The 115,343-nt window shown below is 36.2% G+C and carries 124 protein-coding genes, 1 tRNA gene and 2 riboswitches (2 of these 127 cut by a window edge); of the genes, 100 read left to right on the forward strand and 25 right to left on the reverse strand.

Annotation, left to right across the window (positions count from 1 at the left end; translation table 11 throughout):
• From CLO1100_RS05275 to CLO1100_RS05305, 7 genes are all read left to right on the forward strand, one after another.
• On the forward strand, positions 1 to 4,329 hold the 3' portion of the coding sequence (locus CLO1100_RS05275; RefSeq protein ID WP_014312714.1) for a CBM35 domain-containing protein. Its footprint begins 1,059 nt before the window's first position; only the last 4,329 of its 5,388 coding nucleotides appear in the window; its start codon lies off the left edge, out of view; it ends in the stop codon at positions 4,327 to 4,329.
• A 154-nt stretch (positions 4,330 to 4,483) separates the two neighbouring features.
• On the forward strand, positions 4,484 to 6,037 hold the full coding sequence (locus tag CLO1100_RS05280) for a UDP-glucose--hexose-1-phosphate uridylyltransferase (RefSeq protein ID WP_014312715.1): 1,554 nt from the start codon (positions 4,484 to 4,486) through the stop codon (positions 6,035 to 6,037).
• Positions 6,038 to 6,049: 12 nt separating this feature from the next.
• Positions 6,050 to 7,243, forward strand: a complete 1,194-nt coding sequence (locus tag CLO1100_RS05285) for a galactokinase (RefSeq protein ID WP_014312716.1) — start codon at positions 6,050 to 6,052, stop codon at positions 7,241 to 7,243.
• A gap of 46 nt (positions 7,244 to 7,289) precedes the next feature.
• Entirely contained in the window at positions 7,290 to 8,276 is a 987-nt protein-coding gene (galE, locus tag CLO1100_RS05290) for a UDP-glucose 4-epimerase GalE (protein ID WP_014312717.1), read from the forward strand.
• Between the two features lie 140 nt (positions 8,277 to 8,416).
• Positions 8,417 to 8,848, forward strand: coding sequence for a MarR family transcriptional regulator (locus tag CLO1100_RS05295; protein ID WP_014312718.1), 432 nt, complete (start codon positions 8,417 to 8,419; stop codon positions 8,846 to 8,848).
• A gap of 29 nt (positions 8,849 to 8,877) precedes the next feature.
• Positions 8,878 to 10,617, forward strand: coding sequence for an ABC transporter ATP-binding protein (locus CLO1100_RS05300; protein WP_041700170.1), 1,740 nt, complete (start codon positions 8,878 to 8,880; stop codon positions 10,615 to 10,617).
• On the forward strand, positions 10,604 to 12,496 hold the full coding sequence (locus CLO1100_RS05305; protein WP_014312720.1) for an ABC transporter ATP-binding protein: 1,893 nt from the start codon (positions 10,604 to 10,606) through the stop codon (positions 12,494 to 12,496). Before CLO1100_RS05300 ends, CLO1100_RS05305 begins: the two co-directional genes overlap by 14 nt.
• Positions 12,497 to 12,583: 87 nt before the next feature.
• Here the strand turns inward: CLO1100_RS05305 and CLO1100_RS05310 are convergent, their stop codons facing one another.
• The 3 genes from CLO1100_RS05310 to CLO1100_RS05320 all read right to left on the reverse strand — a co-directional run bounded on the left by CLO1100_RS05310 (position 12,584) and on the right by CLO1100_RS05320 (position 13,939).
• Complete coding sequence (locus CLO1100_RS05310) at positions 12,584 to 12,799, reverse strand: DUF1653 domain-containing protein (protein ID WP_014312721.1); 216 nt, start codon at positions 12,797 to 12,799, stop codon at positions 12,584 to 12,586.
• Positions 12,800 to 12,931: 132 nt separating this feature from the next.
• Positions 12,932 to 13,504 carry a hypothetical protein gene (locus CLO1100_RS05315; RefSeq protein WP_014312722.1) on the reverse strand — a complete coding sequence of 191 codons (573 nt, stop codon included), beginning with the start codon at positions 13,502 to 13,504 and terminating at the stop codon, positions 12,932 to 12,934.
• Between the two features lie 93 nt (positions 13,505 to 13,597).
• A complete protein-coding gene (locus tag CLO1100_RS05320; protein WP_014312723.1) occupies positions 13,598 to 13,939 on the reverse strand; it encodes a P-II family nitrogen regulator in 342 nt (113 codons plus the stop codon).
• 222 nt (positions 13,940 to 14,161) lie between these two features.
• On the opposite strand from CLO1100_RS05320, the gene iorA reads away from it, so the two are divergent.
• The 12 genes from iorA (at position 14,162) to CLO1100_RS05380 (ending at position 27,258) form a co-directional block, all read left to right on the forward strand.
• Positions 14,162 to 15,955, forward strand: coding sequence for an indolepyruvate ferredoxin oxidoreductase subunit alpha (iorA, locus tag CLO1100_RS05325; RefSeq protein WP_014312724.1), 1,794 nt, complete (start codon positions 14,162 to 14,164; stop codon positions 15,953 to 15,955).
• Entirely contained in the window at positions 15,948 to 16,553 is a 606-nt protein-coding gene (locus tag CLO1100_RS05330; RefSeq protein ID WP_014312725.1) for an indolepyruvate oxidoreductase subunit beta, read from the forward strand. Before iorA ends, CLO1100_RS05330 begins: the two co-directional genes overlap by 8 nt.
• Before the next feature lie 54 nt (positions 16,554 to 16,607).
• The gene (locus CLO1100_RS05335; protein ID WP_014312726.1) at positions 16,608 to 17,069 is read left to right on the forward strand and encodes a methylglyoxal synthase; all 462 of its coding nucleotides are present in this window, start codon (positions 16,608 to 16,610) and stop codon (positions 17,067 to 17,069) included.
• Between the two features lie 77 nt (positions 17,070 to 17,146).
• The gene (locus tag CLO1100_RS05340; protein WP_014312727.1) at positions 17,147 to 18,388 is read left to right on the forward strand and encodes a phenylacetate--CoA ligase; all 1,242 of its coding nucleotides are present in this window, start codon (positions 17,147 to 17,149) and stop codon (positions 18,386 to 18,388) included.
• Positions 18,389 to 18,571: 183 nt separating this feature from the next.
• Entirely contained in the window at positions 18,572 to 20,509 is a 1,938-nt protein-coding gene (locus CLO1100_RS05345) for an HlyD family efflux transporter periplasmic adaptor subunit (RefSeq protein WP_014312728.1), read from the forward strand.
• Between the two features lie 46 nt (positions 20,510 to 20,555).
• Positions 20,556 to 21,233 carry an ABC transporter ATP-binding protein gene (locus tag CLO1100_RS05350; protein ID WP_014312729.1) on the forward strand — a complete coding sequence of 226 codons (678 nt, stop codon included), beginning with the start codon at positions 20,556 to 20,558 and terminating at the stop codon, positions 21,231 to 21,233.
• Positions 21,234 to 22,412: an ABC transporter permease gene (locus CLO1100_RS05355; protein ID WP_014312730.1), complete on the forward strand. Its 1,179-nt coding sequence runs from the start codon at positions 21,234 to 21,236 to the stop codon at positions 22,410 to 22,412.
• A gap of 24 nt (positions 22,413 to 22,436) precedes the next feature.
• Complete coding sequence (locus CLO1100_RS05360; RefSeq protein WP_014312731.1) at positions 22,437 to 24,392, forward strand: S-layer homology domain-containing protein; 1,956 nt, start codon at positions 22,437 to 22,439, stop codon at positions 24,390 to 24,392.
• A 174-nt stretch (positions 24,393 to 24,566) separates the two neighbouring features.
• On the forward strand, positions 24,567 to 24,824 hold the full coding sequence (locus tag CLO1100_RS05365; protein ID WP_014312732.1) for a DUF3243 domain-containing protein: 258 nt from the start codon (positions 24,567 to 24,569) through the stop codon (positions 24,822 to 24,824).
• A gap of 85 nt (positions 24,825 to 24,909) precedes the next feature.
• Positions 24,910 to 25,470 carry an FMN-binding protein gene (locus CLO1100_RS05370; RefSeq protein ID WP_014312733.1) on the forward strand — a complete coding sequence of 187 codons (561 nt, stop codon included), beginning with the start codon at positions 24,910 to 24,912 and terminating at the stop codon, positions 25,468 to 25,470.
• Positions 25,471 to 25,590: 120 nt separating this feature from the next.
• A riboswitch (THF riboswitch) is annotated at positions 25,591 to 25,698 on the forward strand.
• 89 nt (positions 25,699 to 25,787) lie between these two features.
• The gene (locus CLO1100_RS05375; protein ID WP_014312734.1) at positions 25,788 to 26,312 is read left to right on the forward strand and encodes a folate family ECF transporter S component; all 525 of its coding nucleotides are present in this window, start codon (positions 25,788 to 25,790) and stop codon (positions 26,310 to 26,312) included.
• A 49-nt stretch (positions 26,313 to 26,361) separates the two neighbouring features.
• Positions 26,362 to 27,258, forward strand: coding sequence for a hypothetical protein (locus CLO1100_RS05380; protein ID WP_014312735.1), 897 nt, complete (start codon positions 26,362 to 26,364; stop codon positions 27,256 to 27,258).
• 59 nt (positions 27,259 to 27,317) lie between these two features.
• Here the strand turns inward: CLO1100_RS05380 and CLO1100_RS05385 are convergent, their stop codons facing one another.
• Positions 27,318 to 27,908 (reverse strand): hypothetical protein, encoded by a 591-nt coding sequence (locus CLO1100_RS05385; protein WP_014312736.1) that lies wholly within the window; start codon positions 27,906 to 27,908, stop codon positions 27,318 to 27,320.
• Positions 27,909 to 28,141: 233 nt separating this feature from the next.
• On the opposite strand from CLO1100_RS05385, the gene CLO1100_RS05390 reads away from it, so the two are divergent.
• The 4 genes from CLO1100_RS05390 (at position 28,142) to CLO1100_RS05405 (ending at position 34,580) form a co-directional block, all read left to right on the forward strand.
• Positions 28,142 to 30,124, forward strand: coding sequence for a toprim domain-containing protein (locus CLO1100_RS05390; RefSeq protein ID WP_014312737.1), 1,983 nt, complete (start codon positions 28,142 to 28,144; stop codon positions 30,122 to 30,124).
• A 57-nt stretch (positions 30,125 to 30,181) separates the two neighbouring features.
• On the forward strand, positions 30,182 to 32,368 hold the full coding sequence (locus CLO1100_RS05395; protein ID WP_014312738.1) for a DNA topoisomerase (ATP-hydrolyzing) subunit A: 2,187 nt from the start codon (positions 30,182 to 30,184) through the stop codon (positions 32,366 to 32,368).
• A gap of 169 nt (positions 32,369 to 32,537) precedes the next feature.
• Complete coding sequence (locus CLO1100_RS05400; RefSeq protein WP_014312739.1) at positions 32,538 to 34,019, forward strand: membrane protein; 1,482 nt, start codon at positions 32,538 to 32,540, stop codon at positions 34,017 to 34,019.
• 39 nt (positions 34,020 to 34,058) lie between these two features.
• Positions 34,059 to 34,580: a peptidylprolyl isomerase gene (locus CLO1100_RS05405; RefSeq protein WP_014312740.1), complete on the forward strand. Its 522-nt coding sequence runs from the start codon at positions 34,059 to 34,061 to the stop codon at positions 34,578 to 34,580.
• A gap of 71 nt (positions 34,581 to 34,651) precedes the next feature.
• Here the strand turns inward: CLO1100_RS05405 and CLO1100_RS05410 are convergent, their stop codons facing one another.
• Entirely contained in the window at positions 34,652 to 36,052 is a 1,401-nt protein-coding gene (locus tag CLO1100_RS05410; RefSeq protein ID WP_014312741.1) for an NAD(P)/FAD-dependent oxidoreductase, read from the reverse strand.
• 320 nt (positions 36,053 to 36,372) lie between these two features.
• Between CLO1100_RS05410 and CLO1100_RS05415 the strand changes: the two genes are divergently transcribed.
• The 14 genes from CLO1100_RS05415 (at position 36,373) to CLO1100_RS05475 (ending at position 50,640) form a co-directional block, all read left to right on the forward strand.
• Positions 36,373 to 36,870 carry a QueT transporter family protein gene (locus CLO1100_RS05415; protein WP_014312742.1) on the forward strand — a complete coding sequence of 166 codons (498 nt, stop codon included), beginning with the start codon at positions 36,373 to 36,375 and terminating at the stop codon, positions 36,868 to 36,870.
• A gap of 141 nt (positions 36,871 to 37,011) precedes the next feature.
• Positions 37,012 to 37,113: riboswitch (purine riboswitch) on the forward strand.
• A gap of 183 nt (positions 37,114 to 37,296) precedes the next feature.
• Positions 37,297 to 37,869, forward strand: coding sequence for a xanthine phosphoribosyltransferase (locus CLO1100_RS05420; protein ID WP_014312743.1), 573 nt, complete (start codon positions 37,297 to 37,299; stop codon positions 37,867 to 37,869).
• Between the two features lie 73 nt (positions 37,870 to 37,942).
• Entirely contained in the window at positions 37,943 to 39,106 is a 1,164-nt protein-coding gene (locus CLO1100_RS05425; protein WP_014312744.1) for a BMP family ABC transporter substrate-binding protein, read from the forward strand.
• Between the two features lie 123 nt (positions 39,107 to 39,229).
• Positions 39,230 to 40,759, forward strand: coding sequence for an ABC transporter ATP-binding protein (locus CLO1100_RS05430; RefSeq protein ID WP_014312745.1), 1,530 nt, complete (start codon positions 39,230 to 39,232; stop codon positions 40,757 to 40,759).
• Positions 40,759 to 41,838 carry an ABC transporter permease gene (locus tag CLO1100_RS05435; RefSeq protein WP_014312746.1) on the forward strand — a complete coding sequence of 360 codons (1,080 nt, stop codon included), beginning with the start codon at positions 40,759 to 40,761 and terminating at the stop codon, positions 41,836 to 41,838. The genes CLO1100_RS05430 and CLO1100_RS05435 overlap by 1 nt, the downstream gene beginning before the upstream one ends.
• Complete coding sequence (locus CLO1100_RS05440) at positions 41,839 to 42,780, forward strand: ABC transporter permease (protein WP_014312747.1); 942 nt, start codon at positions 41,839 to 41,841, stop codon at positions 42,778 to 42,780.
• Positions 42,781 to 42,927: 147 nt separating this feature from the next.
• Positions 42,928 to 43,098: a hypothetical protein gene (locus tag CLO1100_RS20635; protein WP_014312748.1), complete on the forward strand. Its 171-nt coding sequence runs from the start codon at positions 42,928 to 42,930 to the stop codon at positions 43,096 to 43,098.
• Between the two features lie 112 nt (positions 43,099 to 43,210).
• Positions 43,211 to 44,221, forward strand: a complete 1,011-nt coding sequence (trpS, locus tag CLO1100_RS05445; protein WP_014312749.1) for a tryptophan--tRNA ligase — start codon at positions 43,211 to 43,213, stop codon at positions 44,219 to 44,221.
• Between the two features lie 97 nt (positions 44,222 to 44,318).
• A complete protein-coding gene (locus CLO1100_RS05450; protein WP_014312750.1) occupies positions 44,319 to 44,888 on the forward strand; it encodes a manganese efflux pump MntP family protein in 570 nt (189 codons plus the stop codon).
• 145 nt (positions 44,889 to 45,033) lie between these two features.
• On the forward strand, positions 45,034 to 47,007 hold the full coding sequence (gene uvrB / locus CLO1100_RS05455) for an excinuclease ABC subunit UvrB (protein ID WP_014312751.1): 1,974 nt from the start codon (positions 45,034 to 45,036) through the stop codon (positions 47,005 to 47,007).
• Positions 47,007 to 47,357, forward strand: coding sequence for a CidA/LrgA family protein (locus CLO1100_RS05460; RefSeq protein ID WP_014312752.1), 351 nt, complete (start codon positions 47,007 to 47,009; stop codon positions 47,355 to 47,357). The genes uvrB and CLO1100_RS05460 overlap by 1 nt, the downstream gene beginning before the upstream one ends.
• Complete coding sequence (locus CLO1100_RS05465) at positions 47,354 to 48,049, forward strand: LrgB family protein (protein WP_014312753.1); 696 nt, start codon at positions 47,354 to 47,356, stop codon at positions 48,047 to 48,049. The genes CLO1100_RS05460 and CLO1100_RS05465 overlap by 4 nt, the downstream gene beginning before the upstream one ends.
• Before the next feature lie 76 nt (positions 48,050 to 48,125).
• Positions 48,126 to 48,818: a hypothetical protein gene (locus CLO1100_RS05470; RefSeq protein WP_014312754.1), complete on the forward strand. Its 693-nt coding sequence runs from the start codon at positions 48,126 to 48,128 to the stop codon at positions 48,816 to 48,818.
• A 91-nt stretch (positions 48,819 to 48,909) separates the two neighbouring features.
• Positions 48,910 to 50,640 carry a phospho-sugar mutase gene (locus CLO1100_RS05475; protein ID WP_014312755.1) on the forward strand — a complete coding sequence of 577 codons (1,731 nt, stop codon included), beginning with the start codon at positions 48,910 to 48,912 and terminating at the stop codon, positions 50,638 to 50,640.
• A 58-nt stretch (positions 50,641 to 50,698) separates the two neighbouring features.
• Here CLO1100_RS05475 and CLO1100_RS05480 read toward each other — a convergent pair whose 3' ends face one another.
• On the reverse strand, positions 50,699 to 51,508 hold the full coding sequence (locus tag CLO1100_RS05480; protein WP_014312756.1) for a metallophosphoesterase: 810 nt from the start codon (positions 51,506 to 51,508) through the stop codon (positions 50,699 to 50,701).
• Positions 51,509 to 51,881: 373 nt separating this feature from the next.
• On the opposite strand from CLO1100_RS05480, the gene CLO1100_RS05485 reads away from it, so the two are divergent.
• Positions 51,882 to 52,934, forward strand: coding sequence for an HD-GYP domain-containing protein (locus CLO1100_RS05485; RefSeq protein WP_014312757.1), 1,053 nt, complete (start codon positions 51,882 to 51,884; stop codon positions 52,932 to 52,934).
• A 55-nt stretch (positions 52,935 to 52,989) separates the two neighbouring features.
• On the opposite strand, the gene CLO1100_RS05490 is transcribed toward CLO1100_RS05485, so the two are convergent.
• Both CLO1100_RS05490 and CLO1100_RS05495 read right to left on the reverse strand, forming a co-directional pair.
• Positions 52,990 to 54,219, reverse strand: coding sequence for a hypothetical protein (locus CLO1100_RS05490; protein WP_014312758.1), 1,230 nt, complete (start codon positions 54,217 to 54,219; stop codon positions 52,990 to 52,992).
• 190 nt (positions 54,220 to 54,409) lie between these two features.
• Positions 54,410 to 54,589, reverse strand: a complete 180-nt coding sequence (locus tag CLO1100_RS05495; RefSeq protein WP_014312759.1) for a hypothetical protein — start codon at positions 54,587 to 54,589, stop codon at positions 54,410 to 54,412.
• 395 nt (positions 54,590 to 54,984) lie between these two features.
• Between CLO1100_RS05495 and CLO1100_RS19945 the strand changes: the two genes are divergently transcribed.
• Entirely contained in the window at positions 54,985 to 55,521 is a 537-nt protein-coding gene (locus CLO1100_RS19945) for a helix-turn-helix transcriptional regulator (RefSeq protein ID WP_014312760.1), read from the forward strand.
• Positions 55,522 to 56,471: 950 nt separating this feature from the next.
• On the opposite strand, the gene CLO1100_RS05510 is transcribed toward CLO1100_RS19945, so the two are convergent.
• The 4 genes from CLO1100_RS05510 to CLO1100_RS05525 form a co-directional block, all read right to left on the reverse strand.
• The gene (locus tag CLO1100_RS05510; protein ID WP_014312762.1) at positions 56,472 to 57,014 is read right to left on the reverse strand and encodes a DUF5317 family protein; all 543 of its coding nucleotides are present in this window, start codon (positions 57,012 to 57,014) and stop codon (positions 56,472 to 56,474) included.
• The gene (locus CLO1100_RS05515; protein WP_014312763.1) at positions 57,011 to 57,622 is read right to left on the reverse strand and encodes an accessory gene regulator B family protein; all 612 of its coding nucleotides are present in this window, start codon (positions 57,620 to 57,622) and stop codon (positions 57,011 to 57,013) included. Before CLO1100_RS05515 ends, CLO1100_RS05510 begins: the two co-directional genes overlap by 4 nt.
• Before the next feature lie 82 nt (positions 57,623 to 57,704).
• On the reverse strand, positions 57,705 to 58,697 hold the full coding sequence (gene xerA / locus CLO1100_RS05520) for a site-specific tyrosine recombinase/integron integrase (RefSeq protein ID WP_014312764.1): 993 nt from the start codon (positions 58,695 to 58,697) through the stop codon (positions 57,705 to 57,707).
• A 195-nt stretch (positions 58,698 to 58,892) separates the two neighbouring features.
• Positions 58,893 to 59,183 (reverse strand): helix-turn-helix transcriptional regulator, encoded by a 291-nt coding sequence (locus tag CLO1100_RS05525; RefSeq protein WP_014312765.1) that lies wholly within the window; start codon positions 59,181 to 59,183, stop codon positions 58,893 to 58,895.
• 267 nt (positions 59,184 to 59,450) lie between these two features.
• Between CLO1100_RS05525 and CLO1100_RS05530 the strand changes: the two genes are divergently transcribed.
• From CLO1100_RS05530 to CLO1100_RS20645, 4 genes are read left to right on the forward strand one after another with little or no spacing between them, the layout of a single operon-like run.
• Entirely contained in the window at positions 59,451 to 59,645 is a 195-nt protein-coding gene (locus CLO1100_RS05530; protein ID WP_014312766.1) for a DNA-binding protein, read from the forward strand.
• Between the two features lie 11 nt (positions 59,646 to 59,656).
• Positions 59,657 to 59,824, forward strand: coding sequence for a hypothetical protein (locus CLO1100_RS20640; protein ID WP_014312767.1), 168 nt, complete (start codon positions 59,657 to 59,659; stop codon positions 59,822 to 59,824).
• A gap of 35 nt (positions 59,825 to 59,859) precedes the next feature.
• Positions 59,860 to 60,108: an AbrB/MazE/SpoVT family DNA-binding domain-containing protein gene (locus tag CLO1100_RS05535; protein WP_014312768.1), complete on the forward strand. Its 249-nt coding sequence runs from the start codon at positions 59,860 to 59,862 to the stop codon at positions 60,106 to 60,108.
• A gap of 51 nt (positions 60,109 to 60,159) precedes the next feature.
• Positions 60,160 to 60,306 carry a hypothetical protein gene (locus CLO1100_RS20645; protein WP_014312769.1) on the forward strand — a complete coding sequence of 49 codons (147 nt, stop codon included), beginning with the start codon at positions 60,160 to 60,162 and terminating at the stop codon, positions 60,304 to 60,306.
• On the opposite strand, the gene CLO1100_RS05540 is transcribed toward CLO1100_RS20645, so the two are convergent.
• The gene (locus CLO1100_RS05540) at positions 60,287 to 60,604 is read right to left on the reverse strand and encodes a hypothetical protein (protein WP_014312770.1); all 318 of its coding nucleotides are present in this window, start codon (positions 60,602 to 60,604) and stop codon (positions 60,287 to 60,289) included. The genes CLO1100_RS20645 and CLO1100_RS05540 overlap by 20 nt on opposite strands.
• A gap of 62 nt (positions 60,605 to 60,666) precedes the next feature.
• On the opposite strand from CLO1100_RS05540, the gene CLO1100_RS20650 reads away from it, so the two are divergent.
• From CLO1100_RS20650 to CLO1100_RS05720, 41 genes are all read left to right on the forward strand, one after another.
• Positions 60,667 to 60,837 carry a hypothetical protein gene (locus CLO1100_RS20650; RefSeq protein WP_014312771.1) on the forward strand — a complete coding sequence of 57 codons (171 nt, stop codon included), beginning with the start codon at positions 60,667 to 60,669 and terminating at the stop codon, positions 60,835 to 60,837.
• A 23-nt stretch (positions 60,838 to 60,860) separates the two neighbouring features.
• Positions 60,861 to 61,256, forward strand: a complete 396-nt coding sequence (locus tag CLO1100_RS05545; RefSeq protein ID WP_014312772.1) for a hypothetical protein — start codon at positions 60,861 to 60,863, stop codon at positions 61,254 to 61,256.
• Positions 61,243 to 61,971 (forward strand): hypothetical protein, encoded by a 729-nt coding sequence (locus CLO1100_RS05550; RefSeq protein ID WP_014312773.1) that lies wholly within the window; start codon positions 61,243 to 61,245, stop codon positions 61,969 to 61,971. Before CLO1100_RS05545 ends, CLO1100_RS05550 begins: the two co-directional genes overlap by 14 nt.
• 2 nt (positions 61,972 to 61,973) lie before the next feature.
• On the forward strand, positions 61,974 to 62,234 hold the full coding sequence (locus CLO1100_RS05555; RefSeq protein WP_014312774.1) for a GIY-YIG nuclease family protein: 261 nt from the start codon (positions 61,974 to 61,976) through the stop codon (positions 62,232 to 62,234).
• A complete protein-coding gene (locus tag CLO1100_RS19950) occupies positions 62,235 to 63,182 on the forward strand; it encodes a DUF4373 domain-containing protein (protein WP_014312775.1) in 948 nt (315 codons plus the stop codon).
• A gap of 3 nt (positions 63,183 to 63,185) precedes the next feature.
• Positions 63,186 to 63,338 (forward strand): hypothetical protein, encoded by a 153-nt coding sequence (locus CLO1100_RS20655; protein ID WP_014312776.1) that lies wholly within the window; start codon positions 63,186 to 63,188, stop codon positions 63,336 to 63,338.
• A gap of 174 nt (positions 63,339 to 63,512) precedes the next feature.
• Positions 63,513 to 64,367, forward strand: a complete 855-nt coding sequence (dcm, locus tag CLO1100_RS05565; RefSeq protein WP_014312777.1) for a DNA (cytosine-5-)-methyltransferase — start codon at positions 63,513 to 63,515, stop codon at positions 64,365 to 64,367.
• Positions 64,364 to 65,266, forward strand: coding sequence for a radical SAM protein (locus CLO1100_RS05570; protein WP_014312778.1), 903 nt, complete (start codon positions 64,364 to 64,366; stop codon positions 65,264 to 65,266). The genes dcm and CLO1100_RS05570 overlap by 4 nt, the downstream gene beginning before the upstream one ends.
• A gap of 25 nt (positions 65,267 to 65,291) precedes the next feature.
• Positions 65,292 to 66,035 (forward strand): site-specific DNA-methyltransferase, encoded by a 744-nt coding sequence (locus CLO1100_RS05575; RefSeq protein ID WP_014312779.1) that lies wholly within the window; start codon positions 65,292 to 65,294, stop codon positions 66,033 to 66,035.
• Positions 66,036 to 66,059: 24 nt separating this feature from the next.
• Positions 66,060 to 66,281, forward strand: coding sequence for a hypothetical protein (locus CLO1100_RS20185; RefSeq protein WP_083826363.1), 222 nt, complete (start codon positions 66,060 to 66,062; stop codon positions 66,279 to 66,281).
• Positions 66,282 to 66,306: 25 nt separating this feature from the next.
• Positions 66,307 to 66,552 (forward strand): hypothetical protein, encoded by a 246-nt coding sequence (locus tag CLO1100_RS05580; RefSeq protein WP_014312780.1) that lies wholly within the window; start codon positions 66,307 to 66,309, stop codon positions 66,550 to 66,552.
• A gap of 65 nt (positions 66,553 to 66,617) precedes the next feature.
• A complete protein-coding gene (locus CLO1100_RS21215; protein ID WP_278244397.1) occupies positions 66,618 to 66,746 on the forward strand; it encodes a hypothetical protein in 129 nt (42 codons plus the stop codon).
• Between the two features lie 6 nt (positions 66,747 to 66,752).
• Positions 66,753 to 67,058 (forward strand): nucleotide modification associated domain-containing protein, encoded by a 306-nt coding sequence (locus CLO1100_RS05590; RefSeq protein ID WP_014312782.1) that lies wholly within the window; start codon positions 66,753 to 66,755, stop codon positions 67,056 to 67,058.
• Entirely contained in the window at positions 67,048 to 67,314 is a 267-nt protein-coding gene (locus tag CLO1100_RS05595) for a hypothetical protein (RefSeq protein WP_014312783.1), read from the forward strand. Before CLO1100_RS05590 ends, CLO1100_RS05595 begins: the two co-directional genes overlap by 11 nt.
• On the forward strand, positions 67,301 to 67,762 hold the full coding sequence (locus CLO1100_RS19955; protein WP_014312784.1) for a YopX family protein: 462 nt from the start codon (positions 67,301 to 67,303) through the stop codon (positions 67,760 to 67,762). Before CLO1100_RS05595 ends, CLO1100_RS19955 begins: the two co-directional genes overlap by 14 nt.
• 1 nt (position 67,763) lies before the next feature.
• Complete coding sequence (locus CLO1100_RS20660; RefSeq protein ID WP_014312785.1) at positions 67,764 to 68,303, forward strand: hypothetical protein; 540 nt, start codon at positions 67,764 to 67,766, stop codon at positions 68,301 to 68,303.
• A 19-nt stretch (positions 68,304 to 68,322) separates the two neighbouring features.
• On the forward strand, positions 68,323 to 68,517 hold the full coding sequence (locus tag CLO1100_RS05610; RefSeq protein ID WP_148265061.1) for a hypothetical protein: 195 nt from the start codon (positions 68,323 to 68,325) through the stop codon (positions 68,515 to 68,517).
• A 280-nt stretch (positions 68,518 to 68,797) separates the two neighbouring features.
• Positions 68,798 to 68,962, forward strand: coding sequence for a hypothetical protein (locus tag CLO1100_RS20665; RefSeq protein WP_187288907.1), 165 nt, complete (start codon positions 68,798 to 68,800; stop codon positions 68,960 to 68,962).
• Positions 68,963 to 69,001: 39 nt separating this feature from the next.
• Positions 69,002 to 69,211 (forward strand): hypothetical protein, encoded by a 210-nt coding sequence (locus tag CLO1100_RS20440; RefSeq protein WP_014312787.1) that lies wholly within the window; start codon positions 69,002 to 69,004, stop codon positions 69,209 to 69,211.
• A gap of 353 nt (positions 69,212 to 69,564) precedes the next feature.
• The gene (locus CLO1100_RS05615) at positions 69,565 to 69,978 is read left to right on the forward strand and encodes a sigma-70 region 4 domain-containing protein (RefSeq protein WP_014312789.1); all 414 of its coding nucleotides are present in this window, start codon (positions 69,565 to 69,567) and stop codon (positions 69,976 to 69,978) included.
• A 249-nt stretch (positions 69,979 to 70,227) separates the two neighbouring features.
• Positions 70,228 to 70,866, forward strand: a complete 639-nt coding sequence (locus tag CLO1100_RS05620) for a tyrosine-type recombinase/integrase (RefSeq protein ID WP_014312790.1) — start codon at positions 70,228 to 70,230, stop codon at positions 70,864 to 70,866.
• A 230-nt stretch (positions 70,867 to 71,096) separates the two neighbouring features.
• Positions 71,097 to 71,591, forward strand: a complete 495-nt coding sequence (locus tag CLO1100_RS05625) for a hypothetical protein (protein WP_014312791.1) — start codon at positions 71,097 to 71,099, stop codon at positions 71,589 to 71,591.
• Between the two features lie 215 nt (positions 71,592 to 71,806).
• Positions 71,807 to 72,019 carry a hypothetical protein gene (locus tag CLO1100_RS20670; protein ID WP_157833833.1) on the forward strand — a complete coding sequence of 71 codons (213 nt, stop codon included), beginning with the start codon at positions 71,807 to 71,809 and terminating at the stop codon, positions 72,017 to 72,019.
• Positions 72,020 to 72,134: 115 nt separating this feature from the next.
• Positions 72,135 to 72,602, forward strand: coding sequence for a phage terminase small subunit P27 family (locus CLO1100_RS05635; RefSeq protein WP_014312793.1), 468 nt, complete (start codon positions 72,135 to 72,137; stop codon positions 72,600 to 72,602).
• Positions 72,599 to 74,323 (forward strand): terminase TerL endonuclease subunit, encoded by a 1,725-nt coding sequence (locus CLO1100_RS05640; protein WP_014312794.1) that lies wholly within the window; start codon positions 72,599 to 72,601, stop codon positions 74,321 to 74,323. Before CLO1100_RS05635 ends, CLO1100_RS05640 begins: the two co-directional genes overlap by 4 nt.
• A 167-nt stretch (positions 74,324 to 74,490) precedes the next feature.
• Positions 74,491 to 75,771, forward strand: coding sequence for a phage portal protein (locus CLO1100_RS05650; protein ID WP_014312795.1), 1,281 nt, complete (start codon positions 74,491 to 74,493; stop codon positions 75,769 to 75,771).
• Positions 75,743 to 76,018, forward strand: a complete 276-nt coding sequence (locus CLO1100_RS05655) for a hypothetical protein (RefSeq protein WP_014312796.1) — start codon at positions 75,743 to 75,745, stop codon at positions 76,016 to 76,018. Before CLO1100_RS05650 ends, CLO1100_RS05655 begins: the two co-directional genes overlap by 29 nt.
• On the forward strand, positions 75,993 to 76,727 hold the full coding sequence (locus CLO1100_RS05660) for a head maturation protease, ClpP-related (protein WP_014312797.1): 735 nt from the start codon (positions 75,993 to 75,995) through the stop codon (positions 76,725 to 76,727). Before CLO1100_RS05655 ends, CLO1100_RS05660 begins: the two co-directional genes overlap by 26 nt.
• Before the next feature lie 44 nt (positions 76,728 to 76,771).
• Entirely contained in the window at positions 76,772 to 77,926 is a 1,155-nt protein-coding gene (locus CLO1100_RS05665) for a phage major capsid protein (RefSeq protein WP_014312798.1), read from the forward strand.
• A 60-nt stretch (positions 77,927 to 77,986) separates the two neighbouring features.
• Entirely contained in the window at positions 77,987 to 78,178 is a 192-nt protein-coding gene (locus CLO1100_RS05670) for a hypothetical protein (RefSeq protein WP_014312799.1), read from the forward strand.
• Complete coding sequence (locus CLO1100_RS05675; RefSeq protein WP_014312800.1) at positions 78,126 to 78,413, forward strand: head-tail connector protein; 288 nt, start codon at positions 78,126 to 78,128, stop codon at positions 78,411 to 78,413. The genes CLO1100_RS05670 and CLO1100_RS05675 overlap by 53 nt, the downstream gene beginning before the upstream one ends.
• Positions 78,410 to 78,760 (forward strand): phage head closure protein, encoded by a 351-nt coding sequence (locus CLO1100_RS05680; RefSeq protein WP_014312801.1) that lies wholly within the window; start codon positions 78,410 to 78,412, stop codon positions 78,758 to 78,760. The genes CLO1100_RS05675 and CLO1100_RS05680 overlap by 4 nt, the downstream gene beginning before the upstream one ends.
• Before the next feature lie 4 nt (positions 78,761 to 78,764).
• Positions 78,765 to 79,199: an HK97-gp10 family putative phage morphogenesis protein gene (locus tag CLO1100_RS05685; protein WP_014312802.1), complete on the forward strand. Its 435-nt coding sequence runs from the start codon at positions 78,765 to 78,767 to the stop codon at positions 79,197 to 79,199.
• A gap of 2 nt (positions 79,200 to 79,201) precedes the next feature.
• Complete coding sequence (locus CLO1100_RS05690; protein WP_014312803.1) at positions 79,202 to 79,612, forward strand: DUF3168 domain-containing protein; 411 nt, start codon at positions 79,202 to 79,204, stop codon at positions 79,610 to 79,612.
• Positions 79,605 to 80,309, forward strand: a complete 705-nt coding sequence (locus CLO1100_RS05695) for a major tail protein (protein WP_014312804.1) — start codon at positions 79,605 to 79,607, stop codon at positions 80,307 to 80,309. The genes CLO1100_RS05690 and CLO1100_RS05695 overlap by 8 nt, the downstream gene beginning before the upstream one ends.
• 51 nt (positions 80,310 to 80,360) lie before the next feature.
• Positions 80,361 to 80,654: a hypothetical protein gene (locus CLO1100_RS05700; protein WP_014312805.1), complete on the forward strand. Its 294-nt coding sequence runs from the start codon at positions 80,361 to 80,363 to the stop codon at positions 80,652 to 80,654.
• A complete protein-coding gene (locus CLO1100_RS05705) occupies positions 80,639 to 80,968 on the forward strand; it encodes a hypothetical protein (protein WP_014312806.1) in 330 nt (109 codons plus the stop codon). Before CLO1100_RS05700 ends, CLO1100_RS05705 begins: the two co-directional genes overlap by 16 nt.
• Positions 80,969 to 80,994: 26 nt before the next feature.
• Positions 80,995 to 81,126, forward strand: a complete 132-nt coding sequence (locus CLO1100_RS21220) for a hypothetical protein (RefSeq protein ID WP_278244398.1) — start codon at positions 80,995 to 80,997, stop codon at positions 81,124 to 81,126.
• Positions 81,127 to 81,138: 12 nt separating this feature from the next.
• Positions 81,139 to 84,564: a tape measure protein gene (locus CLO1100_RS05710; protein WP_014312807.1), complete on the forward strand. Its 3,426-nt coding sequence runs from the start codon at positions 81,139 to 81,141 to the stop codon at positions 84,562 to 84,564.
• 12 nt (positions 84,565 to 84,576) lie between these two features.
• A complete protein-coding gene (locus tag CLO1100_RS05715) occupies positions 84,577 to 85,422 on the forward strand; it encodes a phage tail domain-containing protein (protein ID WP_014312808.1) in 846 nt (281 codons plus the stop codon).
• Positions 85,415 to 87,190, forward strand: a complete 1,776-nt coding sequence (locus tag CLO1100_RS05720) for a phage tail spike protein (protein WP_014312809.1) — start codon at positions 85,415 to 85,417, stop codon at positions 87,188 to 87,190. The genes CLO1100_RS05715 and CLO1100_RS05720 overlap by 8 nt, the downstream gene beginning before the upstream one ends.
• Positions 87,191 to 87,214: 24 nt before the next feature.
• Here the strand turns inward: CLO1100_RS05720 and CLO1100_RS05725 are convergent, their stop codons facing one another.
• Positions 87,215 to 87,532 (reverse strand): hypothetical protein, encoded by a 318-nt coding sequence (locus CLO1100_RS05725; protein WP_014312810.1) that lies wholly within the window; start codon positions 87,530 to 87,532, stop codon positions 87,215 to 87,217.
• A gap of 106 nt (positions 87,533 to 87,638) precedes the next feature.
• Between CLO1100_RS05725 and CLO1100_RS05730 the strand changes: the two genes are divergently transcribed.
• The 4 genes from CLO1100_RS05730 (at position 87,639) to CLO1100_RS20675 (ending at position 90,785) form a co-directional block, all read left to right on the forward strand.
• Entirely contained in the window at positions 87,639 to 89,303 is a 1,665-nt protein-coding gene (locus CLO1100_RS05730; protein WP_014312811.1) for a hypothetical protein, read from the forward strand.
• A gap of 287 nt (positions 89,304 to 89,590) precedes the next feature.
• Complete coding sequence (locus CLO1100_RS05735; RefSeq protein ID WP_014312812.1) at positions 89,591 to 89,881, forward strand: hypothetical protein; 291 nt, start codon at positions 89,591 to 89,593, stop codon at positions 89,879 to 89,881.
• Between the two features lie 2 nt (positions 89,882 to 89,883).
• Positions 89,884 to 90,615: an NlpC/P60 family protein gene (locus CLO1100_RS05740; protein WP_014312813.1), complete on the forward strand. Its 732-nt coding sequence runs from the start codon at positions 89,884 to 89,886 to the stop codon at positions 90,613 to 90,615.
• Entirely contained in the window at positions 90,615 to 90,785 is a 171-nt protein-coding gene (locus CLO1100_RS20675) for a hypothetical protein (protein WP_014312814.1), read from the forward strand. Before CLO1100_RS05740 ends, CLO1100_RS20675 begins: the two co-directional genes overlap by 1 nt.
• Positions 90,786 to 90,854: 69 nt before the next feature.
• Here CLO1100_RS20675 and CLO1100_RS05745 read toward each other — a convergent pair whose 3' ends face one another.
• From CLO1100_RS05745 to CLO1100_RS05765, 4 genes are all read right to left on the reverse strand, one after another.
• A complete protein-coding gene (locus CLO1100_RS05745) occupies positions 90,855 to 91,814 on the reverse strand; it encodes a DUF2971 domain-containing protein (RefSeq protein WP_014312815.1) in 960 nt (319 codons plus the stop codon).
• A 141-nt stretch (positions 91,815 to 91,955) separates the two neighbouring features.
• Complete coding sequence (locus tag CLO1100_RS05750; RefSeq protein WP_014312816.1) at positions 91,956 to 93,407, reverse strand: hypothetical protein; 1,452 nt, start codon at positions 93,405 to 93,407, stop codon at positions 91,956 to 91,958.
• Between the two features lie 358 nt (positions 93,408 to 93,765).
• The gene (locus tag CLO1100_RS05755; protein ID WP_014312817.1) at positions 93,766 to 94,038 is read right to left on the reverse strand and encodes a hypothetical protein; all 273 of its coding nucleotides are present in this window, start codon (positions 94,036 to 94,038) and stop codon (positions 93,766 to 93,768) included.
• A gap of 390 nt (positions 94,039 to 94,428) precedes the next feature.
• Complete coding sequence (locus CLO1100_RS05765; protein ID WP_014312818.1) at positions 94,429 to 94,722, reverse strand: hypothetical protein; 294 nt, start codon at positions 94,720 to 94,722, stop codon at positions 94,429 to 94,431.
• A 223-nt stretch (positions 94,723 to 94,945) separates the two neighbouring features.
• On the opposite strand from CLO1100_RS05765, the gene CLO1100_RS20190 reads away from it, so the two are divergent.
• Positions 94,946 to 96,418, forward strand: a complete 1,473-nt coding sequence (locus CLO1100_RS20190; RefSeq protein WP_014312819.1) for a recombinase family protein — start codon at positions 94,946 to 94,948, stop codon at positions 96,416 to 96,418.
• Here CLO1100_RS20190 and CLO1100_RS05770 read toward each other — a convergent pair.
• Positions 96,397 to 96,479, reverse strand: a tRNA-Leu gene (locus CLO1100_RS05770). The genes CLO1100_RS20190 and CLO1100_RS05770 overlap by 22 nt on opposite strands.
• A 197-nt stretch (positions 96,480 to 96,676) precedes the next feature.
• On the opposite strand from CLO1100_RS05770, the gene CLO1100_RS05775 reads away from it, so the two are divergent.
• From CLO1100_RS05775 to CLO1100_RS05790, 4 genes are read left to right on the forward strand one after another with little or no spacing between them, the layout of a single operon-like run.
• Positions 96,677 to 97,042, forward strand: coding sequence for a hypothetical protein (locus tag CLO1100_RS05775; RefSeq protein WP_014312820.1), 366 nt, complete (start codon positions 96,677 to 96,679; stop codon positions 97,040 to 97,042).
• Positions 97,043 to 97,085: 43 nt separating this feature from the next.
• Positions 97,086 to 98,486 (forward strand): hypothetical protein, encoded by a 1,401-nt coding sequence (locus CLO1100_RS05780; RefSeq protein WP_014312821.1) that lies wholly within the window; start codon positions 97,086 to 97,088, stop codon positions 98,484 to 98,486.
• Between the two features lie 41 nt (positions 98,487 to 98,527).
• Positions 98,528 to 101,146: a dynamin family protein gene (locus tag CLO1100_RS05785; protein WP_014312822.1), complete on the forward strand. Its 2,619-nt coding sequence runs from the start codon at positions 98,528 to 98,530 to the stop codon at positions 101,144 to 101,146.
• A 1-nt stretch (position 101,147) separates the two neighbouring features.
• Positions 101,148 to 101,921 (forward strand): hypothetical protein, encoded by a 774-nt coding sequence (locus tag CLO1100_RS05790; protein WP_014312823.1) that lies wholly within the window; start codon positions 101,148 to 101,150, stop codon positions 101,919 to 101,921.
• A gap of 34 nt (positions 101,922 to 101,955) precedes the next feature.
• On the opposite strand, the gene CLO1100_RS05795 is transcribed toward CLO1100_RS05790, so the two are convergent.
• The 4 genes from CLO1100_RS05795 to CLO1100_RS05810 form a co-directional block, all read right to left on the reverse strand.
• Positions 101,956 to 103,128 (reverse strand): MFS transporter, encoded by a 1,173-nt coding sequence (locus CLO1100_RS05795; protein WP_014312824.1) that lies wholly within the window; start codon positions 103,126 to 103,128, stop codon positions 101,956 to 101,958.
• A 158-nt stretch (positions 103,129 to 103,286) separates the two neighbouring features.
• The gene (locus CLO1100_RS05800) at positions 103,287 to 103,742 is read right to left on the reverse strand and encodes a TM2 domain-containing protein (protein WP_014312825.1); all 456 of its coding nucleotides are present in this window, start codon (positions 103,740 to 103,742) and stop codon (positions 103,287 to 103,289) included.
• 79 nt (positions 103,743 to 103,821) lie between these two features.
• Positions 103,822 to 104,952 carry an SPFH domain-containing protein gene (locus tag CLO1100_RS05805; RefSeq protein WP_014312826.1) on the reverse strand — a complete coding sequence of 377 codons (1,131 nt, stop codon included), beginning with the start codon at positions 104,950 to 104,952 and terminating at the stop codon, positions 103,822 to 103,824.
• Positions 104,953 to 105,025: 73 nt separating this feature from the next.
• The gene (locus CLO1100_RS05810) at positions 105,026 to 105,694 is read right to left on the reverse strand and encodes a Crp/Fnr family transcriptional regulator (RefSeq protein ID WP_014312827.1); all 669 of its coding nucleotides are present in this window, start codon (positions 105,692 to 105,694) and stop codon (positions 105,026 to 105,028) included.
• 131 nt (positions 105,695 to 105,825) lie between these two features.
• Here CLO1100_RS05810 and hcp point away from each other — a divergent pair, with 131 nt between their 5' ends.
• Both hcp and mscL read left to right on the forward strand, forming a co-directional pair.
• Positions 105,826 to 107,394, forward strand: a complete 1,569-nt coding sequence (hcp, locus tag CLO1100_RS05815) for a hydroxylamine reductase (RefSeq protein WP_014312828.1) — start codon at positions 105,826 to 105,828, stop codon at positions 107,392 to 107,394.
• Between the two features lie 310 nt (positions 107,395 to 107,704).
• Entirely contained in the window at positions 107,705 to 108,124 is a 420-nt protein-coding gene (gene mscL / locus CLO1100_RS05820) for a large-conductance mechanosensitive channel protein MscL (protein WP_014312829.1), read from the forward strand.
• A gap of 76 nt (positions 108,125 to 108,200) precedes the next feature.
• Here the strand turns inward: mscL and CLO1100_RS05825 are convergent, their stop codons facing one another.
• Positions 108,201 to 109,184 (reverse strand): CAP domain-containing protein, encoded by a 984-nt coding sequence (locus tag CLO1100_RS05825; protein WP_014312830.1) that lies wholly within the window; start codon positions 109,182 to 109,184, stop codon positions 108,201 to 108,203.
• 134 nt (positions 109,185 to 109,318) lie between these two features.
• On the opposite strand from CLO1100_RS05825, the gene CLO1100_RS20680 reads away from it, so the two are divergent.
• Complete coding sequence (locus tag CLO1100_RS20680; RefSeq protein ID WP_187288908.1) at positions 109,319 to 109,468, forward strand: hypothetical protein; 150 nt, start codon at positions 109,319 to 109,321, stop codon at positions 109,466 to 109,468.
• Between the two features lie 105 nt (positions 109,469 to 109,573).
• Positions 109,574 to 110,392, forward strand: a complete 819-nt coding sequence (locus CLO1100_RS05830; RefSeq protein ID WP_014312831.1) for a ZIP family metal transporter — start codon at positions 109,574 to 109,576, stop codon at positions 110,390 to 110,392.
• Between the two features lie 7 nt (positions 110,393 to 110,399).
• Here the strand turns inward: CLO1100_RS05830 and CLO1100_RS05835 are convergent, their stop codons facing one another.
• Positions 110,400 to 111,248, reverse strand: coding sequence for an AraC family transcriptional regulator (locus CLO1100_RS05835; RefSeq protein WP_014312832.1), 849 nt, complete (start codon positions 111,246 to 111,248; stop codon positions 110,400 to 110,402).
• A 211-nt stretch (positions 111,249 to 111,459) separates the two neighbouring features.
• Here CLO1100_RS05835 and CLO1100_RS05840 point away from each other — a divergent pair, with 211 nt between their 5' ends.
• The 3 genes from CLO1100_RS05840 to CLO1100_RS05850 all read left to right on the forward strand — a co-directional run.
• Positions 111,460 to 113,205 carry an ABC transporter ATP-binding protein gene (locus tag CLO1100_RS05840; RefSeq protein ID WP_014312833.1) on the forward strand — a complete coding sequence of 582 codons (1,746 nt, stop codon included), beginning with the start codon at positions 111,460 to 111,462 and terminating at the stop codon, positions 113,203 to 113,205.
• On the forward strand, positions 113,206 to 114,984 hold the full coding sequence (locus CLO1100_RS05845; RefSeq protein WP_014312834.1) for an ABC transporter ATP-binding protein: 1,779 nt from the start codon (positions 113,206 to 113,208) through the stop codon (positions 114,982 to 114,984). It abuts the gene before it with no gap.
• An 84-nt stretch (positions 114,985 to 115,068) separates the two neighbouring features.
• Positions 115,069 to 115,343, forward strand: partial view of an aldose epimerase family protein gene (locus CLO1100_RS05850; RefSeq protein WP_014312835.1) — the beginning only. Its footprint extends 790 nt past the window's final position; 275 of the gene's 1,065 nt are visible here — the first part of the coding sequence; the start codon lies at positions 115,069 to 115,071; its stop codon lies off the right edge, out of view.

The raw sequence follows: 115,343 nt of genomic DNA on the forward strand, positions 1-115,343 counted from the left end.
ACTGTGCTTGACAGACCGTCAGGTGAGGAAAAAAGCGAAACTTACGAAGCTGAGGATGCTGCATTCACAGGAGTGACAAGAACAATTATGAGTGACAGTTCAAAGGCTTCGGGCAGTGGAGTTATGAAATATGATAACAGCAGCAATGGGTATGTGGAATTTACAGTAGATGCCAATACACCCGGCAGCTACTCCTTGAATTTTAGATATAATAACAGTACAGGCAGTAACATTCCAATGAGTCTGGATGTAAACCAGAGTGGCAGCAGGGAACTTTCTTTTGAGCCAAATGGAACCAATAGCACAAACTATGATCTCTTAAGAGTACACAATGTTCAGCTTAATTCAGGACGCAATAAAATCCGACTGTCTTCAAGTGCAGCAAACGGATTAGTGCTGGATGCAATGATTATTAAAAGAAGTGTAATGTATGAAGCAGAAGATGCTGCATTATCCGGTGGTGCCACAGTAGGTACCGACCATACTGGCTATAGCGGAACCGGATTTGTGGGAGGTTTGTATACTGAGGGAACTGCGGCTGAATTTACGGTAGATGCTCCTTACAATGGAAACTATTCCGTTAATCTGCGTTACTGCAATGGATTTTCTAATATAGACAAGACATTGAGCATGTATGTAAATGGCGTGAAAGTTAAGCAAATAGATTTATTTAGTTTCGGAGACTGGAACAAATGGTCTGAGCGCTATGACAATGTTGAACTTAAAGCAGGAAGCAATACCATAACATATAAATATGATAACGGCGATGGTGGTAATGTAAATCTTGACTACATATCAGTTACCGAAGCAACTACAAGGCATTATGAGGCAGAAAATGCAACTCTTACCGGAAATGCACAAACAGGTTCTGACCATACCGGCTATACCGGAACAGGCTTTGTAGGCGGACTTTGGAGTGATGGTTCAGTGGACTTTGCTGTAAATGCTGAAACTTCAGCAACCTATGATGTGAAGCTGAAATATGCACTCGGTTTTGCTGATGGCAGAACCATAAGCCTTTATTTAAATGGCTCCAAAGTTAAGCAGATAACCCTGCCAAGCACCGGAGGCTGGGATACCTGGAGTGAACATCTGGAAACGTTAAGCTTAAATAAAGGGAATAACACTATTTCATTTAAACGTGAGTCCGGTGATTCAGGCGATGTAAATATTGATAGTATCCATATTGATAAGCGAACTCCATGGAAGTATCAAGCTGAAAATGCAACCATGGTTGGAGGCGCACATTCTTCTGACGATCACTTGTGGTATGAAGGAACAGGTTTTGCAGGAGGCTTTGAGTCTGCATATGTATCTGATACTCAATATGAAGGAATTCAGTTTAATGTAAGTGTACCAAATACGGCATCCTACACTGCAACTTTAAGATATTCGGGGGCGCAGCCGTCAAATATAACCATGAGTCTGTATGTTAACGGAAGCAAAATAAAGCAAGTTTCATTACCTCCCACAGCAAACTGGGATTCCTGGGCTGAGGCAACAGAGGCAGTAAATCTTAAGGCAGGGAAAAATGTAATAGAATATAGACGTGATGCTGATGATACAGGAAAATTTAATATTGACAGTCTCACAATTGATAAATACAGCGGCGGAAGTACTGATTTAAAAAGCAGAGGAATAGTATCAGGAACAGTATATACAATTAAGGCAAAGCACAGCGGGAAAGCATTGGATGTATCCGGTTATTCATCTGATCCGGGAGCATTGGTTGACCAATGGACTTACGTCGGTGGAAATAATCAGAGATGGGAAATTATAGACCTTGGCAACGGATACTACACAATAAAATCTGCTCACAGCGGACTTGTACTTGATATTGTCCCGGGATCACCTGATCTAGATATTTGTCAAGCTACTCCTAATGCCACAGACAGCCAGCAATGGAGTCTGGAAAAGGTAGGCGGGTACTATAAAATTAGTAATAAAAGCAACGGACAGGTACTTGATGTAAGTGAAGAATCCACAAATAACGGTAAAAAAGTGCATCTGTACTCTTATGTAGGTAAAGACAACCAGCTGTGGAAAATAGATGTTGCTTCCGCAGACGAACTGTTTGTGCCTGTAACACAAATTACTGGTGTACCGACAACAGCGACTGCAGGAACAGATCTGATGCTTCTTGGTGATGTGCTACCCTATAATGCGACAAACCCTAATATCGAATGGAGCATAAAGGATGCAGGCGACACGGGAGCAGTCGTAAATGGGAATATTCTGACTACAGCCGCTGCAGGAACAGTTGTAGTGACAGCAACAGTTATTGATGGTACGGCTGACCGAAATAATTTTACACATGACTATACCATCACTGTAAATCCTGGACAGTTAATAAATGATGCTAAGATCAGTCCGGTGAGTGTGAACTATGATCTCAGTGCTCCGGCTGATGTAAGCACATCCATCACATTGAATGATGCAAGTACGGTAACGGGGTTGGTATACGGAGAGAATCCAGTTGCACCGGACGCCTATGAAGTTAATGGAAGCACATTGACGGTAAGAAGCAGCTATCTGGCTTCACTTGGACTTGTAAACGGCAATGTGGCAGAGTTTGGTATCCACTTTGATAAAGGAAACCCGGCAACGTTTGCTGTTAACGTTATTGACAGCTCAGATCCGACACCAATCAATAGACCAATTACAGTACTAAATGATGTAAATGGTACTGCAAGTGCAAATGTTACATCTGCGGCAGCGGGTGCCGAAATTACACTGACAGCGGTTGCAAATGAAGGTTATCACTTTAAGGAATGGCAGGTAAACTATCCGGTAGACCTAGCTCTTACCGGGGACACCTTTACAATGCCAGACGAGGCTGTATCTGTAAAAGCAATATTTGAGAAGAACGCTGTAGTAAATTATACACTGGTTGTAAATGACAGCTATGCTAACGAATCAGGCGCAGGCAGCTTTACTGAAGGCTCAACTGTTACAATAAATGCCGGCAGCCGTAGCAATTATACCTTCGCAGGCTGGAGCTCCTCCGACGGCGTGAGCTTTGCAAACATAAACAGCCCTACCACTACATTTACAATGCCTTCAAAGAATGTCACGGTGACCGCTGCATGGAAATACAATGACAGCTCCGCAGGTAACGGAGGAAGCAGCACTCCTTCCACACCTGCTACGAAAGACTATACAGCAGATATTAAGGTATCAGATGGATCAGGTAGCAGTACACTACCAATAACTGTTAATACAAAAACCGGTACTGCAGTTTTGGACACAGCTTCAAAGAGCAACCTGATATCTAACGGTGGAACCTCTGTTATCACAGTACCATCCATCCCTGACGTTGATACTTACACTACAGGAATCCCTGTATCCTATCTGTCAACGAAAGATTGGCAAGGTGCTTTGAAAGTTAATACTGAAAATGGCAGCATTACCGTTCCGTCCAACATGCTGACCGGTATTGCAGAGGCAGCTGGAACAAAAGCAGAAATCACAATCGGACAGGGTGATAAAACCACACTGACCGAGGCTGCAAAAACAGCTATAGGTGACAGACCGCTGATCCAGCTTTCCATGTCCATAGACGGGAAGAAATTGGAATGGAATAACCCAAGTGTATCGGTTATGGTAACTTTACCATATACTCCTACAGCTTCAGAACTTGTAAACCCGGAAAGCATTATCGTCTGGTACATCGACGATAATGGTAAAGTAACAGCTGTACCTAACGGACATTATAACAAGGCCAACGGTACAGTGACATTTGCTACAAATCATTTCAGTTACTACGCAGTAGGCTACAATGCAGTTAACTTCAATGATGTAGCAGAAAATGTATGGTATAATAAGGCTGTTGACTTTATAGCAGCAAGAAGTATCGCTGCAGGTACAGGCAACGGCAATTTCAGCCCAAATGCAAACCTGATCCGTGGACAATTTATCGTAATGCTGATGAAGGCTTATGGAATTGCTCCGGATGCAGATCAGTCAGACAACTTCACAGATGCCGGCAATTCATACTATACCGGTTATCTGGCTGCAGCAAAGAGACTGGGAATATCAGAGGGTATTGGAAAGAATATGTTTGCACCTGAAAAAGAGATCACTCGTCAGGAAATGTTCACTATGTTGTACAATGCTTTAAAGACCATCGACAATCTGCCCCAGGGCAATTCCGGCAAAACACTTTCAAGTTTTGCCGATGAAGAAGAGATTGCTCCATGGGCAAAGAATGCCATGACATTGCTGGTGGAAACCGGAATAATCGGAGGAAATGCCGGACTGCTAACTCCAGCAAGGACTACCACAAGGGCGGAAATGGCTCAGGTTCTGTACAACATGCTTTCAAAGTAATTGTAAAGTATACATAAATTAAATCAAAAAATAGTCAGGTAAAACTAATCCTCCAATTGGAGCTTAAATTCAACTGGAGGATTTTTTTTACCTTGATTTGAATTTGTTCGCATTTTATCATATGAAAATAAACAATTATAAAGGGTGGAATACAATGATTAATCCTGCATATGAGATTGAAAGAATACTTCAATTTGGGATAAAACACGGTATGATAGATAAACTTGATATCATAATTGCACGAAATCAGCTTTTGAATTTGCTTAAAATAGAAGAGCCGTACAGTGGTAATGTAGTTGATGAGGAATTAGAGTATCCGACTGAGATATTGAGTTCACTTGTAGAATATGCAGGGGATAAAGGCTTGTTTAATAAAGATATATATGCTTATTCTGAACTGTTTGATACTAAAATAATGGGACTGATAATGCCAAGACAGTCTGAGATTATTAATAAATTTTATGAATTGGTACAAACACAATCCATAAAGGCTGCAACGGATTACTTCTATGGGCTTTGTTTAGCATCAAATTATATAAGGACTTCTCAAATAGCTCAAAATATAAAATGGATAACCGATACGAAATACGGAAGCATGGAAATAACAATAAATCTAACTAAGCCGGAAAAAGACCCAAAAACAATAGCAATGGAGAAACTACAGCCTCAGAGCAATTACCCTAAATGTATGCTTTGTATTGATAATATAGGATATTCAGGCAGAATTAATTTTCCTGCAAGACAGACACATAGAATAATTCCTGTAACATTATGCGGAGAACAATGGTATTTTCAGTATTCTCCATATGTCTATTATAATGAGCATTGCATTATATTGAGTGAAAATCATGTGCCAATGGTTGTCTCCAAAAAGACATTTAGCTGGCTTCTGGATTTTGTAAGGCAATTCCCTCATTACATATGTGGGTCAAATGCTGATCTGCCAATAGTAGGAGGCTCAATACTCAGCCACAATCACTTTCAGGGTGGAAACTATATATTTCCAATGCAGAAAGCATCTATTATTCATAAATACACATGCAATGAATTCGAAAAAATTAATATAGCTGTAGTCAAGTGGCCTCTGTCAGTTATTCGTGCCACCAGTGAAGATATTTCACAGTTAACCGATTTCTCTGATTATGTTTTAAACAGGTGGAGGGATTATAGCGATGAAAGTGTTGAAATTCTTGCACATTCTTATTCAGGGAATGATAAAATCCCTCACAATACCATAACTCCTATTTGCAGAATAAATGAAGAGGGAAAATATGAGATGGATTTAGTCCTTAGAAATAACAGGACAACTGATGAATATCCAGATGGAATATTTCATCCTCATAAAGAAATTCATCACATAAAAAAAGAGAATATTGGTTTGATTGAGGTTATGGGGTTGGCTATATTGCCTGGGAGACTTAAAGCGGAGATTGAACAGATAAAACAAATACTTTGTGGCAAATCATATAATGTAGATAGTTTTGATAAGGAGCATGTACTGTATAAGCATAAAGCCTGGATAGAAGAACTTGTTTCAAAATATGGGAATACATTAACCGATAAATGTGCTGATGAACACATCAGGTTCGAAATTGGAAGGAAGTTTGAAACTTGTCTGGAGCATACAGGTGTGTTTAAGCAAACAGATGAAGGGTTAAAGGCATTTTATAAATTTATGAAATCAATTGGCTGTACAAATATAAATTGAAGGAGTTTTATAATGCAGAAAAATTATGACGATCTAAAGAAAAAGTTTTGTCAGATATACGGGGGGAGTGAAAAGGATTTAAGGATATTTTCAGGGCCCGGAAGAGTTAATCTCATCGGAGAACACATTGACTATTGCGGTGGATTTGTTTTCCCGGCAGCTTTGAGCCTTGATTCTACCGTAGTTGCAAGAGTAAATAATAATAATATGCTGAGACTTGCAGCAACAGATCTACCGGACAGGGTAGAGGTGAAACTGGATGAGCTGGAAAGTGCAAAGAGTCTGAAATGGGGAAATTATCAGGCAGGAGTAGCATATGTGCTTCAAAATTCAGGCTACAAGTTGGTTGGGGTAGATATGCTTTTTCACGACACTGTTCCGCTTGGTTCAGGACTTTCATCTTCCGCTGCGATAGAGTTGGCTACGGCTGTTACATTAGTTACCTTGTCCAATGAAGCATTTGGAGTAACAAAACCAATAGATATGGTAGAAATGGCTGTATTGGGACAAAAAGTTGAAAATGAATTCTGCGGGGTAAGCTGTGGAATAATGGATCAGTTTGCATCTGCAATGGGAAAAAAGGAACATGCTATTTTGTTGGATTGCGGAACATTGAAATATCAATATTTACCGTTAAGGCTGGAGGGTTACAAAATAGTTCTTGGGAATACAAAGAAAAAACGAGCACTTGGTGAATCAAAATACAATGAAAGAGTCAGAGAATGTGCAGAAGGCTTAAAAATACTACAACAGTATTTGCCAAACAAAAAGAATCTATGTAACATTACTATTTCTGAATTTGAGCAATACAAGTCAATGATTGAGAATGAAGTAATCAGAAAAAGAGTTACTCATGTTATATGGGAAAATGACAGAGTTATAAGGGCTGCAGAGGCATTAAAGAAAAATGACTTAACAGAGCTGGGAAGACTTTTGGTAGAGGCAAATGCTTCAATCAGGGATTTATATGAAGTTACGGGAAAAGAACTGGACACAATGACTGCTGAAGCTATGAAGGTTGAAGGAGTTATAGGTGCAAGAATGACCGGGGCCGGTTTTGGGGGATGTACTATAAATATAGTTCCGGAGGATAAGGCTGATTTATTTATTCAGCAAGTAGGCGATAATTATAAAGAGCAAACCGGGATAACTCCAGAGTTTTATGTAAGTGAAATCAGTGACGGAGCAAGAGAAATCAAAATTTAATATGTATTTTACCATTTTATAAAAATAGAGACTTGGAGGTACAAGGATGGCAGTTTTAGTGACAGGTGGAGCAGGTTATATAGGAAGCCATACAGTTGCAGAGCTTTTGGATGCAAAAGAGGAGGTCATTGTTCTTGACAATTTAGAAAAAGGGCATAGGGAGGCTGTATTAGGCGGTAAATTTATTCAGGCTGACTTAAGAAATATTGATGATATAAGAAAAGTATTAAATGAAAATGATATAGAAGCTGTAATACACTTTGCAGCATATATTGAGGTAGGAGAAAGTGTCATAAATCCTCTAAAGTATTACAATAATAATGTTATTGCATCATTAAACCTTTTAACCGCAATACAGGAAGCCGGAGTAAACAAGATAGTTTTTTCATCAACAGCAGCTACTTACGGCATACCTGAGGGAATCCCAATAAAAGAGAGCGACAAGACAGCTCCAATCAATCCATACGGAGAAACAAAGTTAACTGTTGAAAAGATATTAAAATGGGCAGATGGTGCTTATGGAATAAAGTATGCAGTGCTCAGATATTTCAATGCCTGCGGTGCACATGTCAGTGGGAAAATCGGAGAGGCTCATTCACCTGAATCACACCTTATACCTATAATACTGCAGGTTGCACAGGGTAAGAGAGATGAAATAAAGCTATTCGGAAATGATTACAATACAAAAGACGGAACCTGCGTAAGAGACTATATTCATGTTTCAGACCTTGCTCAGGCACATGTGCTTGCACTAAAAAATCTGAGAAAAGGTGCAGAAAGTAACACCTTCAATCTTGGAAACGGAACTGGCTTCTCAAACAGAGAGGTAGTAGAGGTAGCCAGAGCAGTAACAGAAAAGACTATAAAAGCTACCGATGCACCAAGAAGACCGGGAGACCCTGACATACTGGTTGCTTCAGCAGAAAAAGCAATAAATGTCTTAGGTTGGAAACCAAAATATAATGATTTGAATAAAATCGTTGAAACAGCATGGAATTGGCATTCTACACATCCAAACGGGTATAACGGATAAAATTATATGGAGAGCTAAAGCACTTATCTTATATAGATTAGTGCTTTTTTTATTGTATAGATTACAATATTGACAAACATAATAACGTAATTTACAATTAGTTAGAAACCTAACAATTATATACTAGAGGGAGGATTGATATGAACAATGATGTGCATATCGGTAAATTAGTCAGTATTTTTTATAAAAGAATTCATAGGAGAATAGGACAGGAAGTCAGACAGTATGGATTAACAAGTATTCAAAGTAGAATTCTTGGTTTTGTTTATAATGAGTCTGCTGTAAGGGATATATTTCAAAAGGATATAGAAGAGGAGTTCGATATAAGACGTTCCTCTGTAACCAGTGTGCTTCAATTGATGGAGAAAAAAGGATACATTAAGAGAATAAGTGTTTCTGAGGATGCAAGGCTTAAAAAGATAATACTTACTGAAAATGGAATAGAAATTCAAAATAAAATATATGACTCCATACTCCAATTTGAAAAGTCATTAGAAGTAGAATTGAATAGTGAAGAAAAGGAAATATTGGTCAGTTTAATCAATAGATTATCTGATAAAATAGCGGATTAATGCCAGTTAATAAAAAAGGGATGAGAAACATGATTAAAAAACTATTAAGTTATGTAAAGGAATTTAAAAGAGATTCTATCGTCACACCAGTATATATAGCACTGGAAGTGGCTATGGAAATAGCTATTCCATTATTAATGGGATGGATTATTGATAATGGGGTAGAAAAAGGAAATATGAAATATGTACTTACTATTGGGGCAGTAATGGTAGTAGTATCTATTTTTTCTTTAACCTTTGGTGTTTTAGCAGGTAAATATGCTGCAAGGGCATCCTCAGGTTTTGCAAGAAACCTGAGAAAGGGAATGTATGATAAAATACAAAGCTATTCTTTTTCAAGTATAGATAAATTTTCAACAGCCGGGTTGGTAACCAGATTGACTACAGATGTCACAAATGTACAAAATGCTTATCAAATGGCGTTAAGAATGTTTGCAAGGCCTCCGCTAATGCTGATTTCAGCTCTGGTAATGAGCTTTTACCTAAATGCAAGACTTGCTTTAATATTTGTTGGAGCCATAATTTTTCTCGGATTGGCATTATATTTTGTTATGACCAGTGCACATCCTCATTTTAAAAATGTGTTTAGAAAGTATGATGATTTAAATGCCAGCGTACAGGAAAACCTCACCGGAATTCGTGCCGTAAAGGCATATGTAAGAGAAGGGTATGAAACAAATAAATTTTATAAAGCCTCAAAAAGCATATACGATAACTTTATAAAAGCTGAGAAGATTATTATATTTAATTCTCCTATAATGCAGTTTACAATGAATGCAAGCATATTACTTTTGTCATGGCTTGGAGCAAAGTTGATTGTGGCAGGTTCTATGTCTACAGGAGAGCTTATGAGCTTCTTCACATATACGACCAACATTTTGATGAGTCTTATGATGTTATCTATGGTGCTTCTAATGACAATTATAGCAAAGTCTTCTGCGGATAGAATTGTTGAAGTACTTGATGAAAAGAGCGATTTATCCAACTGTGATAAACCAATCTATGAAGTAAGGGACGGTTCTATAAGTTTTAGTGATGTTGATTTCAGTTACAGTAAGAAGATGGACAACCTAATACTTGAAAACATCAATATAGAAATAAAGTCAGGAGAAACTGTTGGGATAATAGGAGGGACAGGTAGCGGTAAATCAACTCTTGTTCAGCTTATTCCAAGATTATATGACGTAACACAAGGCTCAATAAAAGTCGGTGGTATTGATGTAAGAGAGTATGATATAGAAACTCTTAGAAATGAAGTCTCTATGGTGCTTCAGAAAAACGTGTTATTTTCCGGGACAATAAAAGAAAATTTAAGATGGGGAAATAAACAAGCTACTGATGAAGAATTAATTGCTGCCTGCAAGCAGGCTCATGCAGATGAATTTATACAAAACTTCCCTGAGAAATATGATACATATATTGAACAGGGTGGAACAAATGTATCCGGGGGACAAAAACAAAGACTCTGTATTGCAAGAGCTTTGCTGAAAAAGCCTAAAATCTTGATTTTAGATGATTCCACAAGTGCTGTGGACACTAAAACCGATGCACTTATAAGAAAAGCATTTAAAGAAAGTATTCCTGATACGACGAAACTTATAATTGCACAGCGTATATCTTCAGTTCAGGAGGCAGATAAAATCATTGTGCTCAATGACGGTAAGATAGATGGCATTGGAACACATGAGGAACTGTTAAAATCAAATGCCATATATACTGAAGTTTATGAATCTCAAGTGAAGGGGGCTGATATTGATGGCGAAAGGTAATCCAAAAGGAAGAGGTATTGAAAATCCAATTAAAGTTTTAAAAAGATTACTATCTTATGTATTAAAGGAATATAAATTTTTATTTGTCATTGTTGTAATATGTATATTTATCAGCTCACTTTCTAATGTTGCGGGTACATTATTTTTGAGAAATCTTATTGATGATTATATAACCCCGCTGTTAAATAAAGCCGGGGCTGCTGATTTCGGGCCGCTGTTAAAAGCTATATTAACCATCGCTTCAATTTATCTTGTAGGGGTTTTAACTAATTACGTATTTAATCGAATTATGATTGTAATATCTCAAGGCTCTTTAAAAAAGATAAGAGATGATATGTTTGCCCATATGGAAACCTTGCCTATAAGTCACTTTGATACTCATTCTCATGGAGAGCTTATGAGTTTATATACAAACGATACTGATTCATTAAGGCAGATGATAAGCCAAAGTATACCACAGCTGTTGGCTTCAGTTATCACAATTGTAAGTGTATTCTTCTCAATGATTTTTTTAAGCATACCCCTTACGATTGTACAAATTATAGCCATAGCTATTATGTTTTACGTAATTAAGGTAATCGGTGGGAAGAGCGGTATGTATTTCGGACTTCAGCAAAGGGACATTGGTAAACTTAATGGCTATGTTGAAGAAATGATGGAAGGTCAAAAGGTTGTAAAGGTATTTTGCCATGAAGAAGAAGCAAAACTTAATTTTGATAAATTGAATGACAGCCTTTGTGATAGTGCAAATAATGCTAATAAATTTGCCAATATTTTAATGCCTATACTTGGAAATATCGGAAACATAACATATGTACTGATTTCTATTGTAGGTGCAATACTGGCAATTTCCGGCTTCGGTGGTTTTACAGTCGGAGCATTGGCATCTTTTCTTCAATTAACCAGAAGCTTTAGTCAGACTACAGGACAGGCTTCTCAGCAGTTTAATTTTATTGTAATGGCATTAGCCGGGGCTGACCGAATCTTTAAGCTTCTTGATGAAAAGCCGGAGGTAGACCAGGGGTATGTGACTTTGGTTAATGTAAATGAAAATGAGCAGGGAGAACTGTCAGAATCAGTAGAACGTACCGGAATATGGGCTTGGAGGCATCCGCATAGTGATGGTACTGTTACCTATACAAAGCTTTTGGGTGAAGTAGTCTTTGATGACGTGGATTTTGGTTATAGAGAAGATAAAATTATACTGCACAACATAAGTCTATATGCAAAGCCAGGACAAAAGGTAGCTTTTGTAGGTGCCACCGGAGCCGGAAAAACAACTATTACAAATTTAATCAACAGATTCTACGACATTCAAGACGGAAAAATAAGATACGACGGTATTAATATCAACAAAATTAAAAAGAACGATTTGAGAAGTTCATTGGGAATAGTTCTACAGGATGCTCACCTATTTACCGGAACAGTTTCAGACAACATAAGATATGGAAAATTAAATGCAACGGACGAAGAGGTTATTGCTGCAGCAAAGCTTGCAAATGCTCATCAGTTTATAAAGCATTTACCTAATGGCTATGAAACAATCATTACTGGAGACGGAGGCAACCTTTCTCAAGGCCAAAGACAACTTCTGACTATTGCAAGAGCGGCTATTGCAGACCCGCCTGTTTTAATTCTGGATGAAGCAACTTCCAGTATTGATACAAGGACGGAGGCCATTGTTCAAGAGGGAATGGACAGGCTCATGAGAGGAAGAACAGTATTTGTAATTGCGCATAGGCTTTCAACTGTTAAAAACTCTGATGTAATTATGGTATTGGAACAAGGTCAGATTATTGAAAGGGGAAGTCACAACGATTTAATTAAGGAAAAAGGAAAGTACTATCAATTGTATACAGGAGCCTTTGAGCTGTCATAAATTAAAATAAAAAACACAAATTTGTCAAGGTCGGGTTTTTCCGTTAATATATAACCTTGATGGATTTGTGTTTTTTGATATATAGTGTTATTCTCCAATATACTCAAACCTTCTGAAAGTCAAACCATCCCTTTCAATTATTTCATTCCACATTTCAGCAGGTCTGACCCATATTCCGAAATCTCCGTAAAGTGCCTGGTAAACAACCATTTCCTCCAACGTTTCACTATGTCTGGCTATATATAGCACTCTGTATTCATTCCCTTTGAAGTGTTTGTATTTTCCAATTTTTATTCTATTCATGACTGTCCTCCAGTAACTTTATAAAAGCCTTTTCTATATGCTAATGATTATTCACATGTTATGAATAGGAAATAAAAGCAGCATTAGGTGACCTAATGCTGCTTTTAATGGTTTTGATAAAACAAATTATAATTATAACTTTTCCAATGATCCCAAATCGGAGATTTCCTCATGGTTTTCATCAAAGAATTTAAATTCAGCTACTTCTGAGGTACTAATATCATTGGGAACTTTTTTATACAAAATGAAATATGGACTTTTAATATCAAAGGTATAACTATTATCATCTAGCTTGACTTTGACATATGTAGCTTTTTTATTATACTCTTTCCCTATAGCAATTAGATATTTACCGCTTTTTGTACTAAAAACAGGCAGATATATCAGCCCGGTACCATATCTCACTGATTTTATTTTGAATTTTTCTTTAAAAGGGCTTTCTGCTAATGTGCAATATCCGAAGCTATTTCCTTCGGAGGAAGAGGCAGCAAAAGAAATGATTTTAATATCCGCAATCCGAATTTCATTCTTTATAGTTATTTTTGTTTCAGGGGTTGTACCTCTGTTAATAAATGCTTCTATTTTATACTTAATAACCTTATCGTTATATTCTATAGTAAAAGTTGAATTATAAATAAATAAGGCAGCTAGTAGGATTAATACAGCAACAGGAATTATAATTAAAGTTATTTTTTTCTTACTCATGGGTTCATTCTCCAATAAAAATAAAATACGCATTAAGGGACAGATGCGTAAAAACAGGCAACTGTCCCTAATTCTGCTTTCTCAGGTACTATCCTATCCGATAGCCTCAGGGCCTTCTTCTCCTGTCCTGATACGATAACACTCTTCAATTGGAAGTACAAAAATTTTACCGTCTCCGATGTTTCCGCTTCTTGCAGTTTCCATTATGGCATCCACGGTTGGTTTTACATAGTCATCATTCACACATATTTCAAATCTGATTTTGTTCAAAAGATTTACTTCCGTAACATTACCACGGTAGCTCTCGGTGTATCCCATCTGCTGCCCGCAGCCTTTTACGTGGCTTACTGTCATTTTTGCAACCTTTGCATTAAAAAGTGCCTGCTTTACATCTTCAAAGGCTTCCGGCCTTACAATTGCAACTATCATCTTCATAAGAAAACCCTCCCTTTAAAATATTATCGGTATATATTAATACTAATATTACTGTATGTACCCAATAAATAAAAATATTAACTTTTAAAGGAAAATTTAAATTAATTAGGAATATATGATTTTAAGAGGATATTTGACGAATTTTTGCGAAATCCGTATTAAATATGATATAATTTTTCTATTATATTAGTTTTTGAGCCGTTTTGGCTCAGGGGAGGTAAAATGTCTAAGAAACTACTTATGGGTAACGAGGCCATAGCCCTTGGTGCTATAAGAGCAGGGGTAAATATCGTAACAGGGTACCCCGGAACCCCTTCTACAGAGGTACTTGAAACAGTAGCCCGTAATAATCCCGGTGATATATATGTTGAATGGTCTGTAAATGAAAAATCTGCCATGGAAGTAGCTGCAGGTGCAGCATATTCCGGTGCCAGAACCATGGTAACTATGAAGCAGGTAGGATTGAATGTTGCATCTGACCCTCTTATGAGTCTGGCGTATATTGGAGTAAAAGGCGGTATGGTAGTACTGGTTGCTGATGACCCGGGGCCTTTTTCATCCCAGACTGAGCAGGATACAAGACATTTTGCAAGATACTCCAATCTTCCTGTACTTGACCCATCATCACCTGAAGAAGCATATGAAATGATACAATATGCTTTTGAATTGTCAGAAATGGTGGAACTGCCCGTATTTTTGAGACCTACTACAAGGATATGTCATTCCTGTGCAACTATAGATGTAGATGAAAATAGACTCGACCATAAGATTGAGGGCTTCGTGAAAGACCCCAGATGGGTTATATTTCCGAGCCTTGCTTACAAAAAGCATATTCATATTGAATTACTTCAACATAAGCTCAGTGATATTTTTTCAGGCATCAGTTTCAACAAGGTTGAAGGAAGAGATGTAAAACTTGGTGTTGCTGCGTCAGGAGTTGCGTATTCATATGTGGTGGAGGCTCTGGAAAAATTAAATGCCAATGTAAAGCTGTTTAAAGTGGGAACTCCTTACCCATTGCCTCAGGAGGCGGCATCATGCTTCCTTGAAGGGCTGGACGAAGTTCTTGTATTCGAAGAGCTTGACCCTGTTGTTGAGGAGGAAATAACCATGCTTTGTGCCTCAAAACAGCAGAAAACAAGAATACTTGGTAAAAAAACCGGGCATCTGCCATTTGCAGGAGAGTACACCTTTGAATTGGTCTACGAGGCACTTGCAAAATATCTCAATATTCAAACAGAAAAAATTGAAAATACGGCAGCCCCTGAACTTCCTGTACGACAGCCCGTACTTTGTGCAGGATGTCCTCACAGAGCTTCCTTCTATGCTGTCAAAATGGCAATGAAAGGCCAAAAGGCAGTATTCACCGGAGACATAGGCTGTTATACTCTTGGAAATGCAAAACCTTTGGATATGGTAGATACCTGCCTTTGCATGGGTGCCGGAATTACGGTAGCGCAAGGAATTAAAAGAGCCCAGCCGGAAGCAAAGCATATAGCTTTTATCGGAGACTCCACATTCTTCCATACAGGAATACCTGGCATTGTAAATGCCGTATATAACAATACCGATATTACAGTGGTCATATTGGATAACAGTACTACCGCTATGACAGGTCATCAGCCACACCCCGGAACAGGCAAAACAATGATGAACAACATATCTGAAAAAATAGATATTTACGGAATGGTAAAGGCCTGCGGTGTCGGACACATTGTTAAAGGAAATCCACTTGATTTTAGCAGTGCTGTAGAAATAATTAAGAAAGCGGTAGAATACAAAGGCCCTTCAGTAGTAATCTTTGAAGCTCCTTGTATCGCTCTTTTCAAGCCACCAGTAAAATACACCATTAAAGAGAACTGTAAAAATTGCAAAAAATGTATTACTGACATTGGTTGTCCTGCCATATCATTTATTGACGGCAAAGTCAGTATAGAACCGTCACTTTGCTACGGCTGCGGGCTATGTACAAATGTATGTCCGTTTAATGCCATAGGAGGTGAAGAAAATGAGTAAATTTGATATACTGATATCCGGTGTCGGAGGACAGGGAACAGTGCTCGCTTCAAGGCTTATAGCTGCGGCAGCTATCAACCAGGGCTGTTTTGCAAGAACTGCTGAAACTATAGGTATGTCCCAAAGAGGTGGCTGCGTTGTCAGTCATGTACGTATAGACAGCGAAAAATCCGGCTCTGTAATCCCATTGGGGGGGGCCGATATGATTATAGCATTTGAGCTTGCAGAAGCCGCCCGCAGTATTCCGAGACTTTCAAAAAAAGGCTGTTGTATTGTGAATACACAGGTAATAAAGCCAGTATCAGCGTCTCTTGGAAACTCTCACTATGATAATGAAGAAATAATCAAATATATAAAAGATAATTCACAGAAAGTCTATTTTATAGATGGGTATTCTATAGCAGAAAAGGCAGGCAATGTAAAGGCTGTAAATGTAGTTTTATTGGGAGCTGCCACAGCTGTCGGGAAAATGCCCTTTACAAGAGAAATAATCCTTGATGCTATCATTGAGAATGTTCCCCAAAAATTCAGAGAGCTGAACCAGAAGGCATTTGAAATGGGATATGAAGCAACTGTTGAGTTAATAAAAAAAGCCTAAAAACACATAACATAAATGACACAATTAATCGTACAATTACAGGGGGATAAAACTATGAGCACAAATAAACTTGGCAAGCAGAAGCACATAGCATTAATAGCACATGATAACAGAAAACAAGACTTGATTAGCTGGGCAAAAAGCAAATCAGACATACTTTGCAGACATTTTTTATGCGGCACGGGAACAACAGCAAAAATGATTACTGAAAACACAGGATTGCCTGTTAAGAAGTTTAAAAGCGGACCTCTTGGAGGAGACCAGCAGATAGGTGCATGCATTGCCAATGGTGAAGTAGACTTTATGATATTCTTCTGGGATCCACTTACTTCACAGCCACATGATCCTGATGTAAAGGCGCTTCTCAGAATAGCCGTTTTGTATGATATTCCGGTTGCAATGAATCAGTCAACTGCTGATTTTCTCCTGACGTCAAACCTGATGGAAGACGACTATGAAAGGAATGTAGTGGATTACTACAGCCGCTTAAGGAAGGAGCATTTCGGAGGTCTCTGATTTTATCAAAATTTATAGACAATAAATGCAAAAATTTGTATAATAAAGAAAAATAATAAGAGAAGAGATGAGTTAAGATGAGAATAGACCAGTTTGAGCTTTTAAAGAAACTACTGGTAAACATTAGCCGAAACAGTCCATTTTACAAGGATAAATTTCAAAAAAGCGGTGTAAACATTGATGATATAAAATCCCTTGAACAAATAAAAAATCTTCCTTTCACTGTAAAGGAAGAACTTAGAGATGCTTATCCCCTTGGCTTACAGTCTGTACCCGATGAACAGATTATCAGAATACACTCGTCATCCGGAACCACAGGTAAGCCAATAATTATACCTTACACTGCTCAGGATGTCTCTGATTGGGCAGAAATGATGTCAAGAAGCTTCAGTATAGCAGGAGTTACACCCGTTGACAGGGTTCAGATTACCCCGGGCTATGGATTGTGGACAGCCGGCATAGGCTTTCAGGCAGGTGTTGAAAGACTTGGCGCAATGGCTGTTCCCATGGGTCCCGGCAATACTGACAAACAGCTCCAGATGATGGTGGATTTAAAATCTACAGTTATTATAGGAACATCATCGTATGCACTTGTACTGGCGGAAGAGGTTGAAAAAAGGGGAATCGGCTCTGATATTCATTTAAGGAAAGGTATTATTGGTTCAGAACGCTGGGGAGAAAAAATGAGACAGCGTATCAAAAATGAACTTAACATTGATATCTATGATATTTACGGCCTTACTGAGATTTATGGGCCGGGTATAGCCATTGACTGTCCTTGCCACGACGGAATGCATTATTACGATGATTACCTTTACTTTGAAATAATTGACCCTTTAACTGAGGAGGTTCTCCCAGTGGGAGAGGTTGGTGAGTTGGTAATAACCACCCTTCGAAAAGAGGGAGCACCGCTGTTGAGATACAGAACAAGAGACTTGACCAGAATTATTCCGGGTAAATGTAAGTGTGGTCTGGAATATCCACGTATTGACAGGATTATTGGTCGAACTGACGACATGGTTAAGGTAAAAGGAGTGAACATCTATCCCGGTCAGATTGACGAGATACTAAAGGATGTTGACGGAGCAAGCAGTGAGTACCAGATTATTATTGACCATTTGAACGGAAAGGATGTTATGACTCTCAAGGTTGAATATAATTCCGACGGTGATACCGAGCGTGAGGAGATCGAATCCAACATCGTTGACTTATTTAAAAAAAGAATCGGAATACATATTATAGCCGAGGCAAGTCGAATTGGCAGCCTTCCCAGAAGCGAAAAAAAGAGTAAGAGAATTATTGACTACAGACATAGTTAAATAATTTATAAAAAACAAACGAGGCAGTTTGCTTTAATAAGCAGACTGTCTTTTTTTATTTATTTCTAGTAATTTGAACCATTTACAGTTTGTTCACAATTCAAACACAGGGAAAACATAAAAATTTAATAGTATTTTAATAAAAGAATTATGTATTTTACTTATTTTGAAGAGGTGGATTTAATGGGGAAAGGTACTAAAAAGTGGAGTCGTAAAAAAATTATAACACTTGTAATATCACTGGTGGTTGTTTTGGCTGTAGCAGTGGGTATATTCCTTGTAGTAAGACAAAGAGAAGCAAAGAGTACAACAGCATCAGCAAAAAGGACTACCCAAGTAACCAGGGGTAATATCGAGGTAAGTCTTTCGGGATCAGGAACAATTGAGTCTGCCAGTACATCAGATGTAATGTCAAATGTTCAGGGCAAAATAATCAAGTCATATAAAAAAGTAGGGGATACCGTAAAAAAAGGTGATCTGCTTTATGAAATGGATGATACGGACGCAAAACTCCAGATTCAGAAAATTCAGAATTCTATTGAACAGCAACAGTTAAGCGAAAGCAATACATCAAAAAACTATTCTAATATGACCGTTACTGCACCATTTAGCGGTAAGGTAACCGGTGTTTCAGCAGTAAAAGGAGACAATGTAAACAACGGAATGAGTCTTTTTACTATCACAGATACTTCAAAGCTTAAATTATCTGTTCCGTTAAGTACAGCAAATATTCCATATGTAAAAATAGGACAGTCAGTAAAGGTTAATCTGCAGCAATTCACAGATACCATAAGCGGTGTAATTACTGAAATCGGTGACAACACTCATACAGCATCCACAGGGGGAATGGTAAGAGATGTGACAGTTACGGTAAATAATCCGGGAACTTTAACAGATGAATCGATGGCCAGCAGTGTTGATTTCAAGCTCACTAACGGTACAGAGGTAAGCTCAAAAGAAGAAAGCAGATTTTCCTATGCAAGCAGGGAAACGGTGAAAGCGCAGGCACAAGGTACTCTGTCGACAGTAAATGTTAAGGAAAATCAGTTTGTAAAAAAAGGTGACTTACTTGTAAGAATTGAAAATGACCAATTACAATTGACTTCCAAAACTGACAGTCTCAAGATGCAGGATCTCCAAAATCAGCGGGATGCCGCACAAAAGCAGCTGGAAGACTATAAAATCATCTCGTCAATAGACGGTACCGTTACGGCTCTGGCATATAAAACGGGAGACAGTGTAAAATCCGGAGATACTCTCATTAGTATACGTGACTTTAATCAAATGCAGTTCATTATTCCAATTGATGAACTTGATATATCAAAAATAAAAGTTGGTCAGAAGGCAACCGTTACAGTAGACGCACTGCCGGAAACAACAGAACAACCTCTTAATGGAGAAGTCATAGGCAGGGCAATGGAAGGTACTTCATCAAATGGAGTGGCCACCTACGATGTAACCATAAAAGTAAACGAAACCAAGGACCTTCTTGCAGGAATGAATGCTAATGCAAATATTATATTGAATAAGTCGGAAAATGCACTTAGGATTCCCCTTGAAGCGGTAACTAAAATGGGAGACAGGTCCTTTGTGAGAGTAATGTCAAACGGTGAAGAAGGGCAGCCTGATTCTGAAAGCAAGGGCCCTGAGGGTAATCGGAGCGGTGCAGGAGAATTTGACCGTAGCAGTGATAAAAACGGTACGGGCGGCACGGGAAGAGCCAGAATGTCTGCAGGATTTATGCAGAATCAGGAGTATTACAAGGATACTGTCATGAAGCAAATAGAAGTGGGATTGAATAATGATGAATTTGTTGAAATAAAAAGCGGACTTGAAGAAGGAGAAATAGTCGTGCTTCCTCCGTTAGTTACAAACACTGTAAACGGAAATACCAGTACTCAGGGAAGCTTTGGATTAGGAGGTTTCGGAGGTATGGGTGGAATGAACCGGGCAATGGGAGGAAACTTCGGAGGCGGAAACAGCAACAGAAGTACAAACAGAACTTCAGGCAGCAGTAACTCAGGGACAAATAATTCCGGCGGCAATGCACCCGGTAATAATCCCGGAGTAAATAATTCAGGAGGTAATTCCGGCAGTAGACAACCGATGGGAGGAAACTAGACAAAAAACCGGCCTGCAGCAGCAGGCGTTGGAGGGCTAAAAAGTAATGATACAAATATCTAATATGTGTAAAATATATGAGATGGGAGAAAACGCCATATATGCACTCAATAATGTCTCACTGCACATTTATAAACACGAATTTGTTGCTATTGTAGGCCCGTCCGGGTCAGGCAAGTCTACATTGATGAATATGCTGGGCTGTCTGGATGTGCCTACAACCGGAAATTATGTTTTAGACGGGCATGAGGTCAGCAAGCTGAACGACAGTCAGCTTGCTGAAATAAGAAATAAGAAAATAGGCTTTATTTTTCAGGGCTTCAACCTTCTGAAAAAACTTACGGCTATTGAAAATGTGGAACTTCCATTAATCTATCAGGGTATAGGTCACAAGGAAAGACATAGAAGAAGCGTAGAAGCATTAGAACTGGTGGGATTGGGAGATAGAGTTTACCATACGCCAAATGAATTGTCAGGAGGTCAGCAGCAAAGGGTTGCAATAGCACGTGCACTTGTCAGTAATCCGCCCCTGATTCTGGCGGACGAACCTACCGGAAACCTTGATACCAAATCAGGTACCGAAATTATGAAGACCTTACATGAACTTCATAAAAAGGGAAACACAATTGTACTGATAACCCATGATAACAATGTAGCTGCTCAGGCTCAAAGAATTATTAAAATTCAGGATGGCATGATTATCGAGGATAAGGAGGCGGTGTAGATGGGCTTTTTTCAAGCCTATAAAATGGCTTTGAAAAGTATAGCCAGCAATAAGGTCAGATCATTTCTTACAATGCTGGGAGTAATAATAGGTGTGGGCTCCGTTATAACCGCTGTAGCATTTGCCCAGGGAAGTACTAAAAGCATAACGGATTCAATTGAAGGACTGGGCAGCAACCTTATATCAATAAATATTACAGGAAGAAACAGCAACAGAAATATAACCTATGATGAGCTTAAAACTTTTGCAGATCAAAATTCAAAGGATATCAGTATGATAGCTCCGGTTGTAAACGGCAGTATGACGCTTAAGGCAGGGACAAAAAGCAGAAATTCAACGGTTATCGGAACCAGTGAAGAGTATGAATATATAAGGAGCAGACACGTACAGTCGGGACGTTTTATTTTATCTTTTGACAATGATTACAAGCTGAAAACCGCAGTAATAGGAACAGCTGTTGCCAGTGACCTGTTTGAGGGACAGAATCCTGTAGGTCAGACACTGAAAATAAACGGGCAGGTGTTCAAAGTAGTAGGTGTACTTCAGCAGATTGACGGGGGACAGGATTCTTCCAGCGACGACCAGGTAATTATTCCGGTTACAGTTGCACAAAGATTAAGCAAAAACAGCAGAATATCCAACTTTACGGTACAGGCTGCTGATGCTGATTCTGTAGAAACCACCATGGCTAAGCTTAATGTATACTTAACAGGAATTTACGGCAGTACAGATGCATTTACGGTAACTAATCAGGCACAGATGCTGTCCACTCTGAATTCAATAACAGATACACTTATGGTTGTTCTTGGTGGCATAGCAGCTATTTCCCTTATAGTAGGTGGAATCGGAATCATGAACATAATGTTGGTTTCGGTTACAGAAAGAACCAGAGAGATAGGTATTAGAAAAGCAATTGGGGCCAAGCGTAAAAATATAATGATTCAGTTTTTAATAGAGGCAGTTATGATAACAGGCATTGGCGGAGCCTTGGGGATTTTAATCGGGTTATTCTGTATACGGTTTATAATCGGAGGATTTAATATAACCACCCCGGTATATTCACCCTTCTGGATGATGCTTTCCTTTGGGATATCACTGGGAGTCGGTGTTATATTTGGAATGTTTCCCGCATACAAAGCTGCCAGACTTAACCCCATAGAAGCCCTTAGATTTGAATAGAAAAACTTAACAGGAGGTAAAAAAATGTTCAAAAAGATACTTGCATTAACACTTGCTTTTATTATAACTCTATCAACGGTTGTTACATTTGCAGCAACCACACCTTCCCAGACTGTCTGGAAGGATTCTTTCAATGAACTTAAATCATTGGGAGTGGTCACTGATTCGGATTTTAAGACAACGGGAAATATGTCAAGAGCAATATTCTCAAAAATAATTGTAAATGCCTCAGGCAACAATGATATGGCTAAATCACTGGCTGGCTCGTCAACATTTGCCGATGTATCAACAAAATCAGCTTACTGCGGATATATAAACGCATCAATTAAAAAGGGCTACATGTCTGCATTGGCTGATGGAAGCTTCAGACCCAATAATGCACTTACAATGGCACAATTATGTACTGCGGTTATCAGGGCTTTAGGATACACGGATAGTGACATTGTAGGAGGATGGCCCGGGGGATATATAGAGAAAGCAACAAACCTTGGTCTTGCCGAAGGATTTACCTTGAAAAGCGGAGACTCAGTTCCAGTAACAACCGTGATAGTAGTTATTGACAGAATGATGAATACTTACATAAAGAAGGTAAACCCCGGAGATATCGATAAAACCCTTAAAGATTCCGTAGGTCTGGTTGACGACCAAAGTAACCTTATATATGGAAAACCGGAGGTTGCATTTAATTTTAAACCAAGCACTAAAAAACTCGGAAGTATAATTTTTAATACAAGTTTACCTATATTACGAAATACTGTAAACAATTCAGTTACTCCTGCAACAAGTACTATCGGAGAATCCATAACCTTAAACGATATAAAGGACAAGGATGTTGTCTATCCTGTATATAACAAGCTGAATGTACTTATTTATTACCTTGTTGTAGATAACAAAGTTGACGGACAGATTACAAGCATTCTGCCAAGCAAATACACACCCAAATCCATAAAAATAAACAATATAGAATATCAGCTTGGAGACTATGCAAACATAAGCAGTTTCAATTCTTCAAAAGGTGCCTTTAAGGTAGGAGATACTGTATCTTCAGTTCTGGGATATGACGGTAAAGTAGTTGAAGCATATTATACTGACAATTCAGATAACAAGGATTATGCATTTGTTGAAAACACCTCAACAGTGGTATCAAAGGACGCAGCGGACTACGGGAAGATTTATTATACTGTGGATTTAATGCTGATAGACGGTACTACAAAAACTTTCAAGGTAAAAGAGGACCCCGGACAATACAAATGGAAGCTGGTAAAATATTCGGCTGTTACAGAAGATACTATAACTCTGATGAACCTTACTTATATGACTCCAACCGATGTTACGTTAGATAAATACGAAAAGAAGATTAATCAGGGCTATGCTGCGGATAACATAAAAATATTTAACTACACTGATTCTACAGTGAGACTTGTAAACTTAAATGATATTCCAAACGGAATACTCAGGGCCGGAAAGGTACAGTATATAGGAACTACGGGTGCGTTTTCGGATGTAAATGTCATGCTCATAAACGATGTTTTTGATGAACAGTATAAAGACTGTGTAGTTCAGAAAATACAGGTTCCTGACGGAAGGGTAAATTCATACACCTACACTTTACTATCAGGTTCAAATAAGTATACATATACAACTCAGGCTGAAATACCGGGAGCAACTGTTGGAGCAGTCTTTAAAATGAAAATGTATAATACTAGTATAAATTCCTTTGCCCAAATTAAAGATCCTGATGCTCTGGGCTGGTTTGTTCAGGCTGTAGATAGCAAGCGTATTATGATTAATAACTGGGTTTATATGTTCAGCCCCGAAATGACAGTTTATTTAGTAGATTATGCCGGCAATATTTCTGTAAAAAAAGTAGCTGATATTGTCACCGGGACAAATTCATCCTACACGTCTGTGAAGCTTTACTGCGACAGGCCTCTCAATAATGGGGGGAAGGTTCAGACAATGGTTATAAGTATGAAATAGATTCATAAAAAGCTCAATAATAGTATTAAAATCGGAAGATATAACCCTAAGCACTTAGGCTAAGGGTTATATTTTTTTTATTAAGAAAACAAGAAAAAAATTTTCCATGGAAAAATTGTATATATTTGTTGATTTTACTAATAATAATATCAACAATAGCTTGGAGGTGAAAAAATGCATTCTGATTCAGAAACTTCTGAATGGGAGAAATGGAAATCCAGCCTGGGAAAGGTAGTGAATACAGCAGAGGCAGCAGGCATGTCGGAACGGGCAGTTGACAGTATTGCATATAGAGTCGGGAACGTACTTAATGCAGTTGTTGATCCGAACAATGTTCATCAACGGGTTTTGAAAGAACTGTGGAAAGTAGGAGATGATGAAGAAAAAAAGACACTTGCCAATATGATTGTAAAATTGGTAAAAAGCGATTAGTAAGATTATTTTGAATAAAAGCCTTATGATCCTTTACAAAAGGATTATATATAAATTAAAAACATTATATAGGAGGAAACTTTTTATGAAAAAGATTTTTGCATTAGTTATAACATTAGGGTTAGTTTTAAGTATGTCAGCATGTAATAAGGCCACTACACCGGGACCTTCAACAACATCACCGTCACCGACTTTAAAGACACCGACCACTACATCACCTACTACACCTACATCACCTGCTCAAACCTCTCCAACACCGGGAAAAGCATCTCCGTCACCAACAACAACTACTCCTACAAAGTCAGCTCAGGCAGGAAGCTATAAAGATGGAACCTATTCTGCAAAAGGTGACCCATGGGAAAATGGACAGGAAGAAGCAATGGTTACGGTTAAGAACGGAAAAATTTCCGGTGTATCACTGAAAAGATTGACCAAAGATGGTAAGGCTGAAGTTGATTACAGCTTGTTTGACGGCAAGGTTCATAATGGAAAACAGTACCCTAATCTTAAAGAATTTAAAGAGACAATGGCAAAGAATATGGTTGAAAAACAAAGTGCACAGGTTGATACCATTGCAAGTGCGACAACAACAACAAAGAATTGGACTATAGCAGCACAGAGAGCACTTGATAAAGCAAAGAAATAAAACAAAAAAATCCGGGTATATAAACATGTATATATTCCCGGATTTTTTTATGAGATTATTGTATAATTATGCATATTGCGTTTTTATAATAAAAGGAGTTAAAATAAGACCATAAAAACTGGCAGAGTAGATTTTTGTGCGTCAAGTGCCGGAAGGACGGGAAGTTGCCTTTCGGACGAAAAACAATGTATTTTATTGTTTGCGGTACAAATTTCGCATTCCGCTGCCACCAAAAAGGGAATACCTCTTTTGTGTGGCTTCAACAATTTTTAAGGGGCTTTTTATTTTGTCCCTCACATTTAAAGGAGGTATACATAGTGTACGGAAATGTCAAAAAAATGGTTTTGGCAAGTCTTTTTATTGCCATTGAAATTATCACTACAAGATTTTTATCTATTCAGACTCCAATTATCAGAATATCATTGGACTTTATCCCTCTAGCCTTATCGGCAATTATACTTGGCCCTTATACAGCAGGTGTGGCAGCTGCGATAGCAGATATTTTCGGTATGTTGATTTTTTCTAGAGGAGGAGCCTACTTCCCGGGGTTTACATTAAGTGCTTTTGTATCGGGGTTCTTGTACGGATTCATCCTAAATCAAAAGCAGATAACAGTAAAAAGATGCTTTTTTGCAGTTCTCACAGTAATAATTTCAACATCCGTTGTACTCAACACAATCTGGCTGGTGATTATAACAAACAAGGCAGCATTTGCCATATTAAGTGCCAGAGTCGTAAAAGATTTAATAATGCTGCCAATACAAACGTTTTTTATATATTATGTATGGCGTGCAATTGAGTCAACAGTGAAAAATACTTTAATATTAAATAAGACTTTTTAAAAGTTATTACGTATCTATTATAAACGATGTTTAGGAGTTGATGAGGAATTTGAATAAGAAGTTTTTTTCATCTATTGCAATTATATCAGTAGTTAGTATGCTTTTTCTGACAGCCGGTTGCGGTGTAAGGATAAACGGTAAGGACTATACTATATTCGAGGCAAATCATCAAGTTGACAAAAAGGGTGACAACCTTATTACTGAAGAAGCTATCGGAAGTGAGTCAGAAGAGGGTAACAATAAAATTATTGAGGAAATTGGAACCGAGGAAGTTCTCAACATTAACAATAATGCCGGAAACATAACAGTTAAAAAGTCTAACGATACCAAACTTGTTGTGGAAATTGAAAAAAAGTTGAGAGGAGTATCTTCTCAGGAAATAAAAGACGTATTTCGCAGTATGGACGTACTTTTGGAAAGGGATGGAGAAAACTTAAATATTGTATTGAAGACAAAAGACGGTAATGATTTTTGGGATTGGAATAAACACGAATTAAGCCTTTTGAAGTGTAGTGTTAATTTTATTGTATCAGTTCCCGAAGGAGTAAAGGAATTAAATACAGAGACAGGAGCTGGCAATATTGATATCAAAGGCATATCTGCCAAAATATCTGCCAATACCGGAGCCGGAAACATTGACCTTGATAGCGTTTCGGCAACAGGAGAAACAACACTTGAAACGGGTACAGGCAATGTAGATTTTGACGGAGATATAGACAAAGTTACTTCATTCAGTGCCTCAACAGGAGTTGGAAATGTTAGATTGAAAGTACCTGAAAATACAAAGATGTCTCTTAATGCAGAAACCGGTCTCGGACATTTATCGGGTTTCTTTATAGATTCAGATGAAAAAGTCAAAAATAGTTTTAACGGAGACATAAACGGAGGCGGCCCTGAGGTTGAGCTAAGTACAGGTGTTGGAAACACAGAAGTTGATAAAGGATAAATAAAAGCCGTTCATAACATTGAATAAAAGGTATGAACGGCTTTTTTATATATACTACCTTATAGGATTGCCTTTATCGAATGCCATAAAATATCACATAGTTCGCAATTATTACTATCACCTGAATACATTTCAGGTAAAGAAGAATTTTTCCCCATATCAAAGGTTTTGTCATCAAATGCAACTGACAGGGAAAATTCGCAATCTCCGAAATTTTTCCGTTCAAGAATATCAATCATTTGTCCTATATCCAACAGAGGAAGACAATCCTCTTTGTTAAAGGATTCAGGCCTTTGAAGCTCAAAACTGAAATCTTCATCTATGGAGAAATCCTCTGCAAAATCATCATTCAGGCTATCATCAGGATGTTCTGTATCCGTATCTGTATCGCTCTCTGAATTATTTTCAGCCGGTATTGTGAAAAGATTATCAGGCAAAAACTTCATATCGTAGAGAATAATATCATTACGCTTTGTTATGTTGAGTCCTCCGATAACAAATGTAATCTGATTGTATTTTTCCTCAGCGGCATCTACACAAACACTGGCAACTGCAACATCGTATGCCTGGGGAAGCCATAAATCACAGAGATTTTGCTTTTGTTCAACTGTAAGATCCGCAAGGTCTTTATCAGTTATTCTTAGTTTCATATTATTTTCCTCCGACTTCAATTTGCTTAAAAAGTTACGGAAAATTGTACCAATTTTACCCGTAGAATTATTATATTATAAAGTTTGTTTCTTGTCATAAATATTTTATTTTTTTGTCGGTATAATACACCGTACAGCCTTAAAGTTAGTTTATAACACTTGACAGAGAACACAAGTTTGATAAATAATGTTTAGGTGGATGATTATACAAGTATTTTATGGAGGTTTTACAAATGACAAAGGATAATAGAAAGAATGAATATGGGAATGAGAGTATTTCATCGCTCAAAGGAGCTGACAGGGTAAGACTTCGCCCGGGTGTTATATTCGGTTCGGACGGGTTGGACGGCTGTGAACATTCTTTCTTTGAAATTTTGTCAAACTCAATAGACGAGGCCAGAGAAGGCCATGGAAATGTAATAGAAGTTACAAGGTTTGCAGACAAATCAATAATGGTTCAGGACTGGGGAAGAGGTTTGCCTGTAGATTACAACACAAAAGAAGAACGTTTCAATTGGGAGCTGGTTTATTGCGAACTGTACGCAGGAGGAAAGTATCAGAACAACTCAGGCGAAAACTATGAGTACAGTCTTGGATTAAACGGACTTGGAGCATGTGCAACCCAATACAGCTCGGAATATTTTGATGTTACTGTTTTCCGTGACGGATACAGGTACGACCTTCACTTTGAAAAGGGTGAAAATGTCGGAGGCCTGAAAAAAGAGAAATGTAAATGTGACAAAACGTCTACAATTCAAAAATGGAGACCGGATATAGATGTTTTCACTGAAATAGATATCCCTCTGGAACATTATCAGACGGTATTAAAAAAACAGGCAGTAGTCAATGCAGGGCTTAAATTTATTCTAAAGGATGAAGAATCAGGAGAAACCTTTATATACCTTTATGAAAACGGAATAGTTGACTATGTAAAAGAAATAACAAAAGATACAGGTTTTACTGAAATTCAGTATTATGAAGGTTCTGCAAAGGGCAGGGATAGAGAGGACAAACCGGAATACAAGGTAAAGATGCAGTTTGCCTTCTGTTTTAACAATCAAACCAACCTTTTAGAATACTATCACAATTCAAGTTTTCTTGAGTATGGAGGTGCCCCTGACAAGGCTGTGAAAAATGCATTGATATATGAAATTGACAAGTCCATAAAGACAAGGGGAAAGTATAACAAGGATGAGTCAAAAATAACCTTTGCGGACATTGAGGATAGTCTTATACTGGTTGTTAATTCTTTTTCAACAATAACCAGCTATGAGAACCAGACAAAGAAATCTATAACTAACAAGTTTATTCAGGAAGCCATGACTGATTTCCTCAAGCAGCAACTGGAGATTTACTTTATAGAAAATAAGATTGAGAGTGATAAAATTATAGAGCAGATTCTGGTTAACAAAAGGAGCAGGGAAACTGCCGAAAAGACCAGAATCAATATAAAAAAGAAGCTTAGCGGCAATGTAGACATTTCCAACAGAGTAAAGAAATTTGTTGACTGCCGTACAAAGGACATAACCAAAAGAGAAATCTATATAGTTGAGGGAGATTCTGCACTTGGAGCTTGTAAACTGGGCAGAGATGCGGAGTTTCAGGCAATCATGCCTGTAAGGGGAAAAATTCTCAATTGTCTTAAAGCTGAGTATGACAGCATATTCAAAAATGAAATTATTGTAGACCTTCTTAAGGTACTGGGCTGTGGTGTCGAGATAAAATCAAAGCATAACAAGGATTTAAACACCTTCGACCTGGCAAATCTCAGGTGGGACAAGGTAATTATATGCACCGATGCAGATGTGGACGGCTTCCAAATCAGAACTCTTATATTGACTATGCTTTATAGACTTGTCCCTACACTTTTAAGCGAAGGAAAAGTATTTATAGCCGAGTCACCCTTGTTTGAGATAACCTGTAAAAACAAATCCTACTTTGCTTATACGGAAAAGGAAAAGGCTGAAATTCTGACAAAGCTTGAGGGCAACAAATATACAATACAGCGTTCAAAAGGACTTGGAGAAAATGAGCCGGAAATGATGTGGCAGACAACTATGAACCCTGCTTCAAGACGGTTGATAAAGGTAATGCCAAGTGATGTAGAGAAAACTTCTATGATGTTTGACGTACTGTTGGGAGATAACCTGGCAGGCAGAAAGCAGTTTATAGAGGATAATGGCAGCAAATATCTTGATATGATAGATGTCAGCTAACAAAAATACGAAATCACTGCACTTTAAATATATCGGAATAAAGGAAAGAGGCAAAAAATGACTCATAAAAATCTGGTTGAACAAAATATCACAGAAACTCTGGAAAGTAACTATATGCCTTATGCAATGAGCGTTATAGTTTCCAGAGCTATACCTGAAATCGACGGTTTTAAACCTTCCCACAGGAAGCTTCTTTATACCATGTATAAGATGTCCCTTTTGACAGGAGCAAAAACCAAGTCTTCCAACATTGTAGGGCAAACCATGAAACTGAATCCCCATGGAGATATGGCGATTTATGAGACAATGGTAAGAATGACCAGGGGTAATAATGCTTTGCTTCATCCATTTGTAGATTCTAAAGGAAATTTCGGAAAACAATATTCAAGGGATATGAAGTTTGCAGCACCCAGGTATACTGAAGCTAAGCTTGATAAGATATGTGAAGAGATTTTTAAAGATATTGATAAAAACACTGTTGATTTTGTTGACAACTATGATGGAACAATGAAAGAGCCTGTTTTGCTGCCAACTACTTTTCCAAGTATTCTGGTGAATGCAAATCAGGGTATAGCTGTTGGAATGGCCAGCAATATCTGCAGTTTCAATCTTGAAGAAATATGCAAAACAACATCAGCACTTATTGATGATGAAAATATAGTTATCGAAGATTATCTTAAAGCTCCTGATTTCTCATCCGGAGGCCAGCTGATATATTCCGAAAAGGAAATAAGGGATATATATAACAACGGAAGAGGGAGCTTTAAGGTTCGTGCAAAATATAATTACGATAAGGAGAACAATTGTGTTGAGATTGTTGAAATACCTTATACAACAACCGTTGAAGCTATTATCGATCAGATAATCGAGCTGATAAAGGGTGGTAAAATCAGGGAAATAACTGACGTCAGGGATGAAACGGATTTAAGTGGTCTGAAGCTGACCCTTGATCTCAGAAAGAATACTGACCCGGACATACTAATGAAAAAGCTTTTCAAACTTACTCCGCTTCAGGACAGTTTTAACTGCAATTTCAACATTCTTATAAATGGCAGGCCAAGAGTAATGGGTGTCAGGACTATTTTGAATGAATGGCTGTCTTTCAGAGTTGACTGCATAAAACGCCAGATATTATATGATATACAAAAAAAGAGTGATAAGCTTCATTTGTTAATGGGACTCAAAAAGATACTTTTAGACATTGACAAGGCAATTGAAATTATTAGAAAAACTGAACAGGAAGCTATGGTTGTACCGAATTTGATGGCCGGCTTTGAAATAGACCAGATACAGGCTGATTACATAGCAGAAATTAAGCTGAGAAATCTTAACAAGGAATATATACTCAACAGGGTAGGCGAGACGGATAATCTTATAAAGGAAATAGCAGAATTAAAAGATATCCACGGAAACGATAAGAAAGTAAAAAAGATTATTCAAAAGCAGCTAAGCGAAATAGCTAAAAAGTTCGGTAAACCAAGACGTACCGAAATCATAAGCGATGAGCAAGTAGAAGAAATTACCACAGAGCATTTTATAGAAGACTACAACTTAAAGGTATTTCTTACTGAGCAGAACTACCTCAAAAAGATACCATTGGTTTCTTTACGAGCAAATCCGGAACATAAGTTAAAGGACGAAGATACAATAGTTCAGGAGATTGAGACCCATAATAAGGCGGATTTACTCCTGTTCACCAATAAATATAACGTTTATAAATCAAAGATTTATGAAATTCCAGACTGTAAGGCAAGCAGTCTGGGAGAATATCTTACCAACCTCCTTGGTCTGGATAGTGACGAAAAAATAATATATATTACTGCAACGGATAATTACGAGGGTTATATGCTATTCTTCTATGAAAACGGTAAGGGTGCAAAAATTGGTCTGTCAGGATATGCCACCAAGACAAACAGGAAAAAGCTTGCGAATGCTTACTATGATGGTTCACCCCTTATAAGAATGTTCTTTGTAACTGAGGATTTTGAGCTGATTGCAATAAGCAGCATTAATAAGATGCTTGTGTTTAATACAGAAAGTATTAACGTAAAAACAACAAAAAACTCACAGGGAGTACAGATTCTTACTTCAAAAAAGGGCAGTATTATGACAAGCATAAAAAAATTGGATGAAATGGTATTATCTAATATTGATTACTACCGAACAAAAAATATTCCGGCGATAGGGTGTTACATTAAAGAAGAAGATAAGACTGAAAAGCAGATGAGTCTGGATTTAGAATAATATATATTAAAGTATCTGACAAATTGTCAGGTACTTTTTTGTTTTATTACAATGATGTGGAGTTTTATTTAAGAATACATTACATAATTGACATATATAGTAAACTGATGCAATAATGGTAAAACAAGTAATTAATTACAATTTTATCAAAGTTGAAAGGTTGCGATATATGTTACAAAAAATCTCAGAAAAAACAGTAATGGTATTATCCTTAGTGTATCTGTTAATCACATCTGTTTGGAACTTTGTTTATTTAATACAAAATAAAGCGGCAGTCTATATTTTTCCTCTAGAGCTTTTTTGTATAGGTGTTTTTTTAGTTATATACAGATTAAAGGCAGACAAAAGAATTTTTGCAATATTATTGTTTATTATGGCTTTCTGCCTTAAAGGCTTTGTTGCGGTTCGTTATAATGCAATTCCACAATCGGATTTTAAATTAATTTATAATGCAGCAATAAAATTTGCTCAGGGTGATTTTTCTTTTTCAAATACAAAATATTTCAGTCTGTGGTCATATCAAACGGGGATTGTTCTATATTATGGGTTTCTTCTTAAACTTGGTTGTAATATTATAGGTCTTAAAATTTGCAACTGTTTGTTTATAGCGGGTGTTAATGTTCTGATATATTTGATTTCGGAAAAGCTTGTTGGCGATAAGTATACCAGATTCATTTCAGTAATTTACCTTTTTTACCCTGCTACATTTTTCTTATGTTCTGTTTTAACAAACCAACATGTATCCAATTTCTTTATATTACTGGGAATTTACCTGTATGTTTTCAGAAAAACAAACACACTAGGGAATACTGTATTGGCAGCTGTAATGATTGCTATTGGAAATGCCTTTCGTCCCCAGGGAATTGTGGTAGTTGCTGCATTTGTTATTTGGGCGATGATAGAATTATTAAACAAAAATACCGATAAAAAAATTAAGATAAAAACAGCTGCAGGGATTTTAGGTTTTGTGACTGTCTATATGCTTTTAGGAAAAGGTATGTCCATGGCAACACAAATTTCAGGAGTGAATCAGAACGGAATGGACAACAACTTTCCATTATATAAAATAGTAGTGGGATTAAACCCTGATACTACGGGCTGTTATTCTAACGAGGACGCCATAAAACTGATTTCAATTAAAGATAGTACAGCCAGAAATCAAGAGTCTTTGAAAATTATAAAAGAAAGGCTGTCAGATCGTGAAAAAATAAAGGATTTAATGATTCAAAAGCATAAAAAAATGTGGGTAAAAATGGATGATTCAATTGATTGGGGTTTCAAATACATAAATCAAAGCAGCATATCATTGTTGGGAAAACATATTGTATATGAGAACTTTAAAATAAGAATTTTAAAACTGGAAAAGATTTTTTATTGTTTCATATTTTTTATGGCTGCAATAGGTGTTTTTGCAGAAATCAAAAAAAGTCATTATGCAAAAGGGTTTATTCCAATTTTATTAATAACCCTTGCCAATTTCGGAGTATATACCATTATAGAAATTCAGTTCAGGTACCGGGATTTCCAAATGATTTTCATATTCATACTGGCGGCATCAGGAGTCCGGTATCTGGCTTTTCTTTTAAAGAATAGTTTAGAATTATGGCACAATAGAATATACTTGACAACAGTTGATAAAACTATAAAATAAGTATAGCAAAAAATATATATTTTGGAAGGAATACTGAATATGAACAAAAATCCTATTGTTACATTTGAATTGGAAAACGGGAATACTATGAAGGCCGAACTGTATCCTGAAATTGCTCCCAATACCGTTAATAACTTTATTTCTCTTATAAATAAAGGCTTTTATAATGGCGTTATATTTCACAGAGTAATACCCGGCTTTATGATACAGGGAGGAGACCCGGAAGGAACAGGAACGGGCGGCCCTGATTACAGCATTAAGGGAGAATTTTCATCAAACGGATTTAAAAATGACTTAAAGCATGACAAGGGAGTTCTTTCCATGGCAAGAACAATGGTACCCGATTCTGCCGGATCACAGTTCTTTATAATGGTTGAAAAAGCACCTCACCTTGACGGCCAATATGCTGCATTTGGTAAGGTAATAGAGGGAATTGAAGAAGCTGATAGAATAGTAAGCGTAAAGACTGACTACAATGACAAGCCAAAAGAACCACAGGTAATGAAGATTGTTACTGTTGAAACTTTTGGCGTAGAGTACCCGGAACCTGAAAAAGTATAAACTGTTAAATAAAAGAAAGCACCTTGTATCATGTCTTTATTGACTGACACAAAGTGCTTTTTGTTTATATATTAAGAATTACTGATTCTGTTTATAATTGTTCTAGCTGCCAGAACTCCGCTGGCACTGGCTTGTGAGAGACCTCTTGTTACACCGGCACCGTCGCCTATGGCAAACATATTTGGAAGCTTGGTTTCAAGTTCGTTAGTCAGCTGAAGCCTTGAACTGTAGAATTTAACCTCTACACCATAAAGCAGTGTATCATAATTTGCTGTACCCGGGGCAATCTTGTCAAGAGCATAAATCATCTCAATGATATTGTCCAGATGTCTCTTTGTTAATACAAGGCTTAAATCTCCCGGAGTTGCATTTAACGTCGGGTGAGTGAAGCTCTGACCCAGTCTGTGAGGGTTTGTTCTTGCACCCTTGATTAAATCCCCAAACCTTTGTACCAGTACTCCTCCTCCAAGCATATTTGAAAGAGAGGCAATTCTCTTACCGTATTGGTAAGGCTCATTAAACGGCGATGTAAACCTGTTGCTAACCAGAAGTGCAAAGTTTGTATTTTCACTTCTCAGCTTTGGATCAGTATAGCTATGGCCGTTAACTGTTACGATTCCGTCAACATTCTCAGAAACAACATGTCCGTATGGATTCATGCAGAAGGTACGCACTAGGTCACCGTATTGCTTTGTCCTGTAAACAAGCTTGGATTCGTATACGACATCGGTAATGTGTTCAAATACCTTGGCAGGCAGTTCAACTCTTACTCCGATATCAACCTGATTATTAATAAGGTCAAGCTTTAACCTTTTACATTGTTGTGAAAACCACTCAGCGCCGGATCTTCCGGGTGCTGCAATAAGATACTTACAGTTAATGGTTTGTCCGTCATGTAACTCTACAGCATAGCCGCCGTCCTTGCAGGGTTCGATGTTCAGAACCTGTGTATTGCACATAAGTTCCAGACGTTCCAGAAGATAATTGTACAGTCTTTTAAGTATTTCAAGGTTGTTTTCTGTACCAAGGTGCTTTACTGATGCCTGCAAAAGATGAAGGTCATTTTCCAATGCTCTCTTTTCAATAGCCTTCGCTTCATCAGTATATGTGGAGAACATTTCCTTTGTAGCTCCAAATTCAACATTAACATTGTCAACATAATTTATAAGATTCATAACTTCGTCATCAGGCAGATAATCATTAAGCCACCCGCCGAAAGCAGTTGTAAAGTTGAATTTACCGTCGGAATATGCTCCCGCACCACCGAAACCACGCATTATATCGCATGTTTTACAGCGGATACAGTCCTTTGTCCTATTAGCAACAATCGGGCAGGTTCTTTTAGTAATATCATGTCCCTGTTCAATCATTACTACCTTGAGTTGGGGATTTTGTTTTGTCAGTTCATAGCCGGCAAAGATACCGGATATACCACAACCGATTATTACAACGTCGTACATTGAATTGTTCATGTAAACCCTCCATATACAAAATGTCAAATTTTTTAATTTACATAAAAAATGTCTGGTAGCTGGCAGATTGTCTACCCAAATTATACATTATACATTACGTAAAAAGAATAGTAAATGGAAAAATTTAATTATGTAACTTTAGTTTAAATGTTTGTATTACTATATTAAAAGTGATATACTTTACACAAAATAAAAAGACAGTTCGTGACCATCCTGTCTAAAAACAAAACTATGGCGACGCTGCCTGCATACATGCAGGGCAGTATTTTGTTTTGTATAAAGGCTTTTTAAGGAACTCTGTCACGGCAATGGAGGTTAAAATGAATAGAAATATCAGAAGATTAACGGTGGCAGCAATGATAGCAGCCGTGTATTTTGTTCTAACAATGATTTTTTATGTAACAAGTTTTCAGCCCCTTCAAAGTAGGCTTGCTGAAGCACTTACGGTACTTCCGTATTTTACGCCGGTAGCTATACCCGGACTTTTTGTAGGCTGTATTCTGGCAAATATTCTGGGAGGAAACGGAATATGGGACGTGGTTGTAGGAAGTCTTGCATCTCTCCTTGCAGCTTACCTCACTTATAAATTGACCTATAACAAGCCCAAGCGTAAATGGTTGGCACCACTTCCTGCGGTGCTGGTAAATGCCGTAGCAGTTGGAATTATGCTTAGTGTACTTTATGATATGCCTCTTTTTGCTACAATGCTATCAGTAGGGGTGGGACAGGTACTATCTTGTTACGTCCTTGGATTTCCATTAATGTTGCTTATTGAGAGAACAAGAAAATTAAACGAACTTTTTAAAGATATTTCTTAAAAATGTTCACATTTGTCTTGATTTTTTCTTTTGTCTAATATAAAATAATTTTGTCGAAATACTATTAGTTTTGTTTATTTAAAAAAATTTAAATACAGATATTTTCCAAATAATTGATTTTTTATATTTTTAAATATAAAATTAAATTAAGGAAAAGTATCCCGTATATTTTCGGTAATATGGTCCGATAGTTTCTACGAAGCCGCCGTAAATGGCTTTGCTACGGGTGTTCATCTTAGACATCGCACTTTGTTATAAGATTTTGAACTCCCAATCTCTGATTGGGAGTTTTTTAGATTTATGACGTAAGTCCGTAATGTTTAAATACTTATGGTATCTCCTCCTGCGGATGTGGGAATTTGGTATCATTTTGTAAAGGTATGGATATTACTGCGATTAATGACATTTATATTACCGGAGGATAAGATGGAACTCTTAAAGCAGAGGATATTAAAAGACGGAAGAGTAATCGGAAACGACATATTAAAGGTTGATTCATTTCTGAATCATCAAATGGATGTAGCTCTTTTCAATGAGATGGGCAAGGAATTTTACAATCAGTTTGCCCATAAAAATATCACTAAAATTCTTACTATAGAAGCATCAGGTATTGGGATTGCATGTATTGCAGCACAATATTTCAATGTTCCTGTAATTTTCGCAAAGAAAACGGAATCCAGAAATCTGGACAGTGATGCTTATCTAAGTGAGGTTTTTTCCTTTACCAAGGGAAAAACTTATACAATTCGGGTTTCAAAAAACTATATAAATTCAGAAGATACCATTTTAATAATCGATGACTTTCTGGCTAATGGAAAGGCTGCTTTGGGACTTGCCCATATAGTAGAACAATCTGGAGCCAAGCTTGGGGGCATAGGAATAGCTATCGAAAAAGGCTTTCAGGACGGCGGCAAACTGTTAAGGGAAAAGGGCTTTGATGTTAAGTCTCTTGCAATTATCAGCAGTATGGAAAACGGAAAGCTTAGTTTTGCAGATTAGTTATTTGATGTTTCTTAAATATTGAAACATTTAAAATATATAATTTTTTATTAAAAAATAGGGGGATAACAAAATGAAAAGATTAACGGCGTTAATGCTAACAATTGTATTTGTTTGTGTGGCAGTATTATCCGGTTGTGGATTAAGTGCAACAGACAACAGTGAAAATTCATCATCTACCTCTACGGCATCAGGCTCGACAGCATCAGGTTCATCCGCATCAGCTGGTAACGGGTTGAAAGTAGGCTTCATCTATATCGGATCAGTTGGGGATGTAGGCTACACCTTTGCGCATGATCAGGGTCGTAAATATCTCGAAACTACTCTTAAAGACAAGAATATCACAACATTGGCAGTTGAAAATGTTCCTGAAACAGCTGAAGTTGAAAAATCAATTAACAATCTTATAGACCAAGGCTGCAAGGCTATTTTCGCTACAAGTTACGGTTACATGGATTTTGTTGAAAAAGCAGCAAAAGAACATCCGGACGTTAAGTTCTTCCACTGCTCAGGATATAAATCAAATACTACTAATTTCGTAAACTATTTCGGTCAGATTGAAGAAGGAAGATATCTCTCCGGTATTGTAGCGGGATTAAAGACAAAAACAAACAAGGTCGGATATGTTGCAGCAATGCAGATTCCTGAGGTTATCAGAGGAATAGACTTCTTTACACTTGGGGTTCGTTCTGTAAACCCTGATGCAGTTGTAAATGTAAAATGGACAAACACCTGGTATGATCCTCAGGTTGAAAAGGACGCAGCTACAGCACTTCTTAACGAAGGAAATGACGTTATAGCTCAGCACCAGGATTCAACAGCTTCACAAATAGCAGCTCAGGAAAAGAATGCATTTGCAATCGGATATAATTCAGACAGCAGCAAGGCAGCTCCAAAGGCATACTTGACAGCTCCTGTATGGAACTGGGGAGTATACTATGTCGATCAGGTTCAGAAGATTCTGGACGGAACATGGAAAGCTGAGAATTATCTTGGCGGAATGAAAGACGGAGTTGTTGATATAGGACCAATGTCAGACTTGGTTGATGCAGATATAAAGGCTAAGGTTGAAGAAGCAAAGAAAAAGATTCTTGACGGTTCATTAAACGTCCTTGCAGGTCCTATCAAGGATCAAACAGGTGCCGTAAAGATTCCGGAAGGAAAAGTTATGACAGTTGAAGAACAGCAGTCCTGCAAATGGTTTGTTGAAGGTGTAAACGGAAAAATAAACAAATAATCAGGGGCTTTTGATACATTGAAGTAATGACAATTTAGCAGTAGTTGATAGAACCGATTCAGTCGGTAATCGGCTACTGCTAAAATTTTAACAGGTTAATAATTAATATGAAAAGGTGATGCTGTGAAAAACGAAGTGTATATAAAAATTGACAACTTAACAAAAACCTTTGGTCCTGTTGTCGCCAACAATAATGTGTGCCTTGAGGTAAAGAAGGGTGAAATCCATGCATTGCTAGGGGAAAACGGTTCCGGTAAGAGTACATTAATGAACATGCTTTCAGGTATATACACTCCGGATAGCGGAAGTATATACATCAAGGGAAAACAGGTTACATTCAAGACCCCTAAAGACTCCATGGCTATGGGGATAGGAATGATTCACCAGCACTTTAAGCTTGTGGAGGTGTTATCAGCAAAGGATAATATTATAGCCGGACAGAAGGAAAGTTTCTTTATAGGAAACAAACAGCTTTCTCAGAAAATCAAAAGTATTTCTGAAAAGTATGGACTGGCAGTTGACCTTAATAAGAAGGTTTATAATATGTCTGTAGGCGAAAAGCAGACTGTTGAGATATTAAAAGTAATATACAGGGGTGCGGAAATACTAATTCTTGATGAACCTACAGCAGTTTTGACTCCACAGGAAACAGAAGGTCTTTTTAATATATTAAGAAAAATGAAGCAGTCAGGCTGTTCAGTAATAATAATTACTCATAAGCTAAATGAAGTAATGGAAATTTCAGATAGAATTACTGTTTTAAGAAAAGGTGAAACAGTAGGTACTGTAAACAAAGAAGATACAAGTGCCGCCGAGCTTACCAACTTGATGGTCGGTAAAGCTGTTGATCTTTCAATTAATAGGGTTGAAAACAAAAATAATAAGACTATATTGGATATAAATAATCTCACAGTAGTAGATGAAGAAAACGTTAAGGCTCTTGATGCCATTAGCTTCTCCCTTTCAACAGGAGAGATACTGGGTGTTGCAGGTGTTGCAGGAAGCGGACAAAAAGAGCTGTGCGAAGCTATAGCAGGTCTGTATCCTATCGCTTCGGGCTCTATAGAATACAAAGGTGAAAATATCGTAGGAAAAAATCCTCGTGACATAATCAAAATGGGTATAAGCATGAGCTTTATCCCGGAAGACAGACTTGGTATGGGACTGGTAGCCTCTATGGGAATGGTTGATAACCTGATTCTTAAAGAATACCAGAATCAAAAAGGTGTTTTTATAGAAAAGAAGACTGCAAGAAATCTGGCACAAAAACTAATAAATAAGCTGGAAATCAGTACACCGGGAATTAACCATCCTGTACGTCAGCTTTCAGGGGGTAACATACAAAAAGTACTTCTGGGCCGTGAAATAGAGTCAAACCCCGATTTACTAATAACTGCATATCCGGTTAGAGGATTGGATATCAATGCGTCTTACACAATTTATGACCTCCTTAACGAGCAGAAGGAAAAGGGTGTAGGTATACTCTATATCGGTGAAGATCTGGATGTTCTAATAGAGCTTTGCGATAGAATAATGGTTATCTGCAACGGCAGAATAACAGGTATTGCTGAAGCATCAAAGATAACCAAGGAGCAACTGGGCCTCATGATGGCAGGAGAACAGATGGAAAAGGTAATGGGGGTGGGAATGTAATGTTCAGAATTATCAAAAGGACAGACCTTACAAAAAAACAATCGGTTATATTCAGAGTCATTGCAATATTTGGAGCACTTGTTGCCACCAGTATATTTATAATGTTAATAGGATTTAACCCAATAGACGTCTACGTATCAATGCTTGACGGTTCATTCGGCTCCATGTACAGATTCAGGGAAGCAATAATACAGGCTATCCCGCTGATTATTACCTCCCTTGGTATATCAGTAGCTTTCAGAATGAAGTTCTGGAATATCGGAGCGGAAGGACAAATAATAATGGGAGCTTTCGCTGCCAGTTATTTTGCTTTATACCATTCAAACATCCCTACGGGCTTGTTGCTTTTATTAATGTTTGTTTCTGCGGCAATCACAGGAGGTATTTGGGCGCTGATTCCGGCATACTTTAAGGCAAAGTTCGGTACAAATGAAACACTGTTTACCCTTATGATGAATTATATTGCACAAAAATTTCTTATGTATCTGCAATATGGTCCATGGAAGGATCCAAATGCGCTTGGGGCAGGTAAAATTGCATTGTTTTCAGAAAATGCTTCACTTCCCAAGGTTTTCGGTATCCACATTGGATGGATTGCAGCTATTGTATTAGTAATTTTAATGCATATCTTTATAAATAAAACAAAAAGAGGTTACGAAATACAGGTAATCGGTGAAAGTGAAAATACCGCAAGATATGCCGGTATGAATGTAAAAAAGATAATTGTGTCTTCTATTTTGTTAAGTGGTGCTTTGTGCGGTATGGTCGGTATGTTTCAGGTATCGGGAGTAAATCATACCCTGAGTTATCAGGTTGCAAACGGGGTCGGATTTACAGCAATTATAACAACCTGGCTTGCGGGCTTGAGCGCTCCTGTTATTGTTGTTGCATGTTTCCTTTTCGCTGTTCTGCAACAGGGAGGAACATATATTCAAACAGCTTTTAACATTCATTCGTCTGTTGCACAAATACTTCAGGGAATGATTCTTTTCTTTGTCCTGGGAAGTGAGTTTTTCATTCAATATAAGCTTGTACGCAACAGGAGTATAGAACATAAAATCGGAAAGGAGGCGGCATAAATGAGTTTAGTAAGTATGATTACATTTATTTTAGCCGGTGCCGTTACAGCAGGAACTCCTTTACTATTTGCAACCTTAGGAGAAATAATAACAGAAAAGGTTGGGCAGTTAAACCTTGGTGTTGAGGGAATGATGCTTATCGGCGCCGTAATCGGCTTTGGCGCTGCCTTGTCTACAGGCAATCCGGTAATTGGTATGATTGCAGGAATGATTGCAGGAGCAGGAGGTGCATTGATTTTTGCGTTTTTGACAATTACGTTAAGAGCAAACCAGATTGTTTCAGGTCTTTCTCTTACAATTTTTGGTACGGGCTTTTCAAGCTTTTTAGGACAAAAGATGATTGGACAGGCTTTGTCGGATTCCATTAGAAACAGTTTCAAACCTATCAAAATTCCTTTGCTTGGAGACATTCCCGTTATAGGAAGTGCCTTTTTCCATCAGAACATTCTTGTTTATGCAGGATATGTAGCAGCGGTATTAATGGGGCTGTATATGTATAAAACCAGAACCGGCCTGAATCTGAGAACTGTGGGTGAAAACCCCGGTGCCGCCGACACGGCAGGGATAAACGTTACTATGTACAAATACCTTCATATATTATTGGGAGGTGCTTTGAGCGGTATAGCCGGTGCATATATGTCAATGGTTACAGTACCGTCATGGCAGGAGGGTGTAACTGGAGGAAGAGGTTGGATAGCGGTGGCACTTGTTATTTTTGTAACCTGGAATCCATATAAAGCCATGCTGGGGTCATATTTCTTCGGCGGATTGGGTATTTTGGGTTTATATCTCCAAAGCCATGTCCCCATCCCACAGAGCATTTTCGACATGCTTCCGTATCTGGTAACAATAATAGTTCTTATTATGATTTCTATAAAAAAATCAAAGGAGAACCAACCGCCAAAAGCGCTTGGAGAACCATACTTCAGAGAAGAACGATAGAATAAATAAAGAAGCCGTAAAGTCCAAGAAATCTTTGGTTTTGCGGCTTTAAATTTAAAATTCTGTTTCCCTTGCTTACATAATATAAATTCTGTGCTAAAATATGTTTGATGTTAATATTTTATTGTAACAGGAGGTTGTTCCGGCATGAACAAGATTTTGAGGCTGGGTAGTTTATTTTTTTCAATTGTGCTGTTGGTTTTTGGAATCATACGAATAATGTCAGGCCGGGAAAATTCAGGTGTATATTACTTAATAGCTGCGGTAGGATTCTATATCATATATTTTTCATATAAAAGGGCTCAGGGGAAAGACTGATTATTTTGCAATATGTTTGAAAATACCTTGTTATCGGCAATATTTTAAGATAAAATCTTTAGGTATGAAATAATGGAAATTAAATAAATAAATTCGTAAGGATGTGTTTTAGATGGAACAGATAGAACAAAAGAAAAGGATTTTCAGTGGTGTTCAGCCATCAGGAAACCTTACCATAGGAAATTATCTGGGTGCTATAAAGAATTGGATTCCTTTGCAGGAAGAGTATGAGTGCTTGTACTGTGTAGTAGATCTGCATACACTTACAGTTCGTCAAAAACCTGCCGAATTAAGACAGAGAAGTTTAAATCTTCTGGCACTTTATATGGCCTGTGGTCTTGACCCTAAAAAAAGCATACTGTTTTTACAGTCACATGTCAGTGCACATGCAGAATTAGCATGGATTCTCAATTGTTTCACATATATGGGTGAATTGAATAGAATGACCCAATTCAAGGACAAGTCACAAAGACACGGTGACAACATAAATGCAGGCCTGTTCACATACCCTGTTCTTATGGCAGCAGATATACTGCTTTATCAGGCTGATCTCGTTCCAATCGGACAGGATCAAAAACAACATCTGGAGATTACCAGAGATGTAGCCGATAGATTTAATAACATATATGGAGATACTTTTACAATACCCGAAGCATTTATACCTAAAATTGGTGCAAAAATAATGAGCCTTCAGGAACCTGAAAAGAAAATGTCCAAGTCAGATGAAAATGAGAATGCATATGTTCTGATTCTTGACTCACAGGATGCCGTAATGCGTAAATTTAAAAGGGCTGTTACCGATTCAGAGCGTGAAATACGTTATGATGAGCAAAACAAGCCCGGTGTCAGCAATTTAATCAGTATATACTCAAGTGTTACCGGAAAGAGTATCAGTGACATTGAAAAGGAATTTGAAGCAAGGTCCTACGGTGATTTAAAAGAAACAGTAGGACAGTCAGTAGTTGACATGTTGGTTCCAATTCAGCAGAAATTCAACGAATTTTCAGCTGATAAGGAACAGCTGAACTTAATTCTAAAGGAAAATGCAGAAAAAGCTGCTTACATGGCAAGAAAAACCCTTTCAAAAGTTCAAAGGAAAATTGGTCTTTTGCCTAGAGGTTAAAATAGTATAAGGGATTCATTTCTTGCGGTGTATTGAAATGATTCCCTGTTTTTTTAAGTAATACAATTCTACCGCATTTAGTTTAATGGAGGCTTACATGAGTTTAACAGAACTGATTTTGCTGGCAATAGGTTTATCTATGGATGCTTCAGCCGTATCAATATCAAATTCATTATGTATCAAAAAAATAAATGTAAAACATATTCTTCAGATGGCAATAATGTTTGCAGTATTTCAGGGGATAATGCCTTTAATAGGTTATTATGCAGCAAATTCCTTTGAAACCGTCATAGAAAGATTCGACCATTGGATAGCTTTCATTTTGCTTGTCATTATCGGTGGAAAAATGCTTCACGAATCTATTACTGCTGATGAAGAACAGGACTGCTCGTTATTTGCATTAACCTTCAAGCTGCTTATAATACAGGCAATTGCAACCAGCATAGATGCATTGGCGGTGGGAGTGAGCTTGTCTGCTCTCAATGTAAATATTTTATATTCAATAACAATTATCAGTATTATAACTTTCATATGCTGCACAGCTGCAATATTGCTGGCCAAAAGGTTTGGTAATTTACTTGGAAAGCGTGCAGGAATCGTCGGCGGATTAATTCTGCTGGGAATAGGCGTAAAGATATTTGTACAGCATATGTTCTTCGGGGGCTAGATATATTTACCAAACGTATGTTTGTTTTTCCTTTGATATGTGGTATAATATTTTTTATTATTATATAAAGAGGGATAAATGTTGCCGGTATTTAATCAGTTTTTACTTCTGTACCGGCTGGTAAGTATAGAAAGGTTTGAATTTTATGAATAAATTTGAAGTTATTTCGCCGTACAAGCCTATGGGAGACCAACCGGAAGCTATAGCAAGAATCAGTAAAGGCATACAAGAAGGCCAAAAACATCAGACGCTTTTGGGAGTAACAGGCTCAGGAAAGACATATACCATGGCTAAAGTTATAGAGCAGGTACAAAAGCCTACTCTGGTAATTGCACACAACAAGACACTTGCAGCTCAGCTTTGCAGTGAATTCAAAGAGTTTTTCCCCAATAATGTTGTTGAATATTTTGTAAGTTATTACGATTACTACCAACCGGAAGCATATATACCATCAACTGATACGTATATAGAAAAAGATTCTTCCGTAAACGAAGAAATTGATAAATTGAGACACTCCGCCACAGCCGCACTGTTTGAGCGAAGGGACGTAATTATTGTTGCCAGTGTTTCTTGTATTTATGGTTTGGGTGACCCCGAGGATTACACCGACCTTATGCTGTCACTTAGGGTAGGTATGCAGAAGGACAGGGACGAAGTAATAAGAAAGCTAGTAGACATACAGTATGAAAGAAATGAGATAGATTTCAGAAGAGGAAGGTTTAGGGCAAGAGGAGATGTTCTGGAGATATTCCCTGCAAACAGCTCCGAAAAGGTCTTAAGAGTAGAATTTTTCGGTGATGAGATAGAGCGAATCACCGAAGTAGATTATCTCACGGGTGAGATAGTTGGAACAAGGGAGCACATAGCTGTTTTCCCGGCTTCCCACTATGCTACAACCAGGCCTAAAATGGACCGTGCCATGGTAACTATTGAAAAAGAGCTGGAGGAAAGACTGGAGCAGTTCAAGATGGAAGGCAAGCTGCTGGAAGCTCAAAGACTGGAGCAAAGAACCAGATATGATCTGGAAATGATGTCTGAAATCGGCTTTTGCCAGGGAATAGAGAATTATTCCCGTCATATAAGCGGCCGTGAAGCCGGAAGTTCACCATATACACTGATGGATTATTTTCCCGATGATTATCTGCTTGTTATAGATGAATCTCATGTTACGGTATCGCAGGTAGGTGCTATGTACAACGGTGACCGTTCCAGAAAGGAATCCCTTGTAGAGTATGGTTTCCGACTGCCGTCAGCCTTTGACAACAGACCCCTTAAATTCCATGAATTTGAGGAACGAGTGAATCAGGCGGTATATGTAAGTGCCACCCCGGCTGCTTATGAAAGAGAGCATTCTACTCAGATAGTTGAACAGATTATAAGACCCACAGGCTTGATTGATCCTGAGATTATAGTAAGGCCAGTAAAAGGACAGATAGATGACTTAATCGGTGAAATTAATATGAGGGCTGAGAAGAAACAAAGAGTCCTTGTAACAACCCTTACTAAAAAGATGGCTGAAGATTTGACTGACTATATGAAGGAACTGGACATAAAGGTTAAGTACCTTCATTCAGATGTTGTCACATTTGAGAGAATGGAGATAATAAGAGATTTACGTTTGGGGGTTTTTGATGTTCTCATTGGTATAAATTTGTTAAGAGAAGGTCTTGATATTCCGGAGGTCTCGCTGGTAGCCATACTGGATGCGGATAAGGAAGGTTTTCTGCGTTCTGAAACATCACTTATACAGACTATAGGAAGAGCTGCCAGAAATTCTGAAGGTAAGGTTATAATGTATGCTGACAATATTACAGGCTCAATGCACAGAGCTATAAGTGAGACCAACAGAAGACGTCAGATTCAGATGGATTACAATAAGAAGCATGGAATTGTTCCAACTACTATTCAGAAATCCGTAAGAGATGTTCTGGAAGCCACAAAGGTTGCCGAAGAAGAGGACAAGTATTATACCCGAAAGAAAGAAACTCAAATGTCGGAACAGGAACTTGAAAAACTTATAGCAAAACTCCAGAAGGAAATGAAGCAGGCAGCAGCTGATTTACAATTTGAGCGTGCAGCAGAATTAAGAGATAAGATAGAATCACTCAGGGGGAAGTAATGAAACTACTAAGGCAGTTTTTAATCGTAATAATTATTTGCTTTATAGGGGAAGTATTGAACAAAGTAGTGCATGTTCCGCTCCCGGGCAGTATCATAGGAATGATATTGCTTTTTATTTGCCTGATAACCGGGGTCATTAAATTGGAGAAAATAGGTGAGATAAGCAGGTTTTTAATAGATCATCTTGCATTCTTTTTTATTCCGGCAGGGGTGGGCCTACTTGGTTACGTGGGAATTTTAAAGAGAAGTATCCTTCCTATATTGGTTATATGTTTTGTTACAACTTTTGTTGTTATGATTGTAACCGGTTGGACTATACAGTTGATAAAAGGGAGGAAGGGTAAATGAAAGAAATTATAAGGTCACCTTTATTCGCACTGCTTATATCAATATTGGCTTATGAGATAGGTATTTTTATTAACAAAAAAACAAGGATAGCATTTTTCAATCCTTTAATGATTGCAATAGCGTTGGTTATTGGAACTTTACTGGCATTACACATTCCGTTGGAGGATTATAAGAAGGGAGGAGATTTTATCTCTCTTTTTCTGACACCCGCAACAGTAATACTGGCTGTTCCTTTATATAAGAACTTAAATTCCTTAAAAAAAGATTATGTTGCCATACTGGGTGGTGTAATCATTGGATCAATAACCGCAATTTTAAGTGTGTGGTCTCTGGCAAAGGCTTTTGGACTTTCAAAAGAACTGATTGCATCCCTGATACCAAAGTCTATAACAACTCCCCTTGGAATTGAATTATCAACCCAGATGAAGGGAATACCCTCCGTAACAGTAGCTGCCATTATAATAACAGGTATATTTGGTGCCGTGTTTGCCGAATGGTTATTGAAAGTTTGCAAAATAACGGATAAGACAGCAAAGGGTATAGCTATTGGAACTTCATCGCATGCATTAGGAACAACTAAGGCTGTTGATATAGGTGAAACGGAAGGAGCTATGAGCGGCTTGGCTATTGGGCTTGCTGGACTTGTAACGGTTATAGTTGCTACTGTTTTGTTTAAATTTGGATTCTTTTAATATAAGACAAGTTTCATACATGTTTAAATTATTTTCGTACAATATTATAGAAAATGTACTATAAGGAAGTGAAAATATGAAGAACATTTATGTTGTATTATCTTCAACTCCTACCATGATGGGAAAATTAATAAGGGTATTTACCAGAAGCTTTTATAATCATTCCTCTATCAGCCTTACGGAAAATCTGAACGAGATGTATTCGTTTGCACGCTATAGGGCTTCTAATCCTCTGGTTGGCGGATTTGTAAAAGAATTTCCGGAAAGGTTTACTCTGGGAAAGGAATCGGATGTTTGTATAAAGGTATTTAGGATACCTGTTACCGAAGAACAGTATGAAACCATAAAATTGTTTATATATAAGATAAAAAATGACAGTGAAGAGAACATTTACAATTCTTTAGCTGCAATAGGGGTTTTACTTGGGTGTAAATTTGATACCTACAAGGCATATACATGCTCTGAATTTGTAGTAAGAACTCTTGTTGAGGGCAATGTTCTATGGGATACATGTATTTCTAAAAATGTTATTCCAGACGAAATTCATATGCTTCTTGAAAAATACGCTTCTTATAGCGGTTGCTTAAACGCCTATAAGCCTATTGCAGGTGTTAATTTTGATGCCGAAGATTTTTTTGAAAAATCAGGCGCTATAAATGAAGTGGCATATACCTTAAATCATTTCTACAGGCTTATAAAGCGTAATATCGTGTATAGCTTTTATATAGCTTCAAAGCTTTCGCAGATAAATAAAATTTTTACAACTTAGATTTTTATTCAACTTTCTAATCCTCATTGAATTTGATTACATTTATGATATACTAATACTCAAATGAAATTTTTAGGAGGTTGCTTAAATAATGGAATGCCTTTCAAAACTTAACTTTTGGTTGGATAATGAATATTTCGATCAAGATACAAAAAATGAACTTTTAAACATAAAAAACGATGTCAAGGAAGTTGAAGACAGGTTCTATAAAAGCCTTGAGTTCGGGACAGGAGGACTCAGGGGTATTATAGGAGCCGGAACCAACAGAATTAATATCTATACAGTCAGGGTTGCTTCACAGGGCTTGGCAAATTATATAAACCAGCTGGGAAATCAGGACAAAGGTATTGTAATTGCATATGATTCACGTTTTATGTCACCGGAGTTTTCACTGGAAGCTGCGAAGGTATTTTGTGCCAATGGTATCAAAGCCTACCTGTTTGATGAATTAAGACCTACACCCCAATTGTCATTTGCTGTAAGATACCTGAAAGCTGCTGCTGGAGTAGTTGTAACTGCAAGTCATAACCCAAAGCAGTACAACGGCTACAAGGTATACGGAGAAGACGGCGGACAGCTTTCTATTGACGGTTCAAATGCTGTTATATCTGAAATAAATAAGATTGAAGACATTACAAAAGTTAATATTATTTCAAAGGAAGAAGCTATAAGCAAAGGCCTCCTTCAAATTATAGGCAGTGAAATCGATGATGCGTATATTGAGATGCTAAAGAATTTGAGAATAAACAAGGATGCTGTTTCAAAAGTTGCTGATACCTTCAAAATCGTATATACTCCACTGCACGGGGCAGGTAATAAGCCTGTAAGGAGAATACTTGCAGAAAGCGGCTTTAAGAACGTGTTAGTTGTCAAGGAGCAGGAACTTCCGGATTCACAGTTCTCAACAGTAAAATCTCCGAACCCTGAAGAAAGATCGGCCTTTGAGCTTGCAATCAAGCTTGCGTCAGAAAATGATGTTGATTTGATTATCGGAACTGACCCGGATAGTGATAGAGTAGGTGTGGTTGTTAGGAAAAATGACGGGGAATATGCAGTTCTGACTGGTAACCAGACCGGATGTTTGCTGTTGGAATATATTCTCACTGCAATGAAAGAAGAAGGAAAGCTTCCTCCTAATGGCTTTGTTGTAAAAACAATAGTTACAACGGAACTTGCAAGGGTTATAGCCAACTATAATAATATTGAGTTGGTTGAGGTCCTCACAGGCTTCAAATTTATTGGTGAACAGATAAAGCTTAGAGACGAAACAGGAAAACAGAAGTATCTGTTTGGCTTTGAAGAAAGTTATGGCTATCTTGCAGGAACAGATGTAAGAGACAAGGATGCCGTAGTTGCATCAATGCTAGTTGCTGAGATGGCTGCTTATTACAAGGCAAAAGGTATTTCTTTATATGATGCACTTATAAATGTTTATGAAAAGTATGGTTATTTTGTAGAAGGTATCAGTTCCTTTACACTTGAGGGTAAGGACGGGGTTACGAAAATAAAACAAGCCCTTACAACCATGAGAAATACCAGACATGAAGCATTTGGTGGTATCAAGGTTAAAGCTATAAGGGACTATCAGAAATCGGAAAGGTATGTTATAGCAAGCGGAGCTACAGAAAAAATCACTTTACCTGAGTCTGACGTTCTTTATTTTGAAATGGAAGATGGTTCATGGTTCTGCGTAAGACCATCAGGAACAGAACCTAAAATAAAGATTTATTATGGAGTATCAGAAAAGACATTGAATTTGTCTCAGGATAAGCTTGAAAAGTTTAAAGCGGGCGTTCTTGATGTTATAAAGCCACTCTTATAATATAGAATTTAAAAAGCCCTTAAAACAGGTGTTGCTACCTGCTTTAAGGGCCTTTTATTTATGGGAACTGGATTACTGCAATTTCCGGAACCGAAAGGAATCGTAAGGGAAACAAAACATTACCCAAGCCCCTGTTAATATAAACAATTATTCCGTTAATTTTATGGAGCCCTCTCCTGTATCCCATCTTGCAAAGCTGTTCTCTTCTAAGAATTCTGAACTCCAGATGAAAAGGCATCCATATCTGTCCACCGTGAAAATGACCGCAAAGAAAGTAGTCAGCTTTGTTTTGGGATAATGTAAGTACCGTATCGGGGTTATGAGAAAATACAATATTAATGCGGTTATCGGATGAGGAATCTATATTTCCGAATGCTTTAGCTAAATCAGGTTTACCCCTTTTCAAGTCATCAATACCAATAATATTGTAAGTAGTAGTATTTTTGTAAATGCTTTTGCACCCATTGTTCAGGACAACAGCCCCAGTTTGTTCCAGTTGGCCAATAAAGCCTTTTATACCCTCCTTTTTATTAAGAAGTGCTTTATGGTCATGATTTCCAAGTGTAAGGTATACTGGAAAAATATCAGATATTGCTTTTATTAAATCCAGAGCTTTAGGAATATCATTTTCTGTTTCAATATAATCTCCTGATATAAGAACTATATCGGGATTAACTTCTTTCAATGCGTTTGTTATCTTTTTCTTGTTAATATGAATATGATTTACATGTAAATCGGATAAATGTGCGATTTTAAGGCCTTTTGAACTTTTACTAAAACTGACATAATTCTTTTTTAGCAGGGTGGTTTCAAACAGCATATAAACCAGCAGAAGTATTGCAATGCCTATTATTATAATGTAACTCATTAATTTCTCCTGTTTATTAAATTCATTTTTCCAAGTAAGGTTATAAATAAGTATATTCTAAAATATTTTCTTTGTAAAATAAAACAAAATTTTGTTGATATTAATTGGGAAAAAAAGTATAATTGTTTTGGTAGATACTACTTTTTGTCACATCAAGTAACAACTGGGGTTAATTAATAGTCAAATCATAAAATACAACGTAATTCGGTAGTAGTGTAATTAAGCTTTAGATAATGTTTCTACAATTATTATACACAAAGGTTCCGGATTGTATTTTAATGTCCCGGAATAATAGAAATCAAGACCATGCTGAAGCTGTTATGCCAAGGGGTATGTCTGGTTTAGCGCATGGTTTTTGACTGAAGAGGAAACAATGAGAAAGATTAATATTTCAAACTGCCAGTCAGGAATGACATTGGGGAAGGCTGTATATTATGATGGTTCATCAATGTTAATTGATGCGGGAACTGTATTAACACCATCGCACTTAGCACAAATCGCCTCTCTTGGTATTACTGAATTGTATATTCAGGATAATTTTTCAAAAGATATAGTTGTAAAAGATGTAATAAGAGACATCACTAGGTTGGAAGCCATCCATTTTATGAAACAAACTATGGAGAAGTATAGTTTAGAAGGTATGCCACCATCCGGAAACATCATTTCAATCGTAGATAAAATCTTAAATGATATCCTTGATTCCGAAGAAATAATTGTTAATCTGATGGATATAAAGACCTTTGACGGTTATACTTTTTCTCACAGTGTAAATGTTTGTATATTGTCTTTGATAATAGGTATAAAACTAAAGCTTGGACAGGCTGAACTTCAGGAACTGGGAGTAGGTGCACTTTTACACGATATAGGCAAAGTACTCATACCTACAAAAATACTGAATAAAAAGTCTTCTCTTTCAAATGACGAATTTGAAGTAATAAAGCGTCATTCAAAGCTGGGTTATGATATCCTGAAAAATATACCGGGTATTAGTGATAAGTCTGCATTGGTTGCATTGAACCATCATGAGAGATGCGACGGAAAAGGCTATCCAATGGCCTTGCATAAGGAGGAGATACATCTTTATTCAAAGATAGTAGCTGTGACGGATATATTTGATGCCTTGACCTCCGACAGAATATACCGTAAGAAAATAGGAACGTTTAACGCTATAAATTATCTCGAATCTATTAATAATTTACTCCTTGATTCACAAATTTTAGGCTGCTTTCTTAACGTTATTCCGCCATATCCTATTGGCACCGAGGTTACTATGAGCAGCGGGGAAAAGGGGATTGTAATCGGGTTAAACAAGTCTAATATTCCAATTGTCAGACTCAATGTAAATTCTGATGGAACTTCAAAATATCCATATGAAGAAATAAATCTGGAAAGTTGCAATAATTACTTTATTGTATCATCCTGTTGATTAAAGCAGAGAGACTTAAAATAAGTCATCTCTGCTTGTTGAATATCAAAAACATTTATTTTATTTTTTGTGGATTATAAACGTGTATTTGCCCCAGCCCATGAGGAAAAAGCTTATGCCCCCCAGTCATAGCATTAACATCTGTAACAATTGAAGCAGGAATATGGTTAGACAGTCTCGGGCCACAGCTTGCATCAAAACTGAAAGTCTTTAGCTGTGAGTGACAGCTTTCTCCGTTTTGAGCATCACCATCTATAACATATTCTCCGTCGCAATTAAATAGTAAGCCGCCTTGTTTTGTTGCAGCAGAATCCTTTCTCAAAGACATGCCGCAGGATATTACTATTTGGATATCCAATTCCTTTATCTTTTTCTCGGATAAATAGCCAAGAAGTCTTTTTCTACTATGATCAAGACAGATTTCAACACCTATATTTAATCCTCCGCAGTTAAAAGCAGAGTAGGTTAATGTTTGTACAGGATTTTTAGTATCAGAGACAGGAGGGTAGTTAACCATTGTTTGCAGGTAAATTTCAACTATACCTTTTGAAGCCGAAGGATTGTTTAAAATAAAGTCTTCTTTGGACTTGAATTCCTTTTGTATAGAATTAGTTTTCTGCCTGTAATAGATAAAACATCTGTTATAAACCATTTTATTGGCTAAACCGTCGCTCATACTCAATACATCACACAGTAAATCTGAAAGTTCCTGATCATAGTTGTTTTCTGATGATACTTTTTTATCGATGATTTTCAGCAAGTGAGAGACCTTTGGAATACTTTTATTGTTTGTAGATTTTTTTAATATGCTGTATACGTTTAAATAATCATCACCAACCTTGGAAAGGGTTTTGTCTGTATCGGTTATACAGTCGGGGATATCGAAGGTAGTTAAAATGGAACCGAATAAGAAAAGCCAGTCGCTGAAGTCATATTGCTTTTCAAGGGTTTTAATAATATTAATAAGGCCGTCGCTGATTTTTATGTACATTTCATCGTTTGCTTTTTGTGAATTTAAATATGCACCCTTAATCCCTCTCCAGAAGAATTCAGGCAATGCAAATACTTTCAGTGTTGAAGGGTCTTTGCTGATGTCACCAATGCTGATTACCTGTTTTAGTACATCAGAAACGAGTTGCAGACGGGCGGCGATGTCATCCTTATCATTCTCCAGGCCAAGATAAATTCCCCAATCGCTTATTTCCTCAACAGATTCCTTTAACAGTGGGGTGGAACTTAACACATGACCAATAAATTGTACCTTGGTATAGATACTTTCATTCATATTATTGTCTCATGTTGTATTTATTTTTATTTGACATGATATACCATATACCAAAATGTGTCAATTTTTAATTTAAATTACTTTTATACAATGTCATGGCATAAAAAAAGAGTTTCACAATTGTGAAACTCTTTTTTGGTGCGGATGAAGGGACACCAGTGGTATCTAAACTATCTATCTCCATTTAGAATTATACCTGTTCTTTATAAAGATCTTTTAATACTTCCGTTATAATAGCGTACAAATGCTCTGGAAGGTTATTTTTATAGTTTAGGCAGAAATTTAATGTTATGTCTTTTGGCGTTTCAAGGAAATCTATACCGCTTTCTAGAAGTATCTCTTTAACTTGCTGATATTTTTTGGAATCCATGTTTTACCTCCATGAAAAACTTTGCAGAGAGGCATCGCTATATTTTGACATAATTAATATTTTGTTATACTATATATTTTGTACGTATTTACATACAAAATATGTATAGCGATACCGGAATGGTATTGCACCAAAGAGTGTCTATCCTATCCCGTCAAGTGTTGGATGGGCACTCTTTTTGTTTAACTAAATTTAATACAATCAAGCAACCGACCTCCTTCTAAGTTTTTTGTACTGTATAAATTTACTCTTAATTACATTTAATGTAATATATATATACTAAACTATTGGTTTGGTTTTGTAAAGAGTAAAAAACTAATAGTTTGTTTTGTAAAAAAATGGATTGACTATTAGAAACTTACAGTTTATAATATTTATTGGAAGGAGGTAATATTATGTTCTCAGAAAATCTACGTAAGCTACGAGAATTTAAAAAAATGGATAGAACACAACTTGCAAAAGAACTTGATATTTCTGCACAGGCTGTAGGTCAATTTGAACTTGGTAAACGAGATCCTTCCCTGGATACACTAAAAAAGATTTCGTCTTTTTTTGGTGTAACAATAGATACTCTAATATCCGATGATGATGAAAAAGTTAATATTACAAAGATTAAAGACTTAATTAAAAAGTTAAATTACACTATTAAAGAATTTGCTCAGGATATTTGTGAACCTGTTAATGAAATAGAGAAAATTGTAGTATATGACACAGAACCATCCCCCCAAATACTTAATTCAATATGTCTAAAATATGGTCTACCTATGTCTTTTTTTGAAGAGCGTAAGGATTCTGAGTATGTTAATTTTTGCAAGAACCAGGAGAATAAAAAGTATATAAACCTTGCTATGTTTGTTAAATCAAATGGATATGACCCGGATAATGTATTGGCCTTATTAAAAATTACTGAGTTAATAAAATCAAAAGAATAAATAAGAGGTGAGAATATTGGATCAAATGTCTATTGCTAAATTGTTACTAGTTACATTACCAGAAAATTTATTTAGCATATATGTGGCATTTCTTTTAACTGGAGACAGACTTAATCTGCCTTTTAGAGATAATATTAAAAATAGAAAACAAAATATTATAAAACTTTTAGTAGTTGTATCTATGTTTTCCACTATTCAATTTGTTGGAAGACGGTTTATTCACGACATAGCAACCTATTTTATATTAAGTATTTTTTTATCTACGGCTATATTGAAAATAATCTACAGAACATCTCGTTTTTATAATCGAGAGAAAGATTTTATTTATAATATTGTTAGTGTAATAAATTCGTTTAAAAAACCATTTTTACAAGTATTTATTATGTTTGGATTTTTGTACTCCATAGAGGCAATTTATATACCTCCAATAATGCAAACACTAAAAGTCCAATCTATCAAAGAATTATTCACAATCCAATGGGTTAATATACTATTTCCTCAATTTGATAGGTTTTTACAATTGTTAGTAATTACTGTACTTTGGAATTCCCAAAGGTTAAACAAAAACATTTCACAATATAGTTGTAAAAAATCATTTTCCATATTACCAATAATTTATATAATTGTAGCTGAATTTATTATTATATATTTGTACGTTTGCAGTTTTAATAATTTAAACATACAAGTGAAGATTATAATTTTCATTTTCATTACAAGTATGGCTCCTTTTAATTTGTTTTTATATAAAATAGTTCTTAATGTGATAGACAGAATACATTTAAATTACGTGAAGAAAGGGGAATAAAAATGAAAAGGGTTCTTTACAAAATTTGTATACCACTAAGTTTGATAGTAGGTATAATAGCATTTGTAATGGCACAGGGTTCATTTGCCTGGTGGAAACAACCCAGGATTCCAAAAACGTTAAAACAATAAAAAAAGGAGCTGCCTTATGCAGTTCCTTTTTTTATTGTTTTAAATGAAAAGTAAAGTACAATGAACACAAATGCTCTCACTAAAATATCTCCTAAGCTCATAACACAATATCCCGTATCAAAAATATCAGACAAGAATTTAACATGTGTTTTGTTATTCCCTAGAACGTGCCAGCCATCCACACTATTAAGCGTATCTAAACTGATATAACCGGTTTTAAGGGATAGTGAGGGGAATACTGGCATTTTCCCATTATTAAAATACTTTACAAATTCATTCAACACCATCCCCAAGAACATTAATCCCATTCCCAAAAAGCCTTGCTTATATATTTTAAATCTATAAATAAGAAAGAATATGCAAATTGAATAAACAAGCTTATAAACATTTGTATAAGTTAATAAGAAATATTCTCCTTTAAACATTCCAATCTGTAAAAAAATATATATTAAAGAACATAAAAAAACAGGGTAAAATTCCCATTTCTTAAAGATTTTTTTAATACTCATGCCTTTTATTTTAGCAACAAATAAAGCGAGCAATACAGTTTCAATCATTTGTTTCCTCCGCCAATAGAATTTATTTTTTTATAAAATGAATCTCCTATAGGAGTAATAGAGCTTATTTCTAGAAGAATACCTGTATATATTGATAATACTGATTCGATATGTAATTTAATAGAAAACCCAAACCAAAACAACAATATAATCAAAGAAAAAATTTTAAGAGTCTTTTTTCTTTTTAAAGTCAATTGATTTAAAGGACTATTCTGAGGAGCATAGCAGAAAATAGAAATTGCAGATATAGTAAAGATAAATATTCCAATGGCATATCCAGATTGTCCATATACTAAATAACTAAAGTACCTGCATAATATTGATAAAGGTAAAAAGGTTAATATTGTAATTAAAAAGCATTTAAAGTATGTGCCCATATGTGTACCACCTGCAGTAAATCTAAGTGTTGTGAAAGATAAAATAATAAAAACAACAGATTGAAGAGTATCAAATAATAAAGCAAATATTAATAGTAAAAACACTTTTAGGATACTTTGAAAGATCATTTGAAAACCGAAATAGTATTCAGTTCTTTTCTGATGGTTCTCTTGCAAATGGCTCACTAGAAAATTAGCACTACTAAATGACATTTTCTGGACTATTTTCATAATTTCACGCTCCATAATTGCACTAATAATGCAATTATATAGCAAAATCATTACCATTTAAATATTTATAATAACTAAAACCTTAAGAAACATATTTTTTATGGCTCATTTGAATTTCTTCAATATTTAGATCGGCATAAATTTGAGTGGTTGCGGGCGTGTTATTTCCAAGTATTCTCTGAACGGATTGGATACTTGCACCGTTGTTTACCGCAGTTGTAGCTGTAGTGTGTCGTAATAAATGAGGATGAACAGATTTGATTATTCCGACTCGTTTTCCTAATTCATTGAATATCTTTTGATAACCTCTATGTCCTAACCGGTTAAATGGTTGCCTAGAGATAACAAAAAGAGCGTCGTTTTTATCTTTGCGTGACTCCAAATACTTCCAGAGGTGGACCTTTGCTTTAGCATTTAGAAATACTGTTCTCTCTTTATTACCCTTACCAATAACATTAACGGTCTCATTATTCCAGTTAATATCATTTTTATTTAATTTATAAACCTCGTCAAGACGACAACCTGTACTATAAAAAAATTCTATTAAGGCTTTTTCTCTTTGTGTCCTACATGCCAACCTTAACATTTCTAATTCCTCCGGAGATAATGATTTCCTGATCCGCTTTTCCTTTTTTGTCGGTTTGATTTTTCTCATTGGATTCTTTAAAATATAGTCCTCTGTTTCAAGCCAACTAAAATAACTTCTTAGAATACTTATTTCTGTATTCAAAGTAGTATTTTTTATACCCGTAGAAGAATACTGTGCAAGATAGCGCCTTATATCCATCGTATCAATATCCTCAATTCTTTTTTGAATTGTTTTGGAGAATCTTAAGAGATGGTGGGAATAACTTTTAAGAGTAGTATTTGATAACCCTTCCAACTTTTTTGCTGTAATAAAAAGAACTACTTTTTCAGAAATACCCTCGTAAGATACAATAGATTTTTCAATCTGATGTAGTTCATAATTGTACAATTCTTCTTCTATTATATTTTTTAGTTTAATTGACTCATCATGGGAAAGAAACACAATTGCCTTACTCAAAATACGGATAATTACATCTTCTTTTAACATATTATACCCCTTTCGTGTTGCATGAAAAAGAATAACAAGATATAATTATCTTGTTCCTATCATAGGACGTTTGGGAGTAGTGTTAACTTTGGACGGTGAGCACTACTCCTTAATTTTTTGTAATATTAATATTTTATTCTAGATTAAATAGTAGAAGACAGACTATGGGATGTTATGTCTTACTAAAAATGCTTGTTACTTACTTTTTTTCATTTTACGAAATGTATCAAGAAAAGCTTTTACAGCGGTTTTTTCATCTTCTGTTAATTCTTCATCGTAAACAATCTTGCTTTGGTCAGAACGCCCCAGTAAGTAATCTGTTGTTACATTAAAATAATCAGCTACTCTCTTTAATTTGTCTGATGTAGGAGAAACTTTATCCCAATTTCTTATTACACCTTTTCCAAATCCAAGTATACGTTCAAGCTCAGTAGGAGTAATATCTTTTGATATGCATAAGTCTTTTATTTTATCTACGGTCGACATATATTCACCTCGTTAAGTACTGGCAGAATAAAATCGTATATTCGAGTTGACAATACGAAAATAATCGTCTATAATAAAATCAAGCTAAATTGAACAGCAAAAACACACAGCATATTTACTTGTAGATATAGTTTCCGGCAAGTTTTATTTTTTATGCTTTGTTGTACGAAAATAATCTGCTACAAATAATAATAATACGTTTTTAACCGTCTGTCAATAAAATTAGCAAATTTTAAGCACATTTTCATGAAAGGAGGTTTCTACACAATGACTGTTTTTGAAAAAGAAGTACGAAAGGCACTTATAGATAAAGATATGACAGTGAACAAGTTGGCGGAAGAGATGGGGATATCATCATGTTACCTGATAGATATTCTAAAAGGTAATAGAACAGGTAAAAAACAAAAAACAAAAATACTTGCTTTGCTTGGATTAGATGAATCTATTTGTACAGAAAGATAGGGGGATTTGAAATGTCATTATCAATACCTAAAAAAACAGTTTTATATTCAGATGGTAGTACTGAGGATTTTGGGGAAATTGAATTTTCAAACGCTCAAGAAGATGCGGCAATAAAATTATTAATTCACATTTTAAAAACGACTGGTGATAAAAACGATGGTCGATTAAAGTCTCTTTAAAAACGAAAAAATGTATTTAGGAAGGAGGTCATAGTATGAAATCTACTGGAATTGTAAGAAAGGTCGACAATCTGGGAAGAGTTGTTCTACCAGTTGAGATTCGTAGAACAATGGATATTGACTTAAAAGACCCAATAGAAGTCTTTGTGGATGGACAAACAATAATTCTTAAGAAATACGAACCCGAATGTATCTTCTGTAAAAATGCAAAAGATGTTCAGTCATATAAGGGCAAAAATATTTGTCCTAACTGCTTGAAGGATTTAGCAAGGGGGTGTGATTAATTTAAAAGCTTTATGGTGTTAAATGTGAACGAAAGGAGGAAGAAGCAATCAATGAAAAAGAAAAACAAACTTGAAAACCGTATTGAAGTATTGGAAAAGAAACTAGCCGAACTGGAGCTGCAACTCCAAGAACGGCCTACTGTAGTTAATAATAACTATTATCAAAATGAAAATAAGCCTAATACTTTTGACCATTGACTATAGCATTTGGTTTAATGCAAATATTTTCAGAATGGTTTTCTAGGTGTCCTATAACACCAGAAACAGTTAAATATCCTTGATTAGTAATTTTATTAACCATTCCAGAAATATCAGCTCTTCCTTCTGGTTCAATGCATATATTTTCGGTAACCATGCCAGAAACTTCAAGAGTGGAATTGTTTTCAACAGTTATGTTACCAGCAACCATGCCACTTACCTTTAAATATGAATTTGATTTAAGAACTATATTTCCAGTATATTTGCTATCAATGCTTTTGGTTGATTCGATAATCAATTTTACACCCCCTTTTATGGGAAATTATATCACAAATTTTTACAGTAAAGGAGAATTTATGAATGAAAAAAATAATGCCAAAGCCAGTTACATTAAATGACTGTCTGTTAGTTATGCAGATGGGTTATGAAGTTGAGATTGACAATGGTCAAGTAACAAGGCTTATAAAAAAGAAAAAGCCCTCATTTTTGAGCGCTAAAAAAATTAACCTATTTACATTCTACAAGGTTTGACCTACCTGGTCAAGGAGTAATTTATGCTTGGAATTAAAGCTTCTATAGCAATCGGAGACATAGTAACTGCTAGGACTGAGTTTAAATCGAAATATATTGCTCAAATAATAGATATAAACTATAGCATTCGTAATTGTCTTTCATTGAAAATTTTGGCGTGTACATTCTATCCATCACAAAAAGCATTGTTGTACAAAGATGTTTACAAAGAAAGATTCCCTTTGGTATACGAATCACTTTACAAATGTGGTATTGATTCGATTGAGACATATTCTGGAACAATACCGGAGTATTACGAACTAATGCCCCGGGTGTTGGAAGAGACTTTTCTGATTGAAACAGAAGCTGATCGTGAGATTTACGAAAGGCACAAGAAATATTGGAATGAAATGCGAGGTGGTAGAAGTGCCACAGGATAGGTTTGACTGCTGCTCGTCTTTTATGAAATGCTCTGACGCATGGGCCTGTATACACGCCGATGATCCTTTGTTAGTAAATTGCACGTACAGGAAAAAGTTAGAGGCAGGAATTTGCTTTTACGGTAAAAATACGAACATTTTCGAGCCTCTGAAATACGGAAGACTTCCGGAGGGATTTGTTCCTTTTCAAAAGCCACAGGCTAAAACAGATTCTAAGACTGAATTATATCTTACATGCTATAAAATGCCGTTTGCGATACTCACAAGATCCAGTAATACATGGTCATATAAGCTTGATTCCGAAAACATAAAACTAATTACGGATGAATTTACAGCAAGGACTATACCATTTAGGACAAGTTTGGATTTTTTTGAGCAATTACCAGGTGATGATGTTGAGATTGAAGGGCCATGTAACAGCAGAGTAGTTTTTAAAATTGGTGACAGGGAATTTCATATTCTTAGTTTTAATGGTTACTTGATTCAAAATTGGTATGCTGAAAAAATAAATAAGTCACTGCTGGCTAAAGACTTTGAAAGTAGGGTCGAATTAGTAGGAAGTTATATTCACTCTAAGAGTCAAGTTAACTCTATAACTAAAAGTTTAATTGACTCAAAACCTCCTAAGAATGATTCGGTTAGCCATAATATTCCAGTGCAACTAACATTATTTGATTTATCGGAGGTTACAACTTCAAGTTATAGGAGGTCATAATTTTGGTTTACTTACTTCATTTTGACAAACCATACAAACATGCAAGGCATTACATTGGTTTCACCGATAACCTTGACAGGCGACTTCACGAACATGAATTAACGGCAAAAGGTGCAAGACTATTGAAGGTTGCAAGTTCTGCCGGAATAAAATTTACAGTTGCCCGAACATGGGAAGGAGATCGAAAACTAGAGAGAAAACTGAAAAACCGTAAAAAGAGTTCCAGCTTATGTCCAATTTGCAGAGGGGAGGTGGTTAATTGAATGGCAAGACCGTTCAAGGAATCACTTGATTACTTTCCGCTAGATGTGGATTTCTTGGAGGATAAAAAGGTTAAGCTTATTAAAATTGAATTCGGAGCAAAAGGTATTTTAGTCCTTATATCCTTACTGGCATTAGTTTATAAAAGTAACGGATACTTTTACAAATGGGATAATGACGATTGCTTCCTGATGTCTGACGGTGTCGGTTGTGGTTGTAATCCCGAATTCATACAAGAAGTTTTACAAGGGTGTGTTAGACGTTCCATATTCGATGATGGAGTATTTAACATGTTCAATGTATTAACTTCATCAGGCATTCAGAAAAGGTTTATAAAGGCAGCTTCTGAACGCCAAAATATCACTATTATAAAAGATTACTGGCTAGTAGATACATCTGATAAAAAAGTATTTACAGACGGTATTCTTAAAAAGCTTACCATTAATTCGATTAATCCTCCGATTAAAACAGTTAATCCTCCGATTAATTTAATAAAACCGCCTAATAATCCCCAAAGTAAAGTAAAGGAAAGTAAATTAAATAAAAAACATATATCGTCCGAATTTTCGTCCGATGATATTCAATACAAATTAGCTTTAGAATTGAGGTCTTATATTTTAAAGAATAACGATAAGGCAAGAGTCCCTGATTCCAACAAGCTACAAAGTTGGGCTAGTGAAATTGATAAAATGCTCAGACTGGACAAGCATACCGCTGATGAAATCAGAGCAGTGATTACATATTCACAAAAAGATAGTTTTTGGCGTTCAAACATACTAAGTGCTTCTAAACTTCGAGATAAATACGACACGTTATATATTCAATCAAAGTCAAAAGGATACAGCCAAATTAATATTTCACAGGCATCTAACAGAGGGAATTTTGAACAAAGGGATTATGAAGACAGTTACTTTGAAAACTTTTTCAATAATACGAAAGGAGCAAAATAAGAGATGTTAAAAAAATTGAGTAAGGCTGAGTTTGTAAAATTAACATCTAAAAAGCAAGAGCAGAAAAGACGTAGAAAAGCACTCAATGAAAAAATAAAGGCGAATGAAGATGGTAAAAGTGAGTACTTTTCACACGGGAATTTCGGAACATGGTAGTAAACAATAGCAAAATATTACGCACCAAAAGAAGGTGAGTTATTTGAGTACAATACCAAATCCAATATGTCCGAAATGCGGTTCTGATGATACATGCATGATGAAAAATGAAATTTATGAGTGCTTAGAGTGTGGTGAATTATTTGAAGAACAAGAATAAGGAGAATAGTAAATATGCTTACACATTTTAGCACATTTACCGGTATTGGCGGGATAGATTTAGCGGCAGAATGGGCCGGATTTGAAACAGTAGGGCAGTGCGAATGGGCGGATTATCCTACGAAGGTGTTAGAAAAGCACTGGCCTAACGTACCAAGATGGAGGGATATAAGAAGTGTCACAGCAGAAAGCTTTAAAGAAAAAACAGGATTATCAACAACTACCATTATTAGCGGCGGATTCCCTTGTCAGCCTTTCAGTAATGCCGGGCTGCGAAAAGGCAAAGAAGATGACCGTTACCTCTGGCCGGAAATGCTTAGAGTTATATCAGAACTCAAGCCCACTTGGTTTATTGGCGAAAATGTTGCTGGAATCATCGATATGGCACTCGACCAAGTGTTATCTGACTTGGAAAGTCAAGGCTACTCCACGCAAACGTTTATTATTCCGGCTTGTTCCCAAAACGCCTCGCATCGGAGGGATAGAGTGTTTATTATTGCCAACATTGACAGTAGCAGATATATACACAGGGAAATTAAAAAGTACTCAGCAAAACATAGAATCAATGCATTCAATGACACTACCAAGAGCATTAGCACTATTACCGACATTGACGGCAACAGAATACAAAGGAGTTTCGAAGAAAAGGTATTATGGCAGCAAAGATTACCACGGCAACAGGGTATCGGAAGCGTTGAGGGATGGGTTGAACGATGCAACGAATATGAACCCAAATTACTGCGAAATTTTCATGGGGTTCCCAATGGGATGGACAGAGTTAAATGTCTTGGAAATGCCGTAGTACCGCAACAGGTATATCCAATACTGAAGGCCATAGCAGATATTGAACGGGGGATAGGGAGAAGGTGAAGAATAAACACATGAAAATCGGACTTATAGACGTTGACGGACATAACTTCCCGAATCTGGCACTGATGAAAATATCAGCATATCATAAGCAGCAAGGAGATCAGGTTGAGTGGGCGCATAGTCTTGATACATACGACAGGGTTTACATGAGTAAGGTTTTCACTTTTACCCCAGACTATGATACCTGTATACAGGCTGATGAAATCATTTGGGGTGGCACAGGGTACGACCTTAAAAATAAACTCCCGGCAGAAATAGAAAATATGTGCCCTGACTTTAGCCTGTATAAACAATACAAAGAAGCATACGGATTCTTAACCAGAGGTTGCCCTAATAATTGCCCGTTTTGTATTGTCCCGGAAAAAGAAGGTTGCAAGAGCTGCCAGGTTTCGGATTTAGGACAGTTCTACAGAGGCCAGAAAGAAATAAAACTCTTAGATCCGAACCTGTTAGCCTGTAAGTCCGAGAAATATAATCTACTGCAGCAGCTTGTCGACAGTAGGGCGTGGGTGGATTTTACCCAGGGATTAGATATTCGACTGATGGATGATAAAGCAATAGACCTGATAAAGCGGATCAAGCTGAAAATGATTCATTTCGCCTGGGATCGAGAGAAGAACAGCCACCAGATAATGAAAAATCTACAAAATTTCAAAAAAGTAACAGGAATTGACAGAAGGAAAGCAGCGGTTTATGTACTTACGAACTATGAAACAGAGTTTGAATTTGATCTCTACCGGGTGTATAAGCTTAGGGAACTTGGATATGACCCATACATAATGATTTACGACAAAGAAAATGCCCCGGAGAATGTTAGGCACCTGCAACGGTGGGTAAACAATAAGATCATATTTTTAAGCTGTGAGAAGTTTGAGGACTATAACTGCAAGTTAGGTTAGTACGGAATATAGAGGAGGTGAAAACTTGGAGATTAACACGCTGTATAACATGGACTGCATGGAAGGGATGAAAGACATTGATGATAAGTCTATAGATATGATTTTGTGTGACTTGCCTTACGGTACTACTCAATGTAAATGGGATAATGTAATACCGTTTGAGCCATTGTGGGAACAGTACGAAAGAATTATAAAAGATAACGGTGCAATTGTTTTGACGGGCTGTGAACCATTTAGCAGTATGTTAAGGCTTAGTAATTTAAAGCTTTATAAATATGATTGGATATGGGATAAAGTAAAAGGTACGGGATTTTTAAATGCAAAAAAACAACCAATGCGAAATCATGAAATTATTAGCGTTTTTTACCGTAAACAATGTACATACAATCCGCAAAAAACACAAGGCCACAACCTCAAAAAGTCTTATCGCTCTAAAAATCTGCAGACTGATGTGTATGGAGAAATGAAAAATGACTATACTTATGAATCAACAGAGAGATATCCACGAAGTATTCAGGTTTTTTCTACAGACACTCAAAATTCGTCTTTGCATCCAACCCAAAAGCCGGTAGACCTATTTAAATACTTAATAAAAACTTACACAAATGAAGGGGATTTAGTACTTGATAATTGCATTGGGAGCGGTACTACTGCAATAGCTTGTTTAAACACTGACAGAAAGTACATAGGTTTTGAAATTGACAAACATTATTTTGATGTTGCTCAAGAGAGAATACACAGAACGGTAGCACAGTTAAGTTTAGTTTAGTACGGAATATAGAGGAAGTGCGAGGTGAGTTTATTGAGAAAAGACCAATGTTTATTTTGTAAAAGCAGGCGTTGTCATATAAGAATTGTTAGATACGAAGAACCAAAATACGATGAAGTGGCTTGCAACCGGCACATTTTAGAATTAGAGAAACACTCTGATAAGGTGCTGGGATATAAAAACGGTGTTATGAGGCACCACATTACAAGTTCAGGGCAATTGAAACGTGGAGAACTGATGCGATAGGCCAGAGGCCGGAAAGTTAGGTGCTATGAAAAAGATTGATGCAAATATTTTAGAATCTTTTGTAAAGATATTTCCACATAAAAAAATATCTAAGGATGTTTATATATTTATCAATAAACCATCAAGAATGCCTAAATTAGCAAAAACCGAATTAAAAGAGTTATTTGAAACACTGTGGCAGTTTATAACGGCACCATTACTACTTGTTATTGGGTTATATAAATTATTTAAGGTTTTCTTACCTGTAATTTATATCAGAAGAAAGGAGTGAGGACATTGGCAATTAATATGATGTGTGAAAGAAGCACTTGTAAGCACTATTTTGAGGATTGCTGTATGAGGAATTTACAGGAAGAAAGTATCCACATTGATGAGTGCGGTTACTGCCAAACATTTGAACCCGGAGTTAATGATGCTTACGAAGAAATGGACAAAATGACCGATGATGAAATCAAGAAAGGGTGATGACACTTGAAAAATAAATTTGATAGACATAAACAATTATGCGATGAACTAAACGAAGTCTACAAGGCTAAAAACATAGCCTACGGTGACAGCTTCGGCAAAACGTTTCAGGAGTTGGGTGTGATATCGGCTGTAACCCGTATGTACGATAAATTTAACCGGATAAAAGCACTCTCTACTGGGGTAGAAAATAAAGTGGCTGACGAAGGTTTAAAAGACACTTTGAAGGATATGGCAAACTACTGCCTTATGACGTTGATAGAGTTGGAGATACAGGAGCAGAGAGGGAGTGAGGACAATAATGAAGTATAAGCCAGAGGATTACATAAATAGTGGATTTTATGAAGGAGACGAGGACTTAGTAAACCGCAAAGAAAAGGTTGTAAAGTGTAGAAAACCTCATAAGTGCATGGGTGGTTGTAATAAAGAAATTGACATAGGTGAATATGCTCTATTAGAAACCGGTTTTATGGACGGAAAGCCTGTATCATGCTACACCTGTTTACCATGTATAGATAAATGGCTAGATGTAATTAATGGAGGGAGTGAGGACGTTGAGGGAGATTAAATTTAGGGCAGTTATTAAGGCTACAAAAGAAGTTTTTCCTGTGATAACAATATGGAGCAATTCGGTATGTTTGGATTTATCAGAAAGTAATAAGTATGAATATCCAGAGAAAGTGTTTTTGATGGATGAAATAGAGCTACTTCAATACACGGGCCTGCACGACAAGAACGGTATTGAGGTATTTGAGGATGATATAGTTCAAACAGTAACAATGACAGTTATTGTTAAGTTTGGAGAATTTACACCAGTAGTTTTAAAAGAATGGTGTGAGGAACAGGGAGTAACTGAAGATGTAAAAATGGTTGGGTTTTACTGTGAAGGTATCAAAAGTAAAATCGACAGTCAAGTTAAAGGGAAAGAATTCTTCTTACCATCCCATTCACCTTGCTCATTTACCGTAATCAGCAACATACACGACAACCCCGAACTGATGAAGGAGAGTGATTGAGTTGTTAAATGATTTAGCAAAAGAAGTACACCAGAACGCTGTAGAGCATGGCTGGTGGAAGCAGGATAGAAGCTTCGGTGAAATTATTGCACTGTGCCATAGTGAGCTGTCAGAGGCTTTGGAAGAGTATAGGAATGCATCAGACAGAATCAGGAAGTTACCTATGTATTTTAGTGGTGGTGGATATGTAGCTGGTGCAGTCACGGAATGCTGCAAAAAGCCAGAAGGAATTGCAGTAGAACTGGCAGATTGCATTATAAGGATTTTGGACTATTTTGGCAGGGAAGGTATCAATATTGATAAATTGGACTCATGTCATTTATCTGTAATGGTGCTTAATAATTTTGGAGATTTGATTGCTGCTTACCACATGTATTTATCTAAAGCTTTAGAAGAATATGAAAATTCTTGGCTAAAGGGATTAGTTGAGCAGATTTATAGCTATTGTGAAAGAAATGAGATTGATATGGATGCCGTGATACAAATCAAGCATATGTACAACAAAACAAGGCCGTATAAACACGGCGGTAAGGTGATTTGAAAGGATGGTGTAAAGGATTATGGACATGACTGGATTCAAAATGATTTATGGGGAACAAGTTTTTAATGTGATTGATATCATACCAACGTTTACAGAATCACCACAAGATGGATTTAGAAAGGCAAAATTTATTGATGCGGTTTACGTTGATGAAGATGGGGAAATAAGAGCAGTACATGATGAAGCATGGTGCTTTAAATTTGTTAGGAGATAGTTCAGTAAATTAGTCTATTGCGTACGAAGCGAGGGAATTAAAATATGAAAAAATGTAGTGAATGTGAATATTTATATACACCCTCCCGCTGTTGGGATTCATATAAATGTGAGTTGTATCATTTTTGGACTTTTAAATGGGATGGTAGTATGCCAAAGACAAGTCCTGTATGGTGTCCTCTAAAAATTAAAAAAGAAAAGAACCAAAAGTGTCCAGTTCAGTAATACACAATTTGAATACAGGTTGATGTTAGTCTATTACGTACAAGTGAGGTATAGAAATGAGAAGGAAAAGAAAGCAGGAATACAACTATTGTGTAAAGTGTAACCAAAAGTTCCGCCCTGTGAGAAGTGACCAGTTATATTGCTGCAAAGGCTGTAGACTTCGATATTACAAAAGTATACGACAGTCAATTGCAAAGGATAAGAAAGCCGGTAATTTATAGCGTGATACGAATATGCTGTGATGAAAGGAATGATAACTTATGAGCAGTGGAATTGCATGTACGTGTGAAAGCAAAGATAAAAATAATTGGAGAATAAGGCATTATAGGCATAACCATTCGGCTTTTGAACATCCCAAATATGCTGAACATTATAGTGATAGGTCAACTATTATTTGCTTAAAGTGTCATGGGGTGTGGAGAACGAAAGCATCTTATGTTGAAGTTCTTAAACATGAAGGAATTGACTGAGTACGTGCGCATTTTGAATATTTTACGTACTGAATAAGGCAGAAAGTCGAGAGATATATGATACAGAAAAAATCTTGGATTAAACAACTATTTTGTAAACATAATTTTGTTCAAGCAAAAAAAGCAAGCAAGTATGAATCTATTTCTGGTGAGAGAATTTATATAGTTTGTGAACATTGCGGGAAAGTTAATAGCTCATATTACAGAGAGTATGAAGGAATGGGATACAAGTAATTAATATAAATTATATACTTATTATCTGTAATGTGATATCATACATAAAGAACAAAACGTTCCATAATACGGATACAATAGAACGAAATTCACGTAATACGTAGATTAAGGAGGTGCCTATGAATAAAGAGGAGTTAAGCAGATTTATAGAAATTGAAAAAGAAATAAAACAAATAAAAGAAGAGTTAAAAAAAATAGCACCTGAATACAGAAAGGATGCTGTCACTGGTTCAACCGTTTCTTTTCCATATATCGCTCATCAAGTCAAAATTGAAGGATATGATTATAATAGTTTTTTTAGGAAAGTAAAAAAAATAGAAAACAGACTCAATAAAAAGTTGGAGGAATTGGTTGATACTAAAGATAAAATTACAGATTACATATACAATAACATACCTGACAGCGAACTAAGGCAAATACTAATGTACAAATATATTGACGGAAAATCATCTAAACAAATTGGGGAACAAATGGGGTGGACAAGCAGAACTATTGAAAGAAGACTAGAAAGATGGTCAAAAAGTTGTCGGTGATTGTCGCTTAAATACAATATATAATTGTACTATCAAAAATTATATAGATTTATTCAGGGACACAAACAACATCAGGGACGGATACCTTGGTGTTGTTTTTATTTTATTTAAAAAGGGGTGTGCTCTTCATGGCCAAATATAAATTTATATGTGCAACATGGGTTTGGGGCACATTCAGAGAAGGCAAATGGTTTTGTATCTTTCCTAAATGTGCAAAGTACAAAATACAGACAGGCAGGGGAAAGTTATATGAATAAAAAGCCTGCTAAACCAATACCGGAAAGTCATTATGATCGTTTCAAATATCGCCTTGAAGAAATTAGCGGAGAATGGGCAGAAAGAAACATTACTATTTTTTTGCTAGATATTGCAACAGGATATAGGATTCAGGACATTATACATTTGACTATATCAGACATTCAGACAGCACTACAGCAAGGATATTTTGAGATTCAGGAAAAAAAGCAGTATAACGCTTGGAAAACTCACATGAGAAAAAGTCCTAAATCTTCAAAAAAAATTCCTGAAAAAAGAAAACATGATATAGTTCCGCAACTTGAGGTCATTCTTAAAAAGTACATAAAAAATAAAAAGAAGTCCGAATATGCTTTTCCTTCCCAAAAAGGTTCAGGTAGCAAACATATTAGTGAAAAAGCATACTCAGATATATTAAAAAAAGTTGCAGATGACAATGAAATAAATCTTAAAAACATTACCGGACACAGTCTGAGAAAAACGTATGCAAGAAGACTTTTTGAAGAAACAAACAACCTTGAATACGTAAGAATTGCACTCGGACATTTGAGTGTTGAGGTAACAAAAAGATATCTCGGATTAGATGATGATGTTAAAGAGTCAGCAGCAAAAATAGCAGGAAGAAAATTATAATTTTAATTTAAAATCCGCAATTAGTTAAGACATACTTATTTCCAATGCTATAAAAAATAACTACAATATATGCAATAAAAAATAAAATCCGTAATCCTATATGTTATTGCGGATTTACAAAGCACTCAAAAAAGTGGTTCAAAGTGTTGATATTTAAGCGTTACAAAGACATTGCATAAAAAATGCTTAAAAAATAACATAGAGACTCATGTATAGAGCCAAGTCTACATGTGGAGGTGAGAACAATTAAGTCAGTTCAAGAAATAATTGATAGTAGTTTAAAGCTTATCGAATCAATGGTTGAGGACAATAAAACCGATAAAGAAATAGCTGATAAGTTAGGAGTTGGATACTCAACATATAAAAAATATAAAGCCACAAATGATGATTTAAAGGCAGTTATATCCGAAGGAAAAGATAAAAAGAATCAAAGAGTAGAACAGGCAGTATTCAAGACTGCTGTTGGTTATACTTACTGGGAAGAAGTAGCTACAAAGGTTAAGTGCCAAGAGTTAGCTGAAGATGGAACTACTATTCTTGAAAAAGAGTCGGTTGTTATAAGTGAAGTTAAGAAGTATAAAGGCCCTGATTTGGCAGCACAAAAGTACTGGCTTAACAACAGAGAGAAATCACAGTGGAAAGAAGATCCTCATGGAGTTGAAAACAATAAAAAGCTTACTAAGCTTAAAGAAAAGGAAGTCAATTCAAAAGCTATAAGCTTGTAAAGAAGGTGAAAAGGATTGCGATATATACCAAGTGTTCATGTGGCAAGAAAATAATACAAGGCAGTAAGTGTGAATGTAGGAAAGATAGATATAAACGGTATGATAAAGAAGTAAGGTACAATCAGGACAATATAAAGTATACAGAGTTTTATAATAGTCCCGAGTGGGATAAGTTAAGCCAATACATTAAAAACAAATACAATGGGTTATGCTTGATGTGTTTACTTGATAATGATGAAATAACTGCTTGTGATTTAGTTCACCACATCACACCAATTAGAATTGATTTCAGTAAACGCTTGGATGTGAAAGAGTTGATACCTCTTTGCCATGCCTGCCACAACAGCATAGACCACATCAACTACACCGAGGAAGTAAAAAGCAAACTGAGAGCTTTGCTAACAGAGTATCAAAAAAAATATGTATAGACCCCGGGGGATAGGAAAAAGTTTTTAGTCATAGTTGCAACACCCGAGTGGCTCTCTCAGTCGAATAAAATTCCCAAAATGAAAGTTTGAACTCGGAGAAAAAAAAGGTGAAAATATGAGCAGACCATGCAAGGTGGTAGACAGTCAAAGCAGACATAGTACAAAAGAAGAAATTGAAGCGAGGAAAGCTGCAGAGGAAAGCATAAAAAGTTTGGATGACAAAATACATATTCCTCCGGAATACCTGTCTGAAAACCAAAAAAAAATATATAGGTTTATAATAGAGGAACTGAAAAGAACAGGCATATTGACAAACTTAGATGTTTACATACTTTCAACTTGTGCTATTGCCGTTGACCGGTTACAGACTATTGAAACTATAATAAATAAAAATATTGGCAGCCTTCTTAACAAAGATCTGATGAGTACAAAGGACAAATACTCTAAAGACTTATACCGATGCTGTAATGAATTATCATTATCCCCTCAATCACGGGCGAAGCTTGGAAATCTTGCCTTAGAAAATAAAGAGAAGGAAGAAGATCCTGTATTAAAAGCCTTAAGGGAAGATGATGAGGAATGATTCTTTTAAATAAAGCATTAAAATATTGTGAAGATGTAATTGAAGGTAGGGAGATCACCACCTGGGAAGTAAAAAAGCAATGCTGTATATTTGTACAAGACTACTATCAAAACCAGTATAATGAGTCTTTTGAGTTTTACTTTGATGAAAAGAAACTAAAAAAAATTAATAATCTGTTAAAACTGTTTAATTATGCAACAGGGTTTGTTGCAGGTCAACAGGTACTGAATGGCTTGGAGGGATTCCAAGCCTTATTTATTGCAGCAATCTTTGGATGGAGATATAAAAAAAATAAAAGAGAGTTCAGGTACAGGGATGTAGTTTTATTTATACCAAGGAAAAATGCTAAGAGCTTTATAGCAGCACTGGTAATTCTTTTATTAATGCTTACTGAACAAAATTTCAGCGAATTTTACAGTATATGTATAGACAGGGATTTAGCAAAGGAAACAAGAAAGGCAATGGCCCAGCTGATAAAAGCAAGTCCTTTAATCCAGAAACACTTTATTGTATCTGAAAGTGAAATAGGAGTTATAAAGTGTAGAATTACCAACAGCTATTATATTCCGAGAACAAGCAAGGCAAATAAAAACAACTCTATCAGACCAGCCTGTTTTGTTGCAGATGAAGTAGGAGCTTTTACAACAAACGATAACATACAGGCGATGAGAAAAGGACAATTAAGTGTTCTTAATCCTATCCAGATACAGACGACTACGGCCTACGCTGAGAGTGATTCCATTATGTTGGATGAATTGGAATATGACAGATCTGTATTAAAGGGTATTACTCCAAACCCAAAGCTTTTCTGCTTACTGTATTATTGCAGTAGGGAAGAAGCTTGGACAGAAGAAGGGCTATACAAAGCTAACCCATTAAGGGTTGAAAAAAATTATGCTGAAATCAGAGCCGATAGGGAAATAGCCAAGATAAAAACCAGTGAACAGGAAGAATTGCTGACTAAAAACTTTAACGTATTCCTTGAAACCAATGAACTTAACAAATATCTTGATATGGACCATTGGAAGAAGTGGGAAATCACTGAAGAAGAATTTAAACGTAGGATTAAAGGCAAAAAGGTTAAAGTAGGGGTTGATTTATCGGTAACTACAGATTTAACTGCCGTTGGGATTGAATTTGAGGACGAAGACATTATATATTGCAAGTCACACGGATTTTTACCGGAAGATAGCCTTGCAAGTCGAAGGGAAAAAATTGATTATAGAGCATATGCAAAAGCCGGTTATTGTGACCTTCACAAAGGAATGACCGTTAATTATACACTCGTTGAAGAATATATTCGAAATATAGAAGTCAAATACGAATGTGAAATAGAGGTTATAGTAACTGACCCTACAAACGCAAAAGAAATGATGGAAAGACTGTCAGCGGACTATGATGTAGTGTTACTGAAACAAACCTATACGAACCTTTCTCCAGCTACTAAAGAATATAGAAAGGCTGTTTATGATGGCAAAACAAGACATGTTAAAAATGAATTGCTTGATTGGAACATGAACAAAGCGAGTACATCAAAGGGCAAAGGCGATGATGAAATGCTGATAAAAGAGGATAAAAACAAACAGAGGATTGACATGGTTGTAGTACTTGTTTTTGCCTATACAGAATTCGTAGGGAGCAATATTAAAGTTAACACAAGTAAGTATCATACAGAAGAATATATTAATAGTTTTTATGGGGGAGGAGACGAAGATATTTAAAAAAATAATATGTCAAATAGGCGCAGCGGAAGTACTTTTCTGCCTTGGCCTATTTTTTATTTCTTTTGCTAGTTACAAAATTAATTACATATTAGGTTCATATGTAACAGGAGCAGCACTTATTTTGGTCAGCTTAATTATTACCAAGGCAGACAGGAAGTGATTATGTGGGATTTTTAAAAAAAGCAATAAGCAAAAAAGATACATATGTAAATAATGAGTGGAGTGCCGAATTATTAAAAATGCTTGGTATAGATGCTGGCTATTCCAACAGAGAAAAACTCGGAGAGATAACATATTTTACATGCCTTAAGCACTTAAGCGAATGTATGGGTAAATTGCCAATAATTCAATACAGGGAAGATCCTCTAAAAGGGAAAGAACGTATTCGGGGAAAACCGCTACATTATTTGTTAAATACAGAGCCGAACCCATATATGACTGCTACAACTTTTTGGGAAACTGTTGAGCTCAATAGGAATCATTTTGGGAATGCATTTGTGTACCAGGAATATTACAGAGCAGGAAGAAATGCCGGGCAGGTAAAAAACTTATGGTTACTTCCAACAAATGAAGTCACGGTATGGGTTGATAACAGAGGCATATTTGGTATACCTAAGGGGATATGGTATGTGTGGCAAGACAGTAGGAGTGGCAAGTCTTGGAAATTTAATTGTGATGAAATATTACATTACAAAAGTTCACTAAGTTGGGACGGTATAGTCGGACTATCAATAAGAGACATTTTAATACTTCAAATAGAACAGGCTATGTCGGCACAGAAGTTCTTAAATAAACTATATAAGACAAATATGTTCGGTGGAAAGATAATGGTCCAGTATACCGGTGATATGGACATAAAAGGCGAAAGTGCATTGGTAAAAAAACTTGAATCATTCTCTTCTAATACTGGTTCGGGTAAGTTTATACCTTTGCCACTTGGCATAACGGCAACAATGCTGGACATGAAACTCACGGATGCACAGTTTTTTGAATTAAACAAATATAGTGCGTTACAGATTGCAGCCGCATTTGGAATCAAGCCCAACATACTTAATAATTATGACAAGTCTAGTTACAGCAACAGCGAAACCCAGCAACTTGACTTTTATATTAACAGCCTTTTACCGAACCTGAAAGGATATAAAGAAGAAAATACAAGGAAGCTCCTTACAACATCAGAACTGGCAGACAGTAACACACTAGAACATGATACCAGGGAGTTATTCAAACTTGATCCTGTAAATCAAATGAATAGGCTACAAAAAGGTGTTAATAATTTTATGATTACAGCCAACGAAGCAAGAGAAGAACTTGGTCAACCATACAGCGAGGAACCCGTTGCAAACATGCTTATTGGAAATGGCAACTACATAAGACTTGATCAGGTTGGAACACAATGGAGAAGGGGGAAAAACAATGATAAAAGTGACACAGGAAATACCTGAGGGAAGATTTTGTGCAGAGATATCACACAATAGTAATAATGCCAGTAAAAAGTGTATATTCCTTGACAGGGATTGTCCACCAATAATAGCAAGACGTATGGAAGGTTTTACTTGCAGAAGGCATCCGGAAGTAATTCTTGGAATGGAATTAAATCAACAAGTAACTGATAAAGTGGTAAAATGCCATGCCTGTCAAAAAGAAACTTGCGGAGGTGAAACGGATGCCCAAACTGGAATTATTGAATAAGGATAAAAGAACCGGAAAGGAAAAAGTATGTGGGAACCTTGAAATCAAGAATCAGAGTAATGACCTCTCTGAACTTTTTATTTATGGGGATATCATGAACTATAAATGGGATGAATCAGATGTTATACCACAGGACATAGCAGACTTTCTCAAAGAACTGGATGGGAAATCAAAACTGAATATATATATAAATTCGGGTGGCGGTTCAGTATTTGCCGGATTAGCCATATACAATCAATTAAAAAGGCATACAGCTGAAAAAACGGTATATGTAGATGGTGTAGCAGCCAGTATAGCATCTGTAATAGCAATGTGTGGGCAAAGGCTTATAATTCCTTCAAATGCTTTTCTTATGATTCATAAAGCATGGTCATTATCGGTGGGTAATGCAAATGATTTCAGGAAAGCTGCAGAAGATCTTGAACGCATTGACGAAGGGATTCTAAATATTTACAAAGAAAACCTTGCTGATGGGGTAGACATAGAAACTATAAAAGAATTGGTCAACTCTGAAACATGGCTTACGGGTGAAGAGGCTTCAAAATACTTTAATATTGAGGTGGTGGAGGAAAGCAAAGCTGCTGCTTGCGCATCGGATTACTTCAGTAAGTACAAAAATTCTCCTAAAGTATTTAACACACAACAAAAACATAACCAAAGAGAAGAAATTGAAAAACAAAAACTATTGTTAGAAATAGACCTGATATAGGGTCTTTTTTTATAACCATTTTATGAAGGGAAGGTAATAATATTATGACCAGAGAAGAAAGAGAATTAAGAGCGCAGCTGGCACAACTAAAAAACGAAGCAAGAACTCTTGTAGACGAGGGGAAAATTAAAGAAGCTCAAGCGAAAGCAGATGAAGCAAAATCAATTCAGGCAAAAATTGATTTGATAAGGGATATAGAATCAATTGAAGATTCTGCTGGGAACCCAATTAATGGAGAAGAAAAGGATAAAGCAGAAGAAGAAAAGCAATATAAAGCTGCATTTTGTAAAGCACTGAGAGGTAAAAACCTTACCGAGGCCGAAGCATCTATGCTTGATTCTAAAGCTGCATTGAGTGAAGGGACCGCTGCTGACGGAGGATTAATTGTTCCTCAGGACATTCAGACAAAGATTAATGAGTATAAAAGGACTCTTATTGACCTATCTCAATTAGCTACAATTGAAGGAGTTACTACATTATCAGGCAGTAGGGTACTTGAAAAACTTGCCACAATGACACCATTTGAGAATATCACAGACGATACTGCAGATATAGATGAAATGGTAAACCCTCAATTTGAGCAGGTTACATATTCCATTAAAAAATATGCAGGTTGGTTGCCAATACCTAATGATTTATTAAAAGATACCGATCAAAACATACTAGCCTACTTGACAAGATGGATTGGGAAAAAATCCATAGTAACAAATAGCACACTATTTATGGCTATCTTGAATGCATTAAATGAGGTTACGCTTGCTGATTGGAAAGCAATCAAGAAAGCATTGAATGTTACATTGGACCCTATGCATGCAACTTCGGCAGTTATTCTTACAAACCAGGATGGGTTTCAGTATCTGGATACATTGGTTGATGGACAAGGAAGGCCGCTTCTCAAAGACGATATAACTCAGCCTTCGGGGAAAATACTCTTTGGCAAGCAAGTAAAAGTTGCCCCAAATAGCCAACTCCCAACTACCGGGACAACTACCAAATACGCACCAATGTTTATAGGAGACACTAAAGAAACTGTTATCAAATTCGACAGACAGCAGTACGAAATAGCCTCAACAAACGTTGGAGGAACTGCCTTCAGAAAGGACAGAACCGAATTAAGAGTAATCGAAAGGGAACAGTACAAAGCTTGGGATACAGCAGCTACTGTAAGAGGTAAAATCGATGTTACTGCAATAGTTTAGTTTGTCAAGAAGGGGAGATTAAAAACCTCCCCTTTTATAAATTCAGTTAGGAGGTACTTAATGGAAAAATATATGATTTTAATTGATGGCATCAAACTGGACGGTGTAGAATTGGAAAACGACAGCGTTGTCGAGTTGCCTTGGCAGATTGGTGATAATTATATTGCCAGAGGATGGGCTAAAAAGGCTGGTGAAAAAGATGATACTGACATTAGTAGAAGCGAAAAAATATCTAAAGGGAGACGAAAGTGACACTTCAGAGGATTTGGACATTCTTTCACTTATTACTGCAGCTGAAGAATATTTGAAAAATGCAGGATGTAAGCTACCCGAAGGAAATGAACTTGCTAAACTTGCAATTAAGCTCCTTGTTGTTCACTGGCATGAAAATAGAGAGCCAATTGGAAAAGCAGATAAGCTGCAATATAGCCTATCAAATATAATTCTTCAGTTACAGTTCTGCTATGAAGAGGAGACAATAATATGAATCCAGGAGAATTAAAGCACCGTATCCGGATACAGAAGAAAACAAAAAGCATAGACAACAAAGGGCATCCTGTTGAAACTTGGGTTGATTTTGGTGCAACTCAAGATCGGCCAGAGGTGTTCCGCTGGGCTAAATGGGTTTGGTTGCACGGTAATGAATTTTACGCTGCGGCTGCGGCCATGTCAAAGGCTACGGCTAATATAACCATACGTTACATACCTAATTTAACGCCTGATATGTCCGTTTTGTACAAGGGTAAGCGTTACGGTATTTTACCGCCTATTGATAATATCAGAGAAGAAAATAAGGTAATAACATTTAAAGTCTACACTATTGAAGCGGGGTGATACCATGTCTATGAATATTGGAACTCATAGTGGTAACAACGGGTTTGATATATCGGAATTTGACATAATGATAAATCAACTTGAAAAAATGGGAATAGATACCGCACAGATAGCTGAAAACGTTCTTGATGCCGGGAGCGAACCTGCAAGGCAAGCATTTATACGAAATATGCCTCCAAACTCAAAAAGAGACAAGGAACATGCAAGGGATAATGTTGTTGTATCTAAAACCAGAATAGCGAGAAAAACAAAAAACAGATACCGCTTAGTCGGGACCTTAAACCGAAATTTTGAGTATCTGTATTATGTTGAAAACGGCACAACACAAGCCCCACCCCATCCTTTTATAGAAAAAGCATACCGAGCAGCTAGGGACGCAACAGTAGAACCGATGAAAGAAGCTTTTAACCGTGAATTTGACAAATATATGGGGGGATAACATTGCAGGATGCAGAGACATTGGTCTATCAGACATTAAACACAGATGAAACTTTAAAAAAATTACTAGGTGGTATAGACGTAGAAAATGGTTTGTTTAGAATATATAACAGTCCTGTAGCTCCAAACTCTGATGAATATCCCCGGATAACGCTATTTGAAGTTGTTAACACGGATGAAGCTGTCGCAGATGATGAAGCAACAATGTCTGATGTAAATGTCAGGGTAGATATCTGGACAAAAGATGAAACAACTCTGTTTGATATTACAAACAGGATTAAAAAAATACTAAAGACAAACCTCCTGTGTACGGTAAAACTTGGAGCTAAAATTTATGAGCAGGACACAGAGGTATATCACAAGGTAGTAGAGGTTTATTTATTATTAGAACAGGAGAGTGAAGATAATGGCTAAAGTAGGCTTAAAGGATGCATATTATGCAATCATGACTAAAGATGAAATTGGTTCAATTACATACGATGTGCCTGTAAGATTAAAAAACATACAACAGGCACAAGTAAATCCAAAGGTAAATACGGCACAGGCTCCGGGTGATGATGTAATTGCAGAAAGTGTTACCCAATGCATCGGAGCAGATGTAACAGTACAAAGACTTGAATTTACACCGGTAGAAGAAAAAATACTATTGGGGCGTGTAGAAGATGCTGACGGAGGTATTTATGGAGGCACAACAGACAATCCCCCGTATGTCGCATTTGGATACAAGAGAACGTTTGTAAACCAATCAGAAGGGTTATATACTTGGATATTAAAAACTAAATTTGCACCGTCAAACATGACAGCAGATACTAAACCGGTAGACGGGGTTACTATGCAGTATGATAGCATGACAGCATCGGCACTTACAAGACAGGCTGACGGTCAATGGATATATTCCAGAAAATCATCTGATCCGAATTTTGGGGCAACTTTTTTCAGTAAGGCTACACTGGAAAGACTTGCAAATGCAGTAAATCAAACATATGGGCAACCTGCAACAGTATCAGCAGTTGCAACATTACCCGAAACGGGAACACCCGGAGTTATCTATCATCTTACAACGGATGATACACATCATTACTGGGATGGCTCAAAGTTTGTTGAAATATAAAATACATATTAAGGGGTGGCGAAAGCTGCCCTTATTTATTTAGGAGGTAATATGAAAAATCCAAATATAGATATTAAGTTTGGAGCAAGTATCAAATCCTGCAAAGAGTGCAAAGAAAACAGCGTAGGAAGAATAATATTTGAATACTTTAAGCCAACTTATGGTTTGTCTAATGTTTTTATTAAATATAAAGATGGCATTTGTTATATTAACGATCAAATATTAATGTCGTTTATTAGGATGGCAAACCCATTGCAGCCGGATAGAAAAATACAGATAGTGTCAGATAAAGAATTTAGAGAATTATGCACTGGAAAGGATGGAAATAAATGCAACGAACAATAGTTTTAGACTACAACGGTCAAAAAATAGTTTCACAGCCTTTTACATTTAAACATGCTTGCATTATGGATGATCAAAGACACAAAGCCGGAGATAAAGAACTTAATATGAACGACTATAAACTATGGGCTTTTGAATCACTTAAAAAAATGTTTGAAGGAACTATACTTACGGATGAAATCCTAGAAACGGAAATCAAAATAAAAGAAATAAGTAATGCATGTACAAAAATATTAAACTGGTTTTTTAGTATTGATGAAGAAACAAAAAACTCATCAAGCCCACAAACGGAACAGGAGCCGGGAGTGGGCGACTAAGAAATCTTTATAAGACTTTTATGAAAATGAAGTTGTTACCGTCCGAAGTAGACAAACAAGACTTTGATATTCTTCTATGGTTAGCTTTAAGTCCTGACGAAGAAACCAGAAAAGATGAAATAGAAGCAGCAAATGCACCTATCATGGGCATGTTATAAGGTGGTGAGAATTTGGCAAAGAACCCGAATATAAGTATTGGTTTTAGTAGCAATAAATTTGCACAAGAAGTAAACAGCATGGTTGCTCCACTAAAAAATGTCAAAAAAGAATTTGAAAAAACAAACTTGGCAATAGAGGCTACAGGAGATAAATTTGCACTTGCAGCAAATAAATTAAAGGGTTATGAGGCAGAGACAAAAATATTAAAGGCTGCAACCTCGGCAATGAAAAAAGGCTTAGACGATGCGGTTAATACACAGTCTAAGCTTACTGCAAAGGTTGAAGCTGCTAAACAGGCTTACCAAAATGCAGCAAATGCAGAAATTAAGTCCACAGAAGAGGTAAAAAAGCTCAAGCAGCAATATGATGATTTAGTTTCAAGGCTATCAAAGGCTGATAAAGCCGTTGCAAATTGGAAAAACAAAATACTTGATAGTCAGATAGCTGAAAATAAACTCAAAGTTGCAGTATCTCAAACCTGTGCGGAAATCGACAAGCTGAATAACCAACAGGCCAGAAATATAAAGAGTACCCAAAATGTAACTACTGCATCAGGGCAACTGCTTAATATATACACTCTCATAAAAGGGTTAGCAATAGGATATGCAGGAAAAACCTTATACGAAGCACTTATAGGTGATAATGCAAAGTTTGAGCAGAACATGACCGCCTTTGAAGTACTTTTGGGCGGTGCCGAAAAAGCTCAGAAGGAAATGGAGAGGTTAACCCAATTTGCAGCAGTAACACCTTTTACATTGCCACAAACCGTGGATACAGAAAAACGGCTACTTGCCTATGGTGTAGATATAAAAAATGTTGCCGGGGTTATGCAAATGTTGGGCGACATATCTATGGGAATCCCGGAAAAGTTGGATATGATATCCCTTGCCTACGGTCAGGTAGTTACTAATCAAAAACTTTATGGTACAGAACTTAGGCAGTTTGCTGAAAACGGTGTTCCACTCTTGGATGCGTTGGCAAAAATGTACGGTAAGACAACTGCCGAAATGCGAAAAATGATTGAAAACGGACAAATTAGTGCCGATGCCGTAACAGCAGCATTACAGGGCATGACAGCCGAAGGCGGCAAGTTCCACGGAATGATGGATAAACAAAGTAAGACCATGAGTGGTATGTGGTCAACGCTCAAAGACGATATAAGCATGTTTGCAAGGGATGTTGGGTCGGAAGGCTTTGAATACCTTAAAGGTGAGTTAAGCTCGCTACTGGATACAATAAATGAAATGTCAGCAAACGGACAGCTTGACAAAATGGCAGAGGATTGGGGCCGTAATATAGCTACGTTTATTGAATATGTGGCAAAAGCAGTAGAAATCCTGTGGGAAATGAAAGACGTACTTATAGCGGTAGGTGCTGCAATGGCAATAACATCAGTTATAAATGCTGCAGCCGGAGCGTTTAACGTGCTTAAATCTACAGTATTAGCAGTAAAAGCCGGGTTTGATGCTGCAAAGGTATCCAATGACGTGTTAAATGCAAGCCTTATAAAATCACCTTGGGGCTTAGTAGCAGCTGCAATCGGTATTGTGGGCGGGGCTTTAGTAACATATGCATTAACTGCAAGCAAAGCAGAATCAGAAGCAGATAAACTTGCAAAAAAGACAGCTGATTTAAAATCTGAGTACGAAAGCAATATACAGTCAATAGATAGGCAAACAAAATCGTCTATGGGCGAAATAGCCATGTCTCAAAGGTTGGCAAAGGAGCTTGAAGGGCTTAGTGGCAAAACCAATAAAACAACTACCGAAAAAAACCGCATGGGCCAGATTGTAGACCAATTAAATCAAAAAATACCCAATCTGGCATTAGCATTAAACAGTGAAACAGGCGAGTTAAACAAGCAAATAGGTGTTGTATACAATGCCATAGATGCATATAAACAGCTTTTATTCGTAAAGGCTGCTGATAAAAAGGCTAGTGCTGCAGCTGAAAACATCTTAAATATGCAAGACCAAAAAACAGCAATAGAAAAATCAATAAAGAATAATCAAAATGCTCTTAACGAAGCAAATAAAAAAATATCATCAAGTATGACGGATGTATTCGGGAAAAGTACTCTTGAATCAGTAACAAAGTCATTTAAAAATGAAAGTAAAATAAATGGAATATTAATCGAAAGAAAAAACTTGCAAAGTCAGCTTGATAACGTAAATAAAAGCATAGCGGATTCAGAGAAAGCTATTTCAGATTCGCAGAAAATGGCACAGGACTATGCGAAAAAGTACGGAAACAATAACCCCAACACGAACAACAATAATAATAAGGAACCTCCTCCACTCCTAAACGGAAAAAACAATGACAAAGATGCTGAACGAGCCAGAAAAGAAGCAATACAACGGGAATTTGAAACACTTAAATTTAACCTTGATATGGGGTACATAACCGAAGCCACATACTATAAAAAGCTTGCAGTACTCCGGGATAAATATTATAAATCAGGATCGTCTGAATGGCAACAGTATACCCTTGAAATAAAGCAGTATAACGACAAGGCAAAGGAAAATGCACTGCAAGCTCAAAAAGAGGAGTACCAGGAGAGACTAAAAAACTCTGAACAGTGGATATCGGCACAGAAAAACTACGGGAAACTGTCAGCAGAGCAGGAAGTAGCATCCTACGAAAAAATTAGAGCCTATACAAAAGAATATTACAATAAAAAAGTAATCAACTATAAGGACTATCTGGAACAGCTTAAATCTCTTGACCAGACCGAATTTAATATACGAAAGCAAGCCCTGCAAGATGAAATTTCTTCCGAAGTAGATGCACAAAAGAAAATACTGGACAGCCGGAAAGAAGCGATTGAAAAAGAAGCCGACTATGATAAGAAAAAATACGATGCCCGGAAAAAACAGATTGAAGCTGAATATGACCTGATAGAGCAAAATGAAAAGAAAGCGGACAGGAACACAGAACTTGCAGACCTTGCAAGGCAGGAGCAAATATTCAGAGCTGCAGTTACCACAGAGGGCAAGAACCGGCTAAAAGAAATACATGACAAAATTGCTGACCTCAACAAAGAAGCTGCAAAAGAACAAAGAGACGTTGAGAAGAAAGGTAAGCTTGATGCTTTAGAGGAACATCAGACACAAACAGAAGAAGCAAGGAAAGCCCGTCTTGATGCAATAAGTGACGAGTACACAAGGCTTGACGAGAAGCAAAAGGATCTACTAAAAAATATAGGTGATTATGCAGCGTCAGCAGCAGGAAAAATTGAAGAGGCAACCGCAAAGGTTAAAGCCTTGATTGATGCTGTAACACATATTAATCCAAGTAGCACATTAACAGGGCAGCAAGTACCGACAGTCAGAAAAACAGTAATAAATCAAACTAATAATAACAATATATATGACTCTGTAAGTGCAAATGTTTTTGGAAGCATGCTTACGTCTGGACTGCGTGGGATGGCAACATAAGGGGGGATTAAATTGTATGGAATATCAATAAACGGTATACACAGTAGTAAAATACCAACAACATGGAAAACAACAAAGCGACCGTTTATGCCGGAGCCCAAAACCTACTATGAATCACTACCTGACACAGATAGTGATTTTGATTTTTCTGAGTTTAATGAGGATGGAAGACAACACTATAATGATAGGGTGTTTGAAGGGACATTATCCGTTGTAGGGAGGGATATGCAAGAAATACATATACTCCTTACCAAAATTGGACGTTGGCTGTTTGGAGGCTGGAAAACCCTTGAATTTGATGATATGCCCGGTACGGTCTGGACTGCTAAAGTAGAAAATACAGAACAGGTAAGCTATGAACTTGCCAGAATTGGAACAGCATCAGTCTATTTCAGGGTAAAACCTTTCTCAAAATGGTTCTTGGATTCAGCTGCCGGTGGTGTGCCTCTTGATACAGACAAGATAGATATAGACAGCGAAATACCAATTGACTTGGACTTGAATCCGACTTATACATTTACACAAGGTAGTCAAAGTGTAATAGTAAACAATTTGGGTGATTGGTACACTACCCCCGTTTTGACTATAACAGGAAGTTTTACAAAATTAACTATTGCATCTGGAACAAAGCAATACACATATACCGGTAGTATACAAACGGGAGACACATTAATAATAGACTGTGAAAAGCCTATGGCAACAAAAAACGGTCAAAATGTGATGCCTTTTTTATCAGGAAATGGCTTGGTATTTGCACCGGGTAGCAATGAACTGACAATAACCTCAGACGGTACAGGTCAGGTAACAGTAACCTTTGATTTTAAATTTATAAATGTGGCGGTGATAAACTATGCTTAAAGTATATGACAAAAAAGAAACAGACTTTTCCAGAAACGGTCTGGCAGTACTGAAAGAAGCACAGAATGTGTGTGTTACAAGAGAAATAAACGGAGAATACAAGTTAACTTTTGAACTGCCGGGAGAGAGTAACGAAAAATGGCAGTATTTGCAGCACAATAATATAGTAACATGCGAAGGACAACAATTTAGGGTTGTAAGAAAAACAAGGGAGAATCAAGGCATAATAAAACGGTCAGTGGAATGTCTGCATGTAATGTATGATGCAACAAAAAAATTAATACCTGATTATCCAAACCAAATGGGTTATACACCCTATGCCATTATGGCAACAGCATTTTCCGGGACACCGTTTCATGTGCTGACAGAGGCAGAAGCAACAGCACTTGGAATGTCGTGGGTAACAGACAAGACGGATATATTCCAGTGTTCAAAGGTTACACCGTTTCAGATTATCAAAAAGATAATAGAGAATGTAGGCAAAGGTGAAATCTATGTAGACAACTATAATATAGCCCTTGTTCAACGTATCGGTAAAGATACGGGACTACACTGTACACTATCAAACAATCTACAATTATTAAGTGATATAGCAGATACAGGCGAAACAATAACAAGGCTATACGCTTTAGGTAAAAACGGTATGCCTTTACCATCATCGGTGGCACCTCACGGATACATAGACAGTACAGAGGGTATAGCTCTATATGGAATACTGGAAGGTTATAAAGAATATGACACAGAAGGCCCTAATGAATTATATCAAAAAGCCTTGTGGGAATTTAGCCCGGAAAACCATGAAAGAATCGACATGGTAAAAGTAGCATATGGACTTAAATTTGTAGAGCTTTATAAGCTGTTTGGACAAAACTTTAAAGTAAACTTAGGTGACTCTGTAAAAATAATGAATCAGACACTTGGAATTGATACGGTTCAGAGATTTACTAAATATGTGTATTACCCATATGGGCCGCAACAATCTGACGTAATACTTGGCTATCCTCCAAAAACTTTAACCGATGCTGCAGTAGCCGGACTAAATGCATCGGAGAAACTAAGTAATGTAACAAATCAGGCCGGAGAGGTTAAGTCAGAGTGGTTTGAAAACCTTGTAGGCAACTTAAAGCAAACAGTTTATGACGGCTTAAAAAAAGAGCTTGCACAACATAGAACAGGTGACTTGTGGGAATTTGGAAACAACTCCGCTATTGCAATAGTAGACGGTGTGATAGCTATAGCTAACAAACGTAAAGCAGACGGTTCTTGGGATTTTCGAACTTTTGGAAATGGTAATGGGTTTGTTGCAGATTTAATTATTGCAGGAATTTTAAAAGGGGTTGAAATTCAACAAGTATCTGATACGGGGAAATTATTATTAGACATTTATAAGGACGTAAATGGAGGAAAGGTCGCAATATATGATACCGATGGGAATTTGAACGTTGGTATTGGGGTAGAGGGTGTAGGCGGCGAAAATATAGGTGGAACATTAATGCTGTATAATGACTCAAAATATAAGCCTAGGGTTGCTTTAGGGACCCGAGGACTCTATGATAGTGGTTTTTTAACATTATATGGTCCAACAAATATGGGGAATGTATTTATTACAGCAAGTCAAGGTGGACCATGTATATTTTTATATGACAATAACGGAACTTTAAAAAGTTCGCTTACTGCCACCACTGGAACGATAAATGGGCAAGATATAGCAACAAAAAAATATGTAGATGATGCAATAAGTCAGCACATATTACAATACCATACATAAAATAAGAGGCTAGCTAGCCTCTTATTAATCAATATTAATAGTAACTTTAGGTACAGTTGTGTCCATATCAGAATATGGATTGTTGTTTTGAGTAGTCACAACCTTATTTACTATGTCAATTTGGCCTTTATCTTTATCAAACTTAACATCTAAACCAGCCTTTGTAAAATCTGAAAGTTTTAAATAAGTTGAACCATTTACATTGTAGCCTTTTACATCTTCTTGTTTGTTATTAATTAAAACTGGATAAGGATTATCAATAACTTTTAAATTTGTGGCAAAGGCGGTTATTGAACATGCGAGGATAGCTCCTGCAATTAAACCGGATATAAATTTTTTCATAGGACATACCTCCAAACCTATTAATATATTAGTTTTATATACAGTATATACCAAAAATGTGACATTTAATAGACTTTTCAACCAAAATATGTAAAGGGGTGGTAAAATGCTTAATCTTAATATGAACTGGCCAACATTGGTTATTAAATCTATAAATCATTGGTGGCCAGTGGTTAAATCAAATTTTGCGGCGATACAGTCCGCTTTTAATGGGCATGTCTCAGGAACTGCAGATAAGCACACGGCTAGCTCTATAATTAATGATTCTGCAGAGCCGGGGGAAAGTGTAAAGGAGGTGATGGAGAATACAAGAACGGAATTGAACTCCCATTATACAGGAGCATTAAATAAGCATAGTGCAAGCTCAATTGTTAACGATTCATCTTTGCCGGGAGATAGCATTAGGGAAGTGGTGGAAAATAACAGTGTAGAGTTAAATAATCATTATTCAGGAGAGGCAAACCGGCATACAGCAAGCATTATTATAAATGACTCTGCCGAAGAGGGGGGGACGGTTGAAGAAGCATTAAACAATAATAAGGCAAGGTTTGATAATCACATTACTGGAACTTTTGGGACACACGCTGCTGAAAATATAAGTTATTCGGGAAGTTTTGTTGGCAAAGACAATGTAAAAGCTGCTCTAGAACAAGCAAAGTCTGAAATAGATACAATAGTTATTAATGCAAGCAAAGACCCGGAAGTAGCAATAGCTAGATCGTCAACCGTAAAAAGTAAAACATTTACAACCTTGGATGATAGGTTAGAGGAATCCGAGCTGGAATTTATAAACTTGGTTAATAATATGTCTGACTACGAAACTACATCGGGATCACAAGCTAAAGCAGATACGGCATTGAGTGGAGCAAAAACCTATACAGACCAAAAAACCGAACAGGTACAGACAACAATACAAAATACAATCAATACACATTTGTCGGATTATACGATGCAAATACCGTGGGCAGGTGTATCTACAAATGCTGGTAATGCTTACTCTATTGCAAGTCCTGTAATAGCAGTGTTAGTGGCTGGTATGGCTGTAAGTTTTAAATGCAATGCAGATTCTACGGGAGCAGTAACCCTAAACTGGTCAGGAACAGGAGATAAAAGCGTTTTAAAAGCAAATAATCTTAGTGTTACAAATTGGAAAAGCGGTGGGGTTTATACTTTAAGGTATGATGGTACAAATTTTCGGTTACAGGGTGAAGGGGGTGATTACGGAACCGCACAATCAGCACAAGTTTTATCAGGTTATTCAATCGGAACAAATTCAGGATTAGTAGATGGAACAATGGTTAATCATACTGCAAGTAATATTCAATGTACTTTTTTCACTGATGCAACTATTAGTGAAGGATATTATAACGGCACAGGAAAAGTATTAAGACCAACTTTTACAGCAGGTGATACAAATAGTTTATTCCATGATACTACTAATGATTATAAATATTATCATGCTACATATACAAAAGTATTTGAAAAGACATTATTACTTGGTGGTACGCTAAGAATATCTTTTCCGTTACGTCCGGAAAATGGGAGTGCGTATACTGCTTATGCAAGAATTTATAGAAATGGCACTGCTGTTGGTATAGAACGAAGTGTTAATAGTAACAGTTACGTATTATTTACTGAGGATATTTCGGGTTGGCTGCCATCTGATAAAATTCAGATATATTTAAAAAGCTCATCTACATCATCTAATAGTATGATTGAAAAAAGTAATGGGGGGATAAAAATATCAGTAAATGAAACATTTGTAAGTTAAAGGAGGAGTGAAATTATAATTATACAATATAATACCGAAGAAGAAGGACAGCAAATTATTTCCGAGAAAACCAGCCAAAATTATATTTTAACAGAAGTTAAGAATATCACGGAAGGCAATTTTTTGAGGTTTTTAGAACCTAGTGAAGTACTCCTTGAAAATGGGGGAAAATAAATAGATATGATAATTGGAAATGAGTTATAGGATAATATCACGAACTAAAAGGGAGTCATTTATTTGGCTCTCTTTTTATTTTATATAAATACATCATTGGGGAGGACTGATAAATGGAAGTTAATGTATTAGTAGCTATTAGTGTGGCCGGAACTTTGAGTGGTATTTTATTTAGCTACGTTGGCTATCGGAACGGAGTAAAAAAAGAAAGTACAGATACCGGTAAGAATTCCGGGACCCTGATATCAGATGTTGGTTATATAAAAGCTGGCGTTGATGATTTAAAACGAAAGCAAGAAACATCAGAGGAACGCCATTTTGCATTAGCTGAACGTGTAAAAGGTGTAGAAGAGTCAGCAAAGTCAGCACACAAAAGAATTGATAATTTAGAGGGGAGAGATTAAAAATGGGCAATGTCAAAGCATCAGATATTATCAGATGGGTGAAATTAAAAGTAGGTCTTGGCTATGTTTATAGTGCTACAGGACAAGTATGCACTGTAGACCTATTAAAGTCAGCTCAAGCTACATACGGAAATACAATGGGGGAGGGATATTTTCAAAGAAATGGAGACTACTATAAGGGCCGATGTGCTAAATGGCTTGGTAAAGTTTGTTGGGATTGTTCTGGACTAATAAAATCAGCTAGACGAGCAATTTCAGGAGTATGGCAAGATGTAAGTGCCCAAGGTCTTTATGATCAATGCACGAGTAAACGTGGCACAATTCCAAGCATGTCACTTATTCCCGGAACACTAGTATTTATGTACGGAACATCTCAAGGCCGTATGGTACATGTAGGAATATATATTGGCAATGGCGAGGTAATAGAAAGCCGTGGGGTTGATTATGGTGTTGTAATAACGAAATTATCGCAACGAACATGGACTCATTGGGGACAGGCTTCTTGGATGGCACTTGATCTTAAACCTGAAGGTGCAAAGGCAACCGTTGGAAACGAATCTGATAGTGGGGATAATTCAACTTCAAAAAAAGACGATGCGAACAAAACTGATTACAACAAGGCCTTGGATAACCTAGTTAAAAATTATGGCATAGACAAGCAATATTGGCTCGCACATAAAGATATAGACCCATACTTCGATGATTTAATTGTAAAAATAGGAGGAAAGTTATAATGAAAGAGAAATTTGCAAAACTGATAGATGTAAAGACAATAATAACATTTGCATTGGTTGGTGCAACGATTGCGTTCACTGCTGCCGGGAAGGTAAATCCAGATAAGCTTTTATCAATGGCTACTATGTCAGTGTCGTTTTTCTTTGCGGTTAAATTGAATAAAGTGTAATATACAAATGCCCTCAGGGAGAAATCCTTGAGGGCAAAAAATTATTATTCCCCAATACTATTTTTACTATCAATATCTAATTGGTATTATAGATTTTGTTATATTAATTAAATTATCATAACCTTTTAATTTCAAATATCGATTAAGCCCATCTTTAGCCAAACTATATTCAATTGTGGGGGAAACTGTAATATTTTTTACAATATTTTTATCAAATTTTACATTGATAAAAGGAGCAAAAATACCATTTTTTAAACTAAAATCATGTAAATCGGATGATTGTTTTGTTGGAGGATCCTCAATAGGGACTTTAATAACAAACCTATATTCATTTTCATGTATAAAGGCCTTATCTTTAAAAAAAAGTCTAAATAGCTGTAAATGGCTAAAAATATCTTGTTCAGTACTGTCGTATATCATTTCTTTTTCCACTTCTGGTTCCAATTCAGTAGAGTTGGCATCCTGCAACCTGGAAGATAATAAATTACTCATACTAATCAAGTAATTTTTTAAAATGTCTATTTGTTCGTTTTCAGTATAAACAACATTACCATGAAAAATTTCAATATTACCTTCTATCTTCGAAAGGTTAGATATCATTTCTTGAGTATTAAAACCAATATTATAGCCTATATACTTACTATTTTTAACATAATGGTTCCACATATTAAGCAAATCGTTATTATTAGATGAACAAAAAACAAAATACCTTACATTATATCTAGTCATGTCGCACTCGGACTCAAATATGCTTTCTTCTACATTAAAATCATTTGTATATACGTTTTTTGCGATTTCTATTATTTCACTTCTTACCGTACCTTCAATTTGTTCGAGCACTTTTGTTAAAGATTTTTCTATATGTATATATTCAGATTTATCATTTAAAAATTGGCAATCCGTAAATCTAAAAATAGAGTTATCAATAATTGATTTTAAGCCTTCTGGTGAGGTATAGTGGAACTTAATACCTACTAAATCAGAATCATCTTTGCATAAGAATTCATGTATTCTATTATCTTGATCCATAACAATTCCTTCTTTCTTAAATATTCTCGTGGTTATACAGATTATATCATATATGGTATATATTCGTGGATTTTATAATTCTTTATATTTTGAGAAAGTTCCTGATAATAATATTTATATTGTTCGCATAAGCAATGTGTATTATGGTCTACCTCGTAGGACTAAACCTAAACCAGATCTAAATAACCTAGGTATTTCAAACTTTTTGGCACTTGTAGACTTAATTTTAAGTGGAAGTGGTTGAATAATACCAATTTCATATAATTGTTGTATCATATCATCATCAGATGGATCCAATCCGGACATCATTTTTATTAAGTCACTTCTATCGAATTTTGAAATTGTACAACCTTTAAATCTATCAAAATGTTTTTGAAGGGACGGGAATTCACTTAGATATGTAGAAAACTTAATTTCGGATACCTTATAATATGCATCTCTTACAGCCAGTCCTGATATTAAATAATTATTATCAGGCTGATAATCTTTTATTTGAATTTCTTTTGATATGTTTCCAAAGTTGATAAGGTCCCTAGGATATTTTCCGCCTAAACCATCTGTAATTCTTGCTATCATCCAATCAACAATATTAGCTTCACCCTTACCTTTATAGACTTGTTCTTGAAAAAGAGTACAAAAAGCTTTTCCCAAATTAACACTATTTAGTATATCGTTTTGAGAGATTCCGCTCTTGTTACTTATAAATTCAAGAATATCTGCTTGTGAACAAACTCTTTTAAGTAGTAGTGCCATAAGAGATTTGTTATCCCAAGTTAATTCTATTGTTTTTCCTTCAACATGGTCTTTATTTACAAAATGAAGTGTATTCCAGATATCATTTCTTAGAAAAATTTTTAATTTTATTTTAGAGTATTGTGAAAACTGTGAATTGACTCTAAATAAACTTTCAATACATTGTTTCCTTTTATTATAATCGTTAGAAAATAACTCATCAATCTTATCAAAAAGAACCCACACTTCTTTATTTTCTTGTATCAAAAGATCATTTATTTCTGCTAAAATATCTTGAGTATCAATTTGAGTCTTACCACCAATTTTAAATTTTACACCTTTGTATTCAATATCTATTCCCTTAGGAGGTACACCAAATATTAATTTCCATAAAGATTTAATTAGCGGAAGAACTCTGACATCTACCAGATACCCAGCTTGTTTTAAAAACTCTGATAAATTTTCACCAGAGCTATATCCTAATTCACCTAACTTGATTGCTACTTTTATAGCTATATATAATTGCCACGTATTATCAAAATCAAAATTAGGCTGTCTCATTAACTTTTCCATATCATCAGTTTTTAATTCTTTTAAATCTTTAAATCCAGTACCGGTAACAAAAATTACATTATCTATATAATTTCCAGCTAATTTTCTTGTTTGAGCTTCATATTTAGAAAACATTTCAAATAAAGCACTTTTCCCAGATCCCTTAACTCCTTTAATCAAAACAATATTAGTTTTAATGAATTTTTCAAAATCAGTTGTTTTTAAGAATTTACGATCTAAGTTAGACTCAGATTCAGAATCTACTTGTCCAAAATCCAATAATTCTAATAATTCTGGTATTGTCGTCATTAAGATGTTCCTTTCTTTTTTTCTATGGCTTTAATACAATTACTTAATATATAAAAATAATACCACATTTTCTAAATAATGGGGATTATTTAATGTTTATATAGTTTAGATTAACAATGTTATGTTTTTGCTTTTTTACAACTTCATATCCTTTATTACACATGTAATAAAGGATATGGTCGGTTAAATAGAGAAGAAAATAGTAAGAATTTTATCTGAACTGGGAGAGAAAATTTTTTATATTATGGTTCAAAGAAATAGTATTGTACCTATCTTCTGCAGGATATTCAAAATATATATAGTCGATGCATATATCGCAATAGCTTTTAATTATGATTATAAGACTAATATGTCATAATCATGTTGTTTGTTCTTGTATTTTATTACAGATTTCACACCTGCCCATGCTATCCAACGGTAATGGCTTAAGCGTCCTTGTTAATTCTTTATATATAGCCCTATTTTCTGTGTGGATATTTGGTTCTCTGTAATAAAAATCCTCCGCTAAAATTACAGGACTGTAGCCTTGACTACCACAAATATTGCAGATATTAATATATTTTTTAGCCGACGGATTCCATTTATTAAGATATATTGAAAAGTCTGGCTTTTTCAGTTTGCTATGTGACATAATACACACCTTTCCATTATATGAATAATCTTTGCTTCGCAATTTCAAACATTGGCATTAATACATAAAACCAATATAATTATACTATATTTGGTTTTAAATTTGGTGAATAGTATTTATGTTGCAACAAGTACCGCACTATTCAGTTTCCAAAAATCAACTTACTTTATTCGCAAGGTTTCTATATCAACTTAAATTTGCTGCATATTTTCACAAGTATGCAGTTTTTGGTTGCTTATTCACTTCGCAATTGCCTGAAACCACAAACAAAAAACGAGCCGAAGCTCGTCTTTTGTGTAATCAAGAAATTTTCAATTTTTTGATGTGAATCAAGAAATGATAATAAAATTATACAATATATTACAAAATAAAACAATAAATGAATTTTATTTATTTAAGTATATACCAACGTGTAGTATCTGTTTCAAAAAAAAGAGAGAAGTTTTTATTACCTACTTGGCATTTATATTTTAGTCCAGCCGTGTAGTTCTTTAAGCTTTGACCGGGTGTGCAGTCTATTACTTTAGAAATTACATATTTTTGATCATCTTCCCAAATAAATGAAATCGGTCTAATGCTCCCATCTAGCAAGTAGGTTGCATTAACTTCAAGGTATAGTTTCTCTAAATTATCCTCAGATTTAAGTTGCTCTTCATATTGTTTTCTTTCAAAACCAAACGGCATCTTATTCACTCCTAATATAGAACATATGTTTGATATCATTATATGTTTTAGCTTTGCTTTTATCAATAGCTTTTATTTAAATATTAATAACAATTTTAAGCATTTTACTTTAGTGTTTTTACAGATTACATTTTTTGGTGAATGTAGTAAAATATTTATTAATAACTCTTAATTAAGAAATATTATAATATTAAGCTAGAAGCTAAAGTATGGGAGGATACAAATGAAAGCCGTTGCATATGCAAGATATTCTTCAGATAATCAAAACGAAGATAGTATTGAGGCTCAATTAAGGGAAATAAAGAAGTACTGCAGAGATAGTAATATAGATTTAGTTCATAGTTATATTGACGAAGAAAAGTCTGGAAAGACTGATGATAGACCCGCATTTCAGCAAATGATATCCGATGCCAAAAAAGGCATATTTAATGCAATTATTCTTCACAAAATTGATAGATTTGCAAGAAATAGATATGATTCAGCGATATATAAAGCACAACTGAAGAGGTTGGGCATTAAATTATATTATGTTGCTCAGCCTATTTCAGATAGTCCAGAAGGTCGTTTAATGGAGGGCATTTTAGAGAGTTTTGCCGAATATTATTCCGAAAACCTTGCAAATGAAGTTATGAAAGGTCTTAAAACAAAAGCATATCACGGAGAGTTTACCGGTGGGTTTGCACCATTGGGTTATGATATTATAGATAAAAAGTATGTCATCAATGAGCAAGAAGCTGTAATTGTCAGGAAAATATTTGAACTATATGCAAATGGGTATTCTTATGGAGATTTACTAAATGAACTTAATTTAAAAGGATACAAAACTAAGTTTAATGTGCCATTTGGAAAGAATAGCTTGTACTCAATACTTTCAAATAAGAAATATATTGGAATTATGGAATATAACAAAGCGGTTTCAAGGATTCCTGGACAGCGCAATGGTCATAAAACTAAACCTGAAGAGCAGATTATAATAGTGGAAAATGTTATCCCCCAAATCATTGACTTAAATACATGGAATACTGCTCAAGAAAGAAAAATTAATAGTAAACACAAAGCCCAATTTAAAGCTGTAGATACTTATTTGCTGACAGGATTAGTTGAGTGTGAATCCTGTAGCTCAAATATGGGAGGGCATAGGACAAAAAATAATCAGAAAAAAATTTATTCTTATTATCTTTGTAAAAAATGCAGAAATAAAGTAAAAAAGGAATCTATTGAACAAAAAGTGTTAAATACTCTTATCACAAAAATTTTTTCTGATGAGTCGATAAACGAGTATGCTCAAAAACTTAATGAATACTCAGCCAAAAAATATAACGAATCAGAAGCAGAGATAAATAAACTGAAATCTGTTGTAAGCCAATTTGAACGAGAGATAAACAATATCGTTAATGTAATAATGAAAGGAATTTCGTCATCTGCTCTTGAAGAAAAACTTCAGACATTAGAACAGGCAAAAAAAGATACGTTATTTGAATTGGCTTGTGCAAAAAACAGTCAGGACATGGTTTTGTTTACACCTGATGAAATAAAAAGTAGCTTGATTAAATATAAAAATATACTTGAAAAAGGCAATATTGATGAATGCAAGCCGATAGTTAAAAAGTTCATTCATAAAATAACAATAGCCGAAAATGATAAAATCACTTTCAGCTATTGTTTAGATACTATTGGTGCGGATGAAGGGACTTGAACCCCCACGGTCGCCCACTGGAACCTAAATCCAGCGCGTCTGCCAATTCCGCCACATCCGCACGAGCAGTTCCTATTATAAATAGATTTGATAGTTTTGTCAACAGAATATTAAATAAATTTTTGTATAGAGTCATATTCAATGACAAAATATTAACTAAGTTACATTTATTTAAAAAAAATGAAATACATGGTACCTAAATAAATATAATTAATATATAATTATTCTAATAATGTTTATTGATTGGAGGTAATGCAAATGAGTAACGGTTTTTGGGATGAAGATGATTACGATTACGATGACCACGTCGATGACCAACAGAGTGACACTCATTATGACACAGAGGATATAGTTGATGAAAATAAAGATTCAGAAGATGATGACAATGATGATGACGGAGCTGACAAAGAAGATGATGAAGATCAGGAAACTGAAGATACTGATATGGGAGAAAATTCAAGTGGGTATTCTAAACACAGTATAATAAAACAGCAATCTTCAAATAGTCCAAGTTTCCACGGATATGGAAAATGTATGCGTTATCTTTGCAACTGCCAGCATTTTGAGAGCATATCCGGTAATACGTGCAGTAATTGCGGACACAGCTACAGTGACCATTGGTAATAATAACTAATTAAAGAGATTTATAATACGAGGAGGTAATACTATGGCATTTGGGGTAGATGATATACTCGTTTTGGTTGTATCAAGGCTGGCAACCCGAGCAATTTCCTCCGTAGCAAAGAAGTCATACGACTTTTTTACAGGTAAAGAGCAAAAGGAAATACAGAAGAAAAAGGAAGAAGCAGCCATTAGTTTTGAGAATAAAAGCAAGATACAGCTGATTGATCATCAGTTCAGGTTGACGGAAGCAAGGACACAATTTGAAATGCGTATGGAAGAGTGGAAGCAAAAAACCTTTTATTCCAACTGCTGGCCTTTAAGAGAACCTTTTGATATGCACTTTGCTCTTACTACACCCTTTGAAGGTTGCAGTATTGACGGTAAAGAAGTAATCCCATGCAGGATAATAACGTCGTTAAAAGATAAAGACCATCCTATTGCAAAAAATATAAATGGAAATCTGTCTTCATTTCTTATAACACATTATAATAGCGTAAGCACTCACCCGGTAATATCAGATATAGGGAGTTGGAGGGAGGATTCACCTTCTAACGATGCATCAATAAATTACTTGTTTTCAGGGCTTCAAGGCCAGCCTGTTTTAGTTTTTACACCTGAATTCGTTAATGACGGACAAACAATAATTCTGAAAATATGGTCATGGGGGTTGGGTGAAAAGGTAAACCTTCCTGTGGGAGTTGAGTTCGGAAGGATTAATATTAAACCCCTGTATCTTAATGCTTTATATGAAGAAAGTAAAAAGAGTATGGAGCTAATTCAGGAGTTGGGAATAAAATCAGAAGGGTTTTATTCTGAAAAACTAAATAATAACATAAAGATTATTAAAATGATTGATAAGCTTAGTGATCAGGGTGAGGATAAAAAGCAAATGATTCAACAGTTGTATTCACAATTATCAGAAACAGATGAAATAAGGGATGCTGTTAAAGAGAAGATTTCTGAGCAGGTATCTGGTATTTTTTCCTGTTGCGCAGGGATGTATGCCGACGCATATCATCTGGTGGAATATGGAACTGTTCCCAAACTTCCTTTGCTGGTCGGAAGCATACCGGGGGCGGAAATGATACGATGTTCTATAGGAGATTTTTATATATCATTGCTTTCGGAAATTGAGCAAATAGATAATTATAGCTCAGTTCTCCCGGATATTTATGCTGATACAGCAAATGCGTTAGCCAATATGGGAGCTACTTACGAAGAAGTCAACAAGTACGTAAAGCCTCTGCTAAGCAGGGGGATAAATCTGTTTACATATGGTAATTGTAATTCCTTGACAAAGGCAAAAATCCAAAATATCAGCAGTCTGGATGAAAGTCTTGATAAACTCTTGAGAGAAAATGTATCAAATTTGGACAGAAGCTTTTTGGATAGGATAAATTCGGTACTAAAGTCTATTCATCACCCAGCCTATCCACTACAGTGACTTGTATGAGAATTTGGAAAAAGAGATAAGGAGGAATGTTAATGTATAACAGCGAGAAACTAAAGTCAACTCAGAAACTTTTAGAGGATTTGGGTAATGGTATGACAGTCCTTTTTAATGAATACAAGGAAGACTTTTTAGGCGATGAGCTGGTTACTTCACAATTCAAAAGTTTTTTTGAAGAACACAAACGTGCCATGGAAAGGATAAAAAATCCCGTTCTTTCTATTGCTACTATAGGCACTACTTCGTCGGGAAAATCAACACTTACAAATGCATTGGCCGGAAAAATGGTAGCACCCATAGATTCAGGTGAAAAAAGTGCCGGAATTCTGGTTTTGAAAAATTCTAACAAACGGTCTCTTTATATAGAAAAAACAAAAAATGCAAGGTGGAAGACCGGACAAATTAAGCAGGATATTTCAGATGAAGAGGCATATAACATTAATAGTGACACAATGAAAACATATTTTGATAATAGAAAAAATTCTGCACCTCCGAGGATTTACTCAAAAGGGCCTTTGCTTATAGGTTCGTCACCTGAAATGCTTAACCTTCCCGAAGATATATGCGTTGAGCTTGTAGACCTGCCCGGTCTGAAAAACAGTGGAGATAAGGAAAATCTGAGTGTTATACAGGAGATGCTGACAAGGTCCCTTTGTCTTGTGGCGATGGACTATAGCCATACGGATGATGAGAATCGTAAAAAGCTTCTGGGAGAACTAAAGGATATTGTTAATTTCTTGGGAGGCAGACATGATTCAATAATTTTTCTGCTTAACAGGGTCGATTTAAGAAATGAGACAGATGTAGAGCTTGATTTAAATATATGTAATCTTAAAAAAGAGATCAGGGAAGTATTATCCCTGAAAAACGAACCTGAGATAATACCGTTTACCGCACTTCCCCTGTTCTATGCACAGTGTGCTTGGGGGCCTGTTTCACATAAAGATAAGAACAAGGAGCCTCAATATCCCAATGATGCTCTAAAATATAACTACAAATGGTTTCTCAAAAGCTTGATGAAGGATTGCTATGATATATATGACAGCAATGCAAATAATGAAGAACTTGAAAAGTGGCTTGCCGAATTAAGAAGCAGTGTAAAGCACGGTCATGATTTAAAGGAAGAGGATTTTAGAAAGCTCCTTGATTATACATACGAATGCAGTAACGGAAACCTGCTGTCTGAGAGAATACAGGAGAGGCTTAATAACAGTTTTTCACAGTTGATTATAATGCCTGCAATATGCGAATTATTTAAAATATTCTGTGCTCTCCACAGTACCTTAAAAACTCTTGGGAGCATAAGAGTTACAAAATCAAAGCTGAGACTTGTAAATTATTATCTGGGTACTGTAAGACTAAAAGCCGAGCTTATAGGTTGTGATAGTGAAGAAGCGGCCAATAGTATAAAAAGTGACTTGAATTCAATATTGGATGAACTGGCAGAGTACGAAAGCAAGGATATCCCCGAAGAGGAGAGGAACAGAATAGACAAAGTCAAGTCTGAGGTTATGTCCTTAAAGGAGGAAATTGTAATTTCACCTGGGAGGATAGGTGAAAAAAAGCAGGAGTTTCAGGAAAATCTTCAGGAAATAACAAGGAAGATAAATGAGGGAAAAGGAACATATGATGCAGAACAGTTTGTTAATGACCATGAAGAAATATTCGGAAGCATTGATGATTTTTCCAATATGTTTGACTCGGTTGCACATCTAACGGATGAATTGAGGCTGGGAATAATACAAATTATCGGGGATTCCATTATAAATAATGATACATACGATGAAGTGCTGGGAAAAATGGATTTTCTTCCTGCCGAAGTGTCGTCCCGACTTGCAAGGGCATATGATTATGTCAGCAGAATTATACTTGGCGGACTCAGGGACAAGGAGGTAGTTAACAATCACTTTGTTATGAAATCTGCAAATAAAACCGAAGAAATTCAGAAATATATGGAACGCTATGATTTTTTAGATGTAGCAATAAACAAAGCACTTTCTACAAGAGCGGGACTACTGCTCCAATCGTATTCACATGAGTTGGTTCTTCCACTAAAAAATATGATTCAGGGGCATATAGACGAGATAGCAGAAATATGCAGGAAAAAGCTGGGGATTAATGATCTTGAAATCACTGAAACAATTGAGAATATTCTTCAAGCTGTAGATATTAATGAACTGTCTTTGCCTGACGGAATTTTTGAGTTTGCTTCAAAACCTCCGGAAGAAGAAGTTAGTATAGGTAAAAAAACAGTGTGGAAGACACGGATCAAGCAAGGTTCATTTTGCGGAAGCAGTAGCACTGAAAGCTATGTTGAGTATGTTGATGAAATGGGAAATATTTATTATTTTCCTAATGGTGTAGCCTTGAAACAGAAATGGGACTATGGCTTGACCAATGCTAAAGAATTATTCTGGAAGTATATGTTTGAATGGATGGCTGAACAGTTGAACAGTTATTCCGATGCATTTTCAATTTCAATAAATACTCTTATAACTACCGTAAACGATACAATAAAATCGAAAATAAGCATGAGCGAGCAAAAGCATGAAGAGGAAGTCGGAAGATGGAATAAAATTTTACTTCAAGCCAATAATGCATCTGCGGTATCCAAAAGTATTAAGGAAGTTGCCGTTGACGGGAACGGGGTTTAAGATGAAAATAGGCGATGATATTAAAACTTGGGAGAAAGAATTTCTTAAACAATGTGATTATTGTGAAAATGAAAAAGATAGCTTAAAATGCGCAGTCAACAGATTAACTGACATTATTCCCCATTTTAACACATTCGATGAGGATGGCAGAAAAATAATTGATAAATGCACCGATTATTTCTCTAAACTGTTTGAGCCTTTATATATACCTTTGAATAAGAAGAAAGGAGGATTAAGAATGAAGGGCCTTTTTATTGCAGGGCTGGCTATAGTGGGTATATCTATGATTTTTATCTTTCAAAGAAAATATAACAATAACCAAAGGGAAATGCCCCTTGAAAGAAAAGAGAAAATTGCTAATGTTTATAAGTCTTCCAGTATATCGGAAGAAAATATATTGATTCTTGTTCTTAGAGCAGGCAACGAAAGCTGCTTGAATACCTTGAAAGAGAATATGCATCTTTCAGAGGAAGTCTGTGATGAGTTGTACAAGGCGACCAGATACTTATGGGTAGGAAATACCAATCAATTCAAAAACTCAAGGATAATAAAATGGTTTAATGAAACTAACAGCCCGACACAATCAAGTGGTTTGGATGTATACCTGATTAAATTAGTTTTAGAAAAAAACTATAGTGGTTTGTTGCAGTCCGCAGACGGTCAGTCTCGCTATAATGCATTTAAACAGCTATGTCAGGATGGATTGCAGATTGAAGAATTCTCTCCAAGGGTTTCAAACGCTGCATATGGTACTACCGAGGTATATGAAAGATAGGAATTTCGTGGAGGATGTATTCCATTTCAAAAGTTTACATCCTCCAGACTTTCATTTTTCGTAAAAAATACAGAGATATGAGTTGGGTACAGCTTATGAACAGCAAAAAATAATTAAGGCTCCGGTCATATTTTACAAGCCACAGCAAACCTATGAGTATTAGCAGGCTTACAATTCTTCCGATATTAAGAATGATCTCTTTGTTGATAATATATTCAAGACGCAAATCATCCTGATGCCGGAGACTAATAATGTTGAAGCTGGCAGAAGAAAAAGGAACCAGAAAAAAGGGCAGAAATGCAGACTCCATTATCATATACAACAGCAGGGTTCCGTAACTGATATTGACAACCAGTCCCCACACTGCCACAAACATTAATGTAGCACCTGCCAGCATAGATTTTAACCTTAATTTTGGCTTAACAAGTTTTTGTTCAACCACAAAAGCTGCTGATGAAATAACAGAACCAATCAGTGAAAAAGTACCTACAGACCATTCACTGCCTGTAGTTTTAAAAACAAGTACAATTATTAGGAAACCTATAATAACATCTCTGAAACCCCACATGAGCAAGCCTTTTCTTAAAAAGCTCCAATCATGAGAGTTGGTGCCGAATATCTTTTTAAAATTCATCTTGCTTCCGTAATATTCTGCTTTTATTAAAAAAGACACCAATATCAGTACTACGAATAGCAGCAATGAGATAGAAAAGACAATAGTGTAACCCATTCCAAAGAAATTTTTATTGATTATATAGGCCGAAGAAATAGGTGCAGCAGCACCGCAGATTCCTGCAATGGAACCATTATAACCATTAAAGGTATCCCTGTTTTCAGTTGACGTAAAATCGAAACTCAGAACATGAAAGGCAAGCCAGTAAAAACCTGCGGCTATACCATATAATACGCCGAATAGCAACACGAATTTTGAAATTCTGTCTTCAAATAAAAGAATAAGCCCAAATAAAATAATAAAAGAAAGTATTCCCAACCTCAGTGACCAGATACCGTTTTTTCTTTTAGAAAGCCATCCCGCAAAAATAAAGGTAATAGGAACAAAAATATACTGCATGAGATTATACTGTGCTAAAACTATAAAGTTTTTTGACTCTTTCCACAATAGAATATTAAGAAAAACATTTGAAATACCCATTGCAAGGGTGAAAAGTGCACTTACAGTTAACAATAGCTTAGCCTTTTTTGACATTCAAAACCTCCCGGTCAGTATTTTGAATGTTTTTATTTTATACAAATAAATTATTATAATACCTTATATATCTGTACAAAAAGAAAAACGGTAATAATCTCTTCGAGAGCCATTACCGTTTTTAACACGATTTAATATTTACTTTTATTAACTTTAATTTATTGAAATCTTACATGATGTTTTACTTGGAAATTATGGTCATTGGAACATAGATATACAATACCTTCAATAAAAGCAATAAAACTTGGAATAAAAGTCCAGCTGAATAACAGATAAAGTATACCTTTACCTATTTTGCCCATGTAAAACTTGTGAATTCCGAGTCCACCTAAAAATATAGCTAAAAGACCGGCTACAATTTTGTTCTTTATTGGCCAGGCAGGATTAATACCGTTGTTTATATACTGCTGCTGAGCAAATTGCTGTTGTGCCACCTGCTGTTGGTACAGTAGTGCTTCAGCTTTAAAGTCAAACTCCTGCTGTTCGGAAACAGGTCTCTGAGTAGCTGTTGGAGCAGAATTATTATTTACAGTCAAAGCTTCACCGCAATATTTACATTCCCTATCACTAAGAGCATTTGGTGCTCCGCATTGAGGACATTCATTTTGAGCCATTTTTATACCACCCTATCTTATTTATTTTAATTATATTTATTAAAAATATGATATATTACAAAAAGTCTAACCACAATAATTACAGCTTTTTACCGCATTGTGGGCAAAATTTTGTGCCTACAGGGATTTCTGCTCCGCATTCACAATTCTTGGTTCCCATAGGCGTTCCACATTCAGGACAGAATTTTGGATTGCCGGGTACTAATGCTCCGCATGAAGTACATTTCTTCTTTGGAGTTTCCAATGGTTTTCCACATTCACAGCAAAACTTTGACTTTGCAGAATTTTGAGCATTGCAGGAGGGACATGCTATAGTTGCCGTATCTGCAGCTGCTCTTGTATTAATGGTGTTATGCATGTTGGAACCCAGAGAAGCACCTATCCCAAAACCAACACCGCCTGAAGCAAATGCACCTGCAACCCCTGAATTATTGCTGGCAGCATGGTCATATACATCAAAAGAACGTTTTGTTACATAACGGTTGTCACCCATAATTTCAAATTCAGCCTTGTTTTTGAGAATTTTGTTAATTTCCTCAAAGTCTTCATCGGGAAAATTAATGGACTTTATAATTAAGTTGATAGCAGTTAATCCGTATTTTGAAAATTCCGGAGCAATCATTTCAAGGGTGTAATTTGCAATATCATCCAGTCTCGCAGTAATCTCTAACGCAGATATTTTTTGATTTACTATTACATTGGCGATTATACTTTTTATCTTCTGAATCAAGATTCCCTTGAAGAAATCTATGACATTGTCAAATTTAATAATATCAGCCGGATTCATTACACCAATCAGTTCACGAAAAAAGGTTTCATAGTTTTCGAGTTTTAAGCCCATCTGGCCAAAAGCACGAACCCTTAGTCTGGTATAATATTTAGGATCAATTATTTGTACTGGATCGGATGTTCCCCAGTTGATATCAAGTTTTGTGGTAGTATTAATATAAAAAATTTCTGCACTAAATGGGGTTTTTCCTCCAAAAGGCAAATTAACAAAGGCTTTAAGTATTGGAAGATTTTTAGCATCAAGGGTATACGTACCCGGGGTAAACAGGTCACAAATCTCTCCGCCTTTAACAAAAACTGCAACTTGTCCTTCACCTACAATAAGCTGTGTTCCATATACAAGATCTTCGGCGGGATGTTTGTAAACAATCCAATCACGGGATCTAAGTCCGTCAAATTTTACTCTATCAATGATAGCCATATTGGACATCACCTCACAAAATATTGTTTTAATTATATCATAACACACCTTGTAAATCAAACCTTTGAGGCTGTTACTCTACCGTGTATACCTTAAACTCATTCCTGTCAAAATCAAGTATGTTTTCTTGTTTCATCTTTGATAATTCTCTTGATAAAGCACTTCGGTTTACACATAAAAAGTCTGCAAGTTCGTCACGTGAAAAAGGAATCCTGAATCTGTTTTTTCCGGTTTTCTGCATCTGCATTGAAAAATAGGCCATTAACTTTTCACGGGTGGATCTCTGAGATAGGATATCAATCTTGTTATTTAGAAAAATGTTCTTTTGTGCAATAAGTGAAAGCATATTTGAAATAAGCTTGGTATGAAAGCTGCAGGAGGAAGAACAGGTTGTGACAATCCTGTTAAACCTGATATACATTACAGTACATCCCGTAGTAGTAAGCACTGTTACCGGGCTTTTCGCTACATTTGCACATGCAAAAGCTTCTCCGAACATGTCTGCCGTACCGATTTCAGATACTATATTTCTGTTACCCATTATATCTTCTTTAACAATCTGGGCAGAACCTGCAAGAATTATCCCTACAGACGATACCTTGTCTCCTGCCAGCAGCAGGATATCATTTTTAGAATAAACCTGCTCGTAGGATTCGAGGCAGTTCAACATATGAAGAATACTTTCATCGCTTACATTTTGAAAAATTGCGACCTGTTTTAATATTTCTACTGAATTATTCATAAAATTTTACTCCTTGTTGCAAATGCAACCGATTTATTGAATTAAGTTTAGTATACTCATCTGGTAAAGTCAATCAATACAAAAATAAAAATTAAATAAAAAGAATAAAATGTTTTGAAAGGAGTTAGATTATGTCAGATATGTTTTGTTTTCAATGTGAACAAACCGCAGGAGGAAAAGGATGCACAGGAGGTGCAGGTGTCTGTGGTAAAAAAGCAGATACATCAAATTATCAGGATTTACTTACAGGTGCGATGATAGGACTTGCAAATACAGCACAAAATGCTAAACCATCCGACCGTACTCATAAAACAATTATCGAAGGTCTGTTTATAACTATAACCAACGTAAGCTTTGACAATGCATCAATTCTTAGACATATTGAAAAAGTTAATAGTGAAAAATTACATCTGGTTAACGGAGTTGCAGCACAGAACAACTACGATATGGAAAATCTTTGGAATGCTCATGAGGACATTCGTTCTCTGAAATCTCTTATTTTGTTTGGAATCAGAGGAATGGCAGCTTATGCATACCACGCATTGGTTCTGGGATATTCCGATGAAGAGGTTAACACATTCTTCTACAAGGCACTGAGAGCCGTAGGAAGTGACATGTCTATTGACGAACTGCTCTCAATTGTTATGGAAATAGGGGAAGTTAATTTAAAGTGCATGGCTCTTCTTGATAAGGCCAATACAGAAACCTATGGAACGCCTGTACCGACTTCCGTACCAATGACTGTTGAAAAAGGTCCGTTCATTGTAATTTCAGGTCACGATCTTTACGATTTATACCTTCTTTTGGAACAGACAAAGGATAAGGGAATCAATATTTACACTCATGGTGAGATGCTTCCAGCACATGCATATCCTAAGCTAAAAGCATACCCTCATTTAAAGGGTAACTTTGGTACAGCTTGGCAGAATCAGCAGAAGGAATTTGACAATCTTCCGGCGCCTGTACTGTTTACAACTAACTGTCTTATGCCTGTAAAGCCAAGCTACAGTGACAGAGTATTTACAACTGAGGTAGTTGCATATCCTGAAATGGTTCATATTGGAGACGAAAAGGACTTTACTCCTGTAATAAACAAGGCACTTGAACTTGGCGGATACAAGGAAGACACAAGGTTCACAGGCATCAACGGCGGTGATACATTAACAACCGGTTTTGCAAGAGGAACTGTTCTGTCAGTAGCAGATAAGGTAATTGATGCTGTTAAGGCAGGAGCAATAAAACACTTCTTCCTGGTAGGAGGCTGTGATGGTGCAAAGGTAGGAAGAAACTACTACACAGAATTTGTTCAGAAAACACCAAAGGATACAGTTATCCTGACACTTGCTTGCGGAAAGTACCGCTTTAATGACCTTGATATCGGTGAAATAGGCGGACTTCCAAGAATCATGGATATGGGACAATGTAATGATGCATACAGTGCAATACAGGTTGCTGCTGCTCTGGCTAACGCTTTTGAGTGTGATATCAATGAATTGCCTTTATCACTGGTGCTTTCATGGTACGAACAGAAAGCTGTCTGCATATTGCTGACTCTGCTTTCTCTTGGAATTAAGAATATTTACCTTGGGCCTACACTGCCTGCCTTCGTTTCACAAAACGTATTAAATATATTAGTAGAGAAATTCAACATCAGCCCGATTTCTACCCCGGATGAGGACTTGAAAAAGATTCTCGGATAAGCTTAAAGTCAATTTTCCCGGCCTTCCTATATGCCATGTGTTGTAAAAGGCCGGGATTCTCCCAATATATAAAATATACTCTGGTTCAATCATTTATGATCCCAATACACATAGATGATTGGACTTTTTTATTAAGCAATACATTTTTCTTTATTCTAAATAAGATAGCTGTTCTGAAATTATCAGTTCAGAATAAGGCTTACGGTTTGACATCCGATTTACATATTTCACTACTTTAATGTATAATTCTTGTATATACTAATTTTACCTTAACAATTAAAATACAAAATAATTAAAAAAGGATGCTGCTATGAAAAAATCAAAATTTATTTCTGAATTCAAAGAGTTTATATCTAGAGGAAACGTGGTGGATCTGGCTGTGGGTGTAATAATTGGTTCTGCATTTACAGCCATAGTTAATTCACTTGTGAATCAAATCATTATGCCTGTTATCGGATTTATAATAGGCGGCATAAATTTTTCTGATTTCAAATGGACTTTAAAACATGCAAAGGGAGACGTACCGGAAGTAGCCGTATATTTCGGCTCGTTTATCCAGCAAGTAGTTAATTTTCTCATAATTGCTTTTGTAGTTTTTATGATGGTAAAGTTAATAAATATGCTAAAACGGAAAAAGGAAGATGAAGTAGAAGAAATAAAGGAAGAAAAAGTTTCAAAGGAAGAAATATTGCTTACGGAAATCAGAGATTTGCTGAGAAAGCAAATGTAGTACTATTTTAGGTATAAAAAGAGGCTGCTGCACTGTGAATAAAAATTACTCATTGTGCAACAGCCGTTTTAAATTATTATCCTATAAACTGCTGAGTCCAGTATAATCTTCCGCTGGAGTTCTTTGCTACTCCCACACCAATTTGTGTAAAGGATGATTTAAGGATGTTTGCCCTGTGTCCGGGTGAGTTCATCCAACCCTTCATTACCTGTTCAGGAGTGGTTTGTCCCATTGCAATGTTTTCACCTGCGGTTCTGTAGCTGATACCATATTTTTTCATCATATCAAACGGTGAGCCGTAAGTTGGTGAATTGTGATCAAAGTACCCCAATTTAGCCATATCCTGTGATTTAAGTGTTGCTGTTTTATTAACCTGAGCATTCATTGTTAAAGGCTTTAGACCATTTTTAGCTCTTTCTGCATTAACAAGTTCAACAACTCTCTTCTGGAAAGCTGCATAGTCACCGCTTACTGCTGGAGTTGAAGCAGGCTTTTGTGTGGCCGGTTTGGAAGCTGATGGTTTTGATGCAGCAGGCTTAGCTGCTGATGACCCCGAATTCAATAATGAATTCAATGCTGACTGAATAGTTGAATAATTCGAATTTTTGGCAGTTGAGTTATTACAATTCTTTGTATATGCTATTGCTTGCAGCTTATCCATAATACCTGCTGATTCGATATTATTATTGGTAGCTGTAGTCGGCTGATTATAATTGTTTGTAGCTGTAGTTGGCTGATTATAATTGTTTGTTGCTGTAGTTTTGGTTGGGCAATTTGTTGATTTTGAAGTATTAGCGGTCACGTTGTTAACTGCTGATTTGTTAACTGCCGCTGTATTTGAGTCATCTTTATTTTGTGCTGTAGATTGTGAAACTTTAGATATAATTGACTCTAATGCTTTGGATGGTGCTGTAGTTGATTGGCTGATATTTGTTGTATCTTGTGCAGCAATACTTTCAGCTTTTGTATTTCCGATTGCAAAACCGTTAAAAGCAAATGCTGATGCGAAAATAGCACATGCAGCTACACTTGAAATTACTATAGATGATTTTTTATTCATATCTTACCTCCATTAGTTTCGATTAATTTTACGTTCGTTCCTTCTTCTTGCCCATAATCAGCGTTTTTGTGACGTTGCTTCTGCCAAAAGAATTATCAGCGTAATATTCATCAGCCTACCGGGGTATGGACATTATGTTAACATTCATACCCGGATGTAACAACCCCCCAATTATTTACAGTGAGTATGCTTATATCTGTTCAACGGCGTGGCTTCTGGGTGCAGGCCTTACCCACAGCGGGATAGGCAGACTATTACTTTCTTTTAAAACTTTTGAAGGTTAGTTAATATTACTATTTTTTTTATTGGAATTGGACGATGTATTGTTTACTTTTAATAAATAAGGGTATTAATATATTCGTAAAATGCATGTTGAAAGGTGAGACGTTATGGAATGGTTGAATAATCAAAATCCCGTATTACTGGCGCTTTTTGCTACATTGGCAACTTGGGCGCTAACAGCATTGGGAGCTGCAATGGTTTTCTTTTTCAAAGAAATAAACCAACGCCTGCTTAATACAATGCTTGGTTTTGCAGCAGGAGTAATGATTGCGGCAAGCTTTTGGTCTTTGCTGGCTCCTGCAATAGAAATGGCGGAAAATTCATCAAAAATACCTGCATGGCTTGTTGCCGCTTTAGGCTTTATAGGAGGTGCGGTTTTTCTCTACATGGCCGATAAGATTATTCCGCATATGCATTTAAATTCTAAAGATGGGGAAAGCGAAGGAATATCAACAAAGCTGAGGCGAAGTATACTACTTGTATTTTCGATAACTTTACATAATATACCTGAGGGACTTGCAGTAGGAGTAGCTTTCGGAGCTGCGGCAAATGGATTTAATAATATAACCTTGTTGTCTGCGATTGCAGTTGCTATGGGAATTGGAATTCAGAATTTTCCGGAGGGCGCCGCCGTGTCAATACCATTAAGGCGGGAGGGTTTATCCCGTACAAAAAGCTTTCTATACGGGCAAGCTTCGGGCATTGTTGAGCCAATTGCAGGTGTTTTGGGTGCCGCACTTGTAATGTATGTGCAGCCTATCCTTCCTTACGCACTTGCTTTTGCGGCTGGAGCAATGATATTTGTTGTTGTGGAAGAACTTATTCCGGAAGCCCAGAGCGGAAGCCACAAAAGCACACATATGGCCACCGCAGGATGTATTATAGGTTTTACAGTAATGATGATACTGGATGTTGCCCTTGGATAGGCATATATCAGCCGGCGTTTTTTCTTTTTTCCATTGAGGGCGGAATTCCGTAGTATTTCTTATAAAGCTTACTGAAATAAAAGGCATCATCATAACCGACGCTTCTAGCAACGGTTTTAATAGGCATGTCTCCTGATATCAGCAGTTCCCGAGCTTTTGTAAGGCGAATCCTTATTAAATGATTTATCGGAGATTCACCCGTCTCCTCCTTGAATATTTTAGAGATATAAACAGGGCTTAGATACATATTGTGTGCTATTCTATATAGAGAAATCTGCTTCATATAATTTGAACTCAGATACTCAAGTATATCATTTACAATATATGTTTTTTCGGAGGTTTGAATATCAAGCCTTGTTTTTTCCGTTCTTTCCTTATTTGCAGTCATTCCCCTGTGCAACAGTGCAGTCAATTTCATTATACTGCTTTTTATAAACAAGTCGCAGTAAGGCTCGTTTTTTTCCTGTTCGCTTATTGTTTCATTAATACACTTTATAATTTCTGGCTGATGAATGGGCAAACTAAAAACGGGCTGGGAGGATGGTTCAATAAGGAAATTTTCAGGAAGTTCCTTAAACTGTAAATTGCTTAATGCATAATTAAACTCCTCAATATTAACTCCCTCAGGAATAATCTTTTTATGTTTTACACCGGGGTTTATAATAATAATATTCCCTTTGGCTACTTCATATAATTTATCATCTATTATATATGTAAAATAACCCGACAGGATAATTTTAACTTCGGTATAGTCGTGTGTATGCAGTGTAACATGGCTTTCGGAATTAACCATATTAATGAATGCATATAGTAATGTCGGATTAAAATTTTCGGCACAGATTTCCGGCTTACACAAAAGAATCACCCCTGTTGTTTACAATATATATGGTGCAGAGTAATCCTATCTTACCACAAACTAAATTTTATTCCAATCGGTAAACTATGAAATTAAGTCTATTAATATTGATAAAAATGTACATTACCAGATAAAGAATATCCATTCCATAAGAAAACTTATCAATTATAATTAATAAAGATAATTAATGGCATTGTGAAAGGGATTTATTATGGAAAATGTAAAGTGGGTTTGGAAGTATATAAAAAAATATAAACTCCGAATGTGTATTGCCTTGATATTTGTATTGGTGGCTTCCGCTCTTAGTATGGTAACCCCATATGTCTCCGGAATAATAATTGACAAGGTAATTAAGCAAAGCCATCACAGCATGCTTTTAAAACTGTGTATGCTTATGTTGGGAGCTACAATTTTAAAATCTATAATCAGGTTCTCATATCAGATTATGTTTGAAACCATATCCCAGGGAGCTTATATGAAAATCAGGGAGAGTATGTACCAAAAGCTTCAAAATATGGATTTCAAATTTTTTGACACCACCAGAACCGGTGACATTATGGCAAGAATGACAGGTGATATGGAAACAGTACGTCATCTTATTTCATGGGTAATATACATGGTTTTTGAAAACGCTACAATATTTATTTTTGCCGTAACACTGTTATTCACTATCAACTGGCAGTTTACTCTGGCCATGCTTCTCGTTGTACCTTTTCTGGCATGGGCTGCAATAAGGCTGGCAGGTGACGTTAGACCAACTTTCTCTGCAATAAGGGAACAATTTTCCAGGCTCAATTCCGTTGTACAGGAAAATATAAGTGGAAACAGGGTTATAAAGGCATTTGCAACAGAATACATAGAAATAAACAAATTTGACAAGGAAAACGAAGACTATCGTAAGAGAAACATGGATTCCGCAAAAGTATGGTCAAAATATCTTCCGATTATAGATGCTCTGGCAGGAACTCTTTCACTGATTATTTTGATTGTGGGGGGAATACTTACAATTAATAATAAAATATCAATAGGCGAGTTGGTAACCTTTAACTCTATAGTATGGGCACTGGGTAATCCAATGAGGAACTTCGGCTGGCTTATTAATGACATACAAAGATTCAATGCATCTGCAGACAAGATACGTGAATATCTGAATAATGAATCAGCAATAAGCAATATAGCAAAGCCCGCTAAAAAAGAAATTACAGGATTTATTGAATTCAAAAATGTCAGCTTCGGTTATGATAATGACGAAGTATTGAAAAATGTCAGCCTCAAAGCCAAGCCGGGGGAAACAGTTGCAATAATTGGCCCCACAGGTTCAGGAAAATCCACCCTTGTAAACCTGATATGCAGATTTTATGATTGCAGCGAAGGAGAAGTACTGGTTGATAATGTAAATGTAAAGGATATGGATTTAAGGACACTTCGTTCAAAAGTTTCAGTTGCAATGCAAGACGTATTCCTTTTTTCAGATACTATTGAAGGGAATATCGCTTATGGTGTGCCTGATGCTCCATATGAGAGCGTAAAGCAGGCAGCCGGTATAGCAGATGCCGATGATTTTATATCATCCTTGCCTGAAGGCTATGATACCATCATAGGAGAACGCGGAGTCGGACTTTCCGGCGGTCAGAGACAGAGAATCGCTTTAGCGAGGGCAATACTAAAAGACCCGTCTATACTTATACTGGACGATACAACATCCAGTGTCGACATGGAAACGGAATTTGAAATTCACAGGACACTAAGGTCCTTTTACAATAATAAAACCACTTTTATTATTGCACACAGAATATCATCCGTAAAAAATGCAGACAAAATTATTGTATTGAATGGCGGACAGATAATTGAGCAGGGAACGCATAAGGAACTGCTGAATTTAAAGGGTTATTACTACAATGTTTACCAAAGCCAGTACGGAGACTTTGACGGACTTGATGAAAAGGAGGTGGGCTAAATGGCAAGAAACAAATATGATGTTGATGAAGAATTATTAACAAAATTCAAAATGAAAGACCTTATAAGACTTTTAAAGTACTTGAAGCCATACAAGATTACAATGTTTGTAACAGTCTTATTGATGCTTACTGCAAGCGTTGCAAACCTTATCGGCCCGCTTCTTGTACAGAATGCAATAGATTACAAGATACCTGCCGACGATATAAAGGGACTGATTATTTTATCAGGAATTTTCGTAGTAACTCTGATAGTAAATGCGATATGTTTTAAATTCAGGGTAATACTCATGTCTCAGCTTGGAAACAATGTAGTCAAAAAGATAAGGGAAGACATATTCTATAAGATTCAGAAACTTCCTTTTTCTTATTATGACAGCCGTCCCCACGGAAAAATACTTGTAAGAGTCGTAAATTATGTAAACTCACTTAGCGACCTGCTTACAAATGGCTTTATAAACTTTATAACAGACATGTTCACCCTTGTATGCATAATAGTTTTCATGCTTTTTATAAATGTGAAGCTTACCTTAATCAGTATGATTGGGCTTCCACCATTGTTTATATGCATAATGCTAATAAAAAATATTCAGAGGAAAAATACACAGGCATTGAGCATGAAGCAGTCAAACCTCAACGCCTATATACATGAAAGCATATGTGGTGTAAAGGTAACTCAGTCCTTTGCAAGAGAGGAACAGAACCAAGGTATCTTTCATGAACTAAATAAGATTTACAGAAGGGCATGGATGAGATTTGTAAAAGCCAATTTCATATTGTGGCCCATAATAGAAACCATTTCAACAATCGGTATAATAATACTGTATTTCGGCGGAATATTCTGGGTAAAGGGGATAACCATAGGGGTTCTGATTGCATTTACAAGCTATGTTTCAAGGTTCTGGCAGCCTATAAGCAATCTGGGGAATTTCTACAACGCAATGATAAATGCCATGGCATATCTTGAAAGAATATTTGAGACACTGGATGAGGAGGTTTCTATAGAGAATCTGCCGGGAGCCATTCCAATGCCTGAGGTAAAGGGAGCAGTGGAATTCAGAAGTGTAGGTTTTTGCTATGAGGAAGGTAAAAAGATTCTTGATAATATAAACTTCAGATTCCAGCCGGGAAGCACAATAGCATTGGTAGGCCCCACCGGAGCCGGAAAGAGTACGATAATTAATCTTCTGAGCAGGTTCTATGATGTTCAGGAGGGGGAGGTGCTGATTGACGGCATAAACATAAGAGAAGTACAGCTTGAGTCTCTGCGAAAACAGATGGGAGTAATGCTGCAAGATACCTTCCTTTTCTCGGGTACGGTTATGAGCAATATAAAATATGCAAGACCGGATGCTACAGATGAAGAGGCCATCAGGGCTGCAAAAACAGTTTGTGCACATGAATTCATTATGAATATGCCAAATGGCTACTACACTGAAATAAATGAAAGGGGTACAAGGCTTTCAATTGGCGAAAGGCAGCTTATATCCTTTGCAAGGGCACTTCTGGCAGACCCCAGAATACTGATACTGGACGAAGCAACCTCCAGCATTGATACAAGAACGGAGCTTGCACTGCAAAAAGGGCTTCAGGGCCTTCTGGTGGGAAGAACCTCATTTATTATAGCCCACAGGCTCTCAACAATAAAAAATGCCCATTGTATTATGTATGTAGACAACGGTTCAATTGTTGAAAGGGGAACACACGATGAGCTAATGGCGGCGAGAGGACACTATTACACATTATACAATTCTCAATTCAGTGTTATGGAAGCAGGATAAAAGTGTTTACATTATATATTATATTGAATTATTATATAGTTAAATATATAGCAATATAGAATGAAATTACAGGAGGATATAACATTGTCAATAACTAAGAAGAATTTTGCAAAAATGCCTGATGGTACTCAAGTAGATATTTATACCTTGAAAAATTCAAACAATATGTCTATAGACATATTAAACTACGGAGGAACTATTGTTTCTATACTTATGCCGGATAAAAACGGGAAGATTGCGGATATTGCTTTGGGATTCGATGATATTAAAAGATATATGGAAAATGATGCATATATGGGAGCATTAATTGGAAGACATGGCAATCGTATTGAGGGTGCGGAATTCGAATTAAACGGAAA

It is taken from the genome of Clostridium sp. BNL1100 (assembly GCF_000244875.1).
GTDB lineage: Bacteria > Bacillota > Clostridia > Acetivibrionales > DSM-1351 > Ruminiclostridium.

Bases quoted from the DNA above. Each gene is read 5' to 3' on its own strand.
- CLO1100_RS05280 (WP_014312715.1), top strand. From the start codon at position 4,484: ATGATTAATCCTGCATATGAGATTGAAAGAATACTTCAATTTGGGATA.
- CLO1100_RS05285 (WP_014312716.1), top strand. From the start codon at position 6,050: ATGCAGAAAAATTATGACGATCTAAAGAAAAAGTTTTGTCAGATATAC.
- galE (WP_014312717.1), top strand. From the start codon at position 7,290: ATGGCAGTTTTAGTGACAGGTGGAGCAGGTTATATAGGAAGCCATACA.
- CLO1100_RS05295 (WP_014312718.1), top strand. From the start codon at position 8,417: ATGAACAATGATGTGCATATCGGTAAATTAGTCAGTATTTTTTATAAA.
- CLO1100_RS05300 (WP_041700170.1), top strand. From the start codon at position 8,878: ATGATTAAAAAACTATTAAGTTATGTAAAGGAATTTAAAAGAGATTCT.
- CLO1100_RS05305 (WP_014312720.1), top strand. From the start codon at position 10,604: ATGGCGAAAGGTAATCCAAAAGGAAGAGGTATTGAAAATCCAATTAAA.
- CLO1100_RS05310 (WP_014312721.1), bottom strand. From the start codon at position 12,799: ATGAATAGAATAAAAATTGGAAAATACAAACACTTCAAAGGGAATGAA.
- CLO1100_RS05315 (WP_014312722.1), bottom strand. From the start codon at position 13,504: ATGAGTAAGAAAAAAATAACTTTAATTATAATTCCTGTTGCTGTATTA.
- CLO1100_RS05320 (WP_014312723.1), bottom strand. From the start codon at position 13,939: ATGAAGATGATAGTTGCAATTGTAAGGCCGGAAGCCTTTGAAGATGTA.
- iorA (WP_014312724.1), top strand. From the start codon at position 14,162: ATGTCTAAGAAACTACTTATGGGTAACGAGGCCATAGCCCTTGGTGCT.
- CLO1100_RS05330 (WP_014312725.1), top strand. From the start codon at position 15,948: ATGAGTAAATTTGATATACTGATATCCGGTGTCGGAGGACAGGGAACA.
- CLO1100_RS05335 (WP_014312726.1), top strand. From the start codon at position 16,608: ATGAGCACAAATAAACTTGGCAAGCAGAAGCACATAGCATTAATAGCA.
- CLO1100_RS05340 (WP_014312727.1), top strand. From the start codon at position 17,147: ATGAGAATAGACCAGTTTGAGCTTTTAAAGAAACTACTGGTAAACATT.
- CLO1100_RS05345 (WP_014312728.1), top strand. From the start codon at position 18,572: ATGGGGAAAGGTACTAAAAAGTGGAGTCGTAAAAAAATTATAACACTT.
- CLO1100_RS05350 (WP_014312729.1), top strand. From the start codon at position 20,556: ATGATACAAATATCTAATATGTGTAAAATATATGAGATGGGAGAAAAC.
- CLO1100_RS05355 (WP_014312730.1), top strand. From the start codon at position 21,234: ATGGGCTTTTTTCAAGCCTATAAAATGGCTTTGAAAAGTATAGCCAGC.
- CLO1100_RS05360 (WP_014312731.1), top strand. From the start codon at position 22,437: ATGTTCAAAAAGATACTTGCATTAACACTTGCTTTTATTATAACTCTA.
- CLO1100_RS05365 (WP_014312732.1), top strand. From the start codon at position 24,567: ATGCATTCTGATTCAGAAACTTCTGAATGGGAGAAATGGAAATCCAGC.
- CLO1100_RS05370 (WP_014312733.1), top strand. From the start codon at position 24,910: ATGAAAAAGATTTTTGCATTAGTTATAACATTAGGGTTAGTTTTAAGT.
- CLO1100_RS05385 (WP_014312736.1), bottom strand. From the start codon at position 27,908: ATGAAACTAAGAATAACTGATAAAGACCTTGCGGATCTTACAGTTGAA.
- CLO1100_RS05390 (WP_014312737.1), top strand. From the start codon at position 28,142: ATGACAAAGGATAATAGAAAGAATGAATATGGGAATGAGAGTATTTCA.
- CLO1100_RS05395 (WP_014312738.1), top strand. From the start codon at position 30,182: ATGACTCATAAAAATCTGGTTGAACAAAATATCACAGAAACTCTGGAA.
- CLO1100_RS05400 (WP_014312739.1), top strand. From the start codon at position 32,538: ATGTTACAAAAAATCTCAGAAAAAACAGTAATGGTATTATCCTTAGTG.
- CLO1100_RS05405 (WP_014312740.1), top strand. From the start codon at position 34,059: ATGAACAAAAATCCTATTGTTACATTTGAATTGGAAAACGGGAATACT.
- CLO1100_RS05410 (WP_014312741.1), bottom strand. From the start codon at position 36,052: ATGAACAATTCAATGTACGACGTTGTAATAATCGGTTGTGGTATATCC.
- CLO1100_RS05415 (WP_014312742.1), top strand. From the start codon at position 36,373: ATGAATAGAAATATCAGAAGATTAACGGTGGCAGCAATGATAGCAGCC.
- CLO1100_RS05420 (WP_014312743.1), top strand. From the start codon at position 37,297: ATGGAACTCTTAAAGCAGAGGATATTAAAAGACGGAAGAGTAATCGGA.
- CLO1100_RS05425 (WP_014312744.1), top strand. From the start codon at position 37,943: ATGAAAAGATTAACGGCGTTAATGCTAACAATTGTATTTGTTTGTGTG.
- CLO1100_RS05435 (WP_014312746.1), top strand. From the start codon at position 40,759: ATGTTCAGAATTATCAAAAGGACAGACCTTACAAAAAAACAATCGGTT.
- CLO1100_RS05440 (WP_014312747.1), top strand. From the start codon at position 41,839: ATGAGTTTAGTAAGTATGATTACATTTATTTTAGCCGGTGCCGTTACA.
- CLO1100_RS20635 (WP_014312748.1), top strand. From the start codon at position 42,928: ATGAACAAGATTTTGAGGCTGGGTAGTTTATTTTTTTCAATTGTGCTG.
- trpS (WP_014312749.1), top strand. From the start codon at position 43,211: ATGGAACAGATAGAACAAAAGAAAAGGATTTTCAGTGGTGTTCAGCCA.
- CLO1100_RS05450 (WP_014312750.1), top strand. From the start codon at position 44,319: ATGAGTTTAACAGAACTGATTTTGCTGGCAATAGGTTTATCTATGGAT.
- uvrB (WP_014312751.1), top strand. From the start codon at position 45,034: ATGAATAAATTTGAAGTTATTTCGCCGTACAAGCCTATGGGAGACCAA.
- CLO1100_RS05460 (WP_014312752.1), top strand. From the start codon at position 47,007: ATGAAACTACTAAGGCAGTTTTTAATCGTAATAATTATTTGCTTTATA.
- CLO1100_RS05465 (WP_014312753.1), top strand. From the start codon at position 47,354: ATGAAAGAAATTATAAGGTCACCTTTATTCGCACTGCTTATATCAATA.
- CLO1100_RS05470 (WP_014312754.1), top strand. From the start codon at position 48,126: ATGAAGAACATTTATGTTGTATTATCTTCAACTCCTACCATGATGGGA.
- CLO1100_RS05475 (WP_014312755.1), top strand. From the start codon at position 48,910: ATGGAATGCCTTTCAAAACTTAACTTTTGGTTGGATAATGAATATTTC.
- CLO1100_RS05480 (WP_014312756.1), bottom strand. From the start codon at position 51,508: ATGAGTTACATTATAATAATAGGCATTGCAATACTTCTGCTGGTTTAT.
- CLO1100_RS05485 (WP_014312757.1), top strand. From the start codon at position 51,882: ATGAGAAAGATTAATATTTCAAACTGCCAGTCAGGAATGACATTGGGG.
- CLO1100_RS05490 (WP_014312758.1), bottom strand. From the start codon at position 54,219: ATGAATGAAAGTATCTATACCAAGGTACAATTTATTGGTCATGTGTTA.
- CLO1100_RS05495 (WP_014312759.1), bottom strand. From the start codon at position 54,589: ATGGATTCCAAAAAATATCAGCAAGTTAAAGAGATACTTCTAGAAAGC.
- CLO1100_RS19945 (WP_014312760.1), top strand. From the start codon at position 54,985: ATGTTCTCAGAAAATCTACGTAAGCTACGAGAATTTAAAAAAATGGAT.
- CLO1100_RS05510 (WP_014312762.1), bottom strand. From the start codon at position 57,014: ATGATTGAAACTGTATTGCTCGCTTTATTTGTTGCTAAAATAAAAGGC.
- CLO1100_RS05515 (WP_014312763.1), bottom strand. From the start codon at position 57,622: ATGAAAATAGTCCAGAAAATGTCATTTAGTAGTGCTAATTTTCTAGTG.
- xerA (WP_014312764.1), bottom strand. From the start codon at position 58,697: ATGTTAAAAGAAGATGTAATTATCCGTATTTTGAGTAAGGCAATTGTG.
- CLO1100_RS05525 (WP_014312765.1), bottom strand. From the start codon at position 59,183: ATGTCGACCGTAGATAAAATAAAAGACTTATGCATATCAAAAGATATT.
- CLO1100_RS05530 (WP_014312766.1), top strand. From the start codon at position 59,451: ATGACTGTTTTTGAAAAAGAAGTACGAAAGGCACTTATAGATAAAGAT.
- CLO1100_RS20640 (WP_014312767.1), top strand. From the start codon at position 59,657: ATGTCATTATCAATACCTAAAAAAACAGTTTTATATTCAGATGGTAGT.
- CLO1100_RS05535 (WP_014312768.1), top strand. From the start codon at position 59,860: ATGAAATCTACTGGAATTGTAAGAAAGGTCGACAATCTGGGAAGAGTT.
- CLO1100_RS20645 (WP_014312769.1), top strand. From the start codon at position 60,160: ATGAAAAAGAAAAACAAACTTGAAAACCGTATTGAAGTATTGGAAAAG.
- CLO1100_RS20650 (WP_014312771.1), top strand. From the start codon at position 60,667: ATGAAAAAAATAATGCCAAAGCCAGTTACATTAAATGACTGTCTGTTA.
- CLO1100_RS05545 (WP_014312772.1), top strand. From the start codon at position 60,861: ATGCTTGGAATTAAAGCTTCTATAGCAATCGGAGACATAGTAACTGCT.
- CLO1100_RS19950 (WP_014312775.1), top strand. From the start codon at position 62,235: ATGGCAAGACCGTTCAAGGAATCACTTGATTACTTTCCGCTAGATGTG.
- CLO1100_RS20655 (WP_014312776.1), top strand. From the start codon at position 63,186: ATGTTAAAAAAATTGAGTAAGGCTGAGTTTGTAAAATTAACATCTAAA.
- dcm (WP_014312777.1), top strand. From the start codon at position 63,513: ATGCTTACACATTTTAGCACATTTACCGGTATTGGCGGGATAGATTTA.
- CLO1100_RS05580 (WP_014312780.1), top strand. From the start codon at position 66,307: ATGAAAAAGATTGATGCAAATATTTTAGAATCTTTTGTAAAGATATTT.
- CLO1100_RS21215 (WP_278244397.1), top strand. From the start codon at position 66,618: ATGAGGAATTTACAGGAAGAAAGTATCCACATTGATGAGTGCGGTTAC.
- CLO1100_RS05595 (WP_014312783.1), top strand. From the start codon at position 67,048: ATGAAGTATAAGCCAGAGGATTACATAAATAGTGGATTTTATGAAGGA.
- CLO1100_RS05610 (WP_148265061.1), top strand. From the start codon at position 68,323: ATGGACATGACTGGATTCAAAATGATTTATGGGGAACAAGTTTTTAAT.
- CLO1100_RS20665 (WP_187288907.1), top strand. From the start codon at position 68,798: ATGAGAAGGAAAAGAAAGCAGGAATACAACTATTGTGTAAAGTGTAAC.
- CLO1100_RS20440 (WP_014312787.1), top strand. From the start codon at position 69,002: ATGAGCAGTGGAATTGCATGTACGTGTGAAAGCAAAGATAAAAATAAT.
- CLO1100_RS05615 (WP_014312789.1), top strand. From the start codon at position 69,565: ATGAATAAAGAGGAGTTAAGCAGATTTATAGAAATTGAAAAAGAAATA.
- CLO1100_RS05620 (WP_014312790.1), top strand. From the start codon at position 70,228: ATGAATAAAAAGCCTGCTAAACCAATACCGGAAAGTCATTATGATCGT.
- CLO1100_RS20670 (WP_157833833.1), top strand. From the start codon at position 71,807: ATGTGTTTACTTGATAATGATGAAATAACTGCTTGTGATTTAGTTCAC.
- CLO1100_RS05635 (WP_014312793.1), top strand. From the start codon at position 72,135: ATGAGCAGACCATGCAAGGTGGTAGACAGTCAAAGCAGACATAGTACA.
- CLO1100_RS05640 (WP_014312794.1), top strand. From the start codon at position 72,599: ATGATTCTTTTAAATAAAGCATTAAAATATTGTGAAGATGTAATTGAA.
- CLO1100_RS05655 (WP_014312796.1), top strand. From the start codon at position 75,743: ATGATAAAAGTGACACAGGAAATACCTGAGGGAAGATTTTGTGCAGAG.
- CLO1100_RS05660 (WP_014312797.1), top strand. From the start codon at position 75,993: ATGCCCAAACTGGAATTATTGAATAAGGATAAAAGAACCGGAAAGGAA.
- CLO1100_RS05665 (WP_014312798.1), top strand. From the start codon at position 76,772: ATGACCAGAGAAGAAAGAGAATTAAGAGCGCAGCTGGCACAACTAAAA.
- CLO1100_RS05670 (WP_014312799.1), top strand. From the start codon at position 77,987: ATGGAAAAATATATGATTTTAATTGATGGCATCAAACTGGACGGTGTA.
- CLO1100_RS05675 (WP_014312800.1), top strand. From the start codon at position 78,126: ATGATACTGACATTAGTAGAAGCGAAAAAATATCTAAAGGGAGACGAA.
- CLO1100_RS05680 (WP_014312801.1), top strand. From the start codon at position 78,410: ATGAATCCAGGAGAATTAAAGCACCGTATCCGGATACAGAAGAAAACA.
- CLO1100_RS05685 (WP_014312802.1), top strand. From the start codon at position 78,765: ATGTCTATGAATATTGGAACTCATAGTGGTAACAACGGGTTTGATATA.
- CLO1100_RS05695 (WP_014312804.1), top strand. From the start codon at position 79,605: ATGGCTAAAGTAGGCTTAAAGGATGCATATTATGCAATCATGACTAAA.
- CLO1100_RS05700 (WP_014312805.1), top strand. From the start codon at position 80,361: ATGAAAAATCCAAATATAGATATTAAGTTTGGAGCAAGTATCAAATCC.
- CLO1100_RS05705 (WP_014312806.1), top strand. From the start codon at position 80,639: ATGCAACGAACAATAGTTTTAGACTACAACGGTCAAAAAATAGTTTCA.
- CLO1100_RS21220 (WP_278244398.1), top strand. From the start codon at position 80,995: ATGAAGTTGTTACCGTCCGAAGTAGACAAACAAGACTTTGATATTCTT.
- CLO1100_RS05720 (WP_014312809.1), top strand. From the start codon at position 85,415: ATGCTTAAAGTATATGACAAAAAAGAAACAGACTTTTCCAGAAACGGT.
- CLO1100_RS05725 (WP_014312810.1), bottom strand. From the start codon at position 87,532: ATGAAAAAATTTATATCCGGTTTAATTGCAGGAGCTATCCTCGCATGT.
- CLO1100_RS05730 (WP_014312811.1), top strand. From the start codon at position 87,639: ATGCTTAATCTTAATATGAACTGGCCAACATTGGTTATTAAATCTATA.
- CLO1100_RS05735 (WP_014312812.1), top strand. From the start codon at position 89,591: ATGGAAGTTAATGTATTAGTAGCTATTAGTGTGGCCGGAACTTTGAGT.
- CLO1100_RS05740 (WP_014312813.1), top strand. From the start codon at position 89,884: ATGGGCAATGTCAAAGCATCAGATATTATCAGATGGGTGAAATTAAAA.
- CLO1100_RS20675 (WP_014312814.1), top strand. From the start codon at position 90,615: ATGAAAGAGAAATTTGCAAAACTGATAGATGTAAAGACAATAATAACA.
- CLO1100_RS05745 (WP_014312815.1), bottom strand. From the start codon at position 91,814: ATGGATCAAGATAATAGAATACATGAATTCTTATGCAAAGATGATTCT.
- CLO1100_RS05750 (WP_014312816.1), bottom strand. From the start codon at position 93,407: ATGACGACAATACCAGAATTATTAGAATTATTGGATTTTGGACAAGTA.
- CLO1100_RS05755 (WP_014312817.1), bottom strand. From the start codon at position 94,038: ATGTCACATAGCAAACTGAAAAAGCCAGACTTTTCAATATATCTTAAT.
- CLO1100_RS05765 (WP_014312818.1), bottom strand. From the start codon at position 94,722: ATGCCGTTTGGTTTTGAAAGAAAACAATATGAAGAGCAACTTAAATCT.
- CLO1100_RS20190 (WP_014312819.1), top strand. From the start codon at position 94,946: ATGAAAGCCGTTGCATATGCAAGATATTCTTCAGATAATCAAAACGAA.
- CLO1100_RS05775 (WP_014312820.1), top strand. From the start codon at position 96,677: ATGAGTAACGGTTTTTGGGATGAAGATGATTACGATTACGATGACCAC.
- CLO1100_RS05780 (WP_014312821.1), top strand. From the start codon at position 97,086: ATGGCATTTGGGGTAGATGATATACTCGTTTTGGTTGTATCAAGGCTG.
- CLO1100_RS05785 (WP_014312822.1), top strand. From the start codon at position 98,528: ATGTATAACAGCGAGAAACTAAAGTCAACTCAGAAACTTTTAGAGGAT.
- CLO1100_RS05790 (WP_014312823.1), top strand. From the start codon at position 101,148: ATGAAAATAGGCGATGATATTAAAACTTGGGAGAAAGAATTTCTTAAA.
- CLO1100_RS05795 (WP_014312824.1), bottom strand. From the start codon at position 103,128: ATGTCAAAAAAGGCTAAGCTATTGTTAACTGTAAGTGCACTTTTCACC.
- CLO1100_RS05800 (WP_014312825.1), bottom strand. From the start codon at position 103,742: ATGGCTCAAAATGAATGTCCTCAATGCGGAGCACCAAATGCTCTTAGT.
- CLO1100_RS05805 (WP_014312826.1), bottom strand. From the start codon at position 104,952: ATGGCTATCATTGATAGAGTAAAATTTGACGGACTTAGATCCCGTGAT.
- CLO1100_RS05810 (WP_014312827.1), bottom strand. From the start codon at position 105,694: ATGAATAATTCAGTAGAAATATTAAAACAGGTCGCAATTTTTCAAAAT.
- hcp (WP_014312828.1), top strand. From the start codon at position 105,826: ATGTCAGATATGTTTTGTTTTCAATGTGAACAAACCGCAGGAGGAAAA.
- mscL (WP_014312829.1), top strand. From the start codon at position 107,705: ATGAAAAAATCAAAATTTATTTCTGAATTCAAAGAGTTTATATCTAGA.
- CLO1100_RS05825 (WP_014312830.1), bottom strand. From the start codon at position 109,184: ATGAATAAAAAATCATCTATAGTAATTTCAAGTGTAGCTGCATGTGCT.
- CLO1100_RS20680 (WP_187288908.1), top strand. From the start codon at position 109,319: ATGTTAACATTCATACCCGGATGTAACAACCCCCCAATTATTTACAGT.
- CLO1100_RS05830 (WP_014312831.1), top strand. From the start codon at position 109,574: ATGGAATGGTTGAATAATCAAAATCCCGTATTACTGGCGCTTTTTGCT.
- CLO1100_RS05840 (WP_014312833.1), top strand. From the start codon at position 111,460: ATGGAAAATGTAAAGTGGGTTTGGAAGTATATAAAAAAATATAAACTC.
- CLO1100_RS05845 (WP_014312834.1), top strand. From the start codon at position 113,206: ATGGCAAGAAACAAATATGATGTTGATGAAGAATTATTAACAAAATTC.